The organism is Asaia siamensis, assembly GCF_014635085.1.
GTDB classification, from domain to species: Bacteria; Pseudomonadota; Alphaproteobacteria; order Acetobacterales; family Acetobacteraceae; genus Asaia; species Asaia siamensis.
Genome location: NZ_BMCH01000001.1, coordinates 279,151 through 394,493, shown reverse-complemented (window position 1 = coordinate 394,493; position 115,343 = coordinate 279,151). Strand labels below are relative to the sequence as shown.

The 115,343-nt window shown below is 60.2% G+C and carries 93 protein-coding genes, 1 tRNA gene, 1 other RNA gene and 2 pseudogenes (1 of these 97 running past the window's edge); 36 read left to right on the top strand and 61 right to left on the bottom strand.

From position 1 onward, the window contains the following. The 4 genes from IEV53_RS01585 to IEV53_RS01570 form a co-directional block, all read left to right on the top strand. Positions 1-1,618 carry the 3' portion of an LPS-assembly protein LptD gene (locus IEV53_RS01585; protein ID WP_188424940.1) on the top strand. It extends 695 nt beyond the left edge of the window, so 1,618 of the gene's 2,313 nt are visible here — the last part of the coding sequence; its start codon lies off the left edge, out of view; it ends in the stop codon at positions 1,616-1,618. A 10-nt stretch (positions 1,619-1,628) separates the two neighbouring features. Then, positions 1,629-3,116, top strand: a complete 1,488-nt coding sequence (locus IEV53_RS01580; protein ID WP_371869807.1) for a peptidylprolyl isomerase — start codon at positions 1,629-1,631, stop codon at positions 3,114-3,116. Further along, entirely contained in the window at positions 3,113-3,931 is an 819-nt protein-coding gene (gene rsmA / locus IEV53_RS01575; RefSeq protein WP_188424938.1) for a 16S rRNA (adenine(1518)-N(6)/adenine(1519)-N(6))-dimethyltransferase RsmA, read from the top strand. Before IEV53_RS01580 ends, rsmA begins: the two co-directional genes overlap by 4 nt. 167 nt (positions 3,932-4,098) lie before the next feature. Next, entirely contained in the window at positions 4,099-4,305 is a 207-nt protein-coding gene (locus tag IEV53_RS01570; RefSeq protein ID WP_188424936.1) for a cold-shock protein, read from the top strand. 296 nt (positions 4,306-4,601) lie between these two features. Here IEV53_RS01570 and IEV53_RS01565 read toward each other — a convergent pair whose 3' ends face one another. The 9 genes from IEV53_RS01565 to IEV53_RS01525 all read right to left on the bottom strand — a co-directional run bounded on the left by IEV53_RS01565 (position 4,602) and on the right by IEV53_RS01525 (position 14,983). Next, positions 4,602-6,803 carry a TonB-dependent receptor gene (locus tag IEV53_RS01565; protein WP_229719473.1) on the bottom strand — a complete coding sequence of 734 codons (2,202 nt, stop codon included), beginning with the start codon at positions 6,801-6,803 and terminating at the stop codon, positions 4,602-4,604. A 247-nt stretch (positions 6,804-7,050) separates the two neighbouring features. After that, on the bottom strand, positions 7,051-8,250 hold the full coding sequence (locus IEV53_RS01560; RefSeq protein WP_188424932.1) for an SAM-dependent methyltransferase: 1,200 nt from the start codon (positions 8,248-8,250) through the stop codon (positions 7,051-7,053). 137 nt (positions 8,251-8,387) lie between these two features. Next, positions 8,388-8,966 (bottom strand): 50S ribosomal protein L9, encoded by a 579-nt coding sequence (gene rplI, locus IEV53_RS01555; RefSeq protein WP_188424930.1) that lies wholly within the window; start codon positions 8,964-8,966, stop codon positions 8,388-8,390. 10 nt (positions 8,967-8,976) lie between these two features. Next, positions 8,977-9,258, bottom strand: a complete 282-nt coding sequence (gene rpsR, locus IEV53_RS01550) for a 30S ribosomal protein S18 (RefSeq protein WP_023977644.1) — start codon at positions 9,256-9,258, stop codon at positions 8,977-8,979. A 5-nt stretch (positions 9,259-9,263) separates the two neighbouring features. Next, positions 9,264-9,728: a 30S ribosomal protein S6 gene (rpsF, locus tag IEV53_RS01545; RefSeq protein ID WP_188424928.1), complete on the bottom strand. Its 465-nt coding sequence runs from the start codon at positions 9,726-9,728 to the stop codon at positions 9,264-9,266. A 188-nt stretch (positions 9,729-9,916) separates the two neighbouring features. Continuing rightward, positions 9,917-10,507: a GNAT family N-acetyltransferase gene (locus tag IEV53_RS01540; RefSeq protein WP_188424926.1), complete on the bottom strand. Its 591-nt coding sequence runs from the start codon at positions 10,505-10,507 to the stop codon at positions 9,917-9,919. Between the two features lie 2 nt (positions 10,508-10,509). Beyond that, positions 10,510-12,459 (bottom strand): RNA polymerase sigma factor RpoD, encoded by a 1,950-nt coding sequence (gene rpoD, locus IEV53_RS01535; RefSeq protein ID WP_188424924.1) that lies wholly within the window; start codon positions 12,457-12,459, stop codon positions 10,510-10,512. A gap of 248 nt (positions 12,460-12,707) precedes the next feature. Then, positions 12,708-14,516: a DNA primase gene (dnaG, locus tag IEV53_RS01530; protein ID WP_188424922.1), complete on the bottom strand. Its 1,809-nt coding sequence runs from the start codon at positions 14,514-14,516 to the stop codon at positions 12,708-12,710. A 14-nt stretch (positions 14,517-14,530) separates the two neighbouring features. After that, positions 14,531-14,983, bottom strand: a complete 453-nt coding sequence (locus IEV53_RS01525; protein WP_188424920.1) for a GatB/YqeY domain-containing protein — start codon at positions 14,981-14,983, stop codon at positions 14,531-14,533. Positions 14,984-15,149: 166 nt separating this feature from the next. Here IEV53_RS01525 and carA point away from each other — a divergent pair, with 166 nt between their 5' ends. The 4 genes from carA to IEV53_RS01505 all read left to right on the top strand — a co-directional run bounded on the left by carA (position 15,150) and on the right by IEV53_RS01505 (position 21,943). After that, entirely contained in the window at positions 15,150-16,502 is a 1,353-nt protein-coding gene (gene carA / locus IEV53_RS01520; protein WP_188424918.1) for a glutamine-hydrolyzing carbamoyl-phosphate synthase small subunit, read from the top strand. Positions 16,503-16,505: 3 nt separating this feature from the next. After that, positions 16,506-19,760, top strand: coding sequence for a carbamoyl-phosphate synthase large subunit (gene carB, locus IEV53_RS01515; RefSeq protein WP_188424911.1), 3,255 nt, complete (start codon positions 16,506-16,508; stop codon positions 19,758-19,760). A 442-nt stretch (positions 19,761-20,202) separates the two neighbouring features. Beyond that, positions 20,203-20,676 carry a transcription elongation factor GreA gene (gene greA / locus IEV53_RS01510; RefSeq protein WP_025841509.1) on the top strand — a complete coding sequence of 158 codons (474 nt, stop codon included), beginning with the start codon at positions 20,203-20,205 and terminating at the stop codon, positions 20,674-20,676. A gap of 55 nt (positions 20,677-20,731) precedes the next feature. After that, on the top strand, positions 20,732-21,943 hold the full coding sequence (locus IEV53_RS01505) for a threonine ammonia-lyase (protein ID WP_188424903.1): 1,212 nt from the start codon (positions 20,732-20,734) through the stop codon (positions 21,941-21,943). Between the two features lie 3 nt (positions 21,944-21,946). On the opposite strand, the gene IEV53_RS01500 is transcribed toward IEV53_RS01505, so the two are convergent. The 7 genes from IEV53_RS01500 to aroA form a co-directional block, all read right to left on the bottom strand. Further along, positions 21,947-22,843: a hypothetical protein gene (locus IEV53_RS01500; RefSeq protein WP_188424901.1), complete on the bottom strand. Its 897-nt coding sequence runs from the start codon at positions 22,841-22,843 to the stop codon at positions 21,947-21,949. A gap of 132 nt (positions 22,844-22,975) precedes the next feature. Next, positions 22,976-23,989 (bottom strand): CgeB family protein, encoded by a 1,014-nt coding sequence (locus IEV53_RS01495; protein WP_188424900.1) that lies wholly within the window; start codon positions 23,987-23,989, stop codon positions 22,976-22,978. 59 nt (positions 23,990-24,048) lie between these two features. After that, positions 24,049-27,015, bottom strand: coding sequence for a glycosyltransferase (locus IEV53_RS01490; RefSeq protein WP_188424898.1), 2,967 nt, complete (start codon positions 27,013-27,015; stop codon positions 24,049-24,051). Between the two features lie 20 nt (positions 27,016-27,035). Next, a complete protein-coding gene (locus tag IEV53_RS01485) occupies positions 27,036-30,392 on the bottom strand; it encodes a glycosyltransferase family protein (protein ID WP_188424896.1) in 3,357 nt (1,118 codons plus the stop codon). Positions 30,393-30,589: 197 nt separating this feature from the next. Continuing rightward, entirely contained in the window at positions 30,590-32,284 is a 1,695-nt protein-coding gene (rpsA, locus tag IEV53_RS01480; protein ID WP_188424894.1) for a 30S ribosomal protein S1, read from the bottom strand. 344 nt (positions 32,285-32,628) lie between these two features. Next, complete coding sequence (gene cmk / locus IEV53_RS01475) at positions 32,629-33,261, bottom strand: (d)CMP kinase (protein WP_188424891.1); 633 nt, start codon at positions 33,259-33,261, stop codon at positions 32,629-32,631. Further along, positions 33,261-34,604 (bottom strand): 3-phosphoshikimate 1-carboxyvinyltransferase, encoded by a 1,344-nt coding sequence (aroA, locus tag IEV53_RS01470; RefSeq protein WP_229719472.1) that lies wholly within the window; start codon positions 34,602-34,604, stop codon positions 33,261-33,263. The genes cmk and aroA overlap by 1 nt, the downstream gene beginning before the upstream one ends. A gap of 183 nt (positions 34,605-34,787) precedes the next feature. Between aroA and IEV53_RS01465 the strand changes: the two genes are divergently transcribed. Together IEV53_RS01465 and IEV53_RS01460 are read left to right on the top strand one after the other, a co-directional pair. Then, positions 34,788-35,114 carry an FYDLN acid domain-containing protein gene (locus IEV53_RS01465; RefSeq protein WP_188424887.1) on the top strand — a complete coding sequence of 109 codons (327 nt, stop codon included), beginning with the start codon at positions 34,788-34,790 and terminating at the stop codon, positions 35,112-35,114. A 44-nt stretch (positions 35,115-35,158) separates the two neighbouring features. Beyond that, positions 35,159-35,677 (top strand): hypothetical protein, encoded by a 519-nt coding sequence (locus tag IEV53_RS01460; RefSeq protein WP_188424885.1) that lies wholly within the window; start codon positions 35,159-35,161, stop codon positions 35,675-35,677. Between the two features lie 25 nt (positions 35,678-35,702). Here IEV53_RS01460 and IEV53_RS01455 read toward each other — a convergent pair whose 3' ends face one another. The 9 genes from IEV53_RS01455 to IEV53_RS01415 all read right to left on the bottom strand — a co-directional run bounded on the left by IEV53_RS01455 (position 35,703) and on the right by IEV53_RS01415 (position 45,375). Further along, positions 35,703-37,604: a glycosyltransferase family 2 protein gene (locus tag IEV53_RS01455; protein WP_188424883.1), complete on the bottom strand. Its 1,902-nt coding sequence runs from the start codon at positions 37,602-37,604 to the stop codon at positions 35,703-35,705. 22 nt (positions 37,605-37,626) lie between these two features. After that, on the bottom strand, positions 37,627-38,388 hold the full coding sequence (locus IEV53_RS01450; protein WP_188424881.1) for an SDR family oxidoreductase: 762 nt from the start codon (positions 38,386-38,388) through the stop codon (positions 37,627-37,629). Further along, positions 38,385-38,984 (bottom strand): recombination mediator RecR, encoded by a 600-nt coding sequence (gene recR / locus IEV53_RS01445; protein ID WP_229719471.1) that lies wholly within the window; start codon positions 38,982-38,984, stop codon positions 38,385-38,387. Before recR ends, IEV53_RS01450 begins: the two co-directional genes overlap by 4 nt. A gap of 25 nt (positions 38,985-39,009) precedes the next feature. Further along, on the bottom strand, positions 39,010-39,333 hold the full coding sequence (locus tag IEV53_RS01440; RefSeq protein WP_188424879.1) for a YbaB/EbfC family nucleoid-associated protein: 324 nt from the start codon (positions 39,331-39,333) through the stop codon (positions 39,010-39,012). Positions 39,334-39,351: 18 nt separating this feature from the next. Then, on the bottom strand, positions 39,352-41,406 hold the full coding sequence (locus tag IEV53_RS01435; RefSeq protein ID WP_188424877.1) for a DNA polymerase III subunit gamma/tau: 2,055 nt from the start codon (positions 41,404-41,406) through the stop codon (positions 39,352-39,354). 32 nt (positions 41,407-41,438) lie between these two features. Beyond that, an RNA gene (gene ffs, locus IEV53_RS01430) (signal recognition particle sRNA small type) lies at positions 41,439-41,535 on the bottom strand. Positions 41,536-41,592: 57 nt separating this feature from the next. Then, on the bottom strand, positions 41,593-43,317 hold the full coding sequence (ggt, locus tag IEV53_RS01425) for a gamma-glutamyltransferase (protein ID WP_188425382.1): 1,725 nt from the start codon (positions 43,315-43,317) through the stop codon (positions 41,593-41,595). A gap of 109 nt (positions 43,318-43,426) precedes the next feature. Next, positions 43,427-44,224 carry a type I methionyl aminopeptidase gene (gene map / locus IEV53_RS01420; protein WP_188425381.1) on the bottom strand — a complete coding sequence of 266 codons (798 nt, stop codon included), beginning with the start codon at positions 44,222-44,224 and terminating at the stop codon, positions 43,427-43,429. A 122-nt stretch (positions 44,225-44,346) separates the two neighbouring features. Next, positions 44,347-45,375, bottom strand: coding sequence for a D-alanyl-D-alanine carboxypeptidase family protein (locus IEV53_RS01415; protein ID WP_229719529.1), 1,029 nt, complete (start codon positions 45,373-45,375; stop codon positions 44,347-44,349). A 268-nt stretch (positions 45,376-45,643) separates the two neighbouring features. Here IEV53_RS01415 and clpS point away from each other — a divergent pair, with 268 nt between their 5' ends. Both clpS and clpA read left to right on the top strand, forming a co-directional pair. Next, positions 45,644-46,072, top strand: a complete 429-nt coding sequence (gene clpS, locus IEV53_RS01410) for an ATP-dependent Clp protease adapter ClpS (protein ID WP_229719470.1) — start codon at positions 45,644-45,646, stop codon at positions 46,070-46,072. A gap of 120 nt (positions 46,073-46,192) precedes the next feature. Next, positions 46,193-48,529: an ATP-dependent Clp protease ATP-binding subunit ClpA gene (clpA, locus tag IEV53_RS01405; RefSeq protein WP_188424873.1), complete on the top strand. Its 2,337-nt coding sequence runs from the start codon at positions 46,193-46,195 to the stop codon at positions 48,527-48,529. A 54-nt stretch (positions 48,530-48,583) separates the two neighbouring features. Here the strand turns inward: clpA and IEV53_RS01400 are convergent, their stop codons facing one another. The 6 genes from IEV53_RS01400 to IEV53_RS01375 all read right to left on the bottom strand — a co-directional run bounded on the left by IEV53_RS01400 (position 48,584) and on the right by IEV53_RS01375 (position 52,983). Then, positions 48,584-49,063 carry a DUF3465 domain-containing protein gene (locus tag IEV53_RS01400; RefSeq protein ID WP_188424871.1) on the bottom strand — a complete coding sequence of 160 codons (480 nt, stop codon included), beginning with the start codon at positions 49,061-49,063 and terminating at the stop codon, positions 48,584-48,586. Next, positions 49,060-49,272 carry a hypervirulence associated TUDOR domain-containing protein gene (locus IEV53_RS01395; protein ID WP_188424869.1) on the bottom strand — a complete coding sequence of 71 codons (213 nt, stop codon included), beginning with the start codon at positions 49,270-49,272 and terminating at the stop codon, positions 49,060-49,062. Before IEV53_RS01395 ends, IEV53_RS01400 begins: the two co-directional genes overlap by 4 nt. Positions 49,273-49,399: 127 nt before the next feature. Further along, entirely contained in the window at positions 49,400-50,140 is a 741-nt protein-coding gene (locus tag IEV53_RS01390; protein WP_188424867.1) for an HAD family hydrolase, read from the bottom strand. A gap of 651 nt (positions 50,141-50,791) precedes the next feature. Continuing rightward, entirely contained in the window at positions 50,792-51,496 is a 705-nt protein-coding gene (locus tag IEV53_RS01385; protein WP_188424865.1) for an HAD family hydrolase, read from the bottom strand. A gap of 245 nt (positions 51,497-51,741) precedes the next feature. Continuing rightward, on the bottom strand, positions 51,742-52,014 hold the full coding sequence (locus tag IEV53_RS01380; protein WP_229719469.1) for a putative hemolysin: 273 nt from the start codon (positions 52,012-52,014) through the stop codon (positions 51,742-51,744). 60 nt (positions 52,015-52,074) lie between these two features. Next, positions 52,075-52,983, bottom strand: a complete 909-nt coding sequence (locus IEV53_RS01375) for a methylenetetrahydrofolate reductase (protein ID WP_188425378.1) — start codon at positions 52,981-52,983, stop codon at positions 52,075-52,077. Between the two features lie 719 nt (positions 52,984-53,702). On the opposite strand from IEV53_RS01375, the gene IEV53_RS01370 reads away from it, so the two are divergent. Together IEV53_RS01370 and IEV53_RS01365 are read left to right on the top strand one after the other, a co-directional pair. Then, positions 53,703-54,494 (top strand): SDR family NAD(P)-dependent oxidoreductase, encoded by a 792-nt coding sequence (locus IEV53_RS01370; RefSeq protein WP_188424863.1) that lies wholly within the window; start codon positions 53,703-53,705, stop codon positions 54,492-54,494. 129 nt (positions 54,495-54,623) lie between these two features. Continuing rightward, positions 54,624-55,424 carry an SDR family NAD(P)-dependent oxidoreductase gene (locus tag IEV53_RS01365; protein ID WP_188424861.1) on the top strand — a complete coding sequence of 267 codons (801 nt, stop codon included), beginning with the start codon at positions 54,624-54,626 and terminating at the stop codon, positions 55,422-55,424. A 120-nt stretch (positions 55,425-55,544) separates the two neighbouring features. Here the strand turns inward: IEV53_RS01365 and IEV53_RS01360 are convergent. The 7 genes from IEV53_RS01360 to IEV53_RS01330 form a co-directional block, all read right to left on the bottom strand. Beyond that, positions 55,545-55,619, bottom strand: a tRNA-Thr gene (locus IEV53_RS01360). Between the two features lie 68 nt (positions 55,620-55,687). Beyond that, positions 55,688-56,101: an RNA polymerase-binding protein DksA gene (dksA, locus tag IEV53_RS01355; protein WP_188424860.1), complete on the bottom strand. Its 414-nt coding sequence runs from the start codon at positions 56,099-56,101 to the stop codon at positions 55,688-55,690. Between the two features lie 486 nt (positions 56,102-56,587). Continuing rightward, complete coding sequence (locus tag IEV53_RS01350) at positions 56,588-57,256, bottom strand: glutathione S-transferase family protein (protein WP_188424851.1); 669 nt, start codon at positions 57,254-57,256, stop codon at positions 56,588-56,590. A gap of 6 nt (positions 57,257-57,262) precedes the next feature. Further along, complete coding sequence (mnmA, locus tag IEV53_RS01345; RefSeq protein ID WP_188424849.1) at positions 57,263-58,327, bottom strand: tRNA 2-thiouridine(34) synthase MnmA; 1,065 nt, start codon at positions 58,325-58,327, stop codon at positions 57,263-57,265. 56 nt (positions 58,328-58,383) lie between these two features. Continuing rightward, a complete protein-coding gene (locus IEV53_RS01340; protein ID WP_188424847.1) occupies positions 58,384-58,698 on the bottom strand; it encodes a ferredoxin family 2Fe-2S iron-sulfur cluster binding protein in 315 nt (104 codons plus the stop codon). Positions 58,699-58,721: 23 nt separating this feature from the next. After that, complete coding sequence (locus IEV53_RS01335; RefSeq protein WP_188424845.1) at positions 58,722-59,870, bottom strand: cysteine desulfurase family protein; 1,149 nt, start codon at positions 59,868-59,870, stop codon at positions 58,722-58,724. Continuing rightward, positions 59,867-60,970 (bottom strand): cysteine desulfurase family protein, encoded by a 1,104-nt coding sequence (locus tag IEV53_RS01330; RefSeq protein ID WP_188424842.1) that lies wholly within the window; start codon positions 60,968-60,970, stop codon positions 59,867-59,869. The genes IEV53_RS01335 and IEV53_RS01330 overlap by 4 nt, the downstream gene beginning before the upstream one ends. Before the next feature lie 457 nt (positions 60,971-61,427). On the opposite strand from IEV53_RS01330, the gene IEV53_RS01325 reads away from it, so the two are divergent. From IEV53_RS01325 to IEV53_RS01305, 5 genes are all read left to right on the top strand, one after another. Further along, positions 61,428-62,093, top strand: a complete 666-nt coding sequence (locus IEV53_RS01325; RefSeq protein WP_025841477.1) for an alpha/beta hydrolase — start codon at positions 61,428-61,430, stop codon at positions 62,091-62,093. A 157-nt stretch (positions 62,094-62,250) separates the two neighbouring features. Continuing rightward, a complete protein-coding gene (gene tyrS / locus IEV53_RS01320) occupies positions 62,251-63,507 on the top strand; it encodes a tyrosine--tRNA ligase (RefSeq protein ID WP_188424840.1) in 1,257 nt (418 codons plus the stop codon). 187 nt (positions 63,508-63,694) lie between these two features. Beyond that, entirely contained in the window at positions 63,695-64,282 is a 588-nt protein-coding gene (locus IEV53_RS01315) for a hypothetical protein (protein ID WP_188424838.1), read from the top strand. Further along, the gene (locus IEV53_RS01310) at positions 64,279-65,373 is read left to right on the top strand and encodes a sensor histidine kinase (RefSeq protein ID WP_188424836.1); all 1,095 of its coding nucleotides are present in this window, start codon (positions 64,279-64,281) and stop codon (positions 65,371-65,373) included. Before IEV53_RS01315 ends, IEV53_RS01310 begins: the two co-directional genes overlap by 4 nt. After that, complete coding sequence (locus tag IEV53_RS01305) at positions 65,370-65,984, top strand: response regulator transcription factor (RefSeq protein WP_188424834.1); 615 nt, start codon at positions 65,370-65,372, stop codon at positions 65,982-65,984. The genes IEV53_RS01310 and IEV53_RS01305 overlap by 4 nt, the downstream gene beginning before the upstream one ends. Here the strand turns inward: IEV53_RS01305 and IEV53_RS01300 are convergent, their stop codons facing one another. From IEV53_RS01300 to IEV53_RS01285, 4 genes are read right to left on the bottom strand one after another with little or no spacing between them, the layout of a single operon-like run. Beyond that, on the bottom strand, positions 65,985-67,142 hold the full coding sequence (locus IEV53_RS01300; protein ID WP_188424832.1) for a glycosyltransferase family 4 protein: 1,158 nt from the start codon (positions 67,140-67,142) through the stop codon (positions 65,985-65,987). Then, entirely contained in the window at positions 67,139-68,950 is a 1,812-nt protein-coding gene (locus IEV53_RS01295) for a heparinase II/III family protein (protein WP_188424830.1), read from the bottom strand. Before IEV53_RS01295 ends, IEV53_RS01300 begins: the two co-directional genes overlap by 4 nt. Before the next feature lie 26 nt (positions 68,951-68,976). Further along, entirely contained in the window at positions 68,977-69,651 is a 675-nt protein-coding gene (rpe, locus tag IEV53_RS01290) for a ribulose-phosphate 3-epimerase (RefSeq protein ID WP_188424828.1), read from the bottom strand. A 31-nt stretch (positions 69,652-69,682) separates the two neighbouring features. Beyond that, on the bottom strand, positions 69,683-70,945 hold the full coding sequence (locus IEV53_RS01285) for an RsmB/NOP family class I SAM-dependent RNA methyltransferase (protein ID WP_188424826.1): 1,263 nt from the start codon (positions 70,943-70,945) through the stop codon (positions 69,683-69,685). A 78-nt stretch (positions 70,946-71,023) separates the two neighbouring features. Between IEV53_RS01285 and IEV53_RS01280 the strand changes: the two genes are divergently transcribed. The 5 genes from IEV53_RS01280 (at position 71,024) to IEV53_RS01260 (ending at position 76,629) form a co-directional block, all read left to right on the top strand. Then, positions 71,024-71,701, top strand: coding sequence for a YggS family pyridoxal phosphate-dependent enzyme (locus IEV53_RS01280; protein WP_188424824.1), 678 nt, complete (start codon positions 71,024-71,026; stop codon positions 71,699-71,701). A gap of 128 nt (positions 71,702-71,829) precedes the next feature. Further along, entirely contained in the window at positions 71,830-73,818 is a 1,989-nt protein-coding gene (locus IEV53_RS01275; protein ID WP_188424822.1) for a potassium transporter Kup, read from the top strand. Next, positions 73,815-74,972, top strand: coding sequence for a radical SAM family heme chaperone HemW (hemW, locus tag IEV53_RS01270; protein ID WP_188425377.1), 1,158 nt, complete (start codon positions 73,815-73,817; stop codon positions 74,970-74,972). The genes IEV53_RS01275 and hemW overlap by 4 nt, the downstream gene beginning before the upstream one ends. A gap of 146 nt (positions 74,973-75,118) precedes the next feature. Then, the gene (locus IEV53_RS01265) at positions 75,119-76,204 is read left to right on the top strand and encodes a nucleoside hydrolase (RefSeq protein ID WP_188424820.1); all 1,086 of its coding nucleotides are present in this window, start codon (positions 75,119-75,121) and stop codon (positions 76,202-76,204) included. 2 nt (positions 76,205-76,206) lie between these two features. Beyond that, entirely contained in the window at positions 76,207-76,629 is a 423-nt protein-coding gene (locus IEV53_RS01260; protein WP_188424817.1) for a DUF1489 family protein, read from the top strand. Here the strand turns inward: IEV53_RS01260 and IEV53_RS01255 are convergent. The 11 genes and pseudogenes from IEV53_RS01255 to rimP all read right to left on the bottom strand — a co-directional run bounded on the left by IEV53_RS01255 (position 76,567) and on the right by rimP (position 89,870). After that, complete coding sequence (locus IEV53_RS01255) at positions 76,567-78,585, bottom strand: FUSC family protein (protein ID WP_188424816.1); 2,019 nt, start codon at positions 78,583-78,585, stop codon at positions 76,567-76,569. The two genes, IEV53_RS01260 and IEV53_RS01255, sit on opposite strands and share 63 nt — an antisense overlap. A 31-nt stretch (positions 78,586-78,616) precedes the next feature. After that, entirely contained in the window at positions 78,617-80,047 is a 1,431-nt protein-coding gene (locus tag IEV53_RS01250) for an NAD(P)H-dependent flavin oxidoreductase (RefSeq protein ID WP_188424814.1), read from the bottom strand. A 59-nt stretch (positions 80,048-80,106) separates the two neighbouring features. After that, positions 80,107-82,260, bottom strand: coding sequence for a polyribonucleotide nucleotidyltransferase (gene pnp / locus IEV53_RS01245; protein ID WP_188425376.1), 2,154 nt, complete (start codon positions 82,258-82,260; stop codon positions 80,107-80,109). A 247-nt stretch (positions 82,261-82,507) separates the two neighbouring features. Beyond that, positions 82,508-82,777 carry a 30S ribosomal protein S15 gene (gene rpsO, locus IEV53_RS01240; RefSeq protein WP_127102740.1) on the bottom strand — a complete coding sequence of 90 codons (270 nt, stop codon included), beginning with the start codon at positions 82,775-82,777 and terminating at the stop codon, positions 82,508-82,510. Further along, positions 82,761-83,714, bottom strand: coding sequence for a tRNA pseudouridine(55) synthase TruB (gene truB / locus IEV53_RS01235; protein WP_188424806.1), 954 nt, complete (start codon positions 83,712-83,714; stop codon positions 82,761-82,763). Before truB ends, rpsO begins: the two co-directional genes overlap by 17 nt. Before the next feature lie 15 nt (positions 83,715-83,729). Then, positions 83,730-84,158: a 30S ribosome-binding factor RbfA gene (gene rbfA, locus IEV53_RS01230; protein ID WP_188424804.1), complete on the bottom strand. Its 429-nt coding sequence runs from the start codon at positions 84,156-84,158 to the stop codon at positions 83,730-83,732. Then, a pseudogene (gene infB / locus IEV53_RS01225) lies at positions 84,155-86,308 on the bottom strand (translation initiation factor IF-2); the annotation flags it as partial. The pseudogene infB and the gene rbfA, both read right to left, overlap by 4 nt. A gap of 107 nt (positions 86,309-86,415) precedes the next feature. After that, positions 86,416-86,953: pseudogene (locus IEV53_RS14930) on the bottom strand (IF-2-associated domain-containing protein); the annotation flags it as partial. After that, positions 86,950-87,672, bottom strand: a complete 723-nt coding sequence (locus IEV53_RS01220) for an RNA-binding protein (RefSeq protein WP_188424800.1) — start codon at positions 87,670-87,672, stop codon at positions 86,950-86,952. The pseudogene IEV53_RS14930 and the gene IEV53_RS01220, both read right to left, overlap by 4 nt. Continuing rightward, entirely contained in the window at positions 87,632-89,176 is a 1,545-nt protein-coding gene (nusA, locus tag IEV53_RS01215; protein ID WP_188424798.1) for a transcription termination factor NusA, read from the bottom strand. Before nusA ends, IEV53_RS01220 begins: the two co-directional genes overlap by 41 nt. 67 nt (positions 89,177-89,243) lie before the next feature. Then, positions 89,244-89,870, bottom strand: a complete 627-nt coding sequence (gene rimP / locus IEV53_RS01210) for a ribosome maturation factor RimP (RefSeq protein ID WP_188424796.1) — start codon at positions 89,868-89,870, stop codon at positions 89,244-89,246. 249 nt (positions 89,871-90,119) lie between these two features. Between rimP and IEV53_RS01205 the strand changes: the two genes are divergently transcribed. From IEV53_RS01205 to IEV53_RS01190, 4 genes are all read left to right on the top strand, one after another. Further along, positions 90,120-90,761: a hypothetical protein gene (locus tag IEV53_RS01205; protein WP_188424795.1), complete on the top strand. Its 642-nt coding sequence runs from the start codon at positions 90,120-90,122 to the stop codon at positions 90,759-90,761. Continuing rightward, positions 90,758-92,026 (top strand): AAA family ATPase, encoded by a 1,269-nt coding sequence (locus IEV53_RS01200; RefSeq protein ID WP_188424793.1) that lies wholly within the window; start codon positions 90,758-90,760, stop codon positions 92,024-92,026. The genes IEV53_RS01205 and IEV53_RS01200 overlap by 4 nt, the downstream gene beginning before the upstream one ends. Before the next feature lie 21 nt (positions 92,027-92,047). Then, positions 92,048-93,001 (top strand): hypothetical protein, encoded by a 954-nt coding sequence (locus tag IEV53_RS01195; protein WP_188424790.1) that lies wholly within the window; start codon positions 92,048-92,050, stop codon positions 92,999-93,001. Between the two features lie 243 nt (positions 93,002-93,244). Next, complete coding sequence (locus tag IEV53_RS01190) at positions 93,245-93,829, top strand: DUF7010 family protein (protein ID WP_188424788.1); 585 nt, start codon at positions 93,245-93,247, stop codon at positions 93,827-93,829. Positions 93,830-93,928: 99 nt separating this feature from the next. Here the strand turns inward: IEV53_RS01190 and IEV53_RS01185 are convergent, their stop codons facing one another. The 3 genes from IEV53_RS01185 to acnA form a co-directional block, all read right to left on the bottom strand. Continuing rightward, a complete protein-coding gene (locus IEV53_RS01185) occupies positions 93,929-95,377 on the bottom strand; it encodes an ABC transporter substrate-binding protein/permease (protein WP_229719527.1) in 1,449 nt (482 codons plus the stop codon). Between the two features lie 170 nt (positions 95,378-95,547). Beyond that, the gene (locus IEV53_RS01180) at positions 95,548-96,240 is read right to left on the bottom strand and encodes an amino acid ABC transporter ATP-binding protein (protein WP_188425374.1); all 693 of its coding nucleotides are present in this window, start codon (positions 96,238-96,240) and stop codon (positions 95,548-95,550) included. A 70-nt stretch (positions 96,241-96,310) separates the two neighbouring features. Further along, positions 96,311-99,004 (bottom strand): aconitate hydratase AcnA, encoded by a 2,694-nt coding sequence (gene acnA, locus IEV53_RS01175; RefSeq protein ID WP_188424786.1) that lies wholly within the window; start codon positions 99,002-99,004, stop codon positions 96,311-96,313. A 116-nt stretch (positions 99,005-99,120) separates the two neighbouring features. Here acnA and ccmA point away from each other — a divergent pair, with 116 nt between their 5' ends. The 3 genes from ccmA to IEV53_RS01160 all read left to right on the top strand — a co-directional run bounded on the left by ccmA (position 99,121) and on the right by IEV53_RS01160 (position 103,787). Beyond that, positions 99,121-99,762, top strand: coding sequence for a heme ABC exporter ATP-binding protein CcmA (ccmA, locus tag IEV53_RS01170; protein WP_188424784.1), 642 nt, complete (start codon positions 99,121-99,123; stop codon positions 99,760-99,762). Next, positions 99,759-100,424, top strand: a complete 666-nt coding sequence (gene ccmB / locus IEV53_RS01165) for a heme exporter protein CcmB (protein ID WP_188425373.1) — start codon at positions 99,759-99,761, stop codon at positions 100,422-100,424. Before ccmA ends, ccmB begins: the two co-directional genes overlap by 4 nt. Positions 100,425-100,496: 72 nt before the next feature. Beyond that, the gene (locus IEV53_RS01160) at positions 100,497-103,787 is read left to right on the top strand and encodes a S41 family peptidase (protein WP_188424782.1); all 3,291 of its coding nucleotides are present in this window, start codon (positions 100,497-100,499) and stop codon (positions 103,785-103,787) included. A gap of 136 nt (positions 103,788-103,923) precedes the next feature. On the opposite strand, the gene IEV53_RS01155 is transcribed toward IEV53_RS01160, so the two are convergent. The 4 genes from IEV53_RS01155 to aroQ are packed head-to-tail and all read right to left on the bottom strand — an operon-like array spanning position 103,924 to position 106,792. After that, positions 103,924-104,493, bottom strand: coding sequence for an NIPSNAP family protein (locus IEV53_RS01155; RefSeq protein ID WP_188424780.1), 570 nt, complete (start codon positions 104,491-104,493; stop codon positions 103,924-103,926). Positions 104,494-104,517: 24 nt separating this feature from the next. Further along, entirely contained in the window at positions 104,518-105,864 is a 1,347-nt protein-coding gene (gene accC, locus IEV53_RS01150) for an acetyl-CoA carboxylase biotin carboxylase subunit (RefSeq protein WP_188424778.1), read from the bottom strand. 26 nt (positions 105,865-105,890) lie between these two features. Beyond that, entirely contained in the window at positions 105,891-106,340 is a 450-nt protein-coding gene (locus IEV53_RS01145; RefSeq protein ID WP_188424776.1) for an acetyl-CoA carboxylase biotin carboxyl carrier protein, read from the bottom strand. Continuing rightward, entirely contained in the window at positions 106,337-106,792 is a 456-nt protein-coding gene (aroQ, locus tag IEV53_RS01140; protein WP_023979560.1) for a type II 3-dehydroquinate dehydratase, read from the bottom strand. The genes IEV53_RS01145 and aroQ overlap by 4 nt, the downstream gene beginning before the upstream one ends. A gap of 329 nt (positions 106,793-107,121) precedes the next feature. Here aroQ and IEV53_RS01135 point away from each other — a divergent pair, with 329 nt between their 5' ends. Continuing rightward, positions 107,122-107,763 carry a septal ring lytic transglycosylase RlpA family protein gene (locus tag IEV53_RS01135; protein WP_188424774.1) on the top strand — a complete coding sequence of 214 codons (642 nt, stop codon included), beginning with the start codon at positions 107,122-107,124 and terminating at the stop codon, positions 107,761-107,763. 111 nt (positions 107,764-107,874) lie between these two features. Here the strand turns inward: IEV53_RS01135 and IEV53_RS01130 are convergent, their stop codons facing one another. Continuing rightward, on the bottom strand, positions 107,875-108,846 hold the full coding sequence (locus IEV53_RS01130; protein ID WP_229719526.1) for a YihY/virulence factor BrkB family protein: 972 nt from the start codon (positions 108,844-108,846) through the stop codon (positions 107,875-107,877). Between the two features lie 624 nt (positions 108,847-109,470). Here IEV53_RS01130 and IEV53_RS01125 point away from each other — a divergent pair. From IEV53_RS01125 to IEV53_RS01110, 4 genes are all read left to right on the top strand, one after another. Further along, positions 109,471-110,604, top strand: coding sequence for a type III PLP-dependent enzyme (locus IEV53_RS01125; RefSeq protein ID WP_188424772.1), 1,134 nt, complete (start codon positions 109,471-109,473; stop codon positions 110,602-110,604). A 380-nt stretch (positions 110,605-110,984) separates the two neighbouring features. Then, a complete protein-coding gene (locus tag IEV53_RS01120) occupies positions 110,985-112,094 on the top strand; it encodes a P1 family peptidase (protein WP_188424771.1) in 1,110 nt (369 codons plus the stop codon). A gap of 278 nt (positions 112,095-112,372) precedes the next feature. Further along, positions 112,373-114,025 (top strand): NAD-dependent malic enzyme, encoded by a 1,653-nt coding sequence (locus IEV53_RS01115; RefSeq protein WP_188424769.1) that lies wholly within the window; start codon positions 112,373-112,375, stop codon positions 114,023-114,025. A 1-nt stretch (position 114,026) separates the two neighbouring features. Continuing rightward, positions 114,027-115,343 (top strand): class II fumarate hydratase (locus tag IEV53_RS01110; protein ID WP_188424767.1); only part of this gene is annotated, 1,317 nt, incomplete at its 3' end.

Sequence of the window (115,343 nt, the reverse complement as noted above, 5' to 3'; positions counted from 1 at the left end):
GCCGGGCATCAATCCGCATGACCGCTATCTCGGTACGTATTTCACCATCCCCTATTTCTGGGCGATCGATAACCAGCAGGATCTGACGGTTCAGGGGCTGGTCTCCACCCGTACAGGCCCGCAGATCAGTGGGCAGTACCGAAACCAGCTCAATTTCGGCAAGATCAACTTTACCGGCGGGGTGGCGTACAGCACGCGCAAGGAAGGCAGTTACGTCAACACCTTCGGCAATACGGTGGACGGAACAAACGATAGCGGTATCCAGGGCTACGCGCGCGGTAATGCCGTGTTCGATATCAACGACCACTGGCGTGCCGGTGCCAATATCAATCTTGCCTCGTCCGCCAATTACATGCGCGATTACCGTATCACAGGGTACGGTAACGAAACCCTGCAATCGACTGCCTATATCGATGGTTTCGGGGTAGGCTCCTATGCGCGTCTGGACGGGCAGTTCTACCAGGGCCTGAACCAGGGCGTCATTCGCAACTCGAATCTGCCATTCGTTCTGCCGCGCTTCAACTACGCCTTTCAGGGGCAGACCGATCCCTTGGGTGGCACATTCTCGCTGAATACAAACGACTTCAACGTTTATCGCCCGGAAGGTACCCGCGATCAGCGCGGACAGATCCAGATGAACTGGAACCGCCCGTTCCATAACGTTCTCGGGCAGATCTGGCTTCTGACAGCTCGTCTCGATGCTACGGTATATAGTGCAAACCATCTCACCGAGCAGCCGCTCTATTACACTGCCACAGGCCGGCACACGACTGGCTGGGTTCTGCCCACTGTCGCGCTGAAAATGAACTGGCCGTTCATGCGCCGCTTTGCCCATGGGCATGGCTCGCAGATTCTGGAGCCGATCGTGCAGGCGATTGCCGCTCCGAATATGGGCAACAGCGCGGCACGCATGATCCCGAACGAAGACAGTCTGCAATACGAGTTTACCGACAGCACGCTGTTTGCGCTCAACCGCTACACCGGCACCGACCGTCTCGATGGCGGGTTACGCGGCAATGTAGGCGTGCATGGCAACTGGACATGGCGCGGTCATGTGGTCGATTTTCTGGTGGGCGAGAGCATCCAGCAGCACATCACCCATAATCGCATCGCCTATTCAGGGCTGGACCATCATCTCTCGTCGCCTGTCGCCCGCGTCCGTGTGAGCCCCAACCAGTATCTCGACCTGACAGCCCGTGGCCGTTACGATCCCTGGCGGAAGAGCTTCGATTACGGTGAAGGTCTCGTCAGCGTCGGTGTGCCGATCTTCCACGTGAATGCCGGGTATATCTATGAGCCGGTCACACCTTATTACTTCTACGCGACGAATTACCGCCTGAACGGCCCGACACAGGTCTATTATACCAAGACCAATGAAGTGACAGCGGGTGTTTCGACCTCGTACAAGCAGTATCATGCGTCGGTTTATGGGCGCCGGTCGCTCTCGCGCAAAGAGTTCGTCAGTCTCGGCGGTGATATCGGTTATTCGAATGACTGCTTCGGCTTGGACATCCTTGCGATCAAGCAATATACCTCGATTGGTGGTCAGCAGCGCAACACGACCGTGCTGTTCAATCTCACCTTCAAGACAATCGGTACCTTCGGAATCAATGGCTGACGGACGCGCAATGAGCTTTTCTGCCCCCTTCCTTCGGGCTGCCCTGCCTGCCGGCCGCTCCCTGTCGATGCGCAAGACGCTTCTCGGCTTTTCGGCCCTGCTCGCCCTTCCGGTGCTCGGTGCCCAGGCGGCCCCGGCCCATCACGCCCATGCGCAGCACGCCCATCCCGGGCATGGCTCGGTGGTCGAGCCGGTCACACCGCCTGAAGATGCCATCTTGGGCACGATCAACGGTCAGGTTCTGACCGAGCGCGATGTCGATAACCGCGGCAAGCTCTTCGCCCTGTCGACCGGGCTGAATATCAGCCCCGACCTGATGCAGCGCCTGCGCCCGCAGATCATCCGCCAGCTGGTCGATGAACGCATCAAGACGCAGGAAATCCTCAAGCGTCATATCAATGTCGAGCCGCAGCAGATTGCCCAGGCGATCAACAACATCGAATCACGCAATGGCATGCCCAAGAATGCATTGCGCGACCGTCTAGCGCAGGATGGTGTGTCGCTCACCACCCTGATCGACCAGATCCGCGTGCAGATAGGCTGGATGCAGGTGCTTCGCGAAGAGATTTCAGGGCGCGGCCGCATCACGGCCCGCGAAATCGCGCAGCGTGAGGAGGCGCTTCGCGCAGAGGAAGGTCGCCCCCAGTACAACGTGAGCGAGATCTTCATTCCTGTGGCCGATCCGCGCCATTCAGAAACCGAGCTCGAATTCACCAAGACGATCATCACGCAGCTGCGCAACGGCGCGCCCTTCCCGATTGTCGCGGCGCAGTTCTCTCAGGCACAGACCGCGCTTGACGGCGGTACGATGGGCTGGGTGCAGGAAGACAGCCTTGACCCGCCCGTGGTCGAGATTGTGCGCCAGATGCCGATCGGCGCCATTTCCAACCCGGTCAAGGTGGCGGGTGGCTATGTCATCGTTACCGTCAACGGCAAGCGGACGATTGGCCATCAGAACGTCACCATGGTCACCGTGCGTCAGGCTTTCTTCCCCTTCTCGTCACCCCTGAATCCTCAGGACCCGACGGATCAGCAGAAAATGGCTCTGCAGAAGGCTTCCGCCGCCGCGCAATCGGTCCATGGATGCGATGCGATGGAAGCCCTCAACCATTCCCTCGGGGAAAAGCATCCCTCCGACCCGGGTGGCCAGCTGGTGCTTGAGCGTCTCAACCCCCAGATGCGACAGGTTCTGTCCGATCTCCCTGTCGGTCAGTCCAGCCGTCCGCTGGTCTCGACGGACGGCATCGCGCTGCTGACGGTCTGTTCGAAGGGGCAGAAGAACATTGCCCAGCAGAGCCCGAGCGAAATCGCCGACAGCCTGATGAATGAACGCGTCGAGCAGGCCTCGCGTCAGCTCGAGCGTGATCTGGAGCGCCGTTCGGTCATCGAAATGCGCAAGGATGACAAGACCGCCTCTGCCAAACCGGCTGACGACACGCAGAACGACGAGCCCCCCGCCAAGAAGCCGCACGGCAAGCCTGCGCCGGGTCAGGGATGAACCTTCCCAGCCTGCGCGATGCCATCCGTATTCATGGTCTCGACGCCAAGAAATCCTTCGGCCAGCACTTTCTTCTCGATCCGGGTATCGTCGCCCGCATTGCGGCTCTCGCTGGTGACATGGCCGGGCGGCATGTGGTCGAAATCGGCCCGGGGCCGGGTGGGCTGACACGCGCCCTGCTCGACACGAAGGCCGGTGCTGTTCATGCCGTCGAGATCGATCAGCGCGCATGGCCTCTACTTGATGAGCTTGTGGCCCATGCCGATGGCAGACTGATTCTGGTCAAGGCAGATGCGACCGCCCTCGACACGGCGACACTCTGCCCGGCGCCTCGCAAGATCATCGCCAATCTGCCTTACAATGTCGGCACCCCCCTTCTGATTGGCTGGCTCCGTCAGGCAGCGCTCTGGGAGCGCATGACGCTGATGTTCCAGCTCGAAGTCGCCGAGCGCATCTGCGCCGCCCCCGATACGTCGGCCTATGGCCGGCTTGGCGTGATCGCCCAGTGGTGTGCAACCTGCAATATCGTCATGAAGGTGCCTCCCGGCGCCTTCTCACCCCCGCCAAAAGTCGATTCGGCTGTCGTCGATATCGTACCCAAGGCAGAGCAACCCTCAGCCGCGTTGTTCAAGGCAATGGAGCATGTCACGAATCTGGCTTTTGGTCAGAGACGCAAGATGCTGCGTGCCTCGCTCAGGCCGATCGGGGGTGAAGCCCTGCTTGAAAAGGCTGGGATTATTGCGACACGCCGCGCGGAAACACTTTCGATTGATGAGTTTGCCACACTGGCAAAACTTGTCTGCACAGAAAGCTGAGAGGGCGAGGCGCTTGCACTCGCCCCTGCGAGCGCCCATACAAGACACCTAGACGGGTGCACTTGCCCGAAACTTCGAATGCATGTGGCATATCGGGTCGTTTCGCAGGAGCATGTCTGCACGTAAAATTTTTCTGCGTGCCCGTCGTACTATCAAGGAGCCTCGTTATGGCAACAGGCACCGTCAAGTGGTTCAACTCAACCAAGGGCTTCGGCTTCATCAAACCGGATGCCGGTGGTGATGACGTGTTCGTCCATATCTCTGCTGTTGAGAAAGCCAACCTCTCCACCCTCGCCGATGGCCAGGCTCTCTCTTACGAGACCGAAGTCGGCCGCAACGGTAAGACCTCTGCTGTCTCGCTCAAGCTGAGCTGAGATCGCCTCCCCTCTCAAGGGGAAAACGAGAAAGCTTTAGAAAGCGCGGATCGGTACTCCTTGGGGTATCGCAACGCGCTTTCAGCATTTCAGGGCCCCGATTTCCTACAAGAATTGTGGGGTCCAATGCCTCACGCGGATCCGGATCGTCAGTGCGCAGCGGTCGCAGGATCGTGCAACTGCAGCCCTGTCCTCAAGCTGCCGGGATGCGGGCAGTTCCAGCCGGAAAGCAGCTATCCGGCTGCTGAAACGAGCGCAACCAGTACGCTCATTCCTCACTGCGTTCTTCGAAAAACTCAGAAAGCGATATTCGTGGCGACAGCGAAACTGCGCCCCTGCCCCCAGCTGTTACGGAAAGCGGAGCCCGTTGGGGCAATGATATAGCCCTGGTTCAGAAGATTGACGGCATTAAGTTGCAGACGGACCTGATGCGACAGCAGATTGGGCACCGTCCAGGAGGCAAAGCCGTCAATCGTGCCATAGCCGGGCACCTGAAAGCTGTTATCCAGCGTCGCCGCGCGCGTGCCGACAAGATGAACACCCCCGCCCGCACGCATCGCAATTCTGTACCATGGCAAGGTGCCATTCCAGGTCAGGAAGAAGCTGCCACTGTTTTTCGGCACGCCGATCAGCTGGTGTCCCTCTGTCTGGGGAGTGTCCCGCAGGGTACGGGCATCCGTCCAGGCATAAGACAGGATCGCGCTCCAATGACGGGTCAGAGCACCGGTCAGACTGGCTTCAAGCCCCTTGGACCCGGCAAGCCCGGTCAGGCGCTGGATCATGTTACCGTTGGAATCGAGGCCTGCGCTCTGCAGCACGTTCTTCTTGCGAATATGGTACAGCGCCACATCAGCCGTCAGCCCGTGGTTCTCGTAACGGCCGCCCACCTCGAACTCGCGCCCCGTCGTCGGCTTGTAGCCGCCCTGAAGCACCGTACCGGCGGAAAGCAGATTGGCACCGAAGGATTGTGAATAGTCGCCATAGAACGAGACGGTCTTGAATGGCTGCCAGACCAGAGCCGCGAAAGGCAATGCTTTCGTATAGGAAGCATTTGTCGTCTGCACGAAGGGAATACCGCTGCCATAGCGCAGCGAGAACCACTGATAGCGCACACCGCCACTCGCAATCAGGCTCTTCGTAAGATGGATGTTGTCCTTCAGATAGCCTGAGGCGCTATTGATATTCTGCTGCAGATTGCTGTTGGACGGATTGACGCGCCCGACAGGGGCCAGCCCGCCATAGACAGGCCTGGTCGGATTGAACCCACCCTGATTGGCCGATTGAACGAAATCACCCTGGTCCTGATTACGGTTTTCATAATCGGCACCGGCAGTGATCTCGTGCTTCATATGCCAGAGTTCATGCGTACCAAGATAATCGAGGGCCACGCTGCCATTGGCACGCAACGTGCCGGTATTGGCACGATAACGGCGCATCAGAATGCCGGTGCGTACATTATAGCTGGATGGATCAGCCTGGCGGTCATGATAATCATCGCGGTTATAGCCGCCTGACAGACGTAGCCGGTCATGTGCGCTCAGGCGATAGCCAAGATGCGACGCAATCAGATGACGCGCGCCGAAAGAGGCCGTCCAGGCTTCATCCAGACGCTTCTGCGGGCCTGAAACCGGATTATTGCCGACGAACACCGCACCACGATCGAGCACGTTGTCATAATCGACGAATTCATAGGACAGGGCGCCATCCCAGCGATCATGACGCCAGTTGAGCGTCGGCGCCACCAGCACCTGCTTGTTGGCGCCAAAATTGCGCCAGTAATTCTCGTTGCGATAACTGCCGATCAGACGGAAGGCGAAATCCTTGCCAAGCGGCCCGGTGAAATCGAGATGGCCATTACCGCCGCCCAGCGAACTCCATTGCGTGCCGAATCCCGCACCCCAGCGATGAAAATCGGGGGCTCTGGTCACGACATTGATCACGCCCCCCGGCTCCTGCATGCCGTAGAAAAGGGAAGCGGGTCCCTTGAGCACTTCCACACGCTCGGTCGTGTCGCCCTGGTAATTGCGGCCAATCGGCATTCTTACGCCGTCGCGCAGGATCGACCCGTCATCAATGGCACCAAATCCGCGCTTGATCAGGGCGTCCTGTGTCCCGCCAAAATTATTGCCGACCACCATGCCAGGCACATATTTGGTCATGTCTTCCATGGTTTGCGGCGCAAAATCGACGATCGTCTGGTGGGTCACGACGTTGGTCGTCTGGGTCTGCTCAAGGAAGGGCGTCGCTCTCTTATCGCCCAATCCACTCTCGGTAGCCGCATAAGACCCACGCTCACCCCGTACGGTGATCAGTTCGCGATGCGCTTTCTTATGAGCCGCCTGACCCTCGCGCTTTTCCTGACGCTCTGCTCGCGAAGCCACGCTTTGCCCATGGCGAGCGCGCCCTGTTTCTCCGCCTGCACCGCTATCGCCTGATGTGACACCTGCCTCTCCTCCTGTCGCGCCGGGCTGCGCCAGAGTTTCAGAGGAAACCGCCAATCCCAGCGACGTGACGCAGGAGGCAATGAGGAGCGACGATGAGGGGCGAAATCCCCTCACCATTCTTTTATTGCGAATAGGTCTCATTCGCCAATTACGGCACAAATCGTGACAGAACGAAACACGGAATCACGATTCCGAGAGCCTAAACTGTTACTTATCGTTACCACCGCTCTGTACTCGTGAAAATCTGGCGCCAGAGCTACCCAAGGATGATGCCAGAATCACGGGAACGACGTCGGATGGCCTATTTTTGATAAAGATAGTCGCGCGTCAGTGGCACGGCATTCAGGTCAGGCGAAAGCTGGATCTGAAAGTTCATATGTCCCTGAAGGCGGAAGGAAAGCTCTGCCCCGGTCAGATAGAACTCGAACATCCGGCAGAAGCGTTCATCATAAAGTGCCAGAATCTTGTCCCGGTTGGCCGCAAAGCGCTCACGCCAGATCCTGATGGTTTTGGCGTAATGCAGCCTCAGGATTTCGCAATCCGTCATCCACAGTCCCGCGCGCTCGATTGAGGGCAGAACCTCGCTCAACGCAGGGGAATAACCACCCGGGAAAATATATTTATCCAGCCAGGGATTGGTTGATCCGGGGCAGTCCATGCGGCCGATCGAGTGGATCAGGGCGATACCGTCGGATTTCAATGCCTTCCGCACTGTCCGGAAAAAGAGATCGTACTGGCCAATACCGACATGCTCGAACATGCCAACCGAGACGATACGATCAAATTTGCGGTTTAGCTTGCGATAATCCAGCAGCAGGAACTGCACCTGCCCTTCAAGTCCCGCCTCACGCGCACGCTGCTGGGCCACCTGCAATTGCTCGCGCGAGAGAGTGATGCCCGTCACCTTCGCCCCGTATTCCTTAGACAGAGTAAGCGCCATGCCTCCCCAGCCGCAGCCGATATCGAGCACTTCCAGCCCAGGCCGATCGAGACGCAGTTTGGCGGCGATATGGCGCTTCTTGGCCAATTGCGCCTCTTCCAGCGTCATGTCGTCGGACGTGAAATAGGCGCAGGAATACTGACGGTCTTCATCGAGAAACAGGTCGTAGAGCGCGCCATTCAGGTCATAATGATGGGCAACATTGCTGCGGGAGCGTCGCTGATTGTTCCATTGCCTGAAGAAACGGGTAACGAAACGCGCCTTTTCTTCCAGCTTGCTCAGAAGATGGTGACTGTCATGGATGTTAAGCATCAGTACATTCAGGACATCCTCGAGCGTACAGCCGACAGCGACGATCTCGCCGTCCATCCAGCCTTCGCCAAAGGCGAGTCCCGAATTCAGCAGGAGGCTTTTGAGCGCCTTCTCGGTCCTGACGTGAATGGTGGCAGCGGGTCCGGGCAGTCTTCCCTGATAGTGACGCTTCCTGCCATCGGGCAGGATGACATCAAGAGCACCGGCCTTGATGAACCGCTTCAATACCTGATCAAGCAGAAATACCATGATAGACCCCGACCATTCCCAGACAGTTCAAGTATTTGAACGTCTAAAATGCGTGATCGTCAACACAGCCATATAAAACAAAACCCGACTGCCAGAGGCAGCCGGGTTTTGTAATCAGTCTTCAAACGCGGCGTCTATTAGACGGCGGCGCCTTCAACTTCACCTTCAGCCTCGGATTCGTCACCCTCAACTTCGGTTTCGAGGACATATTCGTCCTCTTCAGCAACGATGGCTTCGCCACGTGCCTGGCGCTCGGCTTCTTCTTCCGAACGGGCAACGTTGACGGTCACCGGGATCGACACTTCCGGGTGAAGATCGACGCGTGCCTCGACCAGACCCAGCATCTTGATCGGCTCAGCCAGGATAACCTGGTTACGGCCGATCGTGAGGCCAGCTGCGGTCACGGCAAGCGCGATGTCACGCGTGGTGACGGAGCCATAGAGGCTGCCGCTGTCACCAGCCTGACGGATGATGACGACGCTCAGGCCGTGCATACGCTCGGCAAGACGCTCGGCCTCTTCACGACGCTTGAGGTTCTGAGCCTCGAGCTGTGCGCGCTCGGTTTCGAAACGCTGACGGTTCTGGGCATTGGCGCGAAGCGCCTTGCCCTGCGGCAGCAGGAAGTTGCGCGCATAGCCGGGCTTGACGCGGACGATTTCGCCCATCTGGCCCAGATGCTCAACGCGCTGCAACAGGATGACTTCAGTCTGTGACATGCCTGTCTCCTCAGTTCATCACGTAGGGGAGCAGGGCAAGGAAGCGGGCGCGCTTGATCGCCTGCGCCAGCTCACGCTGCTTCTTGGCCGAAACCGCCGTGATGCGGCTCGGAACGATCTTGCCGCGCTCGGAAAGGAAGCGGCTCAGCAGACGCACGTCCTTGTAGTCGATCTTCGGCGCGTTGGGGCCGGAGAACGGGCAGGACTTGCGGCGGCGATAGAACGGACGACGGGCGCCGACGGCAATGCGACGGGCGGCCGGGTTGATTTCGTTGGTGTTCTCGTCAGACATCGCGATCACTCCGCATCCATCTCGGCACCCTCACGGGCGCGGTATTCTTCACGATCGTCGCCACGACGGCCACCACGGCCGCTGTCGAAACGACCAGCCGGCTTGGCGTTGCCACCACGGAAATTGCCACGATCGCCACGATCATCGCCCTTGCGGGACAGGATCGGAGACGGGTCCTGGGTGATTTCTTCAACGCGCAGCGTGAGAACGCGCAGAACGTCTTCGTTCAGGCTCAGCTGACGCTCCAGCTCACGGATCTGGTCCGGGCGGGCATTCAGGCCGAGAAGGACGTAATGGCCCTTGCGGTTCTTCTTGATGCGGTATGCGAGCGAACGCAGACCCCAGAATTCGCGCTTCTCGATCGAACCGCCATCCTGGGTGAGGAGGGTTTCAATCTGCTCGACGAGGGTTTCGACCTGCGCCTGCGAGATGTCATTACGTGCGATAAGCACGCTTTCATACAAAGGCATATGTGCTCCCTTCGGATTGCTTCAACCCAACTGCCGACCGCAACCGGTCAGAACAGCGCCTCTTCCACAAGGCTCGGGTATAGCCGGGACGATGCCTTCGTCCGGCAGGGGAAGGCGGCATAGAGCACATTCTGCCGCACAGGGGCAAGATAAAAGCAGCACTGCCTGCTGAATATACGCCTGTTTCCTCAGTTCACCTTCTGACGCAGATGTTCGGGCGGGACGAGCCCCAGATCGTCGGGGATGCTCCAGTGCTCCTGCTCGACCATGATCGGCACAAAGCCCGCGGCCTTGTAGGTGGGCAGGGCATTGGGGTGATCGGCTGTGCAGGTATTGACGCGCAGCACACGTGTTTCTTTCTGCCAACTCTGCTGGATCGCGGCATTCAGTAATTTCCCGCCCAACCCCTTGCCCTGAGCCTCAGGCACGAGACCGAGATAGGAGAGATAGGGTGTCTCGGGCTTTTCGAGGTCGAGTTCGAAAAAACCGGCCACCCCGTCGGGCCCCAGCAGACGGCAGATATACGTATGAGATGATGCAATGATGCGATGCAGTGTCGCGCTGGGCATCAGGTAGCGCATCCACCAGCAATGGGGGGCGCCGACAAGGCGATAGAGCGCGAGATAATCGGTGATGTTCGGGTGCCACCGTTCCAGACGGTAGCCCTCGGGCCAGACGACCCGGCGTGGCAGAGGCGGCCTGAGGCGCTCGAGGAAGGTCACTTCAACCGTTATATCGGTTGTCGGACGCTCCGGAGCCACCTCAAGCCACTTCTCCATGATCAGTTATCGTCGAGGAACGAACGCAGCTTGCGGCTGCGGCTCGGGTGCTTGAGCTTGCGCAACGCCTTGGCCTCGATCTGACGGATACGCTCGCGGGTCACGTTGAACTGCTGACCGACTTCCTCAAGCGTATGGTCGGTATTCATGCCGATACCAAAGCGCATACGCAGCACGCGCTCTTCACGCGGAGTAAGCGAGGCCAGAACGCGCGTGGTAGCTTCACGCAGATTGGTCTGGATCGCGGCATCGAGCGGAATAACCGCCGTCTTGTCTTCGATGAAGTCACCAAGATGGCTGTCTTCCTCATCACCGATCGGGGTTTCGAGCGAGATCGGCTCCTTGGCGATCTTGAGCACCTTGCGCACTTTTTCAAGCGGCATGCCAAGCTTCTCGGCCAATTCTTCAGGCGCAGGCTCGCGACCGATTTCGTGCAGCATCTGACGCGAGGTACGCACCAGCTTGTTGATCGTCTCGATCATGTGCACCGGAATACGAATGGTGCGCGCCTGATCGGCAATCGACCGCGTGATGGCCTGACGGATCCACCACGTAGCATAGGTCGAGAACTTGTAGCCGCGACGGTATTCGAACTTATCGACCGCCTTCATCAGACCGATATTGCCTTCCTGAATCAGATCCAGGAATTGCAGGCCGCGATTGGTGTATTTCTTGGCAATCGAAATCACGAGACGCAGATTGGCCTCGATCATTTCCTTCTTGGCGCGCGTCGTATCGCGCTCGCCACGCGAAACGACCGCATAGACACGACGGAACTCGCCAACCGGCAGACCCGTGCTGTGTGCCAGATCAGCCACCTGATTGCGCAGATCAATGATCTGCTCGGCATAACGCGTGGTGAAATTCTTCCACGACTTGCCAGTCAGGGCAGAAACCGAAGCCAGCCAGTTAGGGTCGAGTTCGTAGCCACGATATTTCTGCAGGAAGTCGTCACGCGACACGCGGCAGCTTTCCGCCATACGCAGCATGCGGCCTTCGAGCGTGTTCAGGCGCTGGAACTGGACCTTGAGCTGGGTCACCAGCTCTTCAATCCGGTTATTGTGCAGATGCACCTGCTCGACCATCTTCACCAGTTCGGTGCGGAGCTTTTCGTACTCTGCTTCCGAGGCGCCCGTCGCTTCAGAGCCGCTGGTCAGCGTTTCGATGCGACGCACCTGAAGCGCGCGCAGTGTGTCGTAAAGCGGTTCGATGGCTTCGAAATGGGCAAGAATTTCGGGCTTGAGCTTTTCCTCAAGCGCAGAGAGCGACAGACCAGAGCTTTCCGGGTCGCCGCCTTCCTCGTTTGCGGGCTCTTCGTCGAGGTTATCCTCGTTCTCTTCGCCGTTCTCGTTTTCGGCCGTCTCTTCCTCGGAAGGACCGCCCTGCATGGCCTCAAGATCGACGATGTCGCGCAGCAACATCTCGCCTTCCTTGAGCTTGTCATGCCAGGAGATGATGGCGCGGAATGTCAGCGGGCTCTCGCAGAGCCCTCCGATCATCTCGTCGCGACCCGCTTCGATTCGCTTGGCAATGGCGATTTCGCCTTCGCGCGACAGCAATTCGACCGAGCCCATCTCACGCAGATACATGCGCACCGGATCATCGGTACGGCCTGCGCTTTCGCTCACATTGCCGGTAGGCGATTCTTCGGACTCTTCAGCCTCTTCCTTCTCCTCGGTTTTTTCCTCGGAGTCGTCGGCTTCCTCATTGTCTTCGTTCTCGACAACCTGGATGCCCATTTCGGAGAAGATGGCCATGATGTCTTCGATCTGCTCGGAAGACATCTGGTCCTGAGGAAGAACCGCGTTCAGCTCATCGAAGGTGATATGGCCGCGCTCACGTCCCTTGGCGATAAGCCGCTTGACCGCACCGGACTGCGTGTCGAGGACATTGGTATCGCCGTCCTGGTCCTGCGCGTTCCGCTCCGTTCCCGTGGCCGCTTTCGTCGCCATACCCTACTCCCTGCTCCCCGCACGCCCTATCGAGCGCGACGCTAAAAACCAGCCATGAAAGAAACGCGTCAACCCAGCGCACTGCAAGAGCAATGCGCCGTCCGACACGGCAGACCCACCGGTCGCCCTTCTTCCAACTGCGATCCACCAGCGTCAGCGCTAGCAATTTCGGCAGCGTGCAGGTGGGCGATCCAACGCCCGAAGTCAAGGGCCAGCCCTGTCTTTTCATCCCGGATTGACGCGCTGCGTCAATCTTCGTCATCGTTCTCCTCACCACGGCGAAGACGGTCCAGCGTGCGCAGACGAACTACAAGAGCTTCCGGCAAGCCTTGCAACGAGGGGTTGGCAAGCGCCGCCTGCATGTCCTGCTCGACCTCCCGCACGAAAGCCGGAAAATTCACCAGGCCGAAGAAATGCCACCATTGCTGAATGGGTTCGAGAGAAAAAAGGCCGTTTCTCTCAGCCTGAGATGCTGGCACGAGGCCGTTATGAAGCAGGCTGCGTGCCTCATCGCCCAGCCCCTGCTGCTCAAGCGCCTCGAGACAGGCCTCGGCTGTCAGCCCTTCTTCTGAAGGAAGCTCGGCAAACCAGTCCAGAACCGTGTCCCGTATCTCATCGAGCGGCGATGGCAGATCGAGACGCCCGAACTGGTCTTCAATTTCAGGCAATAACGCGGGTGAACGCAGGACAAGCACAGTCAGAAGACGCAGGCGCTCGAGCGCGCCCGTATCGATAGCCGCACTTCGTACGGGAGGCTTCGCAGCGCCGGATCTCGCCCCCCCGTTCCGACCGCCGCGGCGTGAGGAGGCGAAAAACCGCTCCATCAGCGCACGGCGATATTCCGATGCGAGATCCTTGTCCGCAATCAGGGCCGCAGCGGCCTCGAGACGCTTCTTCAATGCGGCGCGTTGCTCGGGCACGTCCTGCTGAACGCCCGCCATCATGAGCTGAAACAGCTCTTCTGCCAGAGACGACGCGCCATCAAGAACGCGCTGCATGGCCTGGGGGCCTTCACGGCGGATCAAACTATCCGGGTCGTCCTTGGGGTCGAGACGGCAGAAATTCAGACTGCGCTCGTGAGTGAGCAGAGGCATGGCCAATTCAGCCACGCGCAATGCTGCACGCGCACCAGCCGCGTCACCATCGAGACACAGGATCGGGTGCGAGGCTTCACGCCAGAGCAGTTCGAGTTGCTCGGCCCCCATCGCTGTCCCGAGGGGCGCTACCGCCGCCTCGAAACCCGCCTGGGCCAGAGCGATAACATCCATATAGCCCTCGACGACGATCAGCTTCTGTGCCGGATCGCGCAGGGCAGCGCGGGCAAGATCAAGATTGTAAAGCGCCCGACGCTTCGAAAAGAGCGCCGTTTCAGGCCCGTTCACATATTTGGGCTGAGCGTCGCCAAGCGTGCGCCCACCGAAGGAGATGAGCCTGCCGCGTCGATCGCGTATGGGAAACATGACACGCGAGAAAAACAACTCGCCCCTCGGGGCACCGCGCTCATCCACGCGCATGAGCCCGGCCTGAACCAGCTGCTCGGCCCCGATATCCTGCCCACGCAGGGCTTCAAGAAGCGCACCGCGTCCCTCGCCCGCCCAGCCGAGACCGAAACGCTCGATCGTCGCATCGGACAGGCCGCGTCGGCGCAGATAAGCCAGCGCCTGACGCCCGCCAGGCTGATAAAGCGCCTGACGATAGACGGCCTGCACAGCCTCGAGCACATCGCCAAGCGAACGCGCCTCCTGGGCACGGGCTTCCTGCCGGGGGTCCTGACGGGGCATGTCGAGCCCCGCCTCATTGGCGAGTTGCTCGACCGCCTCGGGAAAGCTGCGACCTTCACTCTGCATGACGAAGGAAATGACATCGCCATGCACACCACAGCCAAAGCAGTGGAAGTGATCGTCATAGACATAGAAAGAAGGCGTTTTTTCCCCATGGAAGGGGCAGCAGGCCTTCCAGTTGCGGCCCGAACGGCTGAGCTTTGTCCGACGCCCGATCACCGCAGCGATTGGGGTACGGGCACGCAACTCGTCGAGAAAGCCGGGGTCGAACGCCATCTCTCAGCCCGAAATCAGGACAGGCGGGCTTTGACGACCTGATTCACACGCCCCATATCGAGCGCGCTGCCGAACTTGGCCTTGAGCACGGCCATGACCTTGCCCATTTCCTTCATGCTGGTGGCACCGGATTCGGCAATGGCAGCGTCGATTTCTGCGGCCAGCGCGGCCTCGTCCATCTCGGGCGGGAGATAGGTCTTGATCGTTGCGATCTCGGCCTCTTCCTTCTCCGCCAGTTCGGGGCGGCCACCCTCGCGATACATCGTGGCTGATTCGGTGCGCGACTTGATCATGCTGCGCAGCATCGGGAGAATATCCTCATCCCCGATCTCCTTGCCATTGGCGCGCGCTGCAACATCAAGGTCCTTGATACGGGCCGTGATCCCGCGGATCTGCGCCACACGATCCATTTCCTTCGCCTTCATGGCGGTCTTGAGATCGGCCGAGATCTGTTCTCTCAGGGACATTGTCTTTTTCCTTTTCCTGACCTGCGCCACACGAGTGCGGGAATATTTTTCCCACATACCGGGCGGCGGTTGAGAGTGGGAAAAAACTTCCCAATCTCATCTCAAAGGCTTATCTAGCACCAACCACGCGAGCGTCCGAGTGGAAAAGGACGCAAGGGAGACGGGTATGGATATCGAAGAGATCATCGAGAAGGCAGGAGGCGCAGAGGCGCTGGCCAGCCTGACCGGCGTCGGCACCGAAGCCATTCGCAAATGGCGCCAGTCACGCGCCATTCCCGGCAAGCACTGGGGGGCGCTGCTGCGCCTGCCCGGCATCACTCTTGCGGACCTTGATCCGCAGACGCCTCAGGAGGAGACCCCGACCATGACCGACACCTGCCCTGAAGGCGCCAATGCCGCCCTCGTCCTTGCCGACGGGACCGTTCTGTGGGGTGTCGGTTTCGGCGCCCATACGGATGGCGCAGCCATAGGCGAGCTCTGCTTCAACACTGGCATGACCGGCTATCAGGAAACGCTCACCGATCCGTCCTTCGCCGGTCAGATCGTGACCTTCACCTTCCCGCATATCGGCAATGTCGGCACCAATGCCGAAGATGACGAGGCACAGCGCGTTGCCGCACGTGGCGTTGTCGTGAAGGAAGATGTCACCCTGCCTGCCAACTGGCGCTCGACCCAGAAATTCGCCCAGTGGATGATCGGCCAGAACCTGCCCGGCATCGCAGGCATCGATACGCGCCTGATCACGCGCCGCCTGCGCGATAGCGGCCCGCAGACAGCCGTGCTCGCCTTCCCGAAGGATCGCCAGTTCGACATTGCCGCGCTGCGCGCCCAGGCTGTTTCCTGGCCCGGCCTTGAAGGCATGGATCTGGCCAAGGACGTGACCTGCACCCAGAGCTATTCCTGGGAACTCGGCGTCTGGCAAAAGCCCGCAGCAAAACGCAGCACGCGTCGCCGCGTGGTGGCAGTCGATTACGGTGCCAAGCGCAACATCCTGCGCTGCCTCGTGACCGCAGGTTGTGACGTGACCGTGGTGCCTGCCACGGCAACGGCTGAAGAAATCCTGCGCCATAATCCTGAAGGCGTGTTCCTCTCCAATGGCCCCGGCGACCCGGCTGCGACCGGCGTTTATGCCGTGCCCGCCATCAAGGGAGTGCTTGCTGCCAATGTGCCGGTCTTTGGCATCTGCCTCGGCCATCAGCTTCTGGCGCAGGCCCTTGGAGCCAGGACCTACAAGCTGGAACGCGGCCATCGTGGCGCCAACCAGCCGGTCAAGGACCTCGCTTCGGGCCGCGTCGAAATCACCAGCCAGAATCACGGCTTTGCGGTTGATGACAAGTCGCTGCCCGAAGACGTGATCATCACCCATACCAGCCTGTTCGACGGCTCGAATGAGGGCATTCGCAGCACCAAGCTCGATGCGTTCTCGGTTCAGTATCATCCCGAGGCCAGCCCGGGACCGTCCGATTCATTCTATCTCTTCGAGCGCTTCGTCGCCCTCATGGACAAGAAGGCAGCCTGACCCATGCCGAAACGTACAGATATCTCGTCGATCCTCATCATCGGCGCCGGCCCCATCGTGATCGGTCAGGCCTGTGAATTCGACTATTCCGGCACCCAGGCCTGCAAGGCGCTGAAAGAGGAAGGCTATCGCGTCATCCTCATCAACTCCAACCCGGCCACCATCATGACCGATCCGGGTCTGGCCGATGCGACCTATGTCGAGCCGATCACCCCGGAATTCGTCGAGCGCATCATTCTCAAGGAGAAGCCCGACGCGGTTCTGCCGACGATGGGTGGCCAGACGGCGCTGAACGCCGCCATGGCGCTCGACAAGTCGGGCTTCCTCAAGAAGCATAATGTCGAACTGATCGGCGCCAATGCCGAAGTCATCGACCGTGCGGAAGACCGTCAGAAATTCCGCGAGGCCATGGACGAGATCGGCGTGGAATCCCCGCGCAGCACCATCGCCCACACGCTGGAAGAAGCCCGTGCGGCGCTGGAATCGGTCGGCCTGCCCGCCATCATCCGCCCCTCCTTCACCATGGGCGGCGCCGGTGGCGGCATTGCCTATAACCGTGAGGAATTCGACCAGATCGTGGCTGGCGGTCTCGATGCCTCCCCCACCACCGAGGTTCTCATCGAGGAATCCGTGCTGGGCTGGAAGGAATTCGAGATGGAAGTCGTCCGCGACAAGGCGGATAACTGCATCATCGTCTGTTCCATCGAGAATATCGATCCGATGGGCGTGCATACAGGTGACTCCATTACCGTCGCCCCTGCACTCACCCTGACCGACAAGGAATTCCAGAAGCTTCGCGACATCTCGATCGCCTGTCTGCGCAAGATCGGTGTCGAGACCGGCGGGTCGAACGTGCAGTTCGGCATCAACCCCGATGATGGCCGTATTGTCGTCATCGAGATGAACCCGCGCGTCTCACGCTCTTCGGCACTTGCCTCCAAGGCGACGGGCTTCCCCATCGCCAAGATCGCGGCAAAGCTGGCCGTGGGCTACACGCTGGACGAGCTCGCCAACGACATTACCGGCACGACGCCTGCCAGCTTCGAGCCGACCATCGATTATGTCGTGGTGAAGATTCCGCGCTTCACCTTCGAGAAATTCCCCGGCGCCCCTGCCCTGCTCTCGACCTCGATGAAGTCGGTGGGTGAGGCCATGTCGGTCGGTCGCTCCTTCGCCGAAGCGCTGCAGAAGGGTCTGCGTTCGATGGAGACGGGGCTGACAGGCCTCGATCCCGTCGAGGCCCCGGGCGACGGCTCGCTCGATGCCTATCGCGCCGCACTCTCCGAGCCGCGCCCAGAGCGTATTCTCATGGCTGCCCAGGCCATGCGCGCCGGGCTGTCTCTTGAAGACATCAACGCAGCCTGCCGCTTCGAGCCCTGGTTCCTGCGTCAGCTGCACGATATCATCGTTACTGAAAACGAGATCGCGGCCAACGGCCTGCCCAGGGATGCCCGCAATCTGCGCCGCATCAAGGCGCAGGGCTTCTCCGACCGCCAGCTTGCCCGCCTGACGGGCCAGAGCGTCGAGGATGTGGCCGCGTTCCGTCTCAAGCTCGCCGTGACCCCTGCCTATAAGCGCATCGACACCTGCGCGGGCGAGTTCGCTTCTGACACACCCTATCTCTATTCGACCTATGAGGGCGGGTTCGGCGTGCCGGAATGCGAAAGCCGTCCGACCGACCGCAAGAAGATCATCATTCTCGGCGGTGGCCCGAACCGTATCGGGCAGGGTATCGAGTTTGACTATTGCTGTGTGCATGCCGCCTATGCACTGCGTGAGGCCGGGTTCGAGACCATCATGGTCAACTGCAACCCAGAGACTGTCTCGACCGACTACGACACCTCGGACCGTCTCTATTTCGAACCGCTGACCGATGAGGATGTAATCTCTCTCATCCGGACCGAGCAGGCTGGCGGCGAAATTCTGGGCTGCATCGTGCAATATGGTGGCCAGACCCCACTGAAGCTGTCCCGTGCGCTGGAGGCCGCTGGCATTCCGCTGCTCGGCACCCCGGCTGACGCCATTGACCGTGCAGAAGACCGCGAGCGTTTCCAGGCACTCCTGCGCAAGCTCGGCCTGCGTCAGCCCGAAAACGGCATTGCCCGCACACCGGGTGAAGCCGAAGCCGTGGCCGAGAAGGTTGGCTACCCGGTCGTGGTTCGTCCGTCCTATGTGCTGGGCGGCCGCGCGATGGAAATCGTCTATGATCCGGCAGGGCTGCAGCGCTATCTGCGCAATACGCTCGTTCTGGCCGGTGCTGAGGTCTCTTCCGGCCCGATCCTGCTCGACCGCTATCTGAATGACGCCATCGAAGCCGATGTGGACTGCATCTGCGACGGTCAGGACGTGTATGTGGCGGGCGTGATGGAGCATATCGAGGAAGCCGGCATCCATTCCGGTGACTCTGCCTGCTCGCTGCCGCCCTATACCTTGTCACCCGCCATCGTGACCGAGCTGAAGGCCCAGACCGAGGCCATGGCGCGTGAGTTGGGCATTGTCGGCCTGATGAACGTGCAATACGCCATCAAGGACCACGAGGTTTTCGTGCTCGAGGTGAACCCGCGCGCCTCGCGCACGGTTCCCTTCGTTGCCAAGGCGACCGGCGTACCGGTGGCCAAGATCGGCGCCTGCGTGATGGCAGGCGCCAAGCTTTCGAGCTTCAAGCTCGATGGCGATGCCATTGCGCCGCATGTGGCGGTGAAGGAAGCTGTTTTCCCGTTCCATCGCTTTGCCGATACTGACACCATCCTCGGGCCGGAAATGCGCTCGACGGGTGAAGTCATCGGGCTCGACAGCAGCTTCGAGCGCGCCTTTGCCAAGTCGCAGCTTGCTGCCGGCGTGGTGCTGCCCCAGTCGGGCGCCGTGCTGCTTTCGGTGCGCGATGGTCACAAGACCCAGGTCCAGGCGCTCGGTCGCAAGCTGATCGAAATGGGCTTCAGCATTCTTGCCACACGCGGCACGGCAGCCCGCCTTGAAGAGGCAGGCATTCCCGTCAAGCGCGTGAACAAGGTGCTCGAAGGCCGTCCGAACTGCGTGGATGCCATACGCTCTGGTGATGTTCAGCTTGTCATCAACACGGCGCAGGGTGCGCAGGCCGTGCGCGACAGCTTCGATATCCGTCGCTCCTCCCTGCTCGGAGGCGTTCCGCATTTCACGACTCTCGCGGGTGCCCGTGCGGCTATCTACGCCATCTCTGCCATCAAGGATGGCGGGCTGGACGTTGCGCCGCTTCAGTCATACTTCAAGCGGGAATTCTGAAAGCAGCGGGGCTCGCCCCCGCTTTCCGTGGAAGCCGGTTACCCCTGCAACCCTCTCGAAAGGATTGTCAGGGGGCCGGCTTCTGCCGTTTTGAAGGGTAGGCACAAGGCGCTTTCCCTCAGGCCTCTTTCCGAATCCATGCCTTTGCATGACGAAAAGAAGTCCGCTCCTCATTTCCGCATGCGGTCAAACGAAGCGAACCTTTCCGCCCTTGCGTTTCAGGACGACACCCTGCGCGCTATCGGTAATCGCCGATCAACTCTGCATAAAACCGGGGCAGAACCCTCGGCTTGCCTTGAACTTGCCCCCCGGAAGACCTAGCTTAGATGATCAATTTGCGGGCTGGGATTGTCTCATGCCCGGTTATGCCCCGTGCAGGGCCTCGGGACGCTGTGTTCCAGAGGCTTTGCGCGTGGGCTGAACTCGTTTTGGGGAATGCGCTGTGCAGAAGATTCCGATGACCGGTGAAGGTTTGACCCGTCTAGAAGATGAACTGCGTCGGCTGAAGAGCGAAGACCGCCCGGCTGTCATCCGCGCCATCGCGGAAGCCCGCGCACATGGCGATCTGTCCGAAAACGCCGAATATCACGCGGCGCGCGATCGTCAGTCGTTCATCGAAGGGCGCGTTCTCGAGCTTGAGGAGATCATCTCCACCGCCGAGGTCATCGACCCCTCGCAGCTCTCGGGCGATATGGTGAAGTTCGGTGCGCATATCGAGCTGGTGGATGAAGAAACCGACAAGGAAAGCGGCTACCAGATCGTCGGCATGCACGAAGCCGATATCAAGCTGGGGCGCCTTTCCGTTTCCTCGCCGCTCGCCAAGGCGCTGATCGGCAAGTCCGTCGGTGACAGCGTTACCGTGCCTACGCCGGGAGGCGACAAGAGCTACGAAATCCTGACTGTCACCTACAAGTAAATCGCGTCCTGAAACCGGGCGGGCCGACAAGGCCCGCTAACACGAAAAGAAGAACGTGTCCGAAGTTCATTCTCTTACCTTCGCCGATATCCTTGCCGCTCATGAGCGGATTGCGCCGCATATCGTTCGCACGCCAAGCATTCGATGCGCCGCACTCTCGAAAATGACGGGTGCGGATATCTGGCTGAAGCTGGAGAATCTCCAGGCCGTTGCCTCGTTCAAGGAGCGCGGTGCTGCCAACAAGCTGGCGCTGCTGAGTGAAGAAGAGAAAAAGCGTGGCGTGATTGCGGTCTCGGCAGGCAATCACTCGCAGGGTGTTGCCCGTCATGCCAGTCTGCTTGGCATCGACGCCACAATCGTCATGCCGCGCCACACACCGTCTGCCAAGGTAGAGCGCACACGCGGCTGGGGCGCCCGCGTGGTGACCGAGGGAGAGGATTTCGCCGAGGCCTCGAAGGTTGCCGAAGTGCTGCGCGAGCAGGAAGGCCTGGTTCTGGTCCATCCGTTCAACGATGTCGCCGTTATGGCGGGGCAAGGCACTTTTGCCGTTGAACTGATCGAAGACAGCCCTGCGCTGGATATTCTGGTTCTTCCTATCGGCGGCGGCGGGTTGATCAGTGGCTCCGCCATTGCCGCGGCAGCACTCAGCCCCACGACCAGGATCATCGGTGTTCAGGTCGAGAGTCACGCCTCGCTTTCTGCCTTCCCTGAGGCTGCCGTGGCGGCACGAGGAGGCTCGACCATTGCCGAGGGCATTGCCGTGATGCAGATAGGCAATCAGTGTCTGGAGGCTGTAAGCCCGCTTCTGGACCGTGTTCTGGTCGTGACGGAGCTTCAGGTGGAGTCCGCCATCGCGCATCTGGCAGAGCAGGCCAAGCAGGTCTCGGAGGGCGCCGGCGCCGCGGCGCTGGCCGCTGTCATGGCCTATCCTGAAATCTTTGCTGGCAAGCGTGTGGCGCTGCCGATCACAGGCGGGAATATCGGCACGCGGATTTTCGCCAATACGCTGCTGCGCGCCCTACGCCGGGATGGACGGCTCCTGTCCCTCACCCTGCAGATCCCCGATCGCCCGGGCGTTCTGGCAGATATCTCGACGCGTATCGGCAATGCTGGCGGCAACATTATCGAAGTCTCCCATCAGCGCCTTTTTGCAGCGCCTTCGGTCCAGACTGCCGAACTCGAAATCATGATCGAGGCACGCGACGGAGCCCATGCCGATGAAATTGAAGCTGATCTGCGCAGCCATTATCACCTGACACGCGGCTGACCCTCAGCGCGAGCGGCTCGCAGCTGGAAAATTATCGGCCATCCAGTCGACGGCGTCCGATCGGCTGTACCCCTCGGGCAAGGCGTAGAGAGCCCTCAGCAGGGATTTGTCATAGGGTGTCATGGGCCCGGTCGGGCCTTGCAGAACAGGCAGTTCGGTAAAACGCAGCAGACTCGATCCATCATAACCTGTCCACAGATGGGGCCCGGCAAAAGCGACGACAGACAGCAATTCATTCAGCATGCCCCAGGGCTCGTTATTCAGCCGGTTGATATCGACAATAATCAGAACGATCTGGATATCCCGTCGTGTCTGTTCATTGGAGAGAAAAGAGGCGTAACCCTGCGTGGCGTAGATATTTCCTACGGAACCGGGCATGACGAGCGGCGGCGCATCATCAGCAATACGCATGGCCGAGGAGGTCAGCCAGCGTACAGCTCGTGGTCTGAGAAATTCGCGGAGTTCGTCTGGCGTCGCCCTGACCTTGTTTTCATGGAAGACATTTGAGGTGTCGAGACCGACAAAAAGAGTCGGGTTGAGCTGCTCGATCTTTGCTGCGAGCGCGTCGGACTGATCGGTGAAGAAAACGAATAGCCGAGGGTCTTTGCAGTTCCTGCTGACCTGCAACCCCAAGCTTTTGCCAACCGACTGCAAATGGTCAAAAACCGTCGAGGCGAACTGATCCTGAATGCCGTGAATATCCACGCAGACACCTCCGTGCCAGCGCGGCATGGTGTCGAACTGACGTTCACCCAGTTCAGCATCGATATGGTGCTCAAGCGCATCACGGCTCAGGCCATGAACCGTGTAGTTTTCCTGCGCCAGGGTTTGAGGCGCACCGAAACACAGAGTCACAACGGCCGCCACGCCGACAAACAAACGGCTCACCAGTCGCGTCATGTCGCCCCTCCTCGGACACAAAGGTCAACGTTACTGCGCAGTTACGAATGTCGGATGTGAATTATTTGAAATCATCGCTTCATTCCTGTCGGCAGGAAATCTTTGCCGACAGAAACGAAACGGCCTCGAGGTTCAGCCCTCGAGGAAACCTTCACTCTTGAGCACCTCGATAGCGGCACGGATACGATGCCCGTAGGTATGCTCGTTCATGGTGCGTGCCTGTGCGCGACGGGCCATTTCGATGCAAAGCGCCGTATCATCGATATAGCGCGCGACGATGCGATCGAAATCGATCTTGTTGGAGAAGGTCGGGATTTCCTCCGCCGTGAAATAGCTACGCAGTTCGTAGGTGTCTTCATGGAAGACCTGAAACGCTCCGGCCGCTGCGGCCTCGAATGTACGCGGACCAGGCGTCGAAGGGGCGATCATGAAACGCTTGTTTTCGAAATGCAGCGAGCGTCCCAGATTCAGCACCAGCTTCGAACGGCGATACAATTCGATGAGCTGTGCCTTTTCGATGCGGGCATCCGAAAAGCCGATGCCGAATTCGCCCCAGCCCGGACCGATGATCTTGACGTTAAGATTACGCAGAGTCGGCATCAGGTTGCGCACGATATCCTTGCGGCTCGTGAACGCCACACCACAGAAAAGCACGTCGATGGATTTCTCCACCTCGGCCTCCAGCGGCGCATAGTGCAGCTTGCGGCTTGCCGCGAGAGGCAGATGAAAGACCCGGTCGCGCTGATAGAAATTGTGACCCCAGCGGTCGCAGGAGAAGATCACATCGAAATCATCGGTGATGCGGTAATTCGCATCCTGCTCATAAGGATCTTCTGTCGCCCAGAAGACGGTAATGGCACCGATCTTCTTGGCTTCGCGGCAGACCTCACCGAAATAGGTGCTTTCGGGCAGATACGATCCGATTGCGAAAACGATGGTCGGCTTCAGACGCTCGATCGATGCCGCCGCGCCGCTGATATGCACGGCAATGACATTTTCTTCGCCAAAGCATTCTGCCCAGCCATCCATGATCGACTCACGGATCTGGGCATTGGCCTGTGACTCGTAGCGACCGCCGCTACAGACGAGCACGCGCTGCGTGGTGCCAGCGGCTCGGGATTTTGCATTCTTCTTTGCTGCTGACATGATCTTTCAATCCGTTTCACGTTCCAATCGACCGACCCAGAGGCCTGCCGACCTTGATATCAGATATGGCCGCCGGGATGGGCCACGCTCTTATCAATGATTTCGCCCAGCGTTGCCTTGAACCGTGCGGGATCACAATCACGCTCGACAGCGCGCAGGCCTCCCGAGCGGATCATGGTCCATTTTTCTTCGTTTTCGTAAGTCTCTGCCATCGCCAGCGCAAAAGCGATGGGATCTTCAGCTGAGGCGCTGACCAGGTCATGCCCATCTACCCAGCCCATCTGACGGGCGAGCAAACGGGTAGCAATCACAGGCAAGCCATACGAAGCCGCCTCATGCACCTTGTATGGCAGCCCACCGGCGTAACGCGTCGGGGCTACGAACAGGCGGTGTGTCGCATAAAGCGCCGTGAGGTCATCAACCGGACCGAGCCAGTTCACGCGTTTCGAGGCACGAAGGGCCGACACATCCACCGACGGATGGGCGAAGCCTGCGACGGTCAGTTTCACGTCTTCAGGCAGGTGTTCATCAAGCTCAGGCAATACGTCATGGATGAGCCAGAAGAGACTGTCGAAATTAGGGGCGTCCTCGTCATGCAACGCGCCCACAAACAGGAAATCACGCCGCTCGGCAAACGACGCTTCTCCGGCACGCAGTGGCAGGCAATGCCCGAGAATGGATACATTCTCATAGCCAGCATCCCGAACAAGGGCTGCGTCATGCTTCGAGACGACAACGATCTGCTGGCAGTAATGTGCCGACTCCAGCTCGGTCGCGACCATCTCTTCCACGGGCGCGAGCTTTTCGGCCGGAGGATGAAACCGGGCCTTCTCTATGGTTCTCGGTGCGGCGATGACCTCCGTATCGAGAATGACGCTGCCCACCGGCAGGTGCCGGCTCTGCTCGGTCAGCACCGGCAGCAGCCGGGTCAGATTATGCGTCCGTCCAATCCAGATGAGATCGTAATATCCGGCGCGCTCCTCAATGAACGGATCGAGGCCCGAAAGGTCGCTCCCGGCCATCAACTCCACATCGTCGGGGAAATCTGCAGCAAGATCCGCATGGCTGGCTGCGCGCGGCAGAACCGGGAAAACCGTTACCTGCAAGCCCAGCTGACTCATTGCCCAGACGAGATCATTCGAGCGGACATAGCCCGAACCGAGCGAACGCAGGGGAATACGATCTTCGATAAACAATACCTTACGGCGTGCGCTGCGCTGCGACCGTGCCAGAACCGCATTACGAACATGCGCCGGAAACTGCTTGCGCAGATATTCCTGATGCTGCCGACCGAAAACGCGATGATTGATGGCAATCTGCGCCTGCGAACCCACAGTGCCGGAACTACCAAACTCGAGATGTTCGACCATCACGGTCGGGTCATAGACGATGCGCTTACCTGCACGGATCATGCGTAGGCAGAAATCCGTATCTTCGAAATAAGCCGGACGATACAACGGGTCGAAACCGCCGAGCGCACGCGCCATGGCGCTGCGCACAAGCAGAAATGCGGCCGAGCAGTAATCGACATCACGCGCGAAGCTGGCTTCGGGAATATTCGGGTTGTCCTGACGGCGATATCCGTAGGTCGCGCCATCGCGCCAGATGATCGACCCGGCTTCCTGTAGCCACATATTACTGCGGATCAGCTTGGCACCGACGGCTGCGATATCTTCCGACTGATAGAGACGCGCCAGCGCATTGCGCAGGGCATTCGGATAAAGACGCAAATCGTTGTTCAGATAAAGCAGAGCGGGCGCACGCACATGGCTGAGCGCTTCGTTACACCCATCGAGATAGCCGATATTATAGCGAAAGCGCAGTACCTGCGCGCCACGCACGACATGCTCGATCCGGGAGGTCTCATCGCTCGAGGCCGAATCAACGAGGATTAGCTGGATTGCACCGGGGTAATTGGCACGAAGCGAAGCCAGGGCCTGGATCGACAAGGCATATTTGTCATGGAGAACCATGATGACCGAAAGCTCAGGCACGCCCTCGTAGCTGAAATCAGGGCCTTTTCGACCGATGATCTTCTGCTGTAGCGATGCCTCCGCCTGAAAATAGCGCCGTGTCTGGTTTTCATCCGCCGGAGGCAGATCGACGCTCTCGCCGTAGCGCGTCCGCAGCGCAATCCAGCAGGCGTAAAGACTGTCATAAAGCCCTGCCTTGATGAGGGCACCGATTTCCGGACGCGCTCCAAAGGGCTTCAAGGCGACGCCTTCCGCCGGGCTGCGTCCCTCTTCTGCCCCGAAGCGTACGAAATGATCATACGCGTTCCGGAAACTGCCGCTTTCGATGCTGGGCAGCACGTCACCATGAACGCGCGCATAGTAACCCTCGTCGAAAAACTGCTGAGGATTGAAATGACGTGGCGTCTGATTGGTCAGATAGTGATGCAAAACAGAGTGGTAACGCCCCGCCTCGATCTCGCGCATCACATCAGGATAGGTCTCGCGATACCAGATCGGATCGAAATACCAGGAAAGACGGCCCTGATCGGCGAGAGACGGTACGCGTTCGGTGACGGCATGAAACGCGCCTTTTCCCGCACTCGTCTCAAGTTGGGACTGCTCTGCAAGTGTCGCAAAACAGGAGGGGTCGAGAAACCAGTGCCCGGCCAGCCCTTGTGCATCGCCCGTTTCGAGAAAATGATCATACCCGTTAAGATATAAACCATCTGCAATAACGTCAGACACAAGCGCCCCCTGACGAGCGCGGTAGTAGCTTTCGGAAAAGAGCCAGTGAGGGGCGTGGGTGGCGTAGCCCTTCGCGCAATAATGATCGAAACCCGAGCTCAGCTCGCCACGGCAGATTTCGGCGTAGAGCTCCGGGTAGGCCTGTCGGTACCAGGTCTCGTCGAAATACCTGTTGGGTGAAAATCCAAACGACTTGCCTATGGCCTCATAATGGTCGGCCGCATCACGACACTCGCTGGCGGTGATTTCATCAGCCGCTTGCGGGTATTGCGCGAGGTACCATTCCTCATCGACGATCTGCCATCGGGGCTTGCGCTCGCTGGTCATGGAGGCGTCTCGTGCGCGACTCAGCCAGCCAACGCCGGAGCAAGACTTGCTTCGATCGCCCGATTGACATGATCCACGATAGCCTCGGTTACTTCTGCCTGCGTGACTGAGGCGATGATACCGTTCGAGACGGTTACCACCACATCGAGCGGCTTGACCCCTATCTGCTCACCCACCGTATTGACGAGGCACAGCCTGTAGGCGCCATCCATATCGCTCGCATAGCCAGAGGCGATCGACAGCCATCCCTCGAACCCGACGCAGAGCGGCGCATCCGGGAAAATGGTCTTCACATCGTGACGCAGGAAACGGTTGAGAGCGAAGAAGAATGCCTCATTGGTCGTGCCCCCGACGAGCGCCACCGACATCGTCCCAGCACGCTCGAGCTGACGCAGGAAGCCCCAGCCACGGATGAACAGATTGCCGTCATCGGTCAGAAGCGGCGCCGGATCGCCGATCAGCCCGCTCAGAGAATCGATATAATGCTGGAAGTCGTTTTCAGCGCGATGATACTGCGCATGACGATGCAGGCGACTCAGCTTGATGCCACGCAGATGACCGTCAGCATGCGAGATACGATCGAAATCGCGCATGATCTGGTCATTAGAGGGACGCTCGACCTGAATCTCGTTGATCTTGCCATCCTTGACCGTGATCTCGACCGAGGTGACCATGAACGCACCTGCGCCATTGACGACGTTGATCAGGCCAACGCGGAACGTGCCCTCACACCACTTGCCACGCAGCGCTGCCTGACCGGCAAAACCGGAACGACGGGGGGCATTGGGGTAAATGGACACAACGTCGCCACGCGCTTCGCGAATGCAGGGCAGGAATACGAGAGGTGACGTATCGTCGCCGATCAGCACGGCATACATCGACCCTGCAGAACTGACACCGGGCAGAACGTGCCAGCCACGAATATGGAACTCGTAGGCGCCAGCAAAATCCTCCGGCTCGTTTTCGGCAAGAACGAAGTGGCAGACATCGTCGATGTAATATTCGGCACCTTGGATCGAGAACCAGTCGGAAACAGGCTCAGGCATCTCGACAGAGAGGTCGCGAATGGTCGGCGGATCAAAGATGTGGCGCGGCGGGGCCTGATGGCGCCACGACGCATGCGGAAGCAGATGGACCTGCCCGGCATCGATCTGCATTTCGGCCGTGCCGAGCTCACGAACCGGGGCAGCCTCACGATAGACCTCCCTCATGTCATTCGCGTAGGTCTCGGCCTGCGTCCAGAGTGCAGGGGAAATATTGCCCATGATCGAACGACGAATGACTTCTGACGAGCGCAGCAATTCGAGGCGTTCAAGCACCATATTGGCGCGACCGATCGGCACCTTGAAGCCATTGACGCCATCTTCCACTCGGTCGCCAAGAGCGCCGACATCGGTCACGATGGGGATGAGGCCATTCTGCCAGGCTTCTGACAGCGAGATGCAATAGGTTTCGGGCCAGATAGACAGGTTGAGCGCGACATCGGCAACCTGAAGAGCGGCGATATCACCAGCCGTATAACGACCATAGACCTTCACATTCGGGCGCGGCTTGCCATTGATGACAGCATCATATTCGGGGTGAATATAGCCGAAGATATGGAATTCGAAGTGATCGGGATGCGCGATCTCGATCAGGTTCAGAATGGTGTCCGCCCCCTTGGTGCGCAGGAAGTTACCCACGATCGCGACCTTGAGCGGGCGCTCGCCAAGCGGTTCATAAGCCTTGGGCACGATCGGGATCGTGTTTTCGGGTGACGGAATACCAAGCGTCAGGCTGCGCTTCTGGTCAAGGATCGGATAGATCTCATGTGTCAGATTGCGCGAATGCTTGGTCCCGAACAGGATCAGATCGACCGAGTGCAGCATCTTGGCGATGAAGGCACGACGGGTCTGCTCACCGCCATATTCGATGTTTTCTGCGACCTTCAGGATGATATCGCTCGCAACGACCGATTTCACCTCGTCTTCAATATAACGCAGATCCTGGTTGAGCAGGTTGTAGCGGGACGAGATCAGCCAGAAATCATGCGCCGAGAAGACCACACCGGCGCCGCAGGCCTTGGCAATGATCGGCAGCGACAGGGCGTGATGGCCGAGATGCTGGAAATGGACAATATCGAAATTGTACTGGCTGATCGCATTGGAGAAGGCCATTTCTTCCGGCCCGTCACACATAGCATCCATCCAGCCCACTTCAGGCACGTCGTAACGCTCGACTTCCTGCCCGTTGGCTGTGGTCAGACGGCAATGTGTGCCACGACGCAACCAGTAGAAAAATTCTATCTCACGGCCGAGCATGGAGCAGAGTGTCTGCTGATAGACCTCGACACCACCCCAGGCCGCTTCATGAATGGTCGAGTGGGTGCACATCAGCACGCGAAGGCGACGACGGCGGGGCGCCAGCTCAATACCGGGCACGGTACGACCGAAATTCGCGCCGGTGATCTCGGCCATTCTGCGGAGGCGATGCTCGTAGAGATGCCCTTCCAGAACCGAGTTCTGGCCGGAAAGCGCCATGTTGCGACGCAGGGTGCGGTCATTGAGCAGAGCCGCCACGGCGCTCACCACGCCATCGACATCACGCGCAAGGAACGTGCCTTCGATCTCGGCAAAGTATTTCGTGTCCATGCTCTCAGGGGCTTCGACCACCTGAGCCGCACCGGCAAGAGCCAGTTCGTAGAAACGAGGCCCCGGGGCCGTCGCCTGACTGACATCGCCATGGCTCGCATAGTCGCGGAACATGGTCAGCGTCACGGCGCTGGCATTCGCGAAATCGATAAAGGCCTCATGGCTGACCGGACGCTGGATTGCCAGCTCGGCCAGATCGGCAGGCAGCGGCGGAAGATATTCGTTGCCGGGGCAGATGAGCTTGAGACGGGCCTTCGGAAAAGCCGCAATGATGCGACGCAGCGTCTCGACGCGATTTGGCCACATCGTGCCCGCGAAGAAGATATCGTAATCGAGGGCTTCGCCGTCTTTCACCTCACGCTGGTGAATGGTCCGGCTGGCACCGAGCGGCAGATAATGCCCCTTGCCGCGGTAGTGATCCGCGCAGGAAGGGTCATTCGTGAAAACGAAATCGAAGAGATTTGAATTCTCGACATTGAAGTCCCGCATGAAGGGATCTTCGAACGTCCAGAGAATCATGGTCTTAAAGGCCGGGCGGATACGCCGCATCAGCTGAGTATTGATCCGCTGACCATCAATACAGATCAGCGTGTCATGTTCACCCGAAGCTGCTGCCTGCGCCAGCGTCATGTTATCGGCCAGCAGAACCTGATCGGCGCCAAAAAGGGCGCGGGCTGCGCGCTCAACCGCGAGGGTCAGATAGGAGTTGGGATTATGGGTGTAGTTAGTATTGTAGATAACAGCCATGAAGCCCCCGCCACCGCATCCTCGCAACAAGTGGGGCAATTCCCTCTTGCCGATAAGATCGTGTCTAACCCAAAGACAGGAACTGCAAAAGTCTTCAGCAGAAGATTTTAGATGACGTTTACTATCTCGTTCACAAGAAAAAATAAAAGGGCTGCCGAAGCAGCCCTTTCATAGTGTTTCAGCAGAATGACTGCAGATTACACTTCGGTATTACGACGACGGATCGCCGCACCGAGGATGTCACCAAGCGATGCACCGCTGTCGGACGAACCGTATTCGTTGATAGCTGCCTTGTCTTCCTCGACCTCACGGCCACGGATGGTCAGAGCCAGCTTGCGCGAAGCGCGATCAACGGAAACAACCTTCGCATCGACCTTCTCGCCAACTGCGAAGCGCTCGGGGCGCTGCTCAGCCTTGTCGCGAGCCAGTTCGGCACGACGGATGAAGCCGGTCAGAACGTCGTCGACCTTCACTTCGATGCCGTTGGTCTGAACCGACGTCACGAGGCAGGTCACGATGTCGCCCTTGTGGACGCGCGACAGGGTATCGGCTGCCGGATCTTCCTGCAGCTGCTTGATGCCGAGCGAGATGCGCTCCTTTTCGGCGTCAACGTCGAGCACCTTGGCCTGAACGACCTGACCCTTCTCGAACTTGGCCATGGCTGCTTCGCCGGCTTCGTCCCAGGAGAGATCGGACATGTGCACCATGCCGTCGATATCGGCAGAGAGACCCACGAACAGACCGAATTCGGTGATGTTGCGGATTTCGCCTTCGATGGTCGAACCGACCTTGTGCTCTTCGGCGAACTGCTCCCACGGGTTGCGCTGAACCTGCTTCAAGCCGAGCGAGATACGACGCTTGGCGCTGTCCACGTCGAGAACCATGACGTCGACTTCCTGCGAGGTCGCGACAAGCTTGCCCGGATGGACGTTCTTCTTCGTCCAGGACATCTCGGAAACGTGTACCAGACCTTCGACGCCCGGCTCGAGCTCAACGAATGCACCGTAATCGGTGATGTTCGTGACGCGACCCGAGTAACGAGCACCCGGCGGATACTTGATCGCCACGTTCTCCCACGGATCAGCCTCAAGCTGCTTCATGCCCAGCGAGATGCGCTGCGTGTCGGAGTTGAAGCGGATGACCTGAACGCGAACCGGCATGCCGATCTGCAGCGCTTCGGACGGGTGGTTGATGCGCTTCCAGGCAATGTCGGTGACATGCAGGAGGCCATCGACGCCGCCGAGATCAACGAACGCACCGTAATCGGTGATGTTCTTGACCACGCCGTCGAGGATCATGCCTTCCTTCAGACCCTGGATCAGCTCGGAACGCTGCTCTGCACGGGTCTCTTCAAGAACGGCACGACGCGAGACAACGATGTTGCCACGGGCGCGATCCATCTTGAGGATCTGGAAAGGCTGGGGCTGACCCATGAGCGGAGCGACATCGCGCACGGGGCGGATATCGACCTGGCTGCCCGGAAGGAACGCCATGGCGCCGCCGAGATCAACCGTGAAGCCGCCCTTGACGCGACCATAGATTGTGCCGTTGACGCGCTGGTTGTTCGCGAATGCACGCTCGAGCGAGGTCCATGCCTCTTCACGACGGGCCTTCTCGCGCGACAGCACGATGGAGCCGTCACGGTCTTCGTAGCGCTCGACATAAAGCTCGATCACGTCGCCCGGACGAACGTCAGGCGCGGTGCCCGGCGGTCCGAATTCCTTGAGCGAAACGCGACCTTCGCTCTTGAGGCCGACATCAACAATCGCGAACTCATCCGTCAGGCGGATAACGCGACCGGTAACAACGGAGCCGTCAAAGCCCGTGTCCTGGCCGAGGGTCTCGTCAAGAAGAGCTGCAAAGTCTTCGACGGTGTTGGTGGCTGAAGCCATGTGTTTTCGTAATCCTGGGCCGATCGTGACGATCGGGCCAATGTCTGCGCCCGACACCCTGGCCGGACGGCGTGCTCATGAACATCGGTCCACCCATGAGCCTTCGGGAAAGAGAAAGGACGCCCGTTCAATTTTACGGAGCGAGCAAGCGCAGGGGACGTTACGCTGCATGACGTCAGACACCCGCAGCCGGGTGCTTGTCAATGGAAACCTCGGGATTCTGGCCGTTTTTGCCAATTCCCGCCCCGGAAACACCCCGATCACCCCCAGCCCTGCAAACAGGGCAAGGAGCTCTCAGGAGCAGATCTGCCGGAGACAGGTGGAGTCTCCTGACGGCAGATCAATCAGGCAGAAAAGCGCGACCTGACAACTGACAGCGCATGGGTGAGCACGGCCTTTGCGTCGAGATGATCCGTCTCGACCAGAACAGCATCATCGGCCTTGCGCAGCGGCGAGACGGGGCGCTCGGCATCCTTGCGATCGCGCGCCTCGATCTCTGCCGCCAGTTCCTCAAGCTCCGCCTGAACCGGATCAGCCATGCCATGCATCTGCTGATAGCGACGCAGCGCTCTCACGGCGGCGCTGGCCGTAACAAAGAACTTGAGATCGGCATCGGGAAAGACAACGGTTCCGATATCACGCCCGTCGATCACGGCGCCGCTTGCCATGGCGAATTCGCGCTGGCGCTTCAGCAGCGCCGCACGGACGGGAGGCTGTGTCGCGACAGCGCTTGCGCCACGATCGATTTCGGGAACCCGCAGATCGTTGCGCTGAAGGTCTTCAGGCTGCAGCGCATGAGCTGTCTGCTCGCCGCTATCTGCCGCAGGATCCAGCCCGGCGAGAATCATCTGTCGCGCTACCGCACGATAGAGAAGCCCCGTATCCAGATGAGGCAGATCAAGGGCGGCAGCAAGCGCCTTTGCAAGCGTGCCTTTGCCAGCAGCGGCAGGCCCGTCGACAGCAATGATGAGGCGCATCAGAGAACGGCCCCGAGCGCTGCCATCAGCGATACGAAGCCAGGGAAGCTCGTATTGATGAAGCCTGTATCGTCGACGAGCACCGGCTTTTCGGCAGCCAGCCCGAAGACAATCGCACTCATGGCCAGACGATGATCCATCTGTGTTTCCACAAGGCCGCCACCCAGACCTTCTGCGCTGCCACGCCCCTCGATGATCATGTCATCGCCCTCGACGCGCACATCGGCACCATTGGCCTTGAGCAGCGCGACAGTCGCAGAAAGACGATCACTCTCCTTGACGCGCAGCTCCTCAAGACCGCGCAGACGCGACGTGCCGCTGGCAAAAGCGCAGGCCACCGCCAGAACAGGATATTCATCGATCATCGACGGGGCACGATCGGCTGGCACATCGACACCACGCAGGGCGGCGCTGCGCACCACCAGATCGCCAACGGGCTCTCCCCCTTCGACGCGCTCGTTTTCAATGTCGAGCACAGCTCCCATTTCACGCAGCGTCGTGAAAAGACCGGTGCGCAGCGGGTTGAGCCCGACACCCGGCAGACGGATTTCCGAGCCCGGCACGAGGCTTGCCGCAACGATGGGGAATGCAGCAGATGACGGATCGGCGGGCACCACCACATCGCGGGCCACGAGACGCGCACGACCTTCGAGTGTGATGATGCGCCCGCCTGTCGGGGTCAGCCCGACATCCACACCGACACCGAAATGACGCAGCATGTTTTCGGTGTGGTCGCGCGTCGCAACCGGCTCTTCAACCCGTGTCCTGCCCTCGGCATTCAGACCAGCGAGCAGAATGGCGGATTTCACCTGAGCCGAAGCGACCGGCAGACAATAGGAGAGCGGCGTCGCCTCGCCCGTGCCGATAATGGCCATGGGCAGCTTTTCGCCAAGGCGGGTGGCAAAACAGGCACCATTACCTGCAAGAGGCTGGGTCACGCGGCGCATGGGACGTCCGCGGAGACTTGCATCGCCCGTCATGAAGCTGGTGATAGCATGGCTCGACAGAATGCCGGAAAGCAGGCGGGCCGCAGTGCCGGAATTACCCATATCGAGCACATCGGCTGGCTCCTGGAGGGCACCGACACCCTTGCCATCGATCACCCACTGATCGGCTTCACGTGTGATGGTCGCACCGAGCGCACGCATTGCGTCGGCGGTGCGCAGGACGTCTTCCCCCTCGAGCAGCCCCGTCACGACGGTGCGCCCCTCTGCAAGAGAGGCCAGCATCAGCGCCCTGTGGCTGATGGATTTGTCGCCAGGAACGCGAATCGTGCCACGAAGCGGGCCGGGATTGCGTGCAACGGAGAGAGGAATGACGGGGGCAGAAGGATGATGTTCCATGATAGCGTTCATTCCGATGCAGCGCCGCGGCTGTCAATTGCCGCGATCTGTTTTCCGGGTGGTTTTAGCATGAAAAACCGAGGTTGCATTTGACATGGCGAGCGCAAGCTGGCATGGCCCCGTGCTTCGCGGCTCAAGCCGCTCTTCTTTTTTCAACCGGTTCAGGATCGACAGGTAGTCATCATGGCAAAACCAGAACTCGGTCTGAAGCGCGTGTGCGTCTCTTGTGGCGCGCGTTTCTACGACCTGAATCGCGCTCCCGCGATTTGCCCGAAATGTGGCGCAGAGCAGCCCAGCGATCTGCCCCAGCCCAAGCGCGGCGGCGATATCCCCGCCGATCAGACTAAAGACTCTCCCAAGAGCGACGAAGAAGACATCGACGTCGATCTGGATGCAGATGATGACGATGATGATGACGTCATGGAAGACGCGTCTGATCTGGATGACGACGACGACGATCTCGGATCGGAAATCGAAGTCACCACAGACAACGACGACAACGAGAATTGATGTTATCGAGGAAAGCCGGTCTGACCGGCTTTTTTCTTTTGTGCATGGCCCCTTCCCCTTCTTTGGCAGAGACCGCGCATCAGTTACAGCAAGCCCTGAACGCCCAACCAAGCGCGACCAGGGTGCTGCAACAATATTGCCAGGGCCGTTTTCCCGGCCTTGCGCTTCAGGCCGTTGCACTACCGACCGGCCCTGACGCGCGCCCTCCTTCCGAACCTGAGCGTTTTGCCCTGCGAAAAGGGGAGACACTGCGCACACGGCATGTCAGCCTGCGCTGCGGCGCGCTGGTGCTCTCTGATGCCTGGAACTGGTACGTACCAGAGCGTCTGACGGCAGAAATGAATAAAGCGCTCGACAATTCGACAGAGCCGTTCGGCCATGTCGTCGCAAGTCTGCACTTCACCCGCCTGACCCTTTCCAGCGAGACCGGCAATCTGCCTCCGGGTGTTCTGCTACGCAATCGGGCTTTGCTTCTGAGGGGCGGAGACAGACTGCCTTTCTCTCTGGTTGAAGAAAGCTATCTGGCCGCAGGGTTCAACCATGTGGCTCTCCCGCCCGAGTGACACCCGGTCTGGAGGACGCAAGCCTTCAGATCATTTCTCTCTTATGGCCACGCAGTTCTCGCCATTCATCGACAAGCGCGCACCACCGCTCGCGCACATCTGCCGCTATCCGGTCATCATTCTGCATGATCTGCGCACTCTGCTCAACGAAGGCGACAGACTGGGACAGGAAACGACTTTCAATTTCAGCCTGAGCCGCAGCGACCCCCGGTATGGCAAGAAGACGTCTCATGCCCCGGTGAATATCATCAGCCAATACACGCCCAGGCTTGGGGCCATCTAGACTGAACCGCGTCGTGAAAAGGTCAAAGATACCGGGGTTGTTGTAGCGAAAATGCTTGTCTTTCAGAACACCGCTATTGTCATTTTCGCCCCGGGCGAATTTCCAGACATATTCTTCCAGAGACCGCACGTGATAATGACAGATAGAAGCATTGATTGTCGGCTTCGCCGCAAAATTGATGTCGTGATCGGTCAGATCGCAACTCTTCTGACGCTCGCCGTCGATCGTCATATAGGATACGAGCGCACGCTCACGAGACGTGGGATGATGGGCTGACGCACCGGAAAAAAGATTTGTCCGAAAAACGGTTTTGATGAGCGGGTGCGTCTCTGTCTCGACAAAGCGCTCTGCCGAGAGACCCGGCGCCCATGTCAAATGGCCGTTTGGCGTCAGTACACGCCATGACATTGCAATGGCCTCGGCTCCCTCACGCTCTCGATCAGCCAGCAGAGGGGGCAGACAGTAATCGACATCCGCGCCCGGAAGGACGACCTCGTCGAGATCGACCACGAGACACCAGCGGTAATCGAGTATCTCGGGCAAAATCATCAGGGCATGGTCATAAGCCTTGTCCTGCATGTTGATACGCCCTGGGGCCGCCCCGCTATTGTCGATCCAGATAATCTCGCCAGCAGCGGCGAGCGCGCGCAGCATGGCATCGGAGCCATCAGTCAGGTCATTGGTATAGATGAAAAACTGCTCAACACCGATACGCCGGTGATGGGCGATCCACTCAAGAAGATAGAGCCCCTCATCACGGGCAGTCGCCAGAAGGGCCAGTGTTCTGGTCGGTGCGATCGCGCGCCTGGCAGCGCTGAGTAATCCTGCTCCTCGGCAATGGACGCTCTTGCCGCGCATATTCTCCTTGAAACCCATGAAATCAAAGGAGGCATCGGCGCGCTGCATGGCCAGACGACGGCCTTGTCGGAAGTCGTTAAGGCGGCCGAAACCCTCTGCGAGCCATTTGGCCGTCGGCAGGGAAAAAAGCAGCCGCGCGCATTTCTGCGTAATCGGATTGTCCTGCCGCGTCAGGTCAGAAACGAAGAGCGTCGCAAATGCCTGGAGCGCCTCGGCGGTCAGAAGATCGCCCAGCAGATCGAGAAGAGCCGGGTGAAATGACGGTGGACACTCGAGAAGCGCATCAAGGAGCTGCTCGGAACTCTTCCTCCCCTGCAAGATGGCCGCAAACTGCGTCGCAAAATCATCCCATCGCGCGTTTGCGGGCAGTTCCACAGGCACGAGAGTGAAGCGCTCCCAGTCGGAAACGGCCGTGCGATCCGTAAAAATACGCCCGGTATCGATTTCCGCCGTGAGGAAATTGGGGTGCCCGAAACCTTTAAGGGCCATCTTCTCGCCCTGCTGCCTGATGGCGGAAAGCAAGGCAAATTCCGGTGTCCAGCCACCGCGCTGGAATGCAGAGCCCGCCTCAGGCCACTCGCCATTGGCGGTCACAAGCAATAGCAGACCAGGCGCGCAGGACCATCTCATGGCCAATGTCTGACGCGATGCGTCCTGAGGCGCACGGTGCGACAAGGTCAGGTTTTCAGAATCGAGACAAAGCACTGTCTGATGCTCTGTAACAACCTTGGAAATCGTGCAGATGACACGCTCACCATTGGTCATACGACACTGAAATGAGGTCATCTCGCCGGGTCCACCTTTTATATCAAGCGCGCCACTGTAGATGCTGACCGCCATCCAGCGCAATCATCTGCCCGGTTACTGATGGCATGCGCAGTAAAGCGGTCATGGCCGTGACAATTTCTTGCGGATCGGCACCCGTTTGCAGAGGCGCATTCTGACGCATTCGGGCAAAATGCTCATCACTCTGCCCGATAGCCGGCAGGACGGGGCCCGGGCCGATCGCATTGACACGAATACGCGGCGCAAGCGCGAGCGCCATGCTCTGGGTCAGAGTCCAGAGCCCTGCTTTCGAGAGCGTATAGCTGACGAAGTGCGGCGTCAGATTCCAGACACGCTGATCGAGAAGATTGAGCACCATGCCCTGGGCCGTCTCGGGCAGAGCGCGGGCGAAATCCTGCATCAGCACAAAAGGCGCCCGCAGATTGGTCTCCATGTGCCGATCCCACGACTCACGGGTCGCATCATGCCATTCGTCACGTTCGAAAACCGACGCATTGTTGATCAGCACACCAATCGGCCCGAGAGCCTTTGTAGCGTCACTCATCAGCGAGGCGACGTCGGCCTCTTTCGAAAGATCGGCTTCGAGCACACAGCCCGTGACGTCGAGCGTCGCCAGAAGCGCACGCGCTTCATCGGCATGACTGCGACAATGAAGCGCGATGGCGAAGCCCTCCTGCGCCAGAGCCTCGACGAGTGCCCTGCCAATACGCCTGACGCCTCCCGTCACCAGAGCGGCCCGCGGGATCAAGGGCGCAATATCGGCGCGTGGTGCGACATGTTTCATTGCGCAGGCCGCCTTGCTGAAAGAGCCGCTGCAAGCGTGCCGTCATCGAGCACATCCAGCGCGCCACCGATGGGCACACCGTGACCAACGCGTGTCACAGCAACCTTGTGAGCAGAGAGCTTTTCCTGCAACCAATGGGCTGTACTGGCGCCTTCCACTGTTGCCCCGAGCGCCAGAATGACCTCGCGCACCTCACCGGAAGCCACACGCGACAGAAGAGAGGCCGTATTGAGATCTTCCGGCCCCGTGCCCGAGAGCGCGGAAAGCACGCCGCCAAGCACCTGATACGTCCCGGGATGCAGACGCGAGCGTTCCAGCGCCCAGAGATCGCCCACCGTCTCGACCACACAAATCAATCCGTGATCGCGCGACGGATCGGCGCAGATACTGCAGGGGTCACTGCTATCGAGCGTGCCACAGATATGGCAGCTTCGCACTGAATGCGCAGCCGCTTCCATGGCCTGAGCAAGCGGGAGCAGCCTTGTCTGGGGTGAGCGCAGCAGCACCAGCGCGGCCCGCCTTGCGGAACGCGGCCCGAGACCAGGCAGGCGCGACAACAGCTGGATCAGCCTTTCAACATCGCCACCACCCATCATGACCCTGCGCTCCCTGTGGGGTTGATCAGAACGGGAATTTCAGACCGGCAGGCAGGTCGATGCCGCCGGTGACCTTGCGCATTTCTTCCGCATTGGCCGCTTCGACCTTGGTGCGTGCATCGGCAAAGGCGGCGATGATCAGATCCTGCAGCATCTCGACCTCATTCGGGTCAGCAAGCTTGGGGTCGATCCTGAGCGCGCGCATGTCGCCCTTGCCGCTCAGCGTGACACTGACCAGACCCGCACCCGAAACGCCCTCAACCGTCAGCGCATTGAGTGTGTTCTGAACGTCTTCCATGCGCGACTGCATCTGGGACGCCTGCTTCATCAGCCCTGCGAGATTCTTCATGGTGTTTGCTCCTTGAGACTAGAAAGAGGACCCGCCGCCGAAATCGTGCCAGTCATCATCATCCATCAGATCGGCATCGATCGGGGCAAAGTCCAGATCGGGGGCCACCGGCTCTGTCGCCCAGCTTTCGGGCGCCTCAAGCTCTTCGGGCGGCAACCCGTATTCATCGAGCGACAGATCCTTGGGTTCGCCGACACGGGCATCGGGAAAGACATCGAGAATGGCGCGCAGCAATGGATGAGCATGCAATTCCTCACGATGCAGAGCCACAATCTCCGCACCCTGCTCATCAAGCGTCGGCTCGCCTTCTTCCTGCGAGGTCTCGATCTGCCACTGACCCGGATAAACGCGTTCGAGCAGGGCCTGAAGCCGCGTTTCGATGCGCGGCGGCGTTCCACGCGCCATGCGCAGCACGACGCGCGGTGGCTCAAAGCGCACCAGATGCGCAGAATGGCGCAGGATACCGTGCAGCATCGCCTCTGACTCGCGCGCCACGAAGGCGACGATCTCACGCCACGAGCGCAAAGGCGGCGGCGGTGGATCGGCGCGCTCGCTCTCTGGCGGCGGCGGCGCTGGCGTCAGGATCGGCGCGGGCGCGAGGTCTGGCGTTTCATAGGCCACACCGCCATTGGCCACGAGACGCAGCGCGGCACGCGGGCGGTCATCGCCACCATCACCGGCTGGCCCTGCCATCGTCCCGCGAGCCGTCAGCCCCGCTCCGTCGTCAGATGTCTGGCCTGAGGGCAGGCCAGAGGCGCCGCCCTCCTGTCCATCTGCAGGCATCTGCATGACCAACCGTGCCAGACGATCGGGAGTCGGAAGTGTGCTGGCATAGCAAAGACGGATCAGCACCATCTCTGCTGCCGCACGCCGGTCTGGCGCCTGTTCGACTTCCTGAATGCCCTTGAGCAGGATCTGCCAGGCGCGCCCGAGCTCTGCATTGGGCAGACGATCGGCAAGAGACGCGCCACGATCACGCTCAGCCTCGGGCAGTTCGCGACTATGGCGAAGGCTCGGGATGGCCTTGAGACGCGAGATGATATGAATCAGATCGAGCAGATCAGTCAGCAGAATGCCGAGATCGGCACCCTGAGCATAGGCCTGGCCACTGATCGAAAGCGCCTGATCGGCCTTGCCCTGCATCAGCACTTCAAACAGGTCAAAGACAAGCTGGCGGTCTGCAAGCCCCAGCATGGCGCTGACCATGGGCGCTTCGATGCGCGCGGCACCTTCTCCCTCGCCCTGGGCAATCGCCTGATCGAGCAAGGAGAGGCCGTCGCGTACCGAACCATCGGCAGCACGCGCAATGAGCGAGAGCGCCTCATCGGCAAACGCGACCGATTCCTTTTCTGCAATACCGGCGAAATGCTGCATCAGCATTTCCTGTGGCACGCGACGCAGGTCGAAACGCTGACAGCGCGACAGCACGGTGACGGGCACCTTGCGCAGCTCTGTCGTCGCAAAAATGAACGTTACCTGCTCGGGAGGCTCTTCAAGCGTCTTCAGCAACGCATTGAATGCATTGCGCGAGAGCATGTGGACCTCATCGATGATGAAGACCTTCATACGCCCCTGCATGGGCCGGAAACGCGTTGCCTCGATGATTTCGCGGATATCGTCCACGCCGGTGCGCGAGGCCGCATCCATTTCCAGAACGTCGGGATGGCGATCGGCGAGTATGGCGGTGCAATTGGCGCACACGCCGCATGGATCAGCCGTAGGGCCGCCCTGACCGTCCACGCCAATACAGTTCAGAGCCCGCGCGATGATACGCGCGGTTGTGGTCTTGCCGACGCCACGCACCCCGGTGAGCATGAAGGCATGGGCCACGCGGCCCAGCTGGAAGGCCCGGCGCAGGATACGTACCGTGGCGTCCTGACCGATCAGATCATCGAAATGCTGGGGGCGATATTTGCGCGCCAGAACACGATAGGGCCCGCTTCGCTCTGCCGGTTTCTGCGGCTCGGGAGTCAGAATCGGTGTCGGCGCAGGAGGCGCATCGAAAAAACCGCCCTCTTCCATTGGGGGGAGCGGAATTTCTTCTGGGGTGGGGATATCGTCTGAAGGGGTCATGCGCGGAAAAGCGAGACCGGCTGCTTCAGAGGGTGGGAGGCCGAACACATGACCCGAACAAAACTCACTGCGGCTGCTTCCTTCCGGACCTGACCGGGTTCGCAAGCCGTCCGTCCAAGGCCGACCTCCCGGTGCAGGGTTAACACCATTCTGCCTCTCTTGCGCAAGAGGCAGGTGCAGGTTTTTTTACAACCCGCTCGCGCCGCCACCCTCATGACGACGATCCCAGCCGCCATAAAGCTTGCCGGTCTGCGCTGCAGCGACTGAAGGACGTCCGAAAAGGATACCCTCTGCAACACCCCATGGACGGTGGGGAGACAGCGAATAGCCTTCGAGTTGCAGGGCCTGCATGACGTCAGGACTGAGCGCACGCGGCTCCAGTTCGATGGCCACCGGCTTCCACTGCTCATGAATACGCGGCAGATCGACTGCCTGCTGGATATCCAGCCCGCCATCGATCACCCCGAGCACAACCGACAGCACGATGGTCGGAATGCGCGACCCGCCGGGACTGCCGATCACCATGAAAGGCTTGCCCTCATGAGAGATGATCGTGGGCGCCATGGAAGAAAGAGGCGTCTTGCCCGGCGCGATGGCATTAGCCTCGGAGCCGACAATGCCGAACATGTTGGCGCTGCCAGGCTTGGCCGAGAAATCATCCATCTCGTCATTGAGGAAGAAGCCCGTATCGCCACCGATCACACCGGCACCGAACCAGCCATTGAGCGTGTAGGTAGCCGAAATGGCAAAGCCCGAGCGATCGGCGACAGAAAACTGCGTCGTCTCGTGCTTTTCATGGGTGTCGCCTGCGGAGGGCTGCGCCGCCATGGGCATTGCAGCCCCGGCCACCAGAGCGTCAGAATTCAGCGCATGATCGAGGGGAATACCCTTGCGAATTTCGGCGGCATAAGCCGGGTCAATCAGATGGGCGACCGGATTTTTCACGAAATCAGGGTCGCCTAGGTCACGACGATCCGAATAGGCATGACGCATGGCTTCGACCTGACGCTGCACACCGGCCACGCTGCGTAGGCCAAGAGCCTTCATGTCATAGCCGGAGAGGATATCGAGCATCTCGCAAAGCGCGACCCCACCACCGCTCGGAGGGGGCGCCGTGTCGATGTCATAACCGCGATAGCTGCAATGGATCGGCGCAAACTCGCGCGGGTGATAGGCTGCAAAATCGGCAAGGGTCAGAATACCCCCGCTTTCCTTGCTCGCCGCGACGACCTGCCGGGCAATCTCGCCCTTGTAGAAAACATCGGCACCCGATTGCGCGATACTGCGCAGCGTCTTTGCAAGCGCCTTTTGAACCAGGCGGTCGCCTTTCTGGAGCGGGGTGCCATCGGGGCGCAAGAAAATGCCACGCGCATGGGCATCCTTCTGAAAGGCCTCCGTGCTGGTATGGAGCAGATCGGCATCACCCTGCCCCAGCACGAATCCCTTCTCGGCCAGAGCAATCGCCGGTGCCATGACCTTCGCACGGCTGAGCTTGCCCCATCGGTGATGAATTTCCTCTAGCCCTGCAACGGTACCGGGCACGCCTATGGCACGCCAGCCCTCGATCGACGCCTTCTGGTCCACCTTGCCCTGGGCATCCTGATACATCGTGGGCGTCGCTGCGCCCGGCGCATGTTCGCGAAAATCGATGAATGTCGTTTTGCCATCCGGCAGGCGCAGGGTCATGAACCCGCCGCCGCCGATATTACCCGCAGCCGGGTAAACAACAGCCAGCGCATAGCCGACAGCGACCGCTGCATCAGCTGCGTTCCCGCCAGCGGCGAGAATCTGGCGCCCGGCTTCGGAAGCAAGATGCTGCGCCGACACCACCATGCCCCGTGTCCCCTCGACCGGCCTGGCCGGTTTCAGCTCGGGATTGACTGTCCCGAAGGCCAGCGGATCGTAGGGCATCGCAGCCGGAGCTGCGAGGGACAGGCTCGGCAGGGAAATACCGGCGAGAAGGAACGACAGGGCTGCCGTCCGGGTGCAGACACGCTTCACGTAGATCGTTCCTTACCGTTCAGCCCAGCTTGTACGGGGGCTTGGTGTAACCAGCGGGTGAAAGTGTGAAAATCTCGCATCCATCGCGTGTGACGGCAAGCATGTGCTCGAACTGCGCTGAAAGGGAGCGGTCACGCGTAACAGCTGTCCAGCCATCCTCAAGCGTCTTTGTACCTTCCTTGCCGAGATTGAGCATGGGCTCGATGGTAAAGACCATACCTTCCTGCAGTTTCAGCCCCTTGCCGGGCTTGCCGTAATGAACGACCTGCGGTTCTGCGTGAAATTCGCGCCCGATGCCATGGCCGCAGAAATCGCGCACGACCGAGAGACGCAGCCCTTCGGCAAAGCTCTGTATGGCATGGCCGACATCACCCAGCGTCTTGCCCGGGGCGACTTCGGCAATACCGAGCATCAGCGCCTTGTAGGTCGCATCGACGAGGTTGACAGCCTTACGCGGCACAGCCCCGACCAGATACATGCGTGACGTGTCACCATACCAGCCATCAAGAATCGAGGTGACGTCGATATTGACGATATCACCATCCTTCAGAAGGCGTTCACCAGGAATGCCGTGACAGACAACGTGATTGATCGAGATGCAGCAGGATTTGGGAAAGCCGCGATAGTTCAGCGGCGCCGGAATCGCACCGTGATCGAGCGTGTACTCATGAATCAGCCGGTTGAGATCGTCGGTCTTGGCACCCGGCACCACATAGGGCGTGATCATGTCGAGCGTCGCAGCTGCCAGCTGCCCCGCCTTTCTCAGACCGACAAAATCTTCCTCGGTGTGGATGGGAACCCCATGATACGACTCCATACTGTCCATGCGCTGATTTCACCTCCTGCTGAATTCTGTCATCTTGCAAAGAATTCAGAGAAAATGCGCGCCCGAGGCGTCAGGGGCAAGATCAACGCCGCGTTTTTTCGCGGCGTCCGGGTTCAGCCCTTCTGGTGACGGGATTTTTTCTTCGTCGCAACGACATGGCGTGAGGTCGCCATGCGCACATTGGCGCTGGCGACAGTGTGATGCCTGGCACCATGCGCAACCGGCTGGTAGCGGCGCGGACCCGTCGGCGCCTCGGCCACCTCGAAGACGGCGCTCGACCCACCCGAGGCATGACCACGGCGACGCACATTGCGCGCCAGCACTGTGGGCTGATGCAACGGCGCCATGGGTGCCACGCCTTCAGATGCGAAACCCTGATCGAGAATATTGGCCATCATGGCGTTGCGCTGCGGATTGGAGCGCGCACCCAGCACCACGCCTACCAGACGGACATTGCTGCGCTGGGCCGAGGTGATGAGGTTATGACCTGCCAGATCCGTATATCCCGTCTTCATGCCATCTGCCCCTGCATAGGTCTTGAGCATGGGATTATGGTTGGGGATCATGCGCCCGTGAAAAGCGAACATCGGCGTCGAGAAGTAATGGTAATATTCGGGAAAATCCTGAACGAGATGCTGTGCGAGCATCGACAGGTCGCGGGCCGTCGTCACCTGATCGGGGTCAGGCAGGCCTGACGCATTACGGAACGTCGTGTTGGACATGCCGAGCGCGCGCGCCTGCTGCGTCATCATATTGGCAAAACGCACTTCATCGCCGCCACCAAGCAGTTCGCCCAGAGCGCAGGCAGCATCGTTGGCCGATTTCGTGACGAGCCCGAGAATCGCCTGCTGCACCACAAAACGCGTACCAGGCACAAGACCGAGCTTCGACGGTGCCTGGGTCGAGGCATGGATCGAGACGGGCACCGTGGTGTCAGGCGTGATTTCGCCAGCCTTCAGGGCACGAAACGCCATATAGAGCGTCATGAGCTTGGTCAGCGACGCCGGATAGCGCTGGAGATCGGGATCGACCTGCGACAGCACGGCACCGCTATTGACGTCGACGACATAGGAACTGATGTGACCGGCATACTGGGCGTGCGCCACTTTCGGCACGGCAACCACACCAGCGCTCAGGCACATGCCCAGCGCCGTGCGCGTGAACACAACCCATTTGCGCGTCTTACCCGCATTCTCAGCCTTCTGGAGGCGTTTCTTCTTTGCGGATTGCATGCAGTAGGTCACTTGTGCCCCCGGTTCACTGGCGGTTTTCCCATCATAGACAGACGCCTTTCCTGTCGTCCACGATCATCTGCGCCAATTGCGGGAAAAATAAGGTAAACGGCGCCTTCAGCGGAAATCTGGCGGTTTGTTCCGCGTTAGATCTTTGCGATCGACGTTTTCATCCCATATGCTCCTGACCATGCACTACCGCGCCACGACCACCGAGACCTTTATCTCGCCCGGCTTTACTTCCGGCGCGCCTGCGCTTGTCCGCGCCTCCACCCCGGATGAGCCGCCCAGCAAGGATGGCGGCAACGACGAATCGCATATCAGCGTCGTCATCCAGGCACGACCCGAGACACGCCGTCCGGCGATGTACAAGGTTTTGATGCTGAATGACGATTACACACCGATGGAATTCGTTGTGCACGTTCTGGAACGCTTTTTTTCCAAATCGCGCGAAGAAGCGACGAATATCATGCTCAATGTTCACAAGAAGGGCGTCGGCATCTGCGGTGTCTTCACCTTCGAAGTGGCCGAGAGCAAGGTGACACAGGTGATGGATCTCGCCCGGCAGAACCAGCACCCGCTGCAATGTATGATCGAAAAGGCCTGATCGCGCCCCTTGTCGGCCATCAGTCCCTGAAACCACATAGAGAGTATTCTTTTTCTAAACCAAGATAAGCCTACATCCAGTCCTGTTGGCCCGTCACGCCTGACCCAAAGGAGCGCCCCCATGTTGTCTCGTATGCTCGAACAGACGCTCCATCGCGCCCTCACCCTCGCCGGAGAACGGCGACATGAATATGCGACCCTCGAACATCTTCTTCTGGCCCTGACCGAAGACACCGACTCGGTAACTGTCTTCAAGGCCTGCGGTATCGACCTCGAAAAGCTGCGCACCGACCTCACGGAATTCCTCGACAAGGACCTTGCGGGCCTTGCCTCCGAGCGCCCGACCGAGCCCAAACCCACTGCCGCTTTCCAGCGTGTGATCCAGCGCGCGGCCATTCATGTGCAATCGACCGGTCGTGATGAGGTAACCGGCGCCAATGTGCTGGTGGCCCTTTTTGCCGAGCGCGAGAGCCATGCCGTGTATTTCCTGCAGCTGCAGGACATGACGCGTCTCGATGCTGTCAATTTCATCTCGCATGGCATTGCCAAGGCCCCCGATAAGTCGAGCCGTCGCACCCCCACCGGGTCGCGTGACAAGGAAGAGGGCGAGCGGGAAGAAAAACAGGGCAAAGCCGCCAAGCCGCAGGAAGCGCTGGCCGCCTATTGCGTCGACCTCAACAAGCGCGCTGAAGACGGCAAGATCGATCCGCTGATCGGGCGCGACAATGAGGTCGAACGTACCATTCAGATCCTGTGCCGCCGCACCAAGAACAACCCGCTTTATGTAGGTGATCCGGGTGTCGGCAAGACGGCCATTGCCGAAGGCCTGGCCAAGCGCATTGTCGAAGGTGACGTGCCTGAAGTCCTGCTGGATGCGACGATCTTCTCACTCGACATGGGCGCGCTGCTGGCTGGCACGCGCTATCGTGGCGATTTCGAAGAACGCCTCAAGGCAGTGGTCACCGAACTGGACCAGACACCGGGCGGCATTCTCTTCATCGACGAGATCCACACGGTTATCGGCGCGGGCGCGACATCGGGCGGGGCAATGGACGCCTCGAACCTGCTCAAGCCTGCCCTCGCCGCTGGCACGCTGCGTTGCATCGGGTCGACCACCTACAAGGAATATCGCCAGCATTTCGAGAAGGATCGCGCCCTTGTGCGTCGCTTCCAGAAAATCGATGTGCCGGAGCCCTCGATCAGCGACACCATCAAGATCCTGCGCGGGCTGAAGGGCAATTACGAGCGCCATCACAAGGTGCGTTACACCGATGATGCCCTCAAGGCGGCGGTCGAGCTTTCGGCAAAATACATGCATGACCGCAAGCTGCCGGACAAGGCGATCGATATCATCGATGAGGCTGGCGCTTCACGTATGCTTCTGCCCGAGAGCAAGCGTCGCAAGACAGTCACGCTCAAGGACATCGAAGAAATCGTGGCCAAGATTGCGCGCATCCCGCCCAAATCGGTCTCGACCGATGACCGCGAGACGCTGCGCCTGCTCTCGCGCGACCTCAAGAACATGGTGTTCGGTCAGGATCGCGCCATCGAGGTCCTCACCTCGGCCATCAAGCTGGCGCGCGCCGGTCTGCGTGATCCCGAGAAGCCGATCGGCAATTACCTGTTCTCCGGCCCGACCGGTGTCGGCAAGACGGAGGTTGCCAAGCAGCTCGCGTCGTCACTTGGCATCGAACTGATCCGTTTCGATATGTCGGAATATATGGAGCGCCACTCCATTTCCCGCCTGATCGGCGCGCCACCAGGCTATGTAGGCTTCGATCAGGGTGGTCTGCTGACAGATGCCATCGACCAGCACCCTCATGCCGTGCTGCTGCTCGACGAGATCGAAAAGGCGCATCCCGAACTCTATAATATCCTGCTGCAGGTCATGGATCATGGCCGTCTGACCGATCACAACGGCAAGACAATCGATTTCCGCAATGTCATCCTGATCATGACGACCAATGCAGGCGCTGCCGATCTGAGCAAGGAGGCCGTTGGGTTCGGACGTACCGATCGCGTGGGTGAGGACGAGGACGCCATCAAGCGGCTCTTCACCCCCGAGTTCCGCAATCGTCTGGATGCGATCATCCCGTTTGCCAATCTCACCCCCGAGACCGTCGGACGCGTAGTGGAGAAGTTCGTGCTGCAGCTTGAGGCGCAGCTTGCTGACCGCCACGTCACGATTGAAATCACCTCTGCGGCCAAGGAGTGGCTGGCTGAACGTGGTTATGACCGTCACTATGGCGCCAGACCGCTTGGACGTGTCATTCAGGACAATATCAAGAAGCCTCTTGCAGAAGAGTTGCTCTTCGGTGCGCTGGTCAATGGTGGCGCGGTGCGTATTGGCTTGAAGGACAATGCGCTCAATTTCGAGTTCCTCGAGGCCACGCCCGCAGCGAGCAAGACAGGCGAAGAGGATTCCGATGAGCGGTCGGAAGCAGCCAGCAATAATTGAGACCCGATAACCCGGACCTCAATAAAAAAGCGGTGGGGAAACCCACCGCTTTTTTTATTCGTATCGCTTTCCATTGACCTGAACATAGCCGGGGCTCGCCCAATGTCGCCCTGTTCCATGATGAGTCCAGTCGATGCCCTGACTACGGGCTGAATCGAAATAGTAGCGCCCGACAACTTCAACCGGGTCACCCGGCCTGACCCAAGGCCAGTCTGGCGCCTGCATGCGATCAAGATCAGACACGATGCGTATCTGACGGCCTGGCGCCACCTGCATGACGAAATAGCCATGCACCCCGCTTCGCGTACGGCGCGATCTCTGCGTCACAGAAACCACCTCGCCACAAACATGCTCAGGAAGGTCAACGCGTGTCGGCCCGGTTTGCAGAAATCCCGCCTGATCGGAGAGGAATTTCTGGTTGTCGCATTGCACCGACGCGACCTGCGCCTGCGCCACACCCGACGACAATGTGGCCAGAAGCCCTGCGGCCAGTAGCTTACGCCCGTGACGGAGGGAAAGATGAGAGATCTTCATTTCTTGTGCAGTGTCTCCGGCTTGTGTGCCGCCTTGGCGCCCGTCTTGTCGCTCTCGACGAGAATTTTGGGATCATCTTTCGATGCCTTGATCTCGTTCTTCTTGATCTTCATGGGCTTGGTCACTGTTTTGACCACATGACCTTCGGTTTCGCCATTGCTGGTCTTCCAGGTGACATCGTCACCTTTTTTGAAGTCTTTTGCCGACATGAGCCAGATCCTTGCTGTGTATGGCGCGAACGCTCGTAACGGCACCGATGTTTCCAGACGGAGTAAGGCCCCCATAAAAAAAGCCGCCCAAGGCGGGCGGCTTTTCCAGAGACTATCCAGTAAGGGCTCAGGCGGCGATGGGACGATCGCTGGTCTGTGCGTCAAGGATCTGACGGAGGATCTGCGGGAACTCCGAAAGATGACCAATACGCAGCAGGCCCGGCCAGCTCGGGGCAGGCTTGTCCAGATCGCGCAGCAGTACGCAGGCCATGCCAGCACGACGGGCCGCTTCGGCGCCTGTGTCTGAATCTTCCAGCACGATGCAATGCTCGGGGCCAACGCCTTCGAGCTCGGCAGCATGGAGATAGAGATCCGGGCGGGGCTTAGGCATATCGAGGTCACGACCCGAATGGATACGCTCTTCCTCAAGCAATTCATCGAGACCCGTGCTGGAGAACTTGGCCTCCATCTCAGCACCCGAGGAGTTGGAGCCAATGCGGATGGGCAAGCCGAGATCATGAACGCTCTGCAGCATTTCATGCGCGCCATCGATGGTTTCGGCCTCTGTCTCCATCATTTTGACGATGCGGTCCTGCATCATCATGTCCCAGTCTGCGGGCATTTCCTTGCCGGTCTCACGACCGATGCGTTCACCGATCTTGACCAGTTCACCGCCGGTGAAAATCTTGTGGGCCTCTTCATTCGAGAGATCCCAGCCATGGTGACGGGCTTCTTCGGCCATCTTGGCGGTTGAGAGATGCTCACCATCAACAAGCACACCGTCACAGTCGAAAATGACGAGCTTCAGGGAGCCGTCTTCGCGAATGGCGGCAGGGATATCGGTGGCATGGGCGGGGGCTACGGTCATGGCATTGTCCTTTTCGAGGCATGCACGCGTGTCATCGGACACAGCCTGCATTCAGGTTTGGGGGCAATCACGAAATCGTGTGTATGACCTTAAGATAGTCACCAGAAAGCATAATTCAAGGAAAAAATGTCAAACAATGTCGAAAATATGAATTTTTCAGAAATTTTTCCTGTCATTTGAGGCGGTTGCCACGCGCATTCAGACGCACCACACTTGTTGTGATACTGACTTTTCATTTGTTACTTTTTTATGAAATCGCAAATTAGGCATAATTCTATTTTTTATTTGTATCTACTGTATTTATACATCGATACACAGATGACCGTCGATTTTTATTCGTCGCAAATCTGCCAGTTCAAGCAACCACGCGGTCGCTCTTCAAGTGTTCGCCGTAACACCGACATTGCTAGAAAAGCGCTCGCTCAGCTTTGCAGTTTCGCAACGATCAGGTGAAATTTTTGTCGTACTTTGTCATGCCGCCTTAATAGGTTTGCCCTGCATCGGCGGAACGATAAGAGGGGCGACTCTGGGCAGATGCCGCGAATTGCAGTGATTGGCCTCAGCTGAAGCGCTCATTCCGCGGCGCGAAACTGCTCCGGATAATCGGCGCTGGTGCACTGCAGAAAAAGATCAGGGATCTCGCCCGATGCGTCAGCGGGCGTAGCGCATGAGATAGTCCTGCACGACAGAGAGATCACTTACGATTGCCAAGGCTTTTTCCCTTATCTCATCGGTTGGCTCAATCATATCGGGCACCACAATGACGCGCATCCCCGCCGCAAGAGCGGCGTGAGCGCCATTCGTCGAATCTTCCAGAGCCAGGCAGAGCTCGGGAGCTACACCGATGCGCGAGGCCGCGACGAGATAGGGGTCGGGCGCAGGCTTGCCACGTGTGACATCATCACGGCTTACGATAGCGTCAAACCGATCGATAAGCGCAACGCGACGCAACTGGTCTTCAGTGCGGTCGCGCCCTGAAGACGTGGCGATAGCCCGGGGAATATGCCGCGCATCCAGAAGATCGAGCAGTGCAACGACGCCAGGCTTGACCGCGAGGCGTCCGTCACTGATGAACCGGCGCAGATGCTCCGCCTGCAAGGCAAAAAACCGCTCTGACGGAAAGGCCTCTCCAAAGGTGTCACGCAACAGAGCGGCACAACCATCCTCAGGCACCCCGATCATGCGCTTGCAGAAAGCGAGTGTCAGATCGTAACCGAGATCGCGCCCGGCACAGATCAGGGCCTCCATCGCCAGTGTCTCACTGTCGAGAAGCAGTCCATCCATATCGAAAATGACACCGCGTACAGAAATCTGCGGGGTGGTAACCAGATGGCCGGGCAAGTTGGGGGCGGGCATTCATTCCCTCATAACGTCAAAAAAACCTGCCGGAACGCCTCTGTCACATGGCCCAGACACCGGAGCGGGCCTAGGCGATTGACTGCTTCCAAGCTTGGAAAGCCCGGGAGCTAAAACATTCACGGCGCGGGAGCGCCTGCCCCCATATCTTTAACGATTGCCGCGCGCTGCTGTTCAACGCCGCTCTTCACATCCTCGGCACTTCACCCGCCAGACCGCCATATGACGGTCTGGAGCGGCAGACTTCATGGCACAGGCGCATGCGCCGCGTGATGACCGGCCCGCCACAACACCCATTCTTCGACAATACGCCCATAAGGGAGGTGACAATAACCGACCTCTCCCTCTTTCTCATGTCTGATCTCAAGCTTGCCACCCTGCTCCTTGCAATAGACCGATGCCGGATTGGCCATACCCGTTCGCTCCTGTCTGGGAGGCTTTCCCCCACACCCGGCAAGGGCAAGACAAACCATCAGCAAGGCCCCGACACTGGTAGCGCGCGTTGAAATGGGGGTCATGATCACGATCTCCTGCCTTGAATTTGCATAATGAGCACTCTGCCACGCGTCGATGACATTTCAGGCATGCGCCTCTTCCACTGCAACCGGAACCCGCCCCAGAAGCGCGCAGAGCGCGATGCTCGGTTCGGCACGGTTGAGGGTATAGAAATGAAAATCGGCCACCCCTTCGCGTTGAAGTTCGAAACACAGTGAAGCGGCAAGCGCCGTGCTGACCATCCCTGTCGTCACGGGGTCTTTATCGAGCCCGACAAAGCGGCTCTCAAGCCAGGGCGGCAGGGTCGTGCCGCATTGCGTGGCAAATTTGCGCGTCTGGGCCATAGTCCCAACAGGCAAAATACCGGGCACGAGGTCAATACCGATACCCGCTGCAGCAACACGGTCGCGCAGACGCAGAAAGGGCTCCGGCTCGAAGAAGAACTGCGTCAGGGCACGTGTCGCGCCAGCTTCCCATTTCCGACGCAGATAAGCGAGATCCTCTTTTTCGCCCCGGCTGTCGGGATGAGGCTCCGGATAGGCCGCAACCGAAATCTCGAAATCATGCGCCTGCTGCAACCCCGCCACCAGTTCTGCTGCATCTCGATACCCCTCGTCGTGAGGGATATAGGCACCTCCATCAGGTACGTCGCCACGCAGCGCCACGATGGAACGTATGCCGTCCTGCCAGAGCGCCTCGGCAACCGCGTCAACCTCGCGGCGCGCTGCCCCGACACAGGTCAGATGCGCGGCAATGGGCGTGGCAACCCGCGCCTGCAGCGCTGACGCAACAACACGGGTGCGCTCCTGAGCCGCGCCGCCAGCGCCATAGGTCATGGACATGAATTCCGGCGTGTAGCGGGCAAGCCTCATAGCGACGTCGATGAGATTTTCAGTAGCCTGACCGGTCTTGGGCGGAAAAAACTCAAAAGAAACCCCGGGAGGACTTCCGGTACTCCGCGCTGCCCAATCCGATATCGGCTCGCTGATCATTCCGGGAATTACGGCGTCTATTTCAGCCATCATACACCTTGCCTGCGAGTCTGTTTGTCAGACCCTGTTTTCTGCTGTTTGCGCGATCCAGAAGCTGCTCAGCAAGCCCGCACCGGCAAGCAGCTTGCCTTCAAGGCTGGGCAGGTAAACGCGAGCGGGAGCGATCGCGACATTTCGTGCCGTCGCACCCCAGCGACTGGCTGTCAGCGACAGAGGGCATCCCCTCCCTCTGCCATCGGCACCGCCGCAAGAGACACTCTCTTTCCGAGAGCGTGTACTTGAAGGACGCCTTGGCCATCTTCCTGTCAGCCATATACGAGGCAGGACAACCCATCCCACCGCTGCCCAGACACCATAGGCCTCCGTTGACAGAGCACGCCCGATCGTCGGACCGTTGGAAGCCTTCCCCGAAAGCATGCTCTTTCTGCCTCTGCATCGCCCGCCGCCCGGGCGTGCCACTGCCCCTAGAAGGCAAATGACTCCCATCCGCTCACCAAGGGGCTCTCCAATGGTGCGTCAGGTAAAATTCGCTGTTTCAGCGCAAAAACACTTTTTGACAGCTCGATCAGGAACGCTTTCTGGCCACCTCACTGTGGCGTGTTCGATGACACTTCATCGTGTTCGCCCTCCCCCCTTTTGCAAAGACGAATATCCCCGTTCAGTCGCAGTCATCCGGTGGGCCGTTTCGGGCCACCTTAGTCTCACAAAGGAGCGATAAGATGGATCTGGACCTGAAAAACAAGGTAGCGGTCGTAACAGGCGGTAGCGTCGGAATTGGTCTGGCTGTGGCCGAGGGCCTGGCCCGTGAGGGCGCCCATATCGTCATGGTTGCCCGCGACAAGGATAGGCTGGAAAGCGCTGCCCGCCAGCTGGCCGAAACCCATGGCGTGCGCTGCCTGCCTATTTCTGCCGATGTCGCAACGGGCGAGGGTGTCGAGAGCGTGGTTCGCCAGATCGACGAGGCCTTTGGTGGCGCGGATATCCTGATCAACAATGCAGGCACCGGCTCGAACGAGACGATCATGGAAGCGCCCGATGACAAATGGCAGTTCTACTGGGAGCTGCATGTGATGGCGGCGGTGCGCCTGGCACGCGGTCTCGTGCCGGGCATGAAAACACGAGGTGGTGGTGCCATCATCCACAACGCCTCGATCTGCGCCGCACAGCCTCTGTGGTACGAGCCGATCTATAACGTCACCAAGGCCGCATTGATGATGTTCTCCAAAACGCTCGCCACCGAAGTGATCAAGGACAATATCCGGGTGAATTGCGTCAATCCGGGCCTGATCCTGACGCCCGACTGGGTAAAGACCGCCAAGCAACTCACAAGCGAGAGCGGCGGCGACTGGGAAGGCTATCTGCAGTCAGTGGCTGACGAACATGCCCCCATCAAGCGCTTCGGCTCACCGGAAGAACTGGCCAATTTCTTTGTCTTCCTGTGCTCGGACAAGGCCTCGTACAGCGTAGGATCGTCCTATTTCGTCGATGGCGGCATGCTCAAGACACTTTGATCCAGGCCGATGCGACCGAAAGGCTTCTGGATAGTTAGCAGATAATGCCCGCCGCCTCCTTGCGGGACGGCGCCGTTTTGCCTGCGCGGGATCGTCGATCTGGTGCAGGCCTCGAAGGAAAAACAATCAATGAGTGATACGAAACGCTTCGCAGGCAAGACCGCCCTTGTGACTGGTGCCGCAGGGAATATCGGCTTGGCCGTTGCCCGACGCCTTGCAAAGGAAGGCAGCCATGTAGTGCTGCTTGATCTCGATCAGGCCAAGCTCGATGACGTTGCCAAGGGCTTTGCCGAGCACGGCGTGAAGGTGAAGACGGTTGTCTGCGATGTCACGAACTACGCCAGCGTCGAAGAAGCCGTGGAATACGCCGAGAAAACGGTCGGACCGATCGATTTCCTGTTCAACAATGCCGGTTATCAGGGAGCCTTCGCGCCGGTTCAGGATTATCCGGTCGAGGATTTCCAGCGCGTCGTGAATATCGATCTCGTGGGGGCCTTTCACGTGTTGCGCGCCGTGTCGCGCCGCATGGTCGAGCGCCGCTCGGGCAGCATCGTGAATACGGCCAGCATGGCTGGCCTGCAGGGTCCGCCCAACATGGCTGCCTATGGCTCATCGAAATTCGGTGTGGTTGGCCTCACGCAGGTAGCCTCGAAGGATCTCGCCCCGCATAATATCCGTGTCAACGGAATTGCCCCTGCCCTGATGGGCCCCGGCTTCATGTGGGACCGCCAGACCGAGCTTCAGGCCGCAACCAACACCCAGTATTTCTCAACCGACCCCGAGAAGGTGAAGGTCGAAATGGTGGCTGGCGTGCCGATGCGTCGCCTTGGCGATATCGAGGAAATTCCTGGAACAGTCGCTTTCCTGCTGAGCGAGGATTCGAGCTATATCACGGGCGTGACCCTGCCGATCTCGGGCGGCATTCTCTGAGCTGACAATGGGTTGTGCCTCGCTCCGGCGAAGCATAACCTGCCGCAAGAAGCACAAACGACAAAAAACAACCTAGCCGACCGGGCTGGTTGTCTGAGTATTTTTTTCTTTCAGGGAAAGTGGTGCTGCTAGCGAGGATTGAACTCGCGACCTCTCCCTTACCAAGGGAGTGCTCTACCACTGAGCTACAGCAGCAACTGGAGCGCTTCGTAGCTTCTCAGCCCGAAAGCTGCAAGCCCCGAAAGCGCTTTTTTTCAAAAGAATCAGTCGTCGCGGTGAATTTTTTCCATACGCTCATGACGCTCCTGCGCTTCAATCGTCATGGTCGCGATGGGACGTGCTTCAAGGCGCTTCAGGCCGATGGGCTCGCCGGTTTCCTCACAATAGCCGTAAGACCCGTTCTCGACGCGCTGAAGGGCCAGATTGATCTTGCCGATCAGCTTGCGGGCGCGGTCCCGGGTGCGCAGCTCAAGGGCGCGATCGGTTTCGACGCTCGCACGGTCGGTCACATCGGCTTCATGAATGCCGCCTTCGGAAAGACTGGCAAGCGTCAGATTGGCTTCCTTGAGCAGATCATTGCGCCAGCGGAGCAACTTCTGTTTAAAGAACTCCACATGAAGCGGATTCATGAATTCTTCTTCGTCAGAGGGCCGATAATCCGGTGGGAGCGTGATCATGCACGTCTGTCCTTAACGCAAGTCGCTTGGGCCGCGCCGCCCCGCATTGCCTTCTGGATGGGAACTTGGGCCGAACCCGTATCCTGAGCATGTCGGCATGGCTCGTTTGGCGCGGCTTATAACTGGACGCGCAACGTTCGCCAAGTCTGAATTGAAAAAATAGCGCTCGCCGACCCTGACTGAATAAAGAATTTCCGCCAACAAGCGAGTGAAATAAAAATATCATATAAATTTCGAGCAGGCTTTATTTCTCGACGAAATAATAATCCCACATCGTAACCGGCAAGTCTCTGTTGCCCACACAACAGAATGCTGACAACCGCAGTTTATTGATCTGATTTTCACGATACTGGATGAAGGACCATAAAGCCCTGATCTGGCAATACCGTAATTCCAGACCGGTCGGTCGAGGGGAGAAACGATGACCCCGCTCCTCCCGGTCAGACACAACGGAAACCCGGGAACTACCCCGGGTTCCGCAAAGTCTCAGGCAATACTTTCATAGCGGTCGAGCTGCCATTCAACGGGCTCAAGCGCGGCAAGGCGCTGCCATTCCTGCATCAGAGGGTGATCGAGCACGGCGGTGCGATACGCATCGGCAACGGGTGACAGCACGATCCCGTAGGAGGTGAAGCGCGATACGACCGGCGCAAACATGATGTCGGCATTGGTGAAATCGGCCCCGAACAGATACGGGCCGGAAGCGCCGAATTGTCCACGCGTTACGCTCCACAGACGGTCGATTGTCTCGATATCACGCTGCGCCTCATCCGGCATGACAGCCAGCACACGCCCTTCGCGGCCGAGATTCATGGGCAGGGCCTGACGTAAGGCCCTGAAACCAGCATGCATCTCAGAGGCAATGCTGCGTGCCGCCGCACGGGCCACGCGTTCGCTCGGCCAGAGTGAAGGCGCGATTTCAGCACAATATTCGCAGATCGCAAGGCTTTCCCAGATCTTCGCACCCCGATGTTCGAGATAGGGTACCAGGGCATTGGGCGAGATGGCATGGATCTCGCTCGTCTGCCCGGCGCCGCGCAGGGCAATCACCTCATCGGGCACATCCAGCCCGGCACAACGCACCGCCAGCCAGCCACGGAGAGACCAGGAAGAATAGCGGCGCGTACCGATGACGAGACGATCCAAGGCAGACACTTCCTCTCAGGAAAGAATGAAGCCCCCGCCCAGCACCCTGCTCCCCTGATAGAGCACGCAGGCCTGACCCGGCGCGGGCATGGCGGGCTCATCCAACACCACCTTTGCGCCATCGGCAAGCGGATAGACCCAAGCCTCACGCGAGACTTCACGCGCCCTGATCTGCACATGACAGCGCACGCCCTCGAGCAGCGGCTCGATCAGCCAGTTCATGTCACGCAGCGCGAACTCGATGCGACCAGCACTTTCCTTGGGCCCGACGATGATACGACGTGTCGTGGCGTCGATGCGCTTCACGATCTGGCGCCGCCCATCCTTGGTATGGATATCGCCCAGACGCTTGCTCTGCCCGACCGTGTAGCGGGCGATGCCCTCATGCTGGCCAAGCACGCGCCCGGTCTCATCGACAATCTCGCCTGCACCATTGGTCTCGGGGCGCAGCTTCTCGACCACCGACGCATAGGTGCCTGAGGGCACGAAGCAGATATCCTGACTGTCGGGCTTGGCTGCAATGGCCAGACCGAATTCCTGCGCTTTCTGACGCACCGCTTCCTTGTTGGGCATATCGCCAAGCGGGAAGCGAAGATAATCAAGCTGATCCTGCGTGGTCGCAAACAGAAACCATGACTGGTCGCGTGACAGATCGGCCGGGCGATGCAGTTCTGCGCGCCCTTCGCCCTCGACACGACGCACATAATGGCCGGTTGCCATGGCCTCGCAGCCCAGATCGCGCGCCATGCTGAGCAGATCGGTAAATTTCACACCCTGGTTGCAGGCAACGCAGGGTACAGGGGTCTCGCCACGCGCATAGCTGTCAGCAAAGCTCGCCATCACACTGCTGCGGAAACGCTCTTCGGCATCGATCACATAATGCGGGATGTCGAGCCTGTCTGCTACGGCGCGTGCGTCGAGGATATCGCGCCCCGCACAGCAGGCGCCCGGCTTCGAGACGGCCTGTCCGTGATCGTAAAGCTGCAGCGTGGCGCCAATGACCTCATGCCCCTCCTGTTTCAGGGTCGCGGCCACAACAGAACTGTCCACGCCTCCCGACATGGCAACTAGGATACGCATGAGATCTCTCTATTGTCTGAAAAAGGGGCGAACCCCGATATGGGATCCGCCAGTACTCAGGACGCCTTGGGCAGACGCACGACCAGACCGTCCAGCGCTTCCGTCATAACGATCTGGCAGCCCAGACGGGAAGTCTTTTCGAGCCCGAAAGCCAGATCGAGCATGTCTTCTTCGTCATCCGTCGGCGCAGAGAGCTTGTCTGCCCATTCCGGATCGACCACCACGTGACAGGTAGCGCAGGCCAGCGAGCCTTCGCAGGCGCCTTCGAGTTCGATATCGTGCTTATGCGCGATTTCGAGCACGGACAGGCCGATAGGGGCATCGACTTCCTTGCGGCTGCCGTCCTGCTCGACGAAAATCATATGAGGCATGTTCTTGTCACCCTGCTTCTTCGTTACGAGGCACGACGGGCCTCGCGTGCCGCCAACCCGAATTCCTCGAGGGCCTGCACGATCTCGGGCGTGGAGGTAAAGCGTCCGACCGACAGACGCAAGCATCGTGCAGCGTCTTTTGCATCCAGCCCCATGGCGGTCAGCACATAAGACGGCGTGATCTCGGCCGAACTGCACGCCGAGCCCGTTGAAAGGGCGATATCAGGCAACGCCGCCATGATGTCACGCGCTGCATAGCCGGGCGGAAACATCAGATTGAGCGCCCCTGCTATGCGCCGCGCCTGAGCACCATTCACCACGAGGCCGGGAAAGAGGCGCTCGAGCCCCTCGAGCAATTGCGCGCGCAGGCCTTCAAGCCGTGGCGCTTCCCCAGACAGGGCTTTCTGGGCCAGCCGGGCTGCCTCACCAAACCCTACGATCAACGGCGTTGGCAGTGTTCCGGAACGAAGGCCACGCTCCTGACCACCGCCAGAAAAAAGCGGCTGCAAGCGCGTGCGTGGCTTATGTCTGACATAAAGCGCGCCAATGCCTTTCGGCCCGTAGAATTTATGAGCCGAAAGCGACATCAGATCGCTCGACGCACAGGTGAGGCTCATTTTCCCGGCAGCCTGGGCTGCGTCGGTATGAAACAGCGCCCCAGCCTGACGGGTCAGGGCCGAGAGGGTTTCGATATTCTGAATAACGCCGGTCTCGTTATTGACGCTCATGATACTGACAAGCGCCGTCGGCACCTCGAGCGCCACAGAGAGATCCCGTGCGCTCACGAGCCCGTCACGACAGACAGGCAGGATGACCGGCTCGAAACCCTCTGCAGCAAGATCTCGCACGGATTCGAGCACGCATTTATGTTCAGTGGCTACCGTGATCAGCCGCCGGCGTTCGCTTCCCTGACGTGCGAGATGGCGCGCGGCCCCCTTGATAGCGAGATTATTGGCCTCGGTCGCTCCGGAGGTGAAGACAATCTCTCTCGGTGTGGCCCCGATCAGCGACGCCACGGCCGCACGGGCGTTTTCAACCGCCTCGGCAGCCAGATCACCCGCCTTGTGGCCCTCGCTATGCGGGTTCCCGTAATGCTCACTGAACCAAGGCAACATCGCCGATACCACTTCCGGGTCGCAGCGCGTCGTGGCCTGATTATCGAGATAGATCATGCCGCTTTTTTCCCCAGACGGCCCGCCATGTCCCGATAGGCCAGAATAAACCCGTCAATCTGGCTTTCTGTCGCATTCCAGGGAAGCGATACCCTTATGGCACAGGCGGCATCGTCATCCAGCCCCATGGCCTGAAGCACGTGAGAAGCCGTTACCTTGCCGGACGAGCACGCCGAGCCGGTCGAGACCGCATAGCCTGCCAGATCGAGCATCATGAGCTGCGTCTGGGCCGAAACACCGTGCAAAATCAGCGATGTCGTATTGGGCAGGCGCGGGCGGTCGCCCCCTCCGGTTATTATCGCCCCGCAGGATAATGCCGCCTCATCGACACGGTCGCGCAAGGCGGCAATAGGCGCCCAGTCCTGCGCTGCAGCCAGTTCGAAAGCAGCGGCCATTGAGGCAATGGCTGGCAGGGCCTGTGTGCCACCACGCCGCCCCCGTTCCTGTCCGCCACCACGCAGCATGGGCGCAACATGTCCCTCGGCGCCGAGAACAAGAGCCCCTGCGCCCTTGATGCCTCCCGCCTTGTGTCCGGAAATGGCGAGGCTGGTCAGCCCCTCGACCGTCAATCTTGCCTCGCCTTCGACATGGCGCCCCGCCAATTGCACGGCATCGACATGAAGCAGCGCGCCATATCGCGTGCACAACATCCTGACGGTCTCGATGGGGTGCAGGATACCCGTCTCATTATTGGCAGCCATGGCGCAGACAAGTGCCGGACCACCGCGCTGGAGCGCCGTCTCGAGCGCTTGGAGGCACAAACTGCCATCGGACAATACTGGCAGAACTTCATGATCGGGCGAGGCCATGCGCACAGCATCATGCTCGGTTGCGCCGATCAGCAGACGCCTGCCCTCACCGAAAGCATGAATTGCCAGTGCATTGGCCTCGGTACCGCCAGAGGTGAAAACCACCTGTTCCGGCCCGGCATTCCAGAAACGGCCAATCGTTTCCCTGGCAGCTTCCAGCAGGCGGCGCGCCTCACGGCCCGGCCCATGTACCGATGAGGGATTACCTGTAAGGCGCACAGCATCCAGCATGGCTGCCATGGCGCCATCTCGCAGAATTTCGGTAGCATTCGCGTCAAGATAAACCGTCATGCGCCTATAAATCGGTTTGGGCCGAACAAGTGCAAGTCAAAACCTCACGCAGGTGAAATCGCGCCCTTTGACGATTTCTGTGGAATTTTACCCTACAGCCTCGTTATACACTGCGCCAATGATGGCGTGGCGGTCGTTTGCGGTGGGCGTTTTACCCCCCGGAAAATGCCCGCGCCGCGTCAGGGAATATCGGCCTGGTATTCTCTCACCGTCGAGGAGCTTGTCCATGTGCGTTTCAACGCCTGTCGAATCCCTTCGTGGCTTTCACCCTCGACCAGCCGTTCACACGGTACAGTACGGCTGACGCTTCCGCGCCGTTCATCATGAACCGCTTCGCAGAGGGTCTTTTGCCCCTTCTTGTGCAAGCCTCGCGCGATCAGGTTCATTTCTCACAATAAAAACACATCCCTCTGCCGGCTTCAAATCGCGGGCAAGAGGTCAATTCGGAAGCATTTTGATGCCTGAAGTCATGTTCGCCGGCCCTGATGGCCGGTTGGAGGGTCGCTACCACCATTCTGACGAGCCGAATGCGCCGCTCGCACTGGTTCTGCATCCACATCCGCTTCACGGCGGCACCATGAACAACCGCATCACCTACACGATGTATCGGTCGTTCGAGAAAATGGGTTTTTCGGTCATGCGCTACAACTCGCGCGGCGTAGGCCGTTCGCAGGGGCGCTATGATGGCGGGATCGGCGAAATTTCAGATGCCGCCGCTGCTCTCGACTGGATGCAGATGGTCAATCCCAATTCCAGCGAGCTCTGGATTGCGGGTTATTCCTTCGGCGCCTTCGTGGGCATGCAGCTTCTGATGCGTCGTCCGGAAATCAGCGGCTGGATCAGCGTTGCGCCTCCGGCCAATGACTATGATTTCGGCTTTCTGGCGCCCTGCCCCTGCGGCGGGCTGATGATCGCGGGCGACAAGGATGACATGGCCCCCGAGCCAGGCATTCGCAAGCTGGTCGACAAGCTGAACACCCAGAAGAATGTCGAGGTCGATTATCGCATCTTCGAGGGCGCCAACCATATCTTCGCAAGCGAAGCCGAAAAAGTTGCGTCTGCGCTCGAAGACCATGTGACGGTGATGCGCAACCGCCGTGTCCTGGCGATTGCCGCAGACTGATCTGTGCCAGTGGTGCAGATATTTCAAAAGGCGGGGGCTTTCCCCGCCTTTTTTATTGAGGTTTCGCACCGCTTTATGGTGGTCACGGTCGGCTTTGCGCTCTTTTCATGCTACGACCCCCAGCCTCAACCCGCCTCATGATAGTGGATAGACCGATATGGCAGAGCACGCGCTGAAAAGTCCTTTTCTGAAAGAGGCTGACGCTCGGGGCTATATTTTCCAATGCACCGACCTTGCCGCTCTTGATGACGCCCTGTGCGCTGGTCCGGTCACAGGCTATATCGGTTTTGACCCGACAGCCGACTCGCTTCATGTTGGCAACGCCCTCTCCATCATGATGCTGCGCCTGATGCAGCGCCACGGCCATCGCCCTATTGCCCTGATGGGCGGCGGCACGGCCAAGATCGGCGATCCGTCCTTTCGCGACGAAGCACGCGCCCTGATGAGCCCCGAAAAGCTCGCGCATAATCTGGCTGGCATCGAGGTCAGTCTGCGCCAGTTTCTGAGCTTCGGATCGGGCCCCAGCGATGCGATGCTGGCCAATAATGCCGAATGGCTCGACCGCCTCTCCTATATCGAGCTGCTACAGGATGTTGGGGTACATTTCTCGATCAGCCGCATGCTCTCCTTTGAAAGCGTCAGGCAGCGCCTCGACCGCGAACAGGGCCTGACCTTTCTCGAATTCAACTATTCGATCCTGCAATCCTATGATTTCCGCGAGTTGAACCGTCGTCATGGCGCAGTTTTGCAAATGGGCGGCTCTGATCAATGGGGCAATATCGTTGCCGGTATCGATCTGGCACGCCGCACGGATTCCAAACAGGTCTTTGGTCTGACGACGCCGCTGGTCACCACGTCATCCGGCGCCAAAATGGGCAAATCGGCCAATGGCGCGACCTGGGTAAGCGCGGAAAAGCTTCCAGTGTTCGAGTACTGGCAGTTCTGGCGCAACACAGAAGACGCCGATGTCGGGCGCTTCCTCAAATTCTTCACGGATCTGCCGGTTGAGGAATGCGAGCGCCTTGGCGCCCTGGAAGGGGCTGCGATCAACGAAGCCAAGAAAATCCTGGCCACGGAAGCAACGGCAATCTGCCACGGGCGCGAAGCCGCTCTTGCAGCGGCAGAAACGGCGCGTCAGGCTTTCGAGGCAGGCGGTCTGGCGACCGATCTGCCCTCGCGCGATCTGCCAAAAGCCGATCTGGAAGCAGGAATTCCGGCTTTCCGCCTCTTTGGTGAGTCTGGCCTGGTCGCGACAAACAGCGAAGCACGACGACTGATCCGTGGTGGCGGCGCACGCCTGAACGACGAGCCCATACAGGATGAGAACCGCGTCATCACCTCTGATGATCTGGTTGAGGGCGTTCTCAAGCTTTCTTCCGGCAAGAAGCGCCATCTTCTGCTGCGGCCGGTCTGACGCCTACCCGCAAGGTCCGGCCTATATAGGTAACACGCTGTTTTCGCGCCCGTTTGGGTTGCTGCCACAGCGCATGAACCTCCTGTCATGCTGCGTCACGCCACGGCGGTGACGCAGCACACTATTGCCGAATCGAAACTTCTCCCATGATCGCCTGCGTGACACGACGATCATGGGAGACCGAAAAATGGGTGCCTTCTTCAAACGCCCGCGATACTGGCGCTATGCCCTGACCGATCTGGGCGGGCTTGCCTTTGCTGCCGCCTGGGGGATGCGGGGCCTTGCTGTGCTGCATTGGCCTCTATGGATATGTGCCACCCTTCTTGCCGCCATCACCCTTCCTCTTGCCTGGGGGTTTCTCACACGCGATCTCGGTCGGCCAGAATTTATCATTGATCGTGTTCTTGCGGCCCGCACCAGGCGCGCGCGTGTCATACTGCTGATGACCGCGGGAACAGTGTTATCGATTTTGCATAGACCCGATCTCATGCTGCTCGTCGCGGGTCTCGTAATCGGAGCCTCCTACCTGCCATTGGGGCGGGCCATGAAAGAACCTGTTCATATCGGTACAGGCCTCGCCATTCTGCTCGTCACACTTTTTTCTCTGGCGCTCCCTCAGCCCTGGCACATGCTGGTTGCCGGACTCGGTACCGCGACATCCTGCTGGCTGGGCGCTGTACTGCGTCTCATGAACAGCCTCCCGCCCCGAGCGGTTCGGGATACAGCGCCTGAGCCCGTCCGCACAGGCGCACATGACGTACAGGTGCTTTCATGAGCGAGACGCAAGGCCTTACCCGTGCCGCGCTGGTTCGTCGCTTCAGCTTCGCCTTCTATCTTCTGCTTTATCCCCTGCCCTGGCTCGCACGGGGCACGACACCGCTCGCTGTCATCGCTTTTCTTTGCGGCGCCGGGCTCTTTCTGGTCCTGCCTTTCCTGCCGGGGCGCTTTGCTCTCACGGTTGGTCTGCGGGCTGGTGTCTATGCCCTGATCGGCACAGCGCTCATTCCATTCGGGGGATATTGGGGAATCTTCTTTATCTCAGCAGCCGCTACCTGCGGAGCCATACGCTCGCGTGTTTCCCGTTTTTGCGCCCTCGCCCCCATTCTTGCCGCTTATGGCTTCCTGAGCTGGCGTTTTGATGAGGGACTGATCGGCAGTCTGATCACTCTCATCGTGGCGCTTGGCGTTCTGACCACGACCAGACTATCGATGGATCTCCATAGACAGAACGAGGCTCTGGCGGCCGCGCAGGAGGAGATCAGGGCGCTGACACTCATGACAGAACGCGAGCGTTTCGCCCGTGATCTGCACGATACGCTCGGACACTCCCTGACCCTGATTGCCCTCAAGGCAGACCTCGCCCTGCGTTACCTCCCGGATAATCCGCAGGGGGCCGCCTGCGAACTCCATGAAATCGGCGAGAAAACGCGTCAGGCGCTTGCCGAGACGAGGCTCGCTGTCTCGGCCATACGCCTCACCAGCCTGAAGCAGGAACTGGCCGACGGCTGTCTTGCGCTCAAGGACGCTGGCATTTCTGTCGCCGTGAACGGTGACACCACATTGATGCCTCCTCGCTCGGAAGCGGTGCTGATCATGGTGCTGCGCGAAGCCTTGACCAATATCCTGCGCCATGCCGGGGCAGAGACATGCAGCATCACCTTCCGGCGCAATGCCCGCGATCAGGCAGAACTCGAAATACGCGACACCCGTTCGCGAAAGCTCGGAGAGGAAATCACCCTTTCATTCCGGGAGGGGAATGGTATAATGGGCATGCGTGCGCGCCTGGTCGAGCTTGATGGCAGCCTTGTCATCACCCCTCAACGCGATGGAACGACGCTCCTTGTCACGCTAGGGAATGCTCCATGAGACAGAAGCTGCGGCTTGTTCTGGCTGAAGATCAGGTCATGCTTCTGGAGGCCTTCGCCTCTATGCTCTCCCTGGAACCCGATTTCGAGATCGTCGGCAAAGCCACCAACGGGCGCGACGCACTCGCGCTTGTGCAGACACTCCGCCCGGATATTCTTCTCACCGATATCGAAATGCCTGAACTCGGCGGCATCGAACTGGCGGAAAAGCTTTATACAACCAAGGCGCATACAGTCGTTGTGATCGTCACCACCTTCGCGCGTGCAGGCTATATGAAGCGGGCGCTCAATGCAGGTGTCAGAGGCTATCTCCTGAAAGATGCGCCTCTTGCCCAGCTTGCCGAAGCCTTGCGCAATGTCGGCCGCGGCGGGCGGGCCATAGACCCCACCCTCGCGCAACAGGTCTGGGACGCGGCCCATGATCCGCTCAATTCCCGCGATCGGGCCATTCTACGACTGGTCGAGTCAGGGCGTTCGAGCGAACAGATTGCAACGCTGTTCGACCTGTCGCCCGGCACACTTCGCAACTGCTTTTCAGACATCATCCAGAAGATCGGGGCCAGAAACCGTGTCGAGGCCAGCCGCATCGCCCGCCAGAATGGCTGGCTCTGATCAGCTCAGAATGGCAACCACGCGCTCAAGCACGCGCTTCTGGCCATAGAGAGCGACAGCACGCGCACGGGCTGCCTCCCCCATCGCCTGACGGCGCGACGGATCGCGAACCAGCTCCGTCAAGGCCTCTGACAGAGGCGCGGCGAGACCCGGCGGCACGAGAAGCCCGGACTCTCCCGACACAATCTGTTCGGCAGGGCCACGAATATCGGTTGCCACAACAGGCAGGCCGGTCAGCATGGCCTCAATGACCGACATCGGCAGCCCCTCGAAATGGCTTGGCAGGGTAAAGATATCGGCAGCCGCCAGCACGCGCTGCGTATCGTCGCGATAGCCCAGCAATTTGAGACGGGACCCCAGAATTTCCGTCGCACGCGCGAATTCCTGCCCCATCATGTCTCCATGATCTGAAGGCAGACGCTCACCGACGATCACGAGCACGGCGTCAGGAACGCTCTCCATGGCGCGCAGCAATTCAGGGTAGCCTTTGTGCCGAACGATACGCGACACGGCGATGATCACGACCTGATCGTCACCCAGACCGAGGGCCTGACGTATCTCCGCGCGCGCCTGGGCATCTGGCCTGTAGCGCGCCGGATCGCGCCCATTGCCAATGCCTTGCGCCCCGCGATGAATATACAGCCTTCGTGCGTCGCGCGCCTCTGCATGCGAGACGGTCATGTAGCGATCGGTAATCTGCCCGGCGGCCCATTCGAGAACAAAAGAAAGGGCGCGACGCTTGAAGGAGCCTGGCTGATTGAACAGAAAGCCGTGGCAGGTATAGGCGATGCAGGGGACGCCGCACCACCACGCCGCCACACGCGCCAGCAGCCCGCTGATGGGCATATGGCCATGAACGAGATCCGGCTGCATGCGCCGGATCAGCCGGATCAGGGCCCGAAGCGCCCGGAACTGGGCAATGGGTGAGTAGGAACGCGCCATTGGCAGCGCATGCACCACGAACCCGTCCTCACGCAGTGTCGCAAGATGCGGCCCGTCTGCACAGCCACCTTCCACATGATGCCCGGCGTCACGCAGCGCCTGCATGAGTGGATGCAGAAACTGCTTCATGGCAAAATCGACATTCGCGATTTCGAGAATGCGTTTGCTGCCCTCTCCCCCGGCACGGCTCGGAGCCCGCTTGCGGCGCCAGATCATTCCGGTACGCGCTCCATGACCCATTGCACAACCTGCCTTGCAGGTAGAGGCTCGTTCCTGTGAGGGAGCTCCGGCAATGCAGGCGCGCTGGCAGTCGTCGGAGACTGCGTATCCGCAGTCGCACCCGCGCCGGCTTCGCCTGGCTCTCCCGGCTGGGAGGAAGGCATTGTTTCGCCCTCAGGAGCCCCTTCGGTCTCCTTGGGCTCCTGCGAAGTCGATGTTGTCACTGCATCGCTACCGGTCGACACTGCCGTCACCTCGGCCGCCGGCGGACGAATGACGATCTGATGGCTTGCTACCGGCTTTTCACCCCCTGCATAGACACTCCGTTCCAGAGAGAGCACGCCCCCCTCCTGCCGGAAGCGCCAGATCATCCCGCCTGCATGCATCAGCACTTCGTCCCCATCAGGGGCGAGTTCGGCCTGAACCGAGGGGTGGAGATGAAAGCGCAGGGCAAAGGCCACCCGGCGTTCGCCATCGACACATTCCTCGCCACGAAGATCCTCTCCTGTAGGGCCGAGATAGAGCCGACGACGCCAGCTGGCGCCGAAACCGGGATACCAGCCATCATGCTGACCATCGACCCAGTGCGCACCATCCTGGCTTTGATGGGTAAGCGTTACATGGGCGGGGCGACGGGCGATCGTGCCCGCCGGGGTAAAGTCGCAGCAGGAGGTTTCCTCAACCACCAGCGAGCTATGCGCAGCCGTCTCGCGCAGCGCCTGTTTCCACATCCCGGTCGAAGCGGCACCACAATTGACGAAAAGACGCTGTCTGCCATGCGAGAACTCCAGCGCAAGCGGCGCCGCATGGGCATTGCCGTCATGGGGGGCGCCTGCAGGAGGCGCGCCATCGACGAACAGGAGCGCCTTGCCTACTGAAATACGCCAGAACCCGCCATCAGGCATGGATGACGCCAGAAGACGCTGACGTGCCCCGTACTGGATGATCCGGTCTATCTGACGGTCATCCTGCTCCTTGCTGCCGTGAAACAACGCCAGACTGCCATCGCCATGACGCAGGGCTCGCAGAACCGGGCAGATACGGGCGAGCGCGTTCTGTACTTTCTCAGAGGGTGACAGCTGCGCCATACGCATGAACACGCTGATTTCGGCAAGCTCGCGCGCGGCTTCCATCTGCGCCTGCGGACTCCGTTCGCGCAGCGTCCCATCGGGCAGCGTCAGACGATCCAGTTCCTGATCGAGATAACGGTGAAAGCGGTGCAGAAACCCGGTCTGCGACGGGATCGCCACCGCAACAGCAAGCAGCCCCTTGAGAGCGGTCAGGTTGCGCCATCCCTGCTCGGCCAGAGGCAGCATGATGGAAATCAGGCGTCCCTCGACCAGAAGGCGATCCATCACTTTCTGACGGAAAGCCTCGCTTGCGGAAGATGCAAAGAAATCGAAATGACCGAGCCAGGAGGCCAGTCGCGCCCCTGTTGCAGGGGCATTGAGCACCAGCGGGTCGATGGGTGGCTGATCGAGCCAGCTGCCGACGATCGAGCGGGCATAGAGACGGGCTTCGTCGCTGCCGAGTGCGCGCAGATCGCGCAGCCAGGTGAAGCCCTGAAGCCATTCGCGTGTGACAGGGGCCAGATCGGCATATTCCCAGTCATGCGCACGCAGGGGAATGTTGCGGCCTTCGAAACGGGCCGCACCGCTCACCAGCAGCGCACCATGGTCAGGATTGCCCGGCCAGATATCGCGTATCGCATGAACGGGACGATCGGGCGCACGGGCGATGCCCGGCACGCTCGATGGAAGCCGGGCTAATGAAAGACGAGCTTCACGCGCCCAGCGTCCGAACATGCCGGTAGGTTCCCTCGGTCAGAAGATCAGGACAGGCTCCCCGCCTGTCTCAAAGAGTTGATTGCAGCAGCATAATCATCCTGACCGTAGATGGAAGTCCCTGCGACCATCATATCGGCACCGGCGCCCGTTGCGAGCGACGCCGTGGTAAGGTCGATCCCCCCATCCACGCCGATGCGGATATCACGGCCCGTCGCATCGGCCATCTGGCGCAGCTTGCGGATCTTGGGCACCTGGCTCTCGAGGAATTTCTGCCCGCCAAAGCCCGGATTGACCGTCATCACCAGAATGATGTCGACCAGATCGAGCACATATTCGAGCGCCTCGGGCGGCGTGCCGGGGCAGATGGCAATGCCCGGCTTCTTGCCGAGCGCACGGATATGCTGAAGCGTGCGATGCACATGCGGATTGTTTTCCACATGAACATGGATATGGTCTGCCCCGGCCTTGGCAAAGGCCTCGATGAACGCATCGGCGGGCTCGATCATGAGATGCACGTCGAAGGGCTTGTCCGTTCGGTTGCGCAGGGCGGCAACCATGCCGGGGCCGAAGGTCATGTTCGGTACGAAATGCCCATCCATGACATCGAGATGCAGCCAGTCGGCCCCATCACGCACCACGGCCTCGACCTCTGCACCCATACACGCAAAATCGGCACTGAGAATGCTCGGGGCAATCAGGGGGGTTTTCAGCTGGGGCATTATCCTACCTTTTTTCTAACGCAGATCTGTTTCAGGTGCTTTTGCGCAGCCTTGCCGCGAAAAATCCATCCATCCCGCCATGCTCGGCCCACATGCCGGGATGTGTACGGAATGTTCCCTGTTTCGTCAGGGCTTCGGGCATGGAGGCGAGGTCTTCCGCTGTGAAAGGCTCCAGCACCCAGCCACGCTTGAGAGCTGCGGCGACGCGCTGCGGGCCTTCCTCATCCTGAAGCGAACAGACGGCATAAAGCAGCACACCGCCGGGCTTGAGCATGGCTCCCGCTGCGTCGATCAGACGGTCCTGATCCTTGGCCAGAGCCAGCACATCACGCGGGCGCTTGACCCAGAGCACATCGGGGTGACGGCGCAGCGTGCCGGTGGCAGAGCACGGCGCATCGAGCAGGACAGCATCGACCTTTTCTTCAGGCTGCCAGACGAGCGCATCGGCAATAACGACCTTCGCGTCCAGCCCTAGCCGGTCGAGATTCTGTTTCAGACGCTTCGCCCGCGTTTCTTCGCGTTCGACCGCAATAACCTCGGCGCCTGCCACAGCCAGCTGGGCCGTCTTGCCGCCCGGTGCCGCACAGAGATCGATCACGCTCTGGCCGGGCTGAATGTTCAGCAGACGCGCCGGCATGGTGGCAGCGGCATCCTGCACCCAGAAAGCGCCCTCGTCGAAGCCCTCCAGTTCGGTCACGCGCGTACCTGGCGCGAAACGTAGGCTGCCATTGGGCATGACCTCACCGCCCTCGGGAGCGGCAGCGCCGGGGCGAAGGGTCAGATCGATGGGTGCCTCACGGTGCAGGCCTACCGCGATATCGCGCGCGCGCTTGTCCCATGCGGTCCAGAGCCAGGCAGGCACGTCCAGACGATCGGCATCAAGTCCTTCCGCCAGTTCATCGCCATCACGCGCGACACGGCGCAGAACGGCATTGGCAAGCCCTGCAAAGGGCGCCAGCCCGCGGCGGCGCAGCAGCGAGACGATGGTGCCGACAGCGGCATGAGGCGGGGTTTCGAGATGACGAAGCTGTGCCACCCCCATGAGCAACGCGCAGCGTACGGGCGCAGGCGGCTCGCGTCGCAGCAGCGGCTGAAGCAGCTCGGTCATGCTGCCCATATGGCGCAGAACGGTAGCCGCCAGACGATGCGCGCTGGCGCGGTCGCGCGGATCGGTCAGCGCGCTGCGGTCGAGCGTCGTCTCCAGCATGCGTCGATGCTCGACGACACCGCAGAGAATATCGAAGGCCAGATCGCGTGTCGGATCGGCGGGAATCTGTGAAGGTGCTTTGGACATTGCCTTGCCAATGGCATTTCGCGAAGCGGCGCGCTACCCCTTCCTGCATCCGAACAGCAACAACTTACGGAACCGGCCATGTCAAACGACACGCTTTCTTCCCGTCTCGATCAGATCCGCGCCCGTATCGGGCATGAATGCGTGCGCGTCGGACGCCCGGCAGAAGCCGTCAGGCTGGTCGCGGTCAGCAAGTTTCACCCGGCCTCTGCCGTCGAGGAAGCCCTGACAGCCGGGCAGAGAATTTTCGGCGAAAACCGTGTGCAGGAAGCCAGGGAAAAATTTCCGGCCCTGCGCGAACACTGGCCCGATCTGAAGCTGCACATCATCGGCAGCCTGCAGACGAACAAGGCACTGGAGGCCTGTCGTCTCGCCGATGTCATCGAGTCCGTCGATCGCCCCGGTCTGGTCGATGCGCTGTCACGCGCTGCTGACCGCCTCGGGCAGCTGCCTGATCTGTTCGTTCAGGTGAATACGGGCGACGAGCCGCAGAAATCTGGCGTGCCTCGCCACGAGGCTTCGCAGTTCATCACCCTTTGCAAGACCCGTTTCGGCGACTCCCTGAAAGGCGTGATGTGCATTCCGCCTGAAGAGGAAGATCCGGCGCCCCATTTCGCTTTTCTGGCGCAGCTCGCACATGAACATGAATTAATCGAATGTTCGATGGGGATGTCTGCCGACTTCGAAACGGCCATCGCGCACGGGGCCACGCTCGTCCGTGTCGGCACCGCCATCTTCGGCACCCGTCCCAAACCCTGATTTCACAAAAGCCACTGCGATAGCGTGCTTGCGGTCGCCGGAAAAACCATCGTATGGCAGGCCTTATGTCAGTGATCGCTCACATCTATGTGTGCGACGCAGCGTGCTTGCCATGAGTTGGAACAGAAATGACAGACAGGCCTGACGGATTGCCAGGTTCGACAAACGCCGCAGCACCAGCCAGTGCGAAGACGGCGACCGACGGACACGGCTCAATCCGTGAGTTCGGTGCGACTGAAGATCTGCACAAGAAGGCACCGGTCGGCCTCGCGGGGCTTCTGGGTGTGCTGGGCGTCGTCTATGGCGATATCGGCACGAGCCCGCTCTACGCCTTTCAGGCCTCGGTCCAGATCGTCGGTTCCATTCGTCACCCGGCAGAAAGCTGGGAGATCATGGGCATTGAAAGCCTGATCTTCTGGGCGTTGATGCTGGTTGTGACGATCAAATACGTCATGCTGGTGATGCGGGCCGATCATGATGGCGAGGGCGGAATTATCGCCCTCATGTCACTGGCCCAGCGCGTCTGCAAATCACCGAAATTCCGATGGATCTTCGGCATTGTCGGCATCGGCGGCGCCTGCCTGTTCTTCGGTGACGGCATCATCACCCCTGCCGTTTCGGTGCTTTCAGCCATCGAGGGCATCGAGGTCTCTGTGCCCTCGGCCTCGCATATCATCATCCCGGTGGCGATCATCATCCTGATCGCGCTTTTCAGCGCGCAGGCTCTTGGCACAGGCAAGATCGGCCGCGCGTTTGGCCCCATCATGATGGTGTGGTTCCTGACGCTGGCAGTGATGGGCATTCACTCCATCATGCAGACGCCCGGCATTCTCATGGCCCTCTCGCCCTATTATGCCGCGCAGTTTGTCTTCTATCACGGCTGGCTTGCCTTCATCGCGCTTGGCTCGGTCGTGCTCTCCGTGACAGGTGCCGAGGCACTCTACGCCGATATGGGGCATTTCGGCCGTGCCCCGATCCGTTATGCCTGGCTGTTCTTCGTCCTGCCTTCACTGACGCTCAACTATCTCGGTCAGGGCGCATTGCTGCTTCGCAACCCGGCCGCGCTGCAGAACCCGTTCTATCATCTGGCCCCCGGCTGGGCGCAGATCCCGCTTCTGCTGCTTGCCACCATGGCAACAGTCATTGCGAGCCAGGCCGGTATCTCCGGCGGGTTCTCTCTCTGCCGCCAGCTCATTCAGCTCGGGTATCTGCCGCGCATGCGCATCATGCACACCAATGCAGAAGAAGAAGCGCAGATCTATCTGCCCGTCTTCAACTGGGTGCTGGCTCTGGGCTCGATCCTGCTGGTGCTCTCCTTCCGCTCGTCCTCGGCTCTGGCCGCGGCTTACGGCATTGCTGTGACCGGCACCTTCATGTGCACCGCCGTGCTGGCGATGGTCGTGTTCCGCCGCGTGTTCAACTGGAGCGTGCCGCTGGCCGGTCTCGTGTTCGGGTTCTTCCTGATCAGTGACGGCACGTTCTTTGCAGCCAATGTGCTGAAAATTCCCGATGGGGGCTGGGTGCCGCTCGCGATCGGTGTGTCGGCAACGATCCTCATGACAACATGGGCGCGTGGCCGCAGCCTTATCCGCGCCCGTCAGGCAGCGGACTCATTGCCCATGGCGTCGTTCCTCGCGCGACTGCCGCAATCGCGCACCGTGCGTGTGCCGGGAATGGCCGTGTTCCTGACCGCCAATCCCGACACGGTGCCGACCTGCCTGCTGCATAATCTCAAGCACAACAAGGTGCTGCATGATCATGTGCTGTTCGTCACCGTGCAGAACCTCGACCAGCCGGAAGCAGAGCGCGGCCATCGCGCCATGGTGCAGGAACTTGCACCGAACATCTATCGAGTGATCGTGCGCTACGGCTTCATGGAAATGCCCAACCTGCCCAAGGCACTCGAAGAGCTGAATGCCGCCGGGGTCGAGTTCGATGCCATACAGGCCTCCTATTTCGTCTCCCGTGAGCTGGTGGTGCGCTCTACCCTGTCCAAACTCTCGATCTGGCGCATGTGGCTGTTCCTGCTGATGGTGCGTAATGCCACCCCCAGCACCGAGTTCTTCCGCATTCCGCCAGACCGCGTGGTCGAGCTGGGCGTGAGGATCGCAATCTGAGCGACCCCACCCCGCTCTCGCTTTATGTGCATTGGCCATTCTGTCTGGCGAAATGCCCCTATTGCGACTTCAACTCCCATGTGCGGGACGAGATTCCCCATCAGCGCTTCACGACAGCGCTGAGGCAGGAGCTCGCCTCTGACGCCGCCCGCACGGGGCGGCGGGCCTTGCGCTCGATCTTTTTCGGTGGGGGTACCCCCTCCCTGATGCAGCCCGAGACCGTGGCGTTGCTGATCGAGGATGCACGCCAGCATTTCGACGCGCCCGAGGATCTTGAAATCACGCTCGAGGCCAATCCCACCAGCGTCGAGCGCGGCAAGCTCGCCGCGTTTCGTGAGGCCGGCGTCAATCGTGTCTCTCTGGGCATACAAAGTCTGGATGAGACAGATCTGCGTTTTCTGGGGCGCGAGCATTCGGCTTCCCAGGCCATTGCCGCGCTCGAAACCGCACGCACCCTGTTTCCCCGGCTGTCTTTTGACCTCATCTATGCGCGCCCCGGCCAGACACTGAGCGCATGGGAGGCCGAATTGCGTCGGGCGCTCGATCTCGCCTCCGATCATCTCTCGCTCTATCAGCTGACCATCGAGCAGGGAACGAAGTTTGAAGGGCTTTACCGGCAAGGGCGTTTCGTCCTGCCTGAAGAAGACGATGCAGCCCTTCTTTACGAAAAGACCGCCGAGATTGCCGGCCTCTACGGGCTGCAGGATTATGAGATCTCGAACTACGCCCGCCCCGGCGCGGAGAGTCGTCACAACCTGACCTACTGGCGCTATCAGGATTATATCGGCATCGGCCCGGGTGCGCATGGGCGCCTGACGCTTGATGGCGCGCTCATGGCCACACGCCGCCACAGGGCGCCGGAAATCTGGGCGGATCGGGTCGAGCAGCGCGGGAGCGGCTCAACCGATGAAACCCCGCTTTCCTCCGAAGAGCGCGGACGCGAAGCCCTGCTGATGGGCCTGCGCCTGCGTGAAGGGATCGCGCTTGACTGGTTTGAAGAACGTACTGGCCGCAGGATGCAGGAATGCGTCGATGCACGCATTCTCGAAGGTGCGCTCGAGGAAGACTATCTGACGCTCACCGAGCAACGCCTGATTGCGACCGATGAAGGGCGTATCAGGCTTGAAGCCCTGCTCGGGGCACTCGTCCTCTAGGGCGACGACAACCCTGAACGGCGCAGCGTTTGTTTTTCCGCAAGGCTGCGGCCCAAAGGCGCAAACGCCTGCTTCCCTTGCGACACCGATCAGCTAGAAACGAGTAACGGGGGAACCCTTCCCCCTTCTCGGAGTAAGAGCTTTCCATGCGTCGTTTCCTTGCCAGTCTGGCTCTTGCCGCCCTTACGATCGGTTCAGCCCATGCCGGGGCTTCCTCAGGACCGGAACTCGTCATTGCCGATAATGACTATCTCGGCCCGGGTGGCTCAAACATCCAATCCGTCATCCCGCTGCTGAACAACCCGAAACTCCGGGTGCTCGGCCTGACAGTGGTGGCGGGTGATGACTGGGAGAATGCCGAGAGCGCGCGCATCCGTCGTTTCCTCGAGATTTCCGGCCATCGCGATGTGCCGGTATTCGACGGGGCGACTCAGCCTCTGGTCAATACAGTGGCCCTTACCCGCCTGCGCGAGCAGCAATTCGGCACCCTTCCCTGGAAAGGGGCCTGGGGCGGCCTGGGTTCGATGAGCAATACGCCTGACACGCAACCCGCCGTCGCCACAACGCCCGATGGTGCCCCCACGCTCCAGCCGCAGGGTATTCCGGCCGCCCTGTTCATGATCCAGCAGGTTCATGCCCATCCGCATGAGGTGACGATTATTGAAGCGGGGCCAATGACCAATCTCGCACTCGCCATCAGGCTCGACCCGAGCTTTGCCAGCACGGCCAAGCAGCTCGTCTTCATGGGCGGGTATCTTGATCTGTCGATGATGTCCGTCACGGGAAATGCCGATAACGGCTCGGATTTCAACCTGATCTTCGATCCGGAAGCGGCGCATATCACCCTCACCGCACCCTGGCCACGCATCACTTCGGTGGCCAATGTCTCCAACGATGTCGTGCTGTCGAAAGACGAAGTCGCCGCTATCGCACACAACCACAAGACGCCGGTCACCGATTATCTGGTGAAATACAACGTGCCGCTTGCGATGTGGGACGAGGTCACGAGCGCCATTGTGGCCGATCCGGCACTCGTGACCAAGGCACAGGATGCCTACATGGATGTCGAGATCAGCAAGGGCATCGGCTATGGCCATGCCTATGTCTGGCCCGACTCCCTCGCCCCCAGGGGGATGGGCGTGCGCAAGGTGCGTATCATCCAGGCCATCGACACCGCCCGGTTCAAGAAAGACTATGCCGACTGGGCGCAAGGCTTCATGGGTAAGCACTGATATTGCTCAACATGATCAAACTGGTGGTTGGATGCACCACACTCGATGAACTTGCCGCCTGGATGCAGCGCGGCGAGCGCGTCGAGGGATATGGCGTGATCCGTACCCGCACCATGCCGAAACAGGCCGATGAGATCAGCGGACAGGGCTCGCTCTATCGTGTCATGGGTGGGCTTGTTCTGTGCCGTCAGCCCATCGTCGGGTTTCGCCCCTTCACCAGACCCGATGGGCAGCTCGGCACGCATATCCTGGTAACAGACGACATCATCCCCGTGCATCCACGGGCCATGCGTCCGTTTCAGGGCTGGCGCTACCTCAAGCCGGAGGACGCCCCACCCGATCTGGGCGGTGGGAGCGCCGTCTCAGGTATCGAGGATCTGCCGCCCGCCCTGCGTCGCAGCCTCTCGGAACTCTGCCTGATCTGAAGCGGGGTGGCGGCGCGCCAGACGCAGAAGCAGCGCCTCGTCACGCAACAGAGAGATGATTTCCGGCAGGGCCTCGCCTCTGGTGAGCGCCTCGCTCCATCCTTCGAAACGGGCCGCCTCGTCTGCATTCGGATCCCGAAGGCCATTCTGCATATCGAAGCGGTAAAGCGTCATCTCGCCACTCAGCCGACGCAACGCTTTCAGCGTTTCCTGACGAATCAGAAAATCGCCGTCATGCAGCTGCACGGCCAACCCGCCGAAAAGTGGCAGCCCCCCGCGTGAGAATTCGGCCGCAATCGTGGTCATGCCTGCCTCACGCTGCGCCTTGTCCGTCTCACCCGGCAGACGGTCGCCGTGCAGAACAAGGCTCGCATAGCGGAAATTCGCCTCAATGGCGCGCTTCACCAGCCCGTCACGATCGGCATCGCTGCGCTGAGGCCAGAGCAGCAGCACACAGAACAGGGCGATACCGCTGCCGATCAGATTATCCAGCACTCTCGCCCAGATAATGCCGCCCCCCGGCATCACGGCCTCGGCAATCACCACGACAAGGCCGGTCAGGAAAAACACCAGCATGGTGTAATTGACCGCCCTCGTGGCGATGGCGGCGAGCGACATGAAGACTGCGACGACCAGAAGGGCCGATTTGCCTGGCAGGACCAGTGCACAAAGCGCGGCCAGAAGACTGCCGCCGACACTGCCGATCACACGCTCGACGCTGCGCACCAGCGTGACATTGCCTGCGGGCTGCATCACGAGCAGGGCGGCGATCAACGCCCAGTAGGAAAATCCCTCCCCCCCGTAGAGACAGACGATCTGCGTCAGGGTCAAGGCGAGGGAAAGACGACAGGCATGACGCCATATCGCAGGTGTAAGCACTCTCAGAGCAGCGCCCTGCGCTGCCTCCGCCTCCTGATGGCGGCGCGAGAACGCCGCGATCATGCGCTCGAACGCCTCGGCACAGGCAATAATCGGCATGGCATGTACCACGCCCCCGATACGCGCCTTGCGATCCAATGTCTGGGCCAGCTGCCCGAGAATTCTGAAATCGGGTTCGGGTCGGGCCGCCTGACGCATGCATTCATGGCAGGCCATCCCGAGACGAGCGAGCAGATTGCGCAACTCAGGCGCGAGAGGCCCGGCCTCTGCCTGGTGTTCAAGCGCCAGAAGCGCCGTAAAGACACGCTCGGCGGCCGTCAGGGCTGCTTCCATGCGGCGCCTGAGCCGGAAATTGCCGTGTCGTGCATCGAGCACCGTCAGCAATCCACGGGCACGCTCGATGGCGTTGCGCGCTGCCTGGCGATGCACCGTTTCACGCAGCCGCCCCGCTGCAAGCTCACGTGCCATCAGGTCGAGGATATAATAGGTTGCGGCAATGCTGCGCCGTGCAGGCGCATAGGGCTGCTGCCGCCACAGTACGAGGCAGAACAGCGTGGCAAGAGCGCCGCCTGCAAAGAACAGACCGGCTATCTCGGCAGCCCTCACCGGCTCAGAGGGGAATCCCGTCGCCGCGACAGCAGCGCAGCCCGCCAGTACCCAGAGCTGCATGACCGCAGGAGAAAAGACGCGCGCCAGCCCGCAGCCCAGACCAATCAGAGCCACCAGGGGCAAGGTCGCAAGAGAGCCGAAGACGCTCAGGGCGGAGACAATGAAAACCAGCGCCGTCCCGGCAAGCGTGAACCCACCGAGAACCTGAAAACGTTCGCGGTCGGGACCGCCCGGATCGATCAGACAGGCCCAGAAACAGGCGAAGGCGATCCAGGCCAGGACGGGCTGGTCGAAGAACAGTGACGGCGCCAGCGCCAGCGCCGTAACAAGAGCCGCACGTCCTCCCTCATACAGGCTGAGCTGTTCGGGGGAGAGCGTGATGGCATAACGCGCAAGATGGTTGGTAGCGGAGGTAATCAGAGAAGCAAAAGGGCGAGAGGCAGAAAGACGGGAATGCGTCTTCATCATGCCGCAACGCTCCTTTGCAAAAAGGGGGCGCTCAGCGCCCCGTCATGATCTGCTCGACCAGTTGTCTGACTGTCGGCGTGAAGCCAGCAGCATAAAACGGATCGCTTCCGAAACGCCATGCATTGGTGCCACCAAACATCAGGTTATTATCAACAACCTGATCGGCCAGTGCCTGACCGGCACTGTCATCGACATGCGCGATGTCCTGCAGGCTCTTCTGAATACAGAAGGAACGCGGGTCAGCTTTGGCACCATTGGTGTAATTCGGCCCGCGCTGGCTCCAGTTGGAGAAGCGGCATTCAGACAGGCAGCCCATGCAGGCAACCTGCTCGGCCACGATCACGCGGCTCTCTTCCGGGGTCACGAACACGAGGGTCGAGTCCGGCGTGCGCATGGCCTCGGTATAACCTGCGGCCTCCCAGGCCAGAACATGAGCGCGATCGGCTGCGGTCATGAACACCTCGCGCTTGCGCGCACCGATGCCATGGGGCGTGTCGTGCTCACCCACCGGCTCGCTGCTATACGCCACCTGGCGTTCCGAGCGGCCACGCAGATTCATCATGAAGCTGTTATTCACCGCCGAGGAATAGAACCCCGTTGGCGAGAAGCGATTGAGATAGACATCGCCTTCATGCAGCTGGCGCAGGCGGCGTTTCCAGGCATCCGGAATCGGGCTTTCCTGCGTCAGAAGCGGTCGTGTGCCGAACTGGAACACGATCGGGCCGATTTCCGGATTATTGAACCAGTGCGCCCATTCCTCGAGCCACCACACGCCGCCGGCCATGATGATCGGCACGGTTTCGAGACCGAACTGGTTCATCGCCTTGCGCAGCGCAGCAACGCGCGGATACGGATCTTCCGGGTGCAGCGGGTTTTCGGTGTTCGACAACCCGTTATGCCCACCGGCACGCCACGGATCTTCATAAACGACCGCGCCCAGAAGCTCGGCCGTCTTGTGATAGGCGCGCTTCCACAGCGCGTTGAAGGCACGCGCGGAGGAGACGATCGGATAGTAATGAACGTTATGACGCGCCGCGATTTCGGAAAGACGATAGGGCATGCCTGCGCCGCAGGTGAGACCGTCGATCAGTCCGGGAGCCTGTTCGAGAATGCCCTCGATCACCAACTCGGCGCCACCCATCTCCCAAAGAAGATTGGCGTTGATCATGCCGTTGCTGCCTGCGATCTCGCGGGCAATCCTGACCTGGGTGATACCGCCTTCGATGGCGTAGCGAATCAGCTCTTCATGCCGTTCGCGCCGCGTGCGGCCTGAATAGGTCTGCGGAATGCGGTTGCCATCTTTATCATAACTGTCGGCATTGACGGCAGAAACGGTGCCTACGCCACCAGCGGCGGCCCAATGCCCGGCAGAAATACCAGTCGAGACCGAAACGCCCTTCCCACCTTCAACAAGGGGAAGAACATCCCGGCCAGCCATGCGGACGGTATCAATCGACATCATAATCTATGTTGTACTCCGAGTGGGGCGGCTTTTGCACCGCCCCCTCATGAAACGGCAGGTCAGTCAGCGTCACGCTGTCTGGACGGACGGGACGGCTTTGCGCCGACGCTTTCCGAGATATCGGCGCCCGTCTGCTGGTCGACGACACGCATCGAGAGCTTTACCTTGCCGCGGTCGTCGAAGCCGACAACCTTCACCTTCACGGCGTCACCCTGCTTGACGACATCCGTGGTCTTGGCCACGCGGGCATCGCTCAGCTCGGAGATATGCACCAGACCGTCGCGCGGGCCGAGGAAGTTCACGAACGCGCCGAAATCGGCGGTCTTGACGACCTTGCCATCGTAGATGCGACCGATTTCCGGCTCTGCCACGATACCTTCGATGCGCGAGATGGCCTTCTGGGCCTGCTCGTCATTCGAGGCCGCGATGGTGATCACGCCTTCGTCGTTGATATCAACCTTGGCACCCGAGAACTCGACGATCTCGCGAATGACCTTGCCACCCGAACCGATCACATCGCGGATCTTTTCCTTGGCGATGGTCATGGTCGTGATCTTCGGCGCATTGCGCGACACGCCTTCACGGCCTTCGTCGATCGCCTTCGCCATTTCGCCGAGGATGTGCAGACGGCCATCACGGGCCTGCTCGAGCGCAACCTTCATGATTTCAGGCGTGATCGAGGTGATCTTGATGTCCATCTGAAGCGCGGTGATGCCCGCTTCCGTACCGGCCACCTTGAAATCCATGTCGCCGAGATGATCTTCGTCGCCGAGAATGTCGGAAAGAACGGCGTAGCCGCGATCTTCCTTGATCAGACCCATGGCGATACCGGCAACAGGGCGCGGCAGCGGCACGCCGGCATCCATGAGGGCCAGAGACGAGCCGCAGACGGTTGCCATCGACGAAGAGCCGTTGCTCTCGGTGATTTCAGACACGATACGCACGGTGTACGGGAAACGGTCCTTGCCCGGCAGCAGCGGGTGAAGAGCGCGCCAGGCCAGCTTGCCATGACCGATTTCACGACGGCCCGGGCTGCCCATGCGACCACACTCACCGACCGAATAGGGAGGGAAGTTGTAGTGCAGCATGAAGTTGGAGCGGTATTCGCCCTCAAGCGCATCAATGATCTGCTCGTCCTGCGTCGTGCCGAGCGTGGCAACGACCAGAGCCTGCGTCTCACCACGGGTGAACAGCGCGGAACCATGAGCGCGCGGCAGGATGCCGACTTCGGACACGATCGGACGGACCGTCTTGGTGTCGCGACCATCGATACGCTGGCCGGTCTTCAGAATGGCGCCACGAACGACCTGAGCCTCGAGCTCCTTGAGCATCGGCTTGGCAGAATCGACGTCGAGACCTTCTTCAAGAAGCCCTTCGATGATGCGCCCCTTGGCGATGGCGATCTTCTCGTAACGCGCCTGCTTTGCCTTTTCCTTGTAGGCATCGGCCATGAGCTTGGTGCCGATCTTTTCCACGCGCTTGCGCAGAGCGATCTGCTCCTTGGTCGGGCCTTCGAGATTCCAGGGCTGCTTTGCAGCATGCTCGGCAAGATCGATGATCGCATCGATAACCGGCTGGAATGCGGCATGACCGGCGGTGACGGCGTCGAGCATCACTTCTTCCGAAAGCTCGGAAGCCTCGGATTCAACCATCAGCACGCCTTCGGTCGTACCGGCAACAACCAGGTCGAGGGCGCTTTCCTTCATCTCGGCAACGGTCGGGTTGATGACCGTACGACCGTCGATGATGCCAACGCGAGCAACGCCGACCGGACCATAGAAAGGAATACCAGAAAGCGTCAGGGCAGCCGAGCAGCCGATGAGCGCGACCAGACCGGGGTCGTTCTCCATGTCATGGCTGAGAACAGTCGCCGTGACCTGCACTTCGTTGCGGAAGTTATCCGGGAAGAGCGGACGGATCGGACGGTCGATCAGACGCGAAATCAGGGTTTCGCTCTCGGAAGGACGCCCTTCGCGCTTGAAGAAGCCACCCGGGATACGGCCAGCTGCGTAAGCCTTTTCCTGATAGTTGACCGTCAGCGGGAAGAAGTCCTGACCCGGCTTGACACTCTTTGCGCCAACGGCCGTGCAAAGCACAACCGTGTCGCCGTAGGTCACGACAACAGCACCGTCAGCCTGACGGGCAATCTTGCCGGTTTCGATGACGAGCGGGCGGCCTGCCCAGTCGATTTCCTTGCGGAAGTAGTTGAACATCATTCAGTCCTGAGAATGCGGCTTGTCACCGGGAACGGGGAGAAGGAGGGAACGGGCCCTGACTGGCTGGCAGCGTTTCGGACGGCATGGCAAGAACGACCGGGATCGGACCGGCATGTCACCATGTGGCCTGAAACGCCGAAGGCCGGTTCTGTCTCCAGCTTCAACGTTCAAAGGCGCAGCCTGTTGGCCCGCCGCCAGAAGGACGGCGGGCAGTGGCGGAGACGAGGCGCTCCGCCCGAGCATGTTAGCGGCGCAGGCCGAGACGCTCGATAAGGGTCTGGTAGCGGCCCTGGTCCTTGCGCTTGAGGTAGTCAAGCAGGCCACGACGCTGACCGACGAGCATCAGGAGACCACGACGGGAGTGGAAGTCCTTCTTGTGCGTCTGCAGATGGCCCGTCAGGTTGACGATGCGCTCGCTCAGCAGGGCAACCTGGACTTCCGGTGACCCGGTATCGGTCGGATTGGTCTTGTATTCTTCGATAAGCGCCGTGCGGCGTTCAGCTGTAATCGACATCTCTGTCTCCGTATTTAAACGACTCGAATATCCGTATCGGCTTGAGACGGCCCTCCTGGACGCGGCACAACCCGACAAGACACCCCCCCTCCTGGGCCTGCAGAATGTCGCCATCCTGCATTGTCAGCATCAGATCGAGGCGGTCTGTCAGAGCGAGGCTCTGACCGAAGCGCAAGGCCTGTGCTTCTGCGTCGGTCACGGCCAGAGCCGGGATGTCGGCCAGCGCGGTCGAGACCGGGCGCAGAAACGCTGAAAGTGCATCGGCCTTGTCGTCATTTTGGATCAGCTTGTCCAGTGTTATCGCATGTTTCTCCTCGAACGGACCGCATTTGGTCCGACGCAGGACAGCGATATGCCCGACAGTTCCACAGGCCAGGGCAATGTCTCGGGCGAGGCTGCGCATATAGACGCCCTTGCCCGATTGAACCTCGAAAATCGCGTGATCGCGATCAGGGCGTTCGACCAGAACGATGGAGTCAACACGCGCCGGGCGCGGGGGCAGTTCGGGCGGTTTGCCAGCACGGGCGAGATCATAGGAGCGCTCACCATCGACCTTCAACGCCGAATAGACAGGTGGGACCTGCATGATGTCACCCGTCAGCGCCGGGAGCGCCGCGCGCAGTTCCTCATCCGATGGACGGTGTGCGCTCGTGGCAACCACCTCCCCTTCACGATCGTCCGTCGTGCGGGATTCGCCCAGGAAAAGCGTGAAGCGATAACGCTTGGTCGCATCCATGATGTAGGGAATTGTCTTGGTGGCCTGACCGAAAGCAACAGGCAGAATACCCGTCGCGAGGGGGTCGAGTGTGCCACCATGACCGGCCTTCTTCGCATCGAACAGGCGACGCGCCTTGTTCACGACATCGGTGGAGCCGATATGCAGGCCCTTATCGACGACCAGCCAGCCGTCGATATCCTGCCCTTTCTTGCGTCCCATGATGGGTCGCTCCGTTCAGTCTTTTGATTCGAGGTCGCGCTTGACCTCGGGTGTGCGCATGAGCGCGTCCATGTCCATTGCGTGTTCCAGAGCCGTATCGGGCTGGAAATGGATCTCTGGCACCATGCGCGAACGCAGTGTCTTGGACAGCCCTGTCCGCAGGAAAGGGGCGACACGCTTCAGCGCAGGAAGGATTTCCTCGACGTCACTCCGACCCAGACGGCATACGAACGCTGTGGCGTGACGGAAGTCGGGCGAAATACGCACCTCCGTCACCGTCACACGCACGTCGACCAGTTCAGGGTCGCGGAACTCAGTGCGCGCGAAAATCTCCGAGAGGACACGACGGACCTCTTCGGACATTCTCAACTGACGCTGCGACGGTCCGCCGGCGGCGTCGCCGGGGCCTGAGAACCCCGGAACCTTGGAACGCGATCCCCTCATGCAGGGATCACTTCCATCTCGAAGCACTCGACGACATCGCCTTCGCGCAGGTCGTTGTAACCGGCAAAGGACAGACCGCATTCGTAGTTGCGAGCCACTTCCTTGACGTCGTCCTTGAAGCGCTTGAGCTGGCTCAGATCGCCTTCATGGATCACCACGTTGTCACGCAGCAGACGCACGCCGCAGCCGCGCTTGACCACGCCCTCCGTGACATAGCAGCCCGCAACCTTGCCAACCTTGGTGATGTTGAACACCTGGCGGATCTCGGCGTAGCCCAGGAACTTCTCGCGATGCTTGGGCGCAACCTTGCCCTTGACCAGCTGCTCCACATCGTCGGTCACCTGATAGATGATCGAGTAGTAGCGGATATCCACGTCTTCACGCTGCGCCATCTCACGTGCCTGCGTCGTTGCACGCACGTTGAAGGCGACGATGATGGCGTTGGATGCCTTGGCAAGCTGGATGTCGCTTTCCGTGATCTGACCGACAGAAGCGTTCAGCACGCGGATGCGCACTTCCTCATGCTCGAGCTTGAGCACGGAAGCCTCGATCGCCTCGGCAGAACCCTGCACGTCAGCCTTGATGAGCAGAGCCACTTCCTTCTGCTCACCAGCCTGGATACGGGCCAGCATCTGGTCGAGTGTACCACGGGCTGCGGCACGACCTGCGGCCATCTTGTCACGCTGGCGACGCTGACGGAACTCGCAGATCTCGCGGGCACGGTTCTCGTTTTCGACAACCACGAACGGCTCGCCAGCACCCGGAACACCGGTGATGCCAAGCAGTTCGACCGGCATGGAGGGGCCAGCTTCCTTGAGCTGACGGCCCTTGTCGTCGAGCATGGCGCGCACGCGCCCCCACTCGGCGCCAGCCACCACGATATCGGAGCGGTTGAGCGTACCCTTCTGGACCAGCACAGTCGCCACCGGACCGCGACCACGGTCGAGACGGCTTTCGATGACGGACCCTTCGGCCACACGGTTCGGATTCGCCTTGAGGTCGAGCACTTCTGCCTGAAGCAGAATGGCTTCTTCCAGCTTGTCCAGACCCGTACGCTTCAGCGCCGAAACCTCGACATCCTGCACGTCACCGCCCAGGGCTTCGACCACGATCTCGTGGCTGAGGAGCGCCTGACGGACACGGTCGGGGTTTGCACCCGGCTTGTCGATCTTGTTGATGGCAACGATGATCGGCGCATCGGCAGCCTTGGCATGCTTGATGGCTTCAATCGTCTGCGGCATCACGCCGTCATCTGCCGCAACGACCAGAACGACCACGTCGGTGACAGAGGCACCACGGGCACGCATGGAGGTAAACGCTTCATGGCCTGGCGTATCAACGAAGGTGATCTTTGCACCGCTCGGTACCGTCACCTGATAGGCGCCGATATGCTGGGTGATGCCACCGGCTTCGCCAGCGGCCACATCGGTGGTGCGCAGCGCGTCGAGCAGCGAGGTCTTGCCGTGATCGACATGGCCCATGACCGTAACGACCGGAGCGCGGGGCTGCAGTTCGTCTTCGCGGTCGTCCACACCCTCGATGCCCAGCTCGACGTCGCTCTCGGCGACACGACGGACACGATGGCCGAACTCACTGATGACCAGCTCTGCCGTATCGGCATCGATCAGCTGGGTTGCGGTCGCCATGACGCCCATTTTCATGAGAGCCTTGACGACTTCAGCCTGACGCAGCGCCATACGGTTGGCCAGTTCGGCGACCGAGATGGACTCGGGCAGGATCACGTCACGCACAACGCGGACCTGATCGGCACGCAGACGCTCGAGTTCGGCCTGGCGACGCTCACGATCACGCTGACGACGAACCGAAGCGAGCGAACGCGTCTTGTCGTCATCGCCTTCAATGGCGGCACGCACGTCGATGCGGCCCGAACGACGCGAATCACCGCTCTTCTTGGGCGCCGCCGGTGCGCCACGACGCGGCGGCACTGCCGGAGCACGACGCGGGCCAGCGCGACGATCATCTTCCGTCTCGCCACCACGACGGAGGTGCAGCGTCTCGTTACGCGGTGCCGCAGCCGCTGCGGGGCTGGCGGCAGGGGCCGGCTTGGGTGTGACAGGGCGCGGGGCCATGACAGCACGCTCGGCCAGCGGACGCAGACGCTCCATTGGTGCAGCCAGCTGCACACCACCGGAGCGACGTGCCGTCTCGGCGGCATCGAGCGGGGCACGGCGAGCGGCTTCTTCGCGCTCACGCTCAGCTACACGCGCCTTGCGCTGCTCTTCAAGAGCTTCCTGCTTGGCACGATCTTCGGCTGCTGCCGCCATCTGGCGCTCATGCTCTTCCGCTTCGCGGGCCAGTTCGGCCTCACGCGCTGCAGCTTCGGCACGCGCCTCTTCTTCACGCTTTGCTTCTTCAGCTGCGGAGAGAATGCGGATCTTTTCTTCTTCAGCGCGAGCCGCTTCGCGAGCGGCTTCCTTGCGCTGCTCTTCGAGCACGCGCTGACGAATCGCGAGTTCAGCCGGCGTCAGGGCGCGACCAGCACCGGCGCGGCCGCCACGACCACCCGCTGCCCCGCGGCCATCCTTGCGCTCGTTTGTTTCGCGCTTCTTACGCACTTCGACCTGGACCACTTTCGAGCGGCCATGGCTGAAGCTCTGACGCACCGATCCTGCGTCTACCGTCCGCCCGAGTTCCATGCGCCCGCCCGGACGCAGGGACAGACGTCCCTTACCCTGGTCACCCTGAGCCTGGGCGCCCTGATCCTGGACATTCTGGCCCTCTGTCTGGCCGCCCTGAGCCTGAGTGCCCTGGTTCCGTTCGTTGCCTTCGCTCATATACCTGCCTGTTCCCGTGCGAGCCGCTCTGTCAGCGGCTCAGGAACCAACCCATCGGTCAGCCCCAAAAATCGTTCATGCTCAGCCATCAGACGCTGCGCGAGCGCCCCAGGCGCTATCACAACATAGACCGCATGTTCCCGTCCGAATGCCGTCGCAAGCATCTGGGCCGGTAACGTCAGCATCGGAAGTTTGTTGTTTCCCGATATCAGACGCCGCAACTCATCCGGGCTTCCGCCCGATCCCTGGATCACCAGACCAGCCTTGCCGCCGGCAATCCATTCGCGACACTTAACAAACCCACAGAGAGCCTGACCGGCCCGGCGCGCGAGACCGAGCCCCTGCACCAGCCGCGCTTCTATTCCTGAAACCAGTACCTGCGCAATATCCTCAGGTACCTTTACCGGCTGACGCGCTGCCCTTGAAAAGACATGACGCGTCCGCGCGGTTTCTAGCACATCCCGCTTGGCACTCAACCAGATTCCCCGCCCCGGCAGCTTCGCTGCCAGATCGGGAACCACCAGGCCATCGGGCGAGATGACGAAACGCAGCATGACATCGGGATTTCCACTCTCTCGAGTGACGATGCAGCGTCGCTGCGGGCCTTTCTCGTCATCCAGCTCGATCGGATCGAGATTGTTTGACGAGAGTATATCCTGCGCCCCTGTTTCGTGAAACTCAGACGTCGGAAGCCTCCCCTTCCTCGGGGGACTCGGCATCCGCTTCTCCATCGAACCAGTGAGCACGTGCCGCCATGATGATCTCATTAGCAGCGTCTTCATCGATATTGTCATCGCCGAGCATTTCGACAAGCTCGTCACCAGCAAGATCGGCCAGATCATCAAGGCTTTTCACGCCCTTCTCACCCAGCGTCACCAGCATGGCATTGGTAAACACGCCCAGCTCGGCAATTGAGTCTTCAACGCCGAGTCCGCGACGCTTGTCGTCCAGCTCCTGCTCCTTCTGCACGAGGAATTCCTCGGCGCGACGCATCAGCTCTTCGGCAACACTCTCATCGAAACCCTCGATGGCATGCAGCTCGTCGGGATCGGCGTAAGCCAGCTCTTCGATGGTGTGGAACCCTTCGGTCACCAACAGACCTGCGATCACGTCATCGACATCGAGCGCATCGACGAAGAGCTGTGTACGCTTGCGGAACTCTTCCTGACGACGCTCCGATTCTTCGGCCTCGGTAAGAATATCGATATCCCAGCGCGTCAACTGGCTTGCCAGGCGCACGTTCTGACCGCGACGACCGATGGCCAGCGAAAGCTGCTCGTTCGGCACGACGACTTCGACGCGACCAGCTTCCTCATCCATGACCACCTTGGTCACTTCGGCAGGTGCCAGAGCATTCACGACAAAAGTCGCAGCCTGCGGGCTCCAGGGGATGATATCAATCTTTTCGCCCTGCAGTTCGGCAACAACGGCCTGCACGCGCGAGCCGCGCATACCGACGCAGGCGCCGACAGGATCGATCGAAGCGTCCTTGGAGATGACGGCCATCTTGGCGCGCGAACCCGGATCACGGGCAACCGCCTTGATCTCGATGATGCCATCATAGATCTCGGGGACTTCCTGCGCGAACAGCTTGGCAAGGAAGGCCGGATGCGTGCGGCTCAGGAAGATCTGCGGGCCACGCGTCTCGTCGCGCACATCATAGATATAGGCACGCACGCGATCCGAGTTGCGGAACGACTCGCGGGGGATCAGCTCATCGCGACGCAGCAGAGCCTCGGTATGGCCGATCTCGACCATGAGGTTGCCGTATTCGGTGCGCTTGACGGTACCGTTGACGATCTCGCCTACGCGGTCCTTGAATTCGTTGTACTGCTTCTTGCGCTCATATTCGCGCACGCGCTGAACGATAACCTGCTTGGCAGTCTGGGCCGCAATGCGTCCGAAATCGATCGGCGGCAGCGGGTCGACCAGATGCTCGCCAATCTTGATCTCGGGCTGGAACTTCAGCGCGATGGCGTGAGGAATCTGCGTATCTTCATTCTCGACGGTCTCGACAACCTCGGTCCAGCGCGACAGGCGCACTTCACCGGAGCGACGGTCGATGGTCGCGCGAATGTCCTTTTCATGACCGTATTTCGCACGTCCGGCCTTCTGGATGGCCTGTTCCATCGCCTCCAGAACTTCTTCACGATCGATATTCTTTTCACGCGAAACAGCGTCTGCCACCAGAAGCAGCTCAGGACGGGTAACGGAGGTGTCCATCAGACGAAATCCTCAAATACGGAGCGCGAAACCGCGCGGAACGGCAGAAACGGAATAGGCGAAAAACTCAGTGCGTCTTGCGTCCGGGTCTGGAACCTTTACCCGGCTTGGCAGGGTTGAGCTTCGGCGTCTTGCGACGCGTGGCATCATCTTCTTCTGCCCCTTCGTCTTCCGACGCAATGCCCATCATGGCCGCACTGGCCTCGATCAGAGCATCGGTGAGCACCAGACGCGCCTTGCGGATGGTCTCGATCGGCAGGACAGCCTCTTCGCCATCATCCAGACGGATCACTGCGGCATTTTCACGCGTGCCGGTAATAATGCCGGAAAAACGCTTGCGGCCATTGAGCGGCAGATCGAGTTCGGCCTTGACGAGATGACCAGCAAAGCGGTCCCAATCCTTGAGGCGCGTCAGCGGACGATCAATGCCAGCGGAGGACACTTCAAGTGTCCAGGCGCCGGGGATCGGATCATCGACGTCGAGCACGGCACCAACGGCGTGGCTGATCTGCTCGCAATCCTCGATCCCGATCAGCGAGCCGTCAGCACGGTCGGCCATGATCTGGATGGTCGGGGTCTCACGCCCCAGGACGCTCAGACGCACGATCTCGTAGCCGAGATCGGTCAGAGTCGGCTCGATCTGCTGCGCGATACGCGCTTCAAGACCGTTCAGGCTGGGAATTTCATTAGCCAAGACAAAAAAGGCGGCCCGTCAAGGCCACCCCCCGATAAGACGAAAGATGAAAGGAATTACGTCTGTCTAGGCCAATCCAGCGCTCATTGCAAGACTCGTCCCATGCAGGCGCCGGATGGCCACGCCACATGAGTGACGCCACCTCTCCGGAGAAGCAGTCGCAGACCCAGGGCCTCGTAACTTTTGATTACACTCGCCATGTAACACCCCTCTTGCGGGGGAGGTTTCGATCCTGCCACAGTTGCATTGATGAACGATACGCCCGAGCCACAACTCAAACCGCTCACTCACGGCGATGATGGCGGACGCCATCAGCATGCCCACGAGCGCGGCAGCATGGTGCCCAAGCTCGTCATGGCTTCGGCTATCGTGATGGCGTGTATGGGCGGTGCTTACTGGCATAGCGCATCCTCAGGCTCAGCTGCCGGGCTTCAGCCTTCGCGTGCAGCGGGCCCCGTTGAAGCTGCCGAACCCCAGATACGGGCCGATGCCATCCATCTTGGGGCGCAGTTCGCGCTCATTGGAGCGGGGCAGGCTCCTGCGGCGCTCGCCCGGTCGGGTTTCGACGGCCAGCAGAAAACAGAGATTCTTGCCGCAGTGAAAAACCGGCGCATGCGGCTCGTCAGGATGCCGATTGCCCAGATTGCCGGGATACCGGGACAGACAGTGTCGATCACTTCAGGGGGCATAACGCAAAAACTGATGCTGAAACCCGAACTTCAGGCGGTTGTCCTGCCGATCTATCTTGCAGGTGAAGTCACAATCACCCCCATAACCCCACCCCCGGCAGGCGGTCTGCAAACGGGAATCCTGACCGCGCTCGGCCCCCAGGTTCTTCCCACTCTGGCCCGCCTTGACCAGCAGATCGTTCTGGACGTTATCGTACAATGAAAGCGCTGATGCCCGCCCTCAATCGCCTCATGCCCGTCATGATGGTGATCTTTCTCATCCTCGCCAGCATCCAGGCGGCCGTGTCGTTGCATCTTTCGGGCGGGATGCTGATTCACTTCCTTTCCTGGGCGCGTGACGCGTATCCTCCCATCGTCGGTCTGACCGCTCTCCTCACCATTTCCGGGCTTCTTTATGAAGTTCGTTCCGCAAAACTTGCCCGCAAGGGGCTCCGCCGTCGCAAAGGTTTCGTTATGGATATTCTGGCCCGCCTGACAAACCGCGTCGCCCTTGAGGATCTGCTCGCACAGGAGCAGAAAGAGGTCGCCATCAATGCAGAAGAGCTTGCGGCCGGCCTGAGGGCAAAAGTGGTCGGGCAGGACCAGGTCTGCGAGGATATCGCCCAGCAGCTTCGACGCAGGCTGGCGCTTACCGTCCGCAACAAACCCGTGGGTATCTTCCTTCTCGCAGGGCCGCCAGGCACTGGCAAAACCTACCTTGCCAAGCAGATTGCCCGTCAGATGGATCGCCCGCTCCTTCATTTCGATATGACGCAGATGTCGAGCCCTCACGCAGCCACCATGCTTTTCGGCTCGCCAAAGGGCTATGTCGGCTCGGACAGTTTCGGCAAGCTGACAGGCGGATTGCAGGAGAAGCCCGATGCGATCGTTCTTCTGGACGAGATCGAGAAAGCTCATCCTGACGTCTTCAAGAAATTCCTGACGGCGTGGAACGACGGTCACGTAACCGAGGCATCGACTGGCGCCCAGATTTCGACCACACGCGCCATCTTCATGCTGACGTCTAACATCGCGACCGAAGCCCTGACCGAGATCGCGGATCGCCTTCATGATGATGCTGATAAAATGCGCGCGGAATCGACTGAGGCCCTTCGCAAGGCCGGGTTTGCCCCTGAGGTGCTCAACCGCCTCGACCGGATCTTCGTATTCCGCCAATTGCGCGATCTCGATCTTGCCCGCGTTGCTGCCTTGGAAATCGAAGCAATGATCAAGGGCTATGGCCTCAACGTCGAGGCAGGCGGTATCGACGCCCATCTGCTCTTCCAATTGATGCAGCGTCAGCAGAAGCTGGGCGCAGGCGCGTCCGCACGCGATCTTGTCCGCTCGATCGAGGATATGGTGAGCGAAAGCCTGATTCTTGCACGACAGAACAACGCCAAGCTCGTGCGCCTTGTCATGGAAAGCGATGGCGTCAAGGCCGAGATCGCGGATGATTCCGCATCCCTCAATGCGCGTCTAGCACCCTGAGCCCAGGCGGGATTATCACCAGTGTCAGCCTTTACCCGCCTCTGGCGCCGCGCTCCTGTCTGGCGTTCCATGATCTACCTCATGGTCTTCTTCACGATCATGAGCCTGTTTTTCCCAATGCCGTGGATGCTGTCACACGCTCCTTGGCTGCAGCGCATACCCGGAATGCAACGCCCGGGCGCACCGAGTGCGAGCTCTGCTGATAATCAGCCCGCCGCTCCGGGATCGGGCGCACCAGCACCGGATGCCCCGGTTGATAACACCAATCGTCTGATAACACCTGACATCACGACAGCACTTACCGGCACGATCCCATTTGGCGGACACACCCTGCCCTTGCCTGCTGGTGTGTGGCATCCGGTGCTGACGGGGCAGTTCGGCCCGGGCGGCCTTATGCTGATCAATATACTGGTACGGACCGATCGGGGCGTTGTCACCGGAGTTATGATTGCCCGCACGGCAACCGAGCAGCTTCCCCTGGATGTCGTTCAGGCTGCCACGTCCCATTGCCATGACGACCGGAATTACGCCTCCCATATCTACTCCGACCGCCCGGATGGCCGGAACGAATGCGCCTTTGTCGCCAATGCCGTAATGGGGCCAAATGGCGCAATTTCGTCTGACGAGTTGATCCAGATCGCCTTCAAGCGCCTGAGTGCCCTTGGCTTCCCGATGCCTTCACTGTTTGTCGTCGCCAACTGGATACTGAGCAGCGGTGCAACCGATGCCACCAAGGGAAGCTCTGCCGTCACCTATCTGCTTGCTCCAACAAAGCCGGGCACGGTCCAGCTTCTGGCGCCTCTTCCTTATTGGGATAAGGCCGCGCTCGCTCAAGTCCCTGCGGCTGATGAGTTTATCCGCAAGACGGATCGCTGGCTGTCGCGCTGGGTCCCTCTCCTTCGCCAGAGCATGATGCGCGATGTCGGCAATATGGCGGTCTCCCCGGATCTGGCGCGCGACCCTTCGGCCCCCTGAGATCATCCCCCGGCTCTTCGAGGGGCTGGAGGTCCCCTCAGCTTTCCTGATCTCTTGAGCCTATCCTTTTTTTGCCTGCCGGGATTCGTCCCAGCGGCACAGAAGGGCGGTCAGGACCGGCAGACCGCAGCCTGTATGATCGGGATATTGTGATCCTTTCTCCCTCGTTTTCGTAGCGAAACGCTCTTCGACGCCGTCGTCCTGAGAGGCAGAATGCTCTCCTTGCAGCGCGGGGAACATGCCATGTCGAACGAATCAGAGAGACCTCTTTCCGCGTTGCGCAGGGAGTATCTGCAAGGATGCACGACGGCCATGCCGGTTGCGGGGCTGATTTCATGGGCAACGCTTGCGGTGGCGAGCTTTCTCATGGGGGCGAGACTGCCTCTGATCGCCGTGTTTTTCGTCCCGTCAATCCCGGTGCCCCTTGCCCTTCTCATCGACAGAATGCGTGGGAATACCGGTCTCAAGCCAGACAATCGGCATAATCCAATTCTGCAGCTCTTCATGCGCTTCATAACCGTCACAGGGCTGTTGATCCCCTTTGTCATCCTGGCAGCCCGTGCGGCACATAACCCTGCCTTGCTCGTGCTGGGCCTTGCCATTCTGTCCGGGATGGTATGGGTCCCCCATGGCTGGGGCGCCGATGACAGGGCTGGATTCATTCACTTCATCCTGCGCACTGTCCTTTGCTACCTCGCCTACCTCTTTACACCATCCGGGTTGCAGGTCTGTGCAATCGCCGCAGCAACAGCTGCAAGCTATCTCTATGCCATCGCCGCAATGAAAAAGCCGGAGGAAGCCACACACTCTGCCGACTCGGTTTTCTGATGCCGACAAGCAGGGGGACCACGGAACAGAGGCCCCTCTGACACGAGCCCGGCACCGCAATCAGGTTACTTTTTACGTGCCCTTTTGTAACAGAATTTCCTAGTGATGCCCCGAGCGCATCAGGCTGCGTCCCAGCCTGCGCTCGACATGACGGGCAAAACGGACGAAAGGCAGACCGAGAAGCAGATAAGCGCCTCCGATCAGAAGACCTGTGCCGATATAGTCATAATAGGTCGAGGAAAGCCGGATATAGGTCTTCGTCAGTTCGGTAAGCGTGATCACGCTCACAAGCGACGAATCCTTCAGGAGCGCGATGAAGTCATTGGTCATCACCGGCAGAACCGTGCGGAAAGCCTGAGGAATAATGACCAGACGTAACGCCTGACGATGCGTCATGTTGAGCGCGATGGCTGCTTCCATCTGGCCACGCGGCACGGAAGACAGGCCCGCCCTGTAATTCTCGGCCTCATACGCAGCGTAATTCAGCCCCAGCGCCAGCACACCGGCGAAAAAAGGCGAGAGCTTGATGCCCATTCCTGGCAGGCCATAGAAGATGAACAGGATCTGGATCAGAAGCGGCGTTCCGCGCACGATCTCGATATAAAGCCCGGTGATCCAGCGCAGCCAGCCGGGACCATAATGACGCCCAAGCGCCAGCGCCAACCCGAGACTCACGGCAATAACCATCGACAGCGCCGAGACGACAAGCGTCAGGATCGCGGCCTCGCCAATATCGGGCAGGAAGCCGATATAGCGCTTCAACTGGCCAAGCCAGCCCGTCTGGGCACGCATGGCATTTCGGTAGCGCAGCCACTCATCCGGCTTCACGTCGCGCTGAACATGGTCGCCCGTCATCTCTGCCATTTCCGGCGTCCAGAGATTCCAGCGTGCCAGCAGGATCTGCAATGTCCCGTCCTGCATCATCGCACCGAGAGCGCGATCAACCTCGTCGTGAAGCGCGGTACTGCCCTGTTTGAAGGCGATGCCATAACGGGTCTGGCCCACAGGCGGGCCGACAATCTCAAGGTCGTCGGTGATGCCAGCGTAATAGAGCGCGATCGGCCCATCGAGCAGAAGGGCATCGAGCCTGCCATTACGCAGATCCGAAAAAGCGTAGGTCTCTTCCTCATAGGAGCGCACGGTGATGCTGGCTTCGCGCTGAAGCAGACGCTCCGCCAAAGTCTCCTTGATGGTCCCGACCACATGGCCACGCAGAGCCGCAAAACTGTTCAGATCCATTCGGTCGCGCCGCACCACGATGCGATCACCCGTAACGTAATAGGGGCGTGAAAACAGAGCGGCCTGAAGGTGATCGGGCGTCATTTCGATGCCATCGACCACCATCTGATACATGCCGCGTTGCAGCCCGGGGATCAGACCATCCCAGTCATTCTGCACGAAGCGGGCTTTGCGATGCAGGCGACGCGCAATCTCCTGCACCATGTCATATTCGAACCCTTCCAGATGGTTCAGATCTGCAGGATCATGAAAAACATACGGCACATTGGCTTCGCCGTCCGATGCCCAGCTCAACTCGGGCAGCCCCACATCCCTGCTTGGGGCACTCGCGGACGGCGCAGGTGCAGCGGCATCCGGCGCTGCGACGGCTCCCACAGGGGAAAAGAGGCAAAGAACAACGAGACTGAGCGCAAAAACAGCACGCGGGACAAGGCCCGAGGCGCGCTGTCGCGCAGCAGCTCCGGCAGACAGGCGGAAAGTCACAGCAGCGTCCTCAGGAAACGACGTGTTCTGGGATCCTGCGGATTTGCAAAAAGCACATCCGGGTCGCCACTCTCAACGATATGGCCAGCCTCGACATAAAGAACGCGATCCGATGCCGCGCGGGCAAAACGCATGTCGTGGGTCACGACGATCTGGGTCATGCCCTCGTCATCGAGACGGCGCATGACCTGTAGCACCTCTTCCGCCAGCTCAGGATCGAGCGCGGAAGTTGGCTCGTCATAAAGCATCACTGCCGGCTTCATGGCCAGGGCGCGTGCAATGGCCGCACGCTGCTGCTGACCACCTGAGAGAGTCGAGGGGTATCGGTCTGCCATCCCTTCAAGCCCGACCTTGGCCAGAAGCGCCCGTGCCAGCGGTTCGACTTCCGGCTGCGACAGCCCCTTCACCGAACGGGGCGCCACCATCACGTTATCCAGCACCGTGCGATGGGCAAAAAGATTGAAAGACTGAAACACCATGCCGACATGCGCACGCAGCGCATGGGCGCGCCGCTCCTGGGCACGATTCCAGCCATGGCCGGTCTGTTTGGTGATTTCGACGTCTTCGATGCGAAGCACGCCGGAATCCGGAATTTCCAGAAAATTGAGGCAGCGGAGAAAGGTCGATTTCCCACAGCCCGAAGGGCCGATGATCGAGACCAGCTCCCCTCGCTCAACGCAAAGCGACATGTCGTGAAGCACGACATGTCGCCCAAAGCTTTTGGTGATGTTTCTGGCGTCGAGAACGGGCTCGGCGTTGTCAGTCAGTGTCGGTCATCCCACGCAGGACATAAGGAAGAATTCCTCCATGCCTGTAATAGGCGACTTCATCAAGCGTATCGATTCGGCAAAGAAGCTCGACCTGCTCCGTTTCACCACCGGAACGCGTGATCGTCATGGGAACGGTCATGCGCGGGGTGATGGACTCGAGCCCACCCAGCGAAATCGTTTCGGAGCCGTCGAGGCCGAGTGTCTTGCGCGTCGTGCCTTCCTGGAAGGTCAGCGGCAACACGCCCATGCCCACCAGATTGGAACGATGGATACGCTCGAAGCTCTCGGCGATTACCGCCTTGATGCCCAGCAGCTTGGTACCCTTCGCGGCCCAGTCGCGCGACGAACCCATGCCGTATTCACGGCCACCGAACACCACCAGCGGCGTGCCATCCTGCTGATAGCGATGCGCCACATCATAGATCGAGGCGACAGTGCCATCGGGCAGGTATTTCGACATGCCGCCCTCGACACCCGGGAGCATCTCGTTGCGGATACGGATATTGGCAAAAGTACCGCGCACCATCACGCGGTCATTGCCACGACGCGACCCGTAGGAGTTGTAATCCGCAACCGCTACCTGATGCTCGCTCAGGAACTTGCCCGCCGGTGAAGACGGCTTGATGGCGCCTGCCGGAGAGATATGGTCAGTGGTGATATTGTCGCCCAGCAGCGCGAGAATGCGGGCATTCTCGATGTCATGCGTGTCGCCCGGCTCCTTGGTCAGCCCCTCGAAATAGGGCGGCTTCTGGATGTAGGTCGAGCTGTCCGACCAGGCGAAGGTACGGGCATCACTGGCCACGGCGAGAGCCTGCCACTGGCTGGTTCCCTTCGAGATGCTGCCATAACGCTCGACAAAGCTTTCGCGGGTGACGGAATACTTGATGAGCGCAGCAATCTCTTCATTGGTCGGCCAGATATCGCGCAGGAAGATTTCCTTGCCATCCTTCGAGACACCAAGCGGCTCTTTTGTGATGTCCTTGCGCAGTGTCCCGAGAAGGGCATAGGCCACCACGAGCGGCGGGCTGGCGAGATAATTGGCACGCACGTTGGGCGAGATACGCCCTTCGAAGTTACGATTACCCGACAGTACCGACGTGGCGACAAGGCCATTCCCCTCGATCGCATCCACGATCGGCTGGGCGATGGGGCCGGAATTGCCGATGCAGGTCGTGCAGCCATAACCGACTGTCTCAAAGCCAAGCGCGTCGAGATCGGCGCTGAGACCCGCCTTGTCGAGATAATCCGTCACCACCTGCGAGCCGGGAGCCAGCGAGGTCTTGACCCAGGGCTTGGGCTTGAGACCGAGCGCACGCGCCTTGCGGGCCACCAGACCGGCAGCCACGAGAACCGCCGGGTTCGAGGTATTGGTGCAGGAGGTGATGGCAGCAATCACCACATCACCATGGCCGATATCGTAATCCGAACCGGCCACGATGGCGCGCTTGCGCACATCGTCAGGCTTGACGCCCAGCGTGGTGGTCAGAGCTTCCTCGAAAGCCGAGGTCGCATTGGTCAGCGCGACGCGATCCTGTGGACGCTTCGGGCCTGCCAGCGAGGGAATTATGGTCGACAGATCAAGCGACAGCACCTTCGAGAATACAGGCTCGGGGGTGTCTGCATCGCGGAACATGCCCTGGGCACGCAGATAGGCTTCGGTCAGGCGGATGCGATGCTCGTCGCGGCCTGTCTGATGCAGATAATCCAGCGTCAGCGCATCGACCGGGAAGAAGCCGCAGGTTGCGCCATATTCCGGTGCCATGTTGGCGATGGTCGAACGATCGGCCACCGGCAGATGATCGAGGGCCGGGCCGAAGAACTCGACGAACTTGCCAACCACGCCCTCAGCGCGCAGCATTTCGGTGATGGTCAGCACCAGATCGGTCGCGGTTGCGCCCTCTGGCAGCACACCGTCAAGGCGCACACCGATCACGTCAGGGATGAGCATGGCGATAGGCTGGCCAAGCATGGCAGCCTCTGCCTCGATGCCGCCCACACCCCAGCCAAGCACACCCATGCCATTCACCATGGTGGTGTGGCTGTCTGTGCCATAAAGCGTGTCGGGATAGGCGTATTCCTTGCCATCGACCTTGCCGGTCCAGACGGCCTGCGCCAGATATTCGAGGTTCACCTGGTGGCAGATACCGGCACCCGGCGGCACGACACGGAAGTTCTCGAAAGCGGTCTGCCCCCAGCGCAGGAAGGCGTAACGCTCGCCATTGCGCTCGAACTCGATCTCGACGTTGCGTTCCAGCGCATCGGCACTGCCTGCCACATCGACCATGACCGAGTGATCGATCACGAGATCGACCGGCACCAGCGGGTTCACCTTCTCCGGGTCACCATCGAGGGCAATGATGCCATCGCGCATGGCGGCGAGATCGACCACGGCGGGAACGCCCGTGAAATCCTGCATGAGGATACGCGCCGGTTTGAACGGCACTTCCTGATCGGAATGACCTTTAGCGGTCCAATCGACGATCGCCTGGGCATCTTCCGTGCGGTAGCTCAGCCCGTCTTCGAAACGCAGCACATTTTCGAGCAGAACCTTGAGGCTGACCGGCAGTCGGGACAGATTGCCCAGCCTGGCCGCCGCATCCGGCAGAGAGAATATGTGGTACTTTCGGCCATCAACCTCCAGATCCCGCATCACGCCCAGGGAATCCCGTCCGACGGTTCTCATGGCTTGTCCTCCTGCCTTGTCAACTGGCCCCTCAGGGCTGGCCCTTCTATACAGTCTCGACCCTTATTCGCACAGAGTCGAATGAAACTCTCTCAGGAAGATGTTATTTCTGCACAATGTCAGGTTTTCCCTCGTCTCCAGCGCCTTGGCTGCTCGTTCATGACATAACCGTGATCCGCGGAGGGCGGCTGGTGCTCGATCAGGTCAGCCTTGCTCTCGACCGTGGCGAGGCACTTCTCCTGACCGGCCCCAATGGTGCTGGCAAGTCGACCCTGCTTCGCGTGCTTGCCGGGCTCTGCCCGTTTCAGGGGGGAAGCTTCACCTTTGAGGGGCGCAAGGGAGGAACGCCGGAACAGGCGCTGGATATCGCCTATCTCGGCCATCTTGATGCACTCAAACCCGGCCTGACCCTGCGGGAAAATCTTGCTCTTGAGGCAGGCATCGGTGGCGGCACCTGTGACGACGCTCTTGAGGCGCTCGATCTGCTGGCACTGGCCGATCTGCCAACCCGACTTCTCTCTGCCGGGCAAAAACGACGCGGGGCTTTCGCGCGCGTGATGTTGCGTCAGGCCCCGCTCTGGCTGCTCGATGAGCCCAGTCTTGGCCTCGATGACAACGCCATCGCAACGCTCGGCACCCTGATGGCTGCCCATCGCGCAGCTGGCGGCATGATTATCGCGACCACCCATGTGGTGCTACCTCTGCCAGAGTCACGTCGCTTCGTGCTGACACCGCAGGAGGGCTCGACATGGATATGAGCCTGTTTCTAGCCCTCATAGGGCGCGAGCTGCGCCTTGCGCTGCGACATGGTGCAGATACCCTGGCTGCGCTGCTGTTTTTCGTACTGTGCGGCAGTCTCTTCCCACTGGCACTAGGTCCCTCGCCTGCCTTGCTGCACCGCATGGCGCCCGGCATTATTTGGGTCTGTGCCCTGCTCGCCACGCTGTTGCCGCTTGACCGACTTTTCAGCGCCGATCTGGAAGATGGCGGGCTCGACCATCTCCTTCTCCTTGGCCTCTCTCCCGCTTTCGTCGCCTTGGCCAAGATCATCTCCCACTGGCTGACCACCGGGCTTCCGTTGCTCTTTGCCGCCATACCGCTCAGTCTGATGCTCGGCAGTGCCCCTGGGGATACCCTACCTCTTCTTGCAGGGCTGGCACTTGGCACGCCGCTTCTCTCTCTTCTGGGTGGCATGGCCGCCGCACTGGTGCTTGGCGCCCGTCGAGGTGGCGTGCTTCTGCCCTTGCTCATCCTGCCGCTCGCGACCCCGGTTCTGATCTTCGGGGCAGCTTCTGCCGATGCAGCAACGAACGGGCGCAGCTTCGGCCCCGAACTCGATTTTCTCGGTGCATTCCTCGCGCTGGCGCTCGTGCTCTGCCCCTTCGCTGCCGGAAGCGGCCTGAAAGCAGCAAGTTCGTGAGGGGATGAGGGCTTGAATTTTCAGCCCGTTCACGTTCTCTAACAAGGCTCCCATTCGCTACGGAAGATGTTCATGCGTTTTTCCCCGCTTCTCGCCGGCGTTGCCCTGCTGAGCCTTGCGCCATTCTCCGCCCACGCCGCGCCGGGCTATCTGCGTGACCCTTCCCTTGCAGGAACGACGATTGCCTTCGACGACGAACAATCTGTCTGGCAGGTTCCGCTGAAAGGCGGGAGCGCGAGCCGGCTGACGGCGCCCATCGGCACGGACCCGCACCCCATTCTGTCGCCCGATGGCAGGCAGGTTGCATTTCTGGCCGATTACGATGGTCCGACAGAAATCTACGTCATGCCGATCGAAGGGGGCACGCCGCGGCGCGTGACGTTTGAAAACCAGAACGTGATGCCCATCGGCTGGGACAAGAAAGCGGGAATTCTCTACAGCACGGCCCCTGCAACCGGTCCAGGACTGAGCCGCATTGTCGTTGCAATCCATCCGGTCAGTGGCACACGACACATTTATCCCCTGGCCGATGCCAATGATGCGGTTCTGAGCGCAGATGGGCAGTGGCTTTATTTCATTCGCTTTGGCACCGCTGTCAGCCACGACCATCTGCGGCTCTACCGGGGTGGCGCCATGGCACAGCTCTGGCGATACCGCCTCAAGGGCGGTGTGGAGGCAGAGCGTATTGGGCCGCAGGATGCCAATCTGCGTCGCCCCATGCTCTGGAATGACCGTCTGATCGTCGTGAGCGACAAGGATGGCCGCGACAATCTCTGGAGCTTCGCACTCGACGGAAGTGACGGGCACCAACTCACCCATCATGACGATTTCAGCGTCAGACAGGCCAGCCTGAGCGGCAACGACATCGTCTATCAACTTGGCGCTGATCTCTGTCATTTCAATTTGCAGAACAACAGCGACGCCATCCTTCCGATCGACATCGCCAGCGACCGTGCTGCGAGGCGCCCGCTCTGGCTGGATAATCCCTTCGCCTATCTCACCGAAACCAGCCTCGCCGCGAACGGGAAACAGGTTGCGCTGACCTTGCGCGGCCATGTCGCCCTTGCCTCGCCCGGCCCGTTGCGGCGCGTGACCCTGGCCAGCGCCGCAAGCACGCGCCTGCGTCACGCCTCCCTCTCGCCCGATGGCAAAAGTCTTTATGCGTTCAGCGATAAGGGTGGAGAGTCCGAGCTATGGGTGTTCCCGAGTTCAGGAAGCGTCGAGGGCACACAACTCACCCATGGATCGAAAAGCGAGCCGATGGGGCTATGGATTTCGCCTGATGGCGCCCATCTCGCCCATACCGATATTGCCGGGCGGCTGTTTCTCTATGATGTCGCAGCACATACCGACAAGATGATCGACGATGCCCGACTGGACGGGCGCAGCGAGTACGACTCCCTTACCTGGTCGAAAGACGGACGTATCCTGGCCTTTGCCAGAGCACGCGGCGAGACCACAAGGCGGCAGATCGCGCTCTATCCGCTCGATACGGGCGAGATCGTCTGGGCGACCACCCCCGACTACGAATCCTATGCGCCGCGTTTCAGCCCGGATAACAAGTTCCTGTGGTTTTTGTCAGACCGGCTTTTCACCCTCAATAATGGCGGCCCCTGGGGCGACCGCAATCCAGCGCCGGTTTATGCGCCACGCACCGGTGTCTTTGCGCTCGCCTTGCAGAAAGACGCGCATTTCCCCTTCGCGCCGCGCACCGAACTCGATCAGCCCGCGCCGACGCAGACCGCCGACAAGACGGCGACCACGCCTTCGAAAAAGCCTCTGATGCTGGAGGCTGCCGGTCTAGCCACACGGCTTTATCAACTGCCGATCCCGGCGGGTGATTTCAGCAAGATCGAAATCGGGCCGGAGTTTCTCTACCTCCTGGCCCATAAGCCCGATCAGCTTGCCAGCAAGGACGACGATCTGGTCCTGAAAGTGCTCAAGATCGGGCCCGGTGAAACCAAGCCCAATGACTTTGCTTCCGGTCTGCGCGATGTGGCTCTTACCCCTGACGGAAAGACCCTCATGCTGGTCTCAGGCAAGGAAAAGCGTGCTCCAAAAATTCAGCTCGTGCCTGCTGCATCCAGTCTTTCCGGCGTGAACAGCACGGACACGACAATCGCGCTCGACGGCTTGCGCCTGCGTGTCGATCCGGGTGCCGAGTGGCAGGGTCTGTTCAACGATGCCTGGCGCCTGCATCGCGATCATTTCTACGATCCGTCTCTGCATGGCGTTGACTGGCCTGCCATGCGCGACCGCTATCGCCCGTTGCTCTCACGACTGGGCGACCGCTCCGATCTGGATGATCTGCTGGGCCAGATGATGGGCGAACTCAACGCCCTGCACTCCCAGTTCCGCCCGGCGGAACCCCTTACACGCGATAATGCCGTGCTGATCGCAAGCCTTGGCGCCCATCTCACGCGCCAGCCCGGCGGCTTTCTGATCGATCGCCTCTATGAGGGCGATCCCAATCTGCCCGAAGACCGCTCGCCCCTCGCTGCGCCCGATCTCGATGTGCAGCCGGGCGATCTCATTACCGCGCTCAACGGGCAGAACCTTGCGGACCAACCTGATCTGACTGCCCTTCTGGCCAATCAGGCCAATCGTCAGGTGCTCCTTGCCCTCAAGCGCAAGGACCGTGTCTTTCAGATCGTGGTTTCTCCGATCGGCGCCAAACAGGATGCAGCGCTTCGTCTTCGCGCCTGGGAAAGCGAACGCGCTCGTTATGTCGCGACCGCAAGCCATGGCCATATCGGCTACGTGCATCTGCGCGCCATGGGCAAGGATGACATGGCCCGCTTCACCCGGGACTTCTTTGCCCAAACCGAGAAAGACGGGCTCGTGATCGATGTCCGGCGCAATCTGGGCGGCAACATCGATTCATGGGTCTTGTCGGAATTGCTGCGCAAGGTCTGGATGTTCTGGTCCGACCACGGCAGAACGCCTCAGGGCAACATGCAGCAGACATTCCGTGGCCATATCGTCGTGCTTTGCGACGAATTCACCTATTCGGATGGCGAGACCTTCTCGCAAGGCATAAAATCTCTCGGGATCGGCCCGCTCATTGGCGCCCGCACGGCCGGTGCCGGTGTATGGCTCTCCGATAGCGACCGCCTTGTCGATAACGGCCTGCCCCGCACGGCAGAACGCCCCTATTTCGATATGAAAGGCCATTGGCTGGTCGAGAACCATGGCGTCGAGCCTGACGTCACGGTCGAGAACATGCCGGTCGCCACCTTTAATGGGCAGGACCAGCAGCTCGACAAGGCGCTGGAGACATTACAGACCCTGCTCGAAAAACAGCCGGTCTCTCCCCTCGTGCCCGAGCCATTCTCTGGACAGGCTGAAGCCAGACCCAGGTAAAAGAAGCGGGAGGCAGCGCCCCTTGGGGCTCTGCTCCGAACCCCGGAAAGGGGCCTTCCCCTTTCATCCTTTCAGACGGGTATGCCTGAGAAAGAGGCCGCTCTGCCCGGGCAGAGCCTCTTTCCCGGAACGAAACTCAGATACTCGGCGAGTAAGCGACCGGAGTCAGAATGGCGTTACGCATCGTTCCCAGCATAGGCAGGATGCCTTTCGGCGGCCAGGCACCAGAGGTCACGGCTTCCTTTCTTTTCTCGGCACGCTCAGCGAGATCGCCATAAGGCCAGAAATGCGCAAGACGCGACGGCCCGTCACTGGACATCATGACAGCATAGGCAGGAGAAATCGTCGCGCGGGCCGGGACGGCGGCTTCCATAAGGGCCGCTACATCGGCTTCATGGCCGGGGAGAACGTCATAGATGCGGAACTCATAGGCGCCGCCATAGGTGCCGGGAGCCGGCTTTGTATCGGCAATCAGGGTCCAGCCATGATGGTCGATACGCTCTACGCCGACCTCATCACCCGGCCAGACCAGATCGGCCGGGGTGGGGCTGAACATCACGACAACCTCATTGAGATTGCCGAGTTCGGTTGTCCAGCATCCCAGAAAGCCTGCGCGCCCCACGAGATGCGCTTCAAGCGCCGCTACAACCTGGGGAACGCTGCCCGATCGGCAGGTGAGAACAAAGGTTTCAACGCTGGCGGACATCGGGACTTTTCCTTGTTGTTTTTCTCAGCTCTTGAGCGAGTCGACGAATTTTTCCAGCCAATGAATCGTGTAGTCACCCTTCTGGAACTGCGGGTCAGCCAGGATCTTGCGATGAAGCGGAATGACGGTCTTCACGCCATCGACCACGCATTCATCCAGCGCGCGCTGCATACGGGCAATCGCCTCGGCACGCGTAGGCGCATGAACGATCAGCTTGGCAATCATGCTGTCGTAATAGGGTGGCACGCGATATCCGGCATAGATGGCGCTGTCGATACGCACACCCAGACCGCCCGGTGCATGGAAAACCTTGATCGTGCCGGGGTTCGGCATGAAGGTTTCCGGATCTTCCGCATTGATACGGCACTCGATGGCATGACCGCTGAAGGTCACGTCCGACTGCTCGTAACCCAGGGCCTCACCGGCTGCGACACGGATCTGCTCACGCACCAGATCGACATCGCAGACCATCTCGGTCACAGGATGCTCGACCTGGAGACGGGTGTTCATCTCGATGAAGCAGAACTGGCCATCCTGATACAGGAACTCCAGCGTACCTGCATTGCGATAACCCATCTTCTTGAGCGCTGACGTTGCGGTCTCACCGATCGCATCGCGCTCTTCAGCGGTCAGCACAGGTGAACCTGCCTCTTCGAGCAGCTTCTGGTGACGACGCTGCAAGGAGCAATCGCGCTCGCCGAAATGCACGACATTGCCATGTGTGTCGGCCATGATCTGCAGTTCGATATGACGCGGCTTGTCGAGATATTTCTCGAGATAGACCTCGTCATTACCAAACGCCGCGCGGGCCTCGGTACGAGCGACTGTCCAGGCTTCCTCGATCTCGGCTTCGCTCTGGGCCACCTTCATACCGCGACCGCCGCCGCCAGCGGCAGCCTTGATCAGCACCGGATAACCAACCTTCGCTGCCACCTCACGGGCAGCGGCGAGATCGCGCAAAGCGCCGTCCGAACCCGGCACGAGGGGCACACCCAGCTCGCGCATGGTCGTCTTGGCCATGATCTTGTCGCCCATCGTACGGATATGATGAGCGGTCGGACCGATGAACACGAAGCCATGTTCTTCGACCGTCTCGGCAAAATCGGCGTTTTCCGACAGGAAGCCGTAACCGGGATGAATGGCCTCTGCGCCGGTGATCGTGGCGGCCGAGAGAATGGCCGCAACGTTGAGGTAGGATTCACGCGAGGATGGCGGCCCGATGCACACCGCCTCATCCGCCAGTCGGACATGCATGGCGTCGGCATCTGCCGTGGAGTGCACGGCAACCGTTGCGATGCCCAGTTCACGGCAGGCGCGCAGGATGCGAAGCGCGATTTCGCCGCGATTGGCGATCAGGATCTTGGAAAACATCTGGCCCCAGACTCAGTCAGTGATGCTTATTCAATGATGGCGAGAGCTTCGCCGAATTCAACCGGGTCACCGCTGGCCACCAGGAAGCGCGTCAGCGTACCACTGCGGGGCGCCTTGATCTGGTTGAAGGTCTTCATGGCCTCGATCAGCATGATGGTCTGACCGGCCGTCACAACCTGGCCTTCATGCACGAAAGGCGGGGCCGACGGGTCTGGCGTCAGATAGGCAATGCCGACCATCGGGCTGCTGACGGCGCCGGGGTGATTGGCGGCATCGACAGGTGCCGGAGCGGCAGCGGCAACAGGCGCTGCAGCGACAGGCGCCGGAGCGGCGGCATGAACGATCTGACCGCCAGCGCTACGCACCACGCGGATGCGGTTGTCCTTCTCGGCAACCTCGATTTCGGTCAGACCAGTTTCGGTCAGAATGTCAGCCAATGCCCGGATGGCATCTGCGTCCACGAGCATACGGCTCATCGTTCGTCCTCGTCTTCGATCATGTCATAAAGTGCGCGCAATGCCATGGCATAGCCTCGCACACCAAACCCGCAGATTACGCCAATAGCGGCCTGAGAGGTATAGGTGTGATGGCGAAAGGCATCGCGGCGATGGATATTGGAGATATGGACCTCGACCGTCGGCAGTCCTGTTGCGAGAAGCGCATCCAGAAGTGCGATGGACGTATGGCCATAAGCCGCCGGATTGATCACGATACCACGCGCCCGCCCCCGGCATTCCTGTATCCAGGAAACGAGCTCGCCTTCGATATTCGTCTGGCGAAAATCGATGGCGACGTCGAGCTGCTCGGCAGCCTGGATGCAGACCTGTTCAAGGTCGTCCAGGGTCGCATGGCCGTATATCTCCGGCTGGCGCATACCGAGCATGTTGAGGTTGGGGCCGTTAAGTACGGCAATCATCGGGCGAATCATGAGAGCAGCCCGTAGCACTTTCGCTTGGGGCGTAAAAGCCTTCCTGCTTGTGTCAGGCAGATTACGCCTCATTCCTGCCGCGTTTCTCCGTTTTTATCGTGATTGACCATGAGGCAGGGCACCCCCGTCAGCGGGGATGGGGCCATGTCGAATGACCCTGCCGCACCTCACGATTTCGCGTTCAGGGCTTATCGTGTTAGGGTCGCGTTTCGCCGTCCTGGCTTGTCAGGGCATTCGATCGTTCGGAGTTACTGAGCAAAAGGCTGTCAGCTGTCGTGAAATCGCCAAAAAGCAGAATGCGTACTTTCAGATCCACGGAACGCAAAAAAATGCGTATCCGCGCCCGAATCGGAGGTCTGGCACTGCTTTGCACGGCGTTTGCGCCGAAGCACAGCGCCCATGCGGCCAACAAGACCGATGTTACAACGGTCACCGCCCCCTCTTCAGAACACGCTCCCTGGGCCGCCTCGGTCAAGATGGCCCTCGCCCGTCATGCCCGTAGTATCGCCCTCGCCAGCCATAATGTATTGGCGTGGTCAGAGCATGGCGTTGCCAGCTGGTACGGTAAGCGCCTTGCCGGACATCGCACCAGCAGCGGCGAGAGGCTTGATAGCCACGCCTTAACCGCAGCGCACCCCACCCTGCCATTGGGTTCGAAGGTTCTGGTGCAAAACGAAGATACGGGGCAGTCTGTCATCGTGACCGTCAATGATCGCGGGCCGTTCAACAGCCGTATTATTGATCTGTCTCATGCCGCCGCCGCCGAGATCGGCATGCTGGGCAGTGGCACGGCGCATGTGAAGCTCGCCCCCATTCCGTCCGATACGACTATCACAGAAGACCAGCCGCTCGAAGTGGCCGAAGCCGAGGCTGAGGATACCAACGAGCAGGCCCTTGATGCGGTCACACCCGTTGTCACCCCCCATGCCAGCAAGGCCCGGGCAACGCGCCACCCCCGCCACCACAAATAAAAGCGACGACAGCGCCTCGAACGAAGAGATCGCTATCGTCTGAACATCAAGAAGGGCGTGGACCTCTCAGTCTCACGCCCTTTTCGTGTTTTGCAGCCTCTGCTCTGCGCCTCAGACCTCGGAGGTTGCGGCCTCGGCGGGTTCGGGAGCTGCCTGGACGCGCGTCAGACCGGGCACTTTGGGATTAAAGCCTTTTATACGGTCTTCAAGGCCAGCATTCAGTTCGGCGCCGAAAAGCACGACATAGGTTCCGACGAAGAACCACATCATGATAGCTGCCACCGCACCAAGGGGCCCATAGGTCGAGCCATAGCTCGCGAAGTGGCTGACGTAGTAGGAGAAAGCCAGCGAGGTCAGAACCCATAGCAGGGTCGAGACAAGTGAACCGGGAACGATCCAGCGCCAGTCGGGCTTGTCGCGGCAGGGGCCGTAGCGGAAGAGCAGCGTAACCGCCACGAAGACGAAGAGCAGCATCAGGGCGGGGGCGCCGAAATGCACGATATAGCGCGTGCTGTAGCTCATGAGATAATCGGTGAGATACAGGATCTCGGGTGGCAGATTACGCAGGCCGAAGCGATTCAGCAGATCGGGCAGGTAATCAACCAGTGCCGGGAAGGCGACCATGAGTGCCAGAGTGAGGCACGCACCAATTACCGCTCCGAACGTGACGCCCAGTGCCAGAAACTGGAAACGGAAAAAACCGCGCGTCTCAAGAACATCATAAGCAAGATTGAGGGCCGATAGCACCGATTTGGTGCTGGCCGACGCAGACCAGAGCGCGATCGAGATGGAGAAGATCAGCCCCACCGTCAGCGAGGCATGAGGCTGTCCGATAAGCGTATGAATCTGCGAAGCGATCAGCTCGAAAGCCGTCGGGGGCAGCAGGCTGCGCAGCACATTGAGCTGAGGCTCGACCGTCTGAAGGTCAAAAATCAGCCCATAGACAGAGATAAGCGACGTGATGGCCGGGAAAAGTGAGAGCGTAGCGTAGAAGGCGCAGCCTGCGGCAGAGAGACTCGTCTGACTCGACCCGAGATTGCTCAGCGTCTGGCGCAAAACCAGCTTCCACCCGCCGAAAGGCATGTGGATGGGACTCCTGGCCCCTGTGCCCGGCGCCTCACGACCAAGCGCCTCGACAGCATCCCCCTCTGACGTGGCTGCAGCTGTGCTGCCATGCGCCGCGTGATCGTCGGAGACTTTCTGCGCTTCGACCGCGCCGCCCGATTCTGCCGCTTCCTGTGACATCTGGCTTCGTGGGGTGGAGGTTTCGTCCACGCAGTGTTCCTTCCTCTTATTGGCCTGATCCCTGCCCCCGCCATGCATTGACGCTGCACCCCGAGACGCACGATCTGTCGCAGCCCCTCTATAGTTACACGAGGCAATTGATACCAGCATGACGCTCTGGCGGCGGAAACGTTGCACCACGTTTCGCGTTGAGGGGACGTGACCATGCATCCAGTGCAGAAAAAGAAATCGGGGTTCATTTTTTAGTTGCATGAGGGGGGGTTTGGTCCCATATGCGCCCCACGCAGCAACGCACGTGCCACTGGCCCTCTGTAGGTTACGCAACGACGTCAAGCGTTCTGGCAATCGGGCTGATCCTGCTCTTTTTCGAGCAACCAGCCTCGTCCTGATCGCCGGTCCGTTCGACCGTTTCGCAACAATTCCGCCCGTGGAGATTCGGGCGGATTTCGGGAGGAGTGACTCATGACTCCGAAAATCGTCCGCTATCTTGCCGAGCAGCAGCCGGCTACCCCTTGCCTGGTCGTTGATGTCGACCACGTCGAAGAGCGCTATCATGCCCTGCGCGATGCCCTTCCGCTGGCACAGATCTATTATGCCGTAAAAGCCAACCCGGCTGCGCCTATTCTGGAGCGTCTGGTGCGCCTCGGCTCGTCTTTTGACGCCGCCTCCATTGGCGAAATTCACCAGTGCATGGCTGCCGGTGCGCAGGCCAGCCAGATCTCTTTCGGCAATACCGTCAAGAAGGTCTCTGCCATTCGCGAAGCCTTTGGCCTGGGCGTCGATCTCTTCGTTTTCGACAGCGAAGAAGAGCTGGCCAAGCTTGCCGAACATGCTCCGGGCGCGCGCGTCTTCTGCCGTCTCGCAGTCGAGAACGAGGGTGCCGACTGGCCGCTTTCGCGCAAGTTCGGCACGACCATCGCTCATGCGAAGGATCTTCTGCTTCAGGCCGTCGATCTCGGGCTTGAGCCTTATGGTCTCTCCTTCCATGTCGGCAGCCAGCAGACCAGCACGGCGGCTTATGAAGCCGCCATTGCCAAGGTCGCCATGCTTTTCACCGACCTGTCGGCAGCTGGCATCGACCTGAAGATGGTCAATCTCGGCGGCGGTTTCCCGGTGCGCTATCGCGACGATATCCCCGAGATCGAGCAGTTCGGCCTCGCTATCGGCCGCGCCATGACCGAGCATTTCGGCAATGCCCTGCCGCAGATGCTGATCGAGCCGGGCCGCTTCATGGTTGCTGAAGCCGGTGTGGTCTCGACGGAAGTCGTGCTTGTCAGCCGTCGCGGCGGCAAGGAAAGCGACCCGCGCTGGGTCTATCTCGATATCGGTCGCTTCGGCGGTCTGGCGGAGACGGAAGGCGAAGCGATCCGCTATCGTTTCCGCACGCCGCATGATGGCCTGCCCACGGGTGAAACCGTTGTCGCCGGACCGAGCTGCGATGGCGTGGACATCATGTATGAAAAGAACCGCGTTCAGCTGCCCCATGCGCTGAATTCCGGCGACCGCATCGAATTGCTGACCACCGGTGCTTATGTCACCACCTATTGCTCGACCGGCTTCAATGGCTTTGCGCCGCTGAGCGAACACTACATCTAAGCCCGCAAGGGCAGCCTCTCCCCCGAGGCATTGCGAAGCCCCCCAAAAGGCGCCCGCCAACGGATCCTCCCGTCGCGAGGCGCCTTTACTTTACGTGCCGTTTGACCCGTTCGCCGGGACACATGATGGAGAGCCTGCGAGCGCCAAGTTTGCGCATCCCCCCCCCCCCCTCATGAAACCGACACCCGCATGCCTGTAGCCGTTATTACGAGCGCCCCTTCCCTGATTGCTCCGGTCAGACAGGTCACCTCACCCGAGGCAAAGACTGCTTCACTCCTCACCTGAAGCTCTTTCTCCTCAGGGCTTTTACAAGGCATGATAGGGAGCAGGCACTCGTCGCAGCCAATTTTCCCGCTCCCCTCATTTCAGTCTGATCACTCATGAAGCGTCGTCATTTTCTGCTCTCCGGCCTGGCGGCTGGCATTCCTCTCTCCGGGGTCGCGCGGGCAGACACACCGCCCCAGGCCGAAGGCCATGTCGGCGCCACAAACAGCCTGACCGACGTAACAGGGCTGAGCGTCGGACAGGCGCAAAGCCCCGGCGCGCGCACCGGGGTGACGGTCATTCTGCCTGACAGCCCCGCCCCTTGCGCGGTCGATGTGCGCGGCGGCGGCCCCGGCACGCGTGAGACCGACGCCCTGAATGGCTGGAATCTGGTCCATCGAATCGATGCGCTCACCCTCTCCGGCGGCTCGGTCTACGGGCTTGCCGCAGCCGATGGCGTGGCAGCGTGGCTTGGCGCCAGAGGGCGAGGATTCGCAATGCGCCGGGTGAAGGACATACCGGTTTCCCCGATTGTCCCGGCGGCCATTCTCTATGACCTCGATAATGGAGGCGACAAGTCATGGGGTGAAACCCCGCCCTATCGCGCACTCGGCATCGAAGCCGTCAGCCAGGCGCGGCGCAGCATGGCGCTCGGAACAGTTGGCGCCGGCTATGGCGCCATGGCCGGGCAGCTCAAGGGCGGTATCGGGAGCGCCTCCTGGGTGAGCCATGACGGCTATACTGTCGCGGCTATCGTTGCGACCAACAGTCTGGGTTCCGTCACCCTGCCACATGAGAAGCATTTCTGGGCAGCCCCGTTCGAGCAGGGGCGTGAATTCGGCGGACTCGGTGTATCCACCTCCCGTATTGCGCCTGAAGACTGGAGCGGCACCAAACTCGCCCCCGCACCGCGAGCGAACACGACGCTAGCCTGTATCGCAACCGATGCCGCCCTGACACAGGAAGAGCTGAAACGCATTGCCATGATGGCGCAGGACGGGCTGGCGCGCGCCATCCATCCGGTCCACTCCCCCTTCGATGGCGATACCATTTTCGCTCTTGCGACAGGGCACAAATCTGTGCCGGATGCAGGGCGGGAACTGCTCGTCACGCATCTTGGCAGTATCGCCGCCGATGTGCTGGCCCGTGCCGTCGCGCGTGGCGTCTATAGCGCGACACAGCCCCCCGGCATGAACGCGCCACTCTGGTCAGCCCTGCCGGGCTGACCTGTCTCTCGGCCATGTCAGCGAGGCCTGACGCAACCCAGGCGCGTTTTGTGTCTTTTTATATCGATCCATGGCGACATCCGCCATGCTGAACCTGCGCTCCGGTGCGCATTGTCGGCTGCCACGCCAGCACGACGCCCCGGCAGCAGATACGGCCCGCGGCGCTTGCGGCTGATCACGTTAGGTTCAGGGGATCTCGCGTCTTCGGGGGGCTTGTGGTTCACTTCCCGGCCCGCGCTTTCCCGTGGAAACGCAGCCTCATGTCTGGAGACAGGCCAATGACCAAAACGCTCACCGTAGCCCTTTCGGGGCAGGATCTGCTCAATCATCCCTTTCTGAACAAGGGCTTGGCCTTCAGCGCGGAAGAACGTGACGCCTTCGAACTCCATGGCCTCCTGCCCCGCGCCGTGCAGTCGCTGGATGAGCAGGTAGAGGCGGCCCTCAAATTTCTCGATGCCCTGCCCTCGCCCTTCGCCCGCCATGTGCATCTGCGCGAATTGCAGGATACGAACGAAACGCTGTTCTACGCCCTGCTGACCCGCAAGATCGATACCATGCTGCCGCTGGTCTATACGCCCACCGTTGGTGAGGCCTGTCAGCGTTTTTCCGAAATCTGGCAACGTCCGCGCGGGCTGTTTCTGAGTTATCCCGAGCGCGAGTCGATGGAAGATGTCCTCGCGAACCCGGATTATGACGATGTGCGCGTGATTGTCGTGACCGATGGCGAGCGTATTCTCGGCCTTGGCGACCAGGGCGCGGGAGGCATGGGCATCCCCATTGGCAAACTCTCGCTTTACACCACCTGCGCAGGCATCTCGCCCGACCAGACCCTGCCGATCCTGCTCGACACCGGCACCAATAACGAAGACCTGCTGCAGAACCCCGCCTATATCGGCTGGCGCCATGAGCGCATACGCGGTGCAGAATACGACGCCTTCATCGAGCGTTTCGTGACCGCCGTTCAGACACGCTGGCCCCATATCGCCCTGCATTGGGAAGATTTCAGCGGCGTCAACGCAGCCCCCATTCTTGAGCGCTATCGCGACCGGCTCTGCACGTTCAATGACGACATTCAGGGCACGGCTGCCGTCACCACCGCGGCTATTCTGAGCGCCAATGCCGCCCATGACGGCAAGCTGAAAGACGAAACCATCGTCATGCTCGGCGCCGGTTCGGCGGGTGTCGGCATTGCCAATCTGCTGCTGCAGGTCATGCGTGATGAAGGTGCCACGGAAGAAGAGGCGCTGGCGCGCTTCTATCTGCTCGACCGCAAGGGACTGCTGGTTGAGGGACGCAAGGGAAGCAATGCCGGTCAGGAACTCTTTGCCCGCAAGGACTGGGGCGATCGTGACATCGACCTGGAGACCGTCATCCGCGAGACAAAGGCCAGCATTCTGATTGGCGTGTCGGGGGTAAAGGGCCTGTTTACCGAGTCCATCGTGCGTGAGATGGCCAAGAACTGCAAACGCCCGATCATCTTCCCGCTTTCGAACCCGACCTCGCATTCGGAAGCCACACCGGAAGATATCATGGCGTGGTCTGACGAGCGTGCGCTGGTCAGCACCGGCAGCCCCTTCCCGCCGCTCGATCTGCATGGCCGCACCCATCGCGTCGACCAGACGAACAACGCCTATATCTTTCCCGGTCTCGGGCTCTGCCTGCTGGCAACCGGCGCCACACGCGTGACCGATTCCATGTTCATGGCTGCCGCACGCGGCCTTGCCTCGCTCTCGCCGTTGCGCAGCAATCCGGACGGCAATCTGCTGCCCCCGGTCACGCAAATGCGAAAAGTCGCACTGGCTGTGGCAGAAGCTTCCGCCAGACAGGCGCGCGAAGATGGCGTATGTCCTGCATTCAGCGACGAGGAACTGCATGAGCGCATCCAGTCTCTCGTCTGGACGCCCGATTATTGTGCTTATGAGAAGATCTGACATGACCGACACACGGATCGAGAGCGACGGCCTCGGCGAAATCGAAATTCAGGCCGACAAGCTCTGGGGCGCGCAAACGCAGCGCTCGCTTCATTATTTCAGCATCGGCCGCGAGCTGATGCCGCGCGAGATGATCGAGGCCTATGCCATCGTCAAGCGCGCCTGTGCGAGCGCCAACCACCAGAGCGGCCGCCTGGGCGAAACGCAGTACAAGCTGATCACCACAGTCTGCGATGAAATCCTGGCCGGTCAGCACGCTGACATGTTCCCGCTTCATGTCTGGATGACCGGCTCAGGCACCCAGTTCAACATGAACATCAATGAGGTCATTTCGAACCGCGCCTGCCAGCTTTCCGGCGAGGCTCTGGGCAGCAAGCGCCCGGTTCATCCCAACGACCACGTCAACATGTCGCAGTCCTCCAACGACAACTTCCCCACCGCCATGCATGTGGCCGTCGTGCTGGGCAGCCGTCGCAGGCTGATCCCTGCCCTGACCCGTCTGGCAGAATCCATCGAGGCCAAGGCTGAAGAGTGGAAGGACATCGTCAAGATCGGCCGCACCCATATGCAGGATGCCGTGCCGGTCACGCTGGGTCAGGAATTCCACGGCTATGCCGGAATGCTGCGCGAGAACATCGCCCGTATTCAGGAAGCCGAGAAGGGTCTCTACCCCCTCGCCCTTGGCGGCACCGCGCTTGGCACCGGCATCAATACCGATGCCCCCTTTGCCGGTCGCGCCTGCGCCGAAATCGCCCGCCTGAGCGACGCCGCCTTTATCAGCGGTGAGAACAAGTTCGCCCTGCAGGGCGCGCATGATGCGCTCGTGCATTTCTCTGGCGCGCTGCGCACCACAGCAGGCGCGCTTTACAAGATCGCGAACGATATCCGCCTGCTCTCATGCGGCCCGCGTGCCGGTTTTGCCGAGCTGCATCTGCCCGAGAACGAACCCGGCTCGTCCATCATGCCCGGCAAGGTCAACCCGACCCAGGCCGAAGCGCTGGCCATGCTAGCCGTGCAGGTAATGGCCAATGACGTGGCGGTGGGTTTCGGCGGCGCCGGTGGCCTGCTGGAAATGAACGTCTACAAGCCGCTCATCATCCAGAACATCATGCAGAGCATCACCCTGCTGCATGACGGCAGCGAGAATTTCCGCACCTTCCTGATTGAAGGCACCAAGCCAAACCTCGCCCGCATCGAACGCTATGTGGCAGAATCCGTCATGCTGGTGACGGCCCTCGCTCCCACCATTGGCTACGACACAGCCTCAAAAGTCGCGCATCATGCCATGGACCATGACTGCACGCTGAAAGAAGCCGCT

Excerpts from the sequence above, each read along its gene's own strand:
- IEV53_RS01580 (WP_371869807.1), top strand. The coding sequence starts at position 1,629 with ATGAGCTTTTCTGCCCCCTTCCTTCGGGCTGCCCTGCCTGCCGGCCGC.
- rsmA (WP_188424938.1), top strand. The coding sequence starts at position 3,113 with ATGAACCTTCCCAGCCTGCGCGATGCCATCCGTATTCATGGTCTCGAC.
- IEV53_RS01570 (WP_188424936.1), top strand. The coding sequence starts at position 4,099 with ATGGCAACAGGCACCGTCAAGTGGTTCAACTCAACCAAGGGCTTCGGC.
- IEV53_RS01560 (WP_188424932.1), bottom strand. The coding sequence starts at position 8,250 with ATGGTATTTCTGCTTGATCAGGTATTGAAGCGGTTCATCAAGGCCGGT.
- rplI (WP_188424930.1), bottom strand. The coding sequence starts at position 8,966 with ATGTCACAGACTGAAGTCATCCTGTTGCAGCGCGTTGAGCATCTGGGC.
- rpsR (WP_023977644.1), bottom strand. The coding sequence starts at position 9,258 with ATGTCTGACGAGAACACCAACGAAATCAACCCGGCCGCCCGTCGCATT.
- rpsF (WP_188424928.1), bottom strand. The coding sequence starts at position 9,728 with ATGCCTTTGTATGAAAGCGTGCTTATCGCACGTAATGACATCTCGCAG.
- IEV53_RS01540 (WP_188424926.1), bottom strand. The coding sequence starts at position 10,507 with ATGGAGAAGTGGCTTGAGGTGGCTCCGGAGCGTCCGACAACCGATATA.
- rpoD (WP_188424924.1), bottom strand. The coding sequence starts at position 12,459 with ATGGCGACGAAAGCGGCCACGGGAACGGAGCGGAACGCGCAGGACCAG.
- dnaG (WP_188424922.1), bottom strand. The coding sequence starts at position 14,516 with ATGGCGTTCGACCCCGGCTTTCTCGACGAGTTGCGTGCCCGTACCCCA.
- IEV53_RS01525 (WP_188424920.1), bottom strand. The coding sequence starts at position 14,983 with ATGTCCCTGAGAGAACAGATCTCGGCCGATCTCAAGACCGCCATGAAG.
- carA (WP_188424918.1), top strand. The coding sequence starts at position 15,150 with ATGGATATCGAAGAGATCATCGAGAAGGCAGGAGGCGCAGAGGCGCTG.
- carB (WP_188424911.1), top strand. The coding sequence starts at position 16,506 with ATGCCGAAACGTACAGATATCTCGTCGATCCTCATCATCGGCGCCGGC.
- IEV53_RS01500 (WP_188424901.1), bottom strand. The coding sequence starts at position 22,843 with ATGACGCGACTGGTGAGCCGTTTGTTTGTCGGCGTGGCGGCCGTTGTG.
- IEV53_RS01495 (WP_188424900.1), bottom strand. The coding sequence starts at position 23,989 with ATGTCAGCAGCAAAGAAGAATGCAAAATCCCGAGCCGCTGGCACCACG.
- IEV53_RS01490 (WP_188424898.1), bottom strand. The coding sequence starts at position 27,015 with ATGACCAGCGAGCGCAAGCCCCGATGGCAGATCGTCGATGAGGAATGG.
- IEV53_RS01485 (WP_188424896.1), bottom strand. The coding sequence starts at position 30,392 with ATGGCTGTTATCTACAATACTAACTACACCCATAATCCCAACTCCTAT.
- rpsA (WP_188424894.1), bottom strand. The coding sequence starts at position 32,284 with ATGGCTTCAGCCACCAACACCGTCGAAGACTTTGCAGCTCTTCTTGAC.
- cmk (WP_188424891.1), bottom strand. The coding sequence starts at position 33,261 with ATGCGCCTCATCATTGCTGTCGACGGGCCTGCCGCTGCTGGCAAAGGC.
- aroA (WP_229719472.1), bottom strand. The coding sequence starts at position 34,604 with ATGGAACATCATCCTTCTGCCCCCGTCATTCCTCTCTCCGTTGCACGC.
- IEV53_RS01465 (WP_188424887.1), top strand. The coding sequence starts at position 34,788 with ATGGCAAAACCAGAACTCGGTCTGAAGCGCGTGTGCGTCTCTTGTGGC.
- IEV53_RS01460 (WP_188424885.1), top strand. The coding sequence starts at position 35,159 with ATGGCCCCTTCCCCTTCTTTGGCAGAGACCGCGCATCAGTTACAGCAA.
- IEV53_RS01455 (WP_188424883.1), bottom strand. The coding sequence starts at position 37,604 with ATGACCTCATTTCAGTGTCGTATGACCAATGGTGAGCGTGTCATCTGC.
- IEV53_RS01450 (WP_188424881.1), bottom strand. The coding sequence starts at position 38,388 with ATGAAACATGTCGCACCACGCGCCGATATTGCGCCCTTGATCCCGCGG.
- recR (WP_229719471.1), bottom strand. The coding sequence starts at position 38,984 with ATGATGGGTGGTGGCGATGTTGAAAGGCTGATCCAGCTGTTGTCGCGC.
- IEV53_RS01440 (WP_188424879.1), bottom strand. The coding sequence starts at position 39,333 with ATGAAGAATCTCGCAGGGCTGATGAAGCAGGCGTCCCAGATGCAGTCG.
- IEV53_RS01435 (WP_188424877.1), bottom strand. The coding sequence starts at position 41,406 with ATGACCCCTTCAGACGATATCCCCACCCCAGAAGAAATTCCGCTCCCC.
- ggt (WP_188425382.1), bottom strand. The coding sequence starts at position 43,317 with ATGCCCTACGATCCGCTGGCCTTCGGGACAGTCAATCCCGAGCTGAAA.
- map (WP_188425381.1), bottom strand. The coding sequence starts at position 44,224 with ATGGAGTCGTATCATGGGGTTCCCATCCACACCGAGGAAGATTTTGTC.
- IEV53_RS01415 (WP_229719529.1), bottom strand. The coding sequence starts at position 45,375 with ATGTGCCTGAGCGCTGGTGTGGTTGCCGTGCCGAAAGTGGCGCACGCC.
- clpS (WP_229719470.1), top strand. The coding sequence starts at position 45,644 with ATGCTCCTGACCATGCACTACCGCGCCACGACCACCGAGACCTTTATC.
- clpA (WP_188424873.1), top strand. The coding sequence starts at position 46,193 with ATGTTGTCTCGTATGCTCGAACAGACGCTCCATCGCGCCCTCACCCTC.
- IEV53_RS01400 (WP_188424871.1), bottom strand. The coding sequence starts at position 49,063 with ATGAAGATCTCTCATCTTTCCCTCCGTCACGGGCGTAAGCTACTGGCC.
- IEV53_RS01395 (WP_188424869.1), bottom strand. The coding sequence starts at position 49,272 with ATGTCGGCAAAAGACTTCAAAAAAGGTGACGATGTCACCTGGAAGACC.
- IEV53_RS01390 (WP_188424867.1), bottom strand. The coding sequence starts at position 50,140 with ATGACCGTAGCCCCCGCCCATGCCACCGATATCCCTGCCGCCATTCGC.
- IEV53_RS01385 (WP_188424865.1), bottom strand. The coding sequence starts at position 51,496 with ATGCCCGCCCCCAACTTGCCCGGCCATCTGGTTACCACCCCGCAGATT.
- IEV53_RS01380 (WP_229719469.1), bottom strand. The coding sequence starts at position 52,014 with ATGACCCCCATTTCAACGCGCGCTACCAGTGTCGGGGCCTTGCTGATG.
- IEV53_RS01375 (WP_188425378.1), bottom strand. The coding sequence starts at position 52,983 with ATGATCAGCGAGCCGATATCGGATTGGGCAGCGCGGAGTACCGGAAGT.
- IEV53_RS01370 (WP_188424863.1), top strand. The coding sequence starts at position 53,703 with ATGGATCTGGACCTGAAAAACAAGGTAGCGGTCGTAACAGGCGGTAGC.
- IEV53_RS01365 (WP_188424861.1), top strand. The coding sequence starts at position 54,624 with ATGAGTGATACGAAACGCTTCGCAGGCAAGACCGCCCTTGTGACTGGT.
- dksA (WP_188424860.1), bottom strand. The coding sequence starts at position 56,101 with ATGATCACGCTCCCACCGGATTATCGGCCCTCTGACGAAGAAGAATTC.
- mnmA (WP_188424849.1), bottom strand. The coding sequence starts at position 58,327 with ATGCGTATCCTAGTTGCCATGTCGGGAGGCGTGGACAGTTCTGTTGTG.
- IEV53_RS01340 (WP_188424847.1), bottom strand. The coding sequence starts at position 58,698 with ATGCCTCATATGATTTTCGTCGAGCAGGACGGCAGCCGCAAGGAAGTC.
- IEV53_RS01335 (WP_188424845.1), bottom strand. The coding sequence starts at position 59,870 with ATGATCTATCTCGATAATCAGGCCACGACGCGCTGCGACCCGGAAGTG.
- IEV53_RS01330 (WP_188424842.1), bottom strand. The coding sequence starts at position 60,970 with ATGACGGTTTATCTTGACGCGAATGCTACCGAAATTCTGCGAGATGGC.
- IEV53_RS01325 (WP_025841477.1), top strand. The coding sequence starts at position 61,428 with ATGCCTGAAGTCATGTTCGCCGGCCCTGATGGCCGGTTGGAGGGTCGC.
- tyrS (WP_188424840.1), top strand. The coding sequence starts at position 62,251 with ATGGCAGAGCACGCGCTGAAAAGTCCTTTTCTGAAAGAGGCTGACGCT.
- IEV53_RS01315 (WP_188424838.1), top strand. The coding sequence starts at position 63,695 with ATGGGTGCCTTCTTCAAACGCCCGCGATACTGGCGCTATGCCCTGACC.
- IEV53_RS01310 (WP_188424836.1), top strand. The coding sequence starts at position 64,279 with ATGAGCGAGACGCAAGGCCTTACCCGTGCCGCGCTGGTTCGTCGCTTC.
- IEV53_RS01305 (WP_188424834.1), top strand. The coding sequence starts at position 65,370 with ATGAGACAGAAGCTGCGGCTTGTTCTGGCTGAAGATCAGGTCATGCTT.
- IEV53_RS01300 (WP_188424832.1), bottom strand. The coding sequence starts at position 67,142 with ATGATCTGGCGCCGCAAGCGGGCTCCGAGCCGTGCCGGGGGAGAGGGC.
- IEV53_RS01295 (WP_188424830.1), bottom strand. The coding sequence starts at position 68,950 with ATGTTCGGACGCTGGGCGCGTGAAGCTCGTCTTTCATTAGCCCGGCTT.
- rpe (WP_188424828.1), bottom strand. The coding sequence starts at position 69,651 with ATGCCCCAGCTGAAAACCCCCCTGATTGCCCCGAGCATTCTCAGTGCC.
- IEV53_RS01285 (WP_188424826.1), bottom strand. The coding sequence starts at position 70,945 with ATGTCCAAAGCACCTTCACAGATTCCCGCCGATCCGACACGCGATCTG.
- IEV53_RS01280 (WP_188424824.1), top strand. The coding sequence starts at position 71,024 with ATGTCAAACGACACGCTTTCTTCCCGTCTCGATCAGATCCGCGCCCGT.
- IEV53_RS01275 (WP_188424822.1), top strand. The coding sequence starts at position 71,830 with ATGACAGACAGGCCTGACGGATTGCCAGGTTCGACAAACGCCGCAGCA.
- IEV53_RS01265 (WP_188424820.1), top strand. The coding sequence starts at position 75,119 with ATGCGTCGTTTCCTTGCCAGTCTGGCTCTTGCCGCCCTTACGATCGGT.
- IEV53_RS01255 (WP_188424816.1), bottom strand. The coding sequence starts at position 78,585 with ATGATGAAGACGCATTCCCGTCTTTCTGCCTCTCGCCCTTTTGCTTCT.
- IEV53_RS01250 (WP_188424814.1), bottom strand. The coding sequence starts at position 80,047 with ATGATGTCGATTGATACCGTCCGCATGGCTGGCCGGGATGTTCTTCCC.
- pnp (WP_188425376.1), bottom strand. The coding sequence starts at position 82,260 with ATGTTCAACTACTTCCGCAAGGAAATCGACTGGGCAGGCCGCCCGCTC.
- rpsO (WP_127102740.1), bottom strand. The coding sequence starts at position 82,777 with ATGTCGATTACAGCTGAACGCCGCACGGCGCTTATCGAAGAATACAAG.
- truB (WP_188424806.1), bottom strand. The coding sequence starts at position 83,714 with ATGGGACGCAAGAAAGGGCAGGATATCGACGGCTGGCTGGTCGTCGAT.
- rbfA (WP_188424804.1), bottom strand. The coding sequence starts at position 84,158 with ATGAGGGGATCGCGTTCCAAGGTTCCGGGGTTCTCAGGCCCCGGCGAC.
- IEV53_RS01220 (WP_188424800.1), bottom strand. The coding sequence starts at position 87,672 with ATGCCGAGTCCCCCGAGGAAGGGGAGGCTTCCGACGTCTGAGTTTCAC.
- nusA (WP_188424798.1), bottom strand. The coding sequence starts at position 89,176 with ATGGACACCTCCGTTACCCGTCCTGAGCTGCTTCTGGTGGCAGACGCT.
- IEV53_RS01205 (WP_188424795.1), top strand. The coding sequence starts at position 90,120 with ATGAACGATACGCCCGAGCCACAACTCAAACCGCTCACTCACGGCGAT.
- IEV53_RS01200 (WP_188424793.1), top strand. The coding sequence starts at position 90,758 with ATGAAAGCGCTGATGCCCGCCCTCAATCGCCTCATGCCCGTCATGATG.
- IEV53_RS01190 (WP_188424788.1), top strand. The coding sequence starts at position 93,245 with ATGTCGAACGAATCAGAGAGACCTCTTTCCGCGTTGCGCAGGGAGTAT.
- IEV53_RS01180 (WP_188425374.1), bottom strand. The coding sequence starts at position 96,240 with ATGTCGCTTTGCGTTGAGCGAGGGGAGCTGGTCTCGATCATCGGCCCT.
- acnA (WP_188424786.1), bottom strand. The coding sequence starts at position 99,004 with ATGAGAACCGTCGGACGGGATTCCCTGGGCGTGATGCGGGATCTGGAG.
- ccmA (WP_188424784.1), top strand. The coding sequence starts at position 99,121 with ATGTCAGGTTTTCCCTCGTCTCCAGCGCCTTGGCTGCTCGTTCATGAC.
- ccmB (WP_188425373.1), top strand. The coding sequence starts at position 99,759 with ATGAGCCTGTTTCTAGCCCTCATAGGGCGCGAGCTGCGCCTTGCGCTG.
- IEV53_RS01160 (WP_188424782.1), top strand. The coding sequence starts at position 100,497 with ATGCGTTTTTCCCCGCTTCTCGCCGGCGTTGCCCTGCTGAGCCTTGCG.
- IEV53_RS01155 (WP_188424780.1), bottom strand. The coding sequence starts at position 104,493 with ATGTCCGCCAGCGTTGAAACCTTTGTTCTCACCTGCCGATCGGGCAGC.
- accC (WP_188424778.1), bottom strand. The coding sequence starts at position 105,864 with ATGTTTTCCAAGATCCTGATCGCCAATCGCGGCGAAATCGCGCTTCGC.
- IEV53_RS01145 (WP_188424776.1), bottom strand. The coding sequence starts at position 106,340 with ATGAGCCGTATGCTCGTGGACGCAGATGCCATCCGGGCATTGGCTGAC.
- aroQ (WP_023979560.1), bottom strand. The coding sequence starts at position 106,792 with ATGATTCGCCCGATGATTGCCGTACTTAACGGCCCCAACCTCAACATG.
- IEV53_RS01135 (WP_188424774.1), top strand. The coding sequence starts at position 107,122 with ATGCGTATCCGCGCCCGAATCGGAGGTCTGGCACTGCTTTGCACGGCG.
- IEV53_RS01130 (WP_229719526.1), bottom strand. The coding sequence starts at position 108,846 with ATGCCTTTCGGCGGGTGGAAGCTGGTTTTGCGCCAGACGCTGAGCAAT.
- IEV53_RS01125 (WP_188424772.1), top strand. The coding sequence starts at position 109,471 with ATGACTCCGAAAATCGTCCGCTATCTTGCCGAGCAGCAGCCGGCTACC.
- IEV53_RS01120 (WP_188424771.1), top strand. The coding sequence starts at position 110,985 with ATGAAGCGTCGTCATTTTCTGCTCTCCGGCCTGGCGGCTGGCATTCCT.
- IEV53_RS01115 (WP_188424769.1), top strand. The coding sequence starts at position 112,373 with ATGACCAAAACGCTCACCGTAGCCCTTTCGGGGCAGGATCTGCTCAAT.